103 protein-coding genes, 1 tRNA gene and 1 pseudogene (1 of these 105 cut by a window edge) are annotated in these 106,531 nt (G+C 59.1%); 49 read left to right on the forward strand and 56 right to left on the reverse strand.

Going from position 1 to position 106,531, the window contains the following annotated elements:
* From K6117_RS12765 to K6117_RS12775, 3 genes are all read left to right on the forward strand, one after another.
* A protein-coding gene (locus K6117_RS12765) for an argininosuccinate synthase (protein WP_221795809.1) crosses the window boundary here: on the forward strand, nt 1–59 show its final stretch. Its footprint begins 1,159 nt before the window's first position; the window shows 59 of its 1,218 coding nt (coding positions 1,160–1,218); its start codon lies beyond the left edge, outside the window; the stop codon is at nt 57–59.
* A gap of 120 nt (nt 60–179) precedes the next feature.
* Complete coding sequence (fsa, locus tag K6117_RS12770; RefSeq protein WP_221795813.1) at nt 180–833, forward strand: fructose-6-phosphate aldolase; 654 nt, start codon at nt 180–182, stop codon at nt 831–833.
* Nucleotides 833–1,759 (forward strand): tyrosine recombinase XerC, encoded by a 927-nt coding sequence (locus K6117_RS12775; RefSeq protein ID WP_221795817.1) that lies wholly within the window; start codon nt 833–835, stop codon nt 1,757–1,759. Before fsa ends, K6117_RS12775 begins: the two co-directional genes overlap by 1 nt.
* 11 nt (nt 1,760–1,770) lie before the next feature.
* On the opposite strand, the gene K6117_RS12780 is transcribed toward K6117_RS12775, so the two are convergent.
* Nucleotides 1,771–2,337, reverse strand: coding sequence for an HNH endonuclease (locus tag K6117_RS12780; RefSeq protein ID WP_221795820.1), 567 nt, complete (start codon nt 2,335–2,337; stop codon nt 1,771–1,773).
* Between the two features lie 188 nt (nt 2,338–2,525).
* On the opposite strand from K6117_RS12780, the gene K6117_RS12785 reads away from it, so the two are divergent.
* The 22 genes from K6117_RS12785 to K6117_RS12890 all read left to right on the forward strand — a co-directional run bounded on the left by K6117_RS12785 (nt 2,526) and on the right by K6117_RS12890 (nt 19,659).
* On the forward strand, nt 2,526–2,750 hold the full coding sequence (locus tag K6117_RS12785; RefSeq protein WP_221795822.1) for a twin transmembrane helix small protein: 225 nt from the start codon (nt 2,526–2,528) through the stop codon (nt 2,748–2,750).
* 10 nt (nt 2,751–2,760) lie between these two features.
* Nucleotides 2,761–3,330, forward strand: coding sequence for a cob(I)yrinic acid a,c-diamide adenosyltransferase (locus tag K6117_RS12790; RefSeq protein ID WP_221795824.1), 570 nt, complete (start codon nt 2,761–2,763; stop codon nt 3,328–3,330).
* 30 nt (nt 3,331–3,360) lie between these two features.
* The gene (argB, locus tag K6117_RS12795) at nt 3,361–4,269 is read left to right on the forward strand and encodes an acetylglutamate kinase (RefSeq protein WP_221795827.1); all 909 of its coding nucleotides are present in this window, start codon (nt 3,361–3,363) and stop codon (nt 4,267–4,269) included.
* Nucleotides 4,270–4,304: 35 nt separating this feature from the next.
* A complete protein-coding gene (locus K6117_RS12800) occupies nt 4,305–4,595 on the forward strand; it encodes a YggT family protein (protein WP_221795830.1) in 291 nt (96 codons plus the stop codon).
* The gene (locus K6117_RS12805; RefSeq protein ID WP_221795833.1) at nt 4,595–4,882 is read left to right on the forward strand and encodes a DUF167 domain-containing protein; all 288 of its coding nucleotides are present in this window, start codon (nt 4,595–4,597) and stop codon (nt 4,880–4,882) included. The genes K6117_RS12800 and K6117_RS12805 overlap by 1 nt, the downstream gene beginning before the upstream one ends.
* Nucleotides 4,879–5,769, forward strand: a complete 891-nt coding sequence (gene folD, locus K6117_RS12810; protein ID WP_221795836.1) for a bifunctional methylenetetrahydrofolate dehydrogenase/methenyltetrahydrofolate cyclohydrolase FolD — start codon at nt 4,879–4,881, stop codon at nt 5,767–5,769. Before K6117_RS12805 ends, folD begins: the two co-directional genes overlap by 4 nt.
* Nucleotides 5,766–6,443, forward strand: a complete 678-nt coding sequence (locus K6117_RS12815; RefSeq protein ID WP_221795839.1) for a MarC family protein — start codon at nt 5,766–5,768, stop codon at nt 6,441–6,443. The genes folD and K6117_RS12815 overlap by 4 nt, the downstream gene beginning before the upstream one ends.
* A gap of 5 nt (nt 6,444–6,448) precedes the next feature.
* Nucleotides 6,449–7,390: an ABC transporter ATP-binding protein gene (locus tag K6117_RS12820; RefSeq protein WP_221795842.1), complete on the forward strand. Its 942-nt coding sequence runs from the start codon at nt 6,449–6,451 to the stop codon at nt 7,388–7,390.
* A complete protein-coding gene (nadB, locus tag K6117_RS12825; protein ID WP_221795846.1) occupies nt 7,387–8,973 on the forward strand; it encodes an L-aspartate oxidase in 1,587 nt (528 codons plus the stop codon). Before K6117_RS12820 ends, nadB begins: the two co-directional genes overlap by 4 nt.
* Nucleotides 8,974–9,112: 139 nt before the next feature.
* Nucleotides 9,113–9,238, forward strand: coding sequence for an aa3-type cytochrome c oxidase subunit IV (locus K6117_RS12830; RefSeq protein ID WP_221795849.1), 126 nt, complete (start codon nt 9,113–9,115; stop codon nt 9,236–9,238).
* Between the two features lie 8 nt (nt 9,239–9,246).
* Nucleotides 9,247–10,371: an NAD(P) transhydrogenase subunit alpha gene (locus tag K6117_RS12835; protein WP_221795852.1), complete on the forward strand. Its 1,125-nt coding sequence runs from the start codon at nt 9,247–9,249 to the stop codon at nt 10,369–10,371.
* Nucleotides 10,372–10,468: 97 nt separating this feature from the next.
* Complete coding sequence (locus tag K6117_RS12840) at nt 10,469–10,750, forward strand: proton-translocating transhydrogenase family protein (protein WP_221795854.1); 282 nt, start codon at nt 10,469–10,471, stop codon at nt 10,748–10,750.
* A 4-nt stretch (nt 10,751–10,754) separates the two neighbouring features.
* Nucleotides 10,755–12,173, forward strand: a complete 1,419-nt coding sequence (locus K6117_RS12845) for an NAD(P)(+) transhydrogenase (Re/Si-specific) subunit beta (protein ID WP_221795857.1) — start codon at nt 10,755–10,757, stop codon at nt 12,171–12,173.
* 173 nt (nt 12,174–12,346) lie between these two features.
* A complete protein-coding gene (gene bktB / locus K6117_RS12850; RefSeq protein WP_221795860.1) occupies nt 12,347–13,528 on the forward strand; it encodes a beta-ketothiolase BktB in 1,182 nt (393 codons plus the stop codon).
* Nucleotides 13,529–13,816: 288 nt separating this feature from the next.
* The gene (gene cobA / locus K6117_RS12855) at nt 13,817–14,632 is read left to right on the forward strand and encodes a uroporphyrinogen-III C-methyltransferase (protein ID WP_221795863.1); all 816 of its coding nucleotides are present in this window, start codon (nt 13,817–13,819) and stop codon (nt 14,630–14,632) included.
* Complete coding sequence (locus tag K6117_RS12860) at nt 14,629–14,916, forward strand: DUF2849 domain-containing protein (RefSeq protein WP_221795866.1); 288 nt, start codon at nt 14,629–14,631, stop codon at nt 14,914–14,916. Before cobA ends, K6117_RS12860 begins: the two co-directional genes overlap by 4 nt.
* 4 nt (nt 14,917–14,920) lie before the next feature.
* On the forward strand, nt 14,921–16,552 hold the full coding sequence (locus K6117_RS12865) for a nitrite/sulfite reductase (protein ID WP_221795869.1): 1,632 nt from the start codon (nt 14,921–14,923) through the stop codon (nt 16,550–16,552).
* A complete protein-coding gene (locus tag K6117_RS12870) occupies nt 16,545–16,970 on the forward strand; it encodes a DUF934 domain-containing protein (RefSeq protein ID WP_221795872.1) in 426 nt (141 codons plus the stop codon). The genes K6117_RS12865 and K6117_RS12870 overlap by 8 nt, the downstream gene beginning before the upstream one ends.
* Nucleotides 16,963–17,733, forward strand: coding sequence for a phosphoadenylyl-sulfate reductase (locus K6117_RS12875; protein ID WP_221795875.1), 771 nt, complete (start codon nt 16,963–16,965; stop codon nt 17,731–17,733). The genes K6117_RS12870 and K6117_RS12875 overlap by 8 nt, the downstream gene beginning before the upstream one ends.
* Nucleotides 17,734–17,796: 63 nt before the next feature.
* Nucleotides 17,797–18,414: a ribonuclease D gene (locus K6117_RS12880; RefSeq protein ID WP_221795878.1), complete on the forward strand. Its 618-nt coding sequence runs from the start codon at nt 17,797–17,799 to the stop codon at nt 18,412–18,414.
* Nucleotides 18,407–19,063, forward strand: a complete 657-nt coding sequence (gene lptC, locus K6117_RS12885) for an LPS export ABC transporter periplasmic protein LptC (protein ID WP_221795881.1) — start codon at nt 18,407–18,409, stop codon at nt 19,061–19,063. Before K6117_RS12880 ends, lptC begins: the two co-directional genes overlap by 8 nt.
* Nucleotides 19,060–19,659: an LptA/OstA family protein gene (locus K6117_RS12890; protein WP_221795884.1), complete on the forward strand. Its 600-nt coding sequence runs from the start codon at nt 19,060–19,062 to the stop codon at nt 19,657–19,659. Before lptC ends, K6117_RS12890 begins: the two co-directional genes overlap by 4 nt.
* Before the next feature lie 400 nt (nt 19,660–20,059).
* Here K6117_RS12890 and panC read toward each other — a convergent pair whose 3' ends face one another.
* On the reverse strand, nt 20,060–20,908 hold the full coding sequence (gene panC / locus K6117_RS12895) for a pantoate--beta-alanine ligase (protein WP_221795887.1): 849 nt from the start codon (nt 20,906–20,908) through the stop codon (nt 20,060–20,062).
* Between the two features lie 130 nt (nt 20,909–21,038).
* Between panC and K6117_RS12900 the strand changes: the two genes are divergently transcribed.
* From K6117_RS12900 to pgmG, 3 genes are read left to right on the forward strand one after another with little or no spacing between them, the layout of a single operon-like run.
* Nucleotides 21,039–21,848 carry a division plane positioning ATPase MipZ gene (locus tag K6117_RS12900; protein WP_221795890.1) on the forward strand — a complete coding sequence of 270 codons (810 nt, stop codon included), beginning with the start codon at nt 21,039–21,041 and terminating at the stop codon, nt 21,846–21,848.
* Nucleotides 21,849–21,891: 43 nt separating this feature from the next.
* On the forward strand, nt 21,892–22,374 hold the full coding sequence (locus tag K6117_RS12905; protein ID WP_221795893.1) for a J domain-containing protein: 483 nt from the start codon (nt 21,892–21,894) through the stop codon (nt 22,372–22,374).
* Nucleotides 22,374–23,762: a phosphoglucomutase/phosphomannomutase PgmG gene (gene pgmG, locus K6117_RS12910; protein WP_221795896.1), complete on the forward strand. Its 1,389-nt coding sequence runs from the start codon at nt 22,374–22,376 to the stop codon at nt 23,760–23,762. The genes K6117_RS12905 and pgmG overlap by 1 nt, the downstream gene beginning before the upstream one ends.
* A gap of 43 nt (nt 23,763–23,805) precedes the next feature.
* Here the strand turns inward: pgmG and K6117_RS12915 are convergent, their stop codons facing one another.
* On the reverse strand, nt 23,806–24,126 hold the full coding sequence (locus K6117_RS12915; protein WP_221795900.1) for a TraR/DksA family transcriptional regulator: 321 nt from the start codon (nt 24,124–24,126) through the stop codon (nt 23,806–23,808).
* Nucleotides 24,127–24,304: 178 nt separating this feature from the next.
* On the opposite strand from K6117_RS12915, the gene K6117_RS12920 reads away from it, so the two are divergent.
* Nucleotides 24,305–24,381, forward strand: a tRNA-His gene (locus K6117_RS12920).
* Nucleotides 24,382–24,627: 246 nt separating this feature from the next.
* On the opposite strand, the gene K6117_RS14600 is transcribed toward K6117_RS12920, so the two are convergent.
* From K6117_RS14600 to K6117_RS13120, 41 genes are all read right to left on the reverse strand, one after another.
* Entirely contained in the window at nt 24,628–25,620 is a 993-nt protein-coding gene (locus K6117_RS14600) for a tyrosine-type recombinase/integrase (RefSeq protein ID WP_343211792.1), read from the reverse strand.
* A complete protein-coding gene (locus tag K6117_RS14670; RefSeq protein ID WP_221795903.1) occupies nt 25,605–25,769 on the reverse strand; it encodes a helix-turn-helix domain-containing protein in 165 nt (54 codons plus the stop codon). The genes K6117_RS14600 and K6117_RS14670 overlap by 16 nt, the downstream gene beginning before the upstream one ends.
* 334 nt (nt 25,770–26,103) lie before the next feature.
* Nucleotides 26,104–26,667: a hypothetical protein gene (locus K6117_RS12935; protein WP_221795906.1), complete on the reverse strand. Its 564-nt coding sequence runs from the start codon at nt 26,665–26,667 to the stop codon at nt 26,104–26,106.
* Between the two features lie 2,042 nt (nt 26,668–28,709).
* Nucleotides 28,710–28,985 (reverse strand): Rz1-like lysis system protein LysC, encoded by a 276-nt coding sequence (gene lysC, locus K6117_RS14675; RefSeq protein WP_425514717.1) that lies wholly within the window; start codon nt 28,983–28,985, stop codon nt 28,710–28,712.
* Nucleotides 28,986–29,232: 247 nt separating this feature from the next.
* A complete protein-coding gene (locus K6117_RS12940) occupies nt 29,233–29,745 on the reverse strand; it encodes a lysozyme (RefSeq protein WP_221795909.1) in 513 nt (170 codons plus the stop codon).
* A gap of 33 nt (nt 29,746–29,778) precedes the next feature.
* Nucleotides 29,779–30,261 (reverse strand): hypothetical protein, encoded by a 483-nt coding sequence (locus K6117_RS12945; protein WP_221795912.1) that lies wholly within the window; start codon nt 30,259–30,261, stop codon nt 29,779–29,781.
* 274 nt (nt 30,262–30,535) lie between these two features.
* Complete coding sequence (locus tag K6117_RS12950) at nt 30,536–30,982, reverse strand: hypothetical protein (protein WP_221795915.1); 447 nt, start codon at nt 30,980–30,982, stop codon at nt 30,536–30,538.
* Between the two features lie 3 nt (nt 30,983–30,985).
* Nucleotides 30,986–32,710: a phage terminase large subunit gene (gene terL / locus K6117_RS12955; protein ID WP_221795920.1), complete on the reverse strand. Its 1,725-nt coding sequence runs from the start codon at nt 32,708–32,710 to the stop codon at nt 30,986–30,988.
* Between the two features lie 44 nt (nt 32,711–32,754).
* Nucleotides 32,755–33,084, reverse strand: coding sequence for a hypothetical protein (locus tag K6117_RS12960; RefSeq protein ID WP_221795923.1), 330 nt, complete (start codon nt 33,082–33,084; stop codon nt 32,755–32,757).
* Nucleotides 33,084–33,269 (reverse strand): phage holin family protein, encoded by a 186-nt coding sequence (locus tag K6117_RS14680; RefSeq protein WP_221795926.1) that lies wholly within the window; start codon nt 33,267–33,269, stop codon nt 33,084–33,086. Before K6117_RS14680 ends, K6117_RS12960 begins: the two co-directional genes overlap by 1 nt.
* 228 nt (nt 33,270–33,497) lie before the next feature.
* Nucleotides 33,498–33,995 carry a hypothetical protein gene (locus tag K6117_RS12970; RefSeq protein WP_221795929.1) on the reverse strand — a complete coding sequence of 166 codons (498 nt, stop codon included), beginning with the start codon at nt 33,993–33,995 and terminating at the stop codon, nt 33,498–33,500.
* A 1-nt stretch (nt 33,996) separates the two neighbouring features.
* Nucleotides 33,997–34,449: a hypothetical protein gene (locus K6117_RS12975; RefSeq protein ID WP_221795931.1), complete on the reverse strand. Its 453-nt coding sequence runs from the start codon at nt 34,447–34,449 to the stop codon at nt 33,997–33,999.
* Between the two features lie 143 nt (nt 34,450–34,592).
* Nucleotides 34,593–36,101: a phage tail fiber domain-containing protein gene (locus tag K6117_RS12980; protein WP_221795934.1), complete on the reverse strand. Its 1,509-nt coding sequence runs from the start codon at nt 36,099–36,101 to the stop codon at nt 34,593–34,595.
* Between the two features lie 75 nt (nt 36,102–36,176).
* Entirely contained in the window at nt 36,177–40,085 is a 3,909-nt protein-coding gene (locus K6117_RS12985) for a hypothetical protein (RefSeq protein ID WP_221795936.1), read from the reverse strand.
* 15 nt (nt 40,086–40,100) lie between these two features.
* On the reverse strand, nt 40,101–42,401 hold the full coding sequence (locus tag K6117_RS12990) for a hypothetical protein (RefSeq protein WP_221795939.1): 2,301 nt from the start codon (nt 42,399–42,401) through the stop codon (nt 40,101–40,103).
* A gap of 12 nt (nt 42,402–42,413) precedes the next feature.
* On the reverse strand, nt 42,414–43,232 hold the full coding sequence (locus K6117_RS12995) for a hypothetical protein (RefSeq protein ID WP_221795943.1): 819 nt from the start codon (nt 43,230–43,232) through the stop codon (nt 42,414–42,416).
* Between the two features lies 1 nt (nt 43,233).
* Nucleotides 43,234–45,807 (reverse strand): phage nozzle protein, encoded by a 2,574-nt coding sequence (locus tag K6117_RS13000; protein ID WP_484771506.1) that lies wholly within the window; start codon nt 45,805–45,807, stop codon nt 43,234–43,236.
* Between the two features lie 10 nt (nt 45,808–45,817).
* Nucleotides 45,818–46,429 (reverse strand): hypothetical protein, encoded by a 612-nt coding sequence (locus K6117_RS13005; protein ID WP_221795950.1) that lies wholly within the window; start codon nt 46,427–46,429, stop codon nt 45,818–45,820.
* A 69-nt stretch (nt 46,430–46,498) separates the two neighbouring features.
* Nucleotides 46,499–47,461 (reverse strand): phage major capsid protein, encoded by a 963-nt coding sequence (locus tag K6117_RS13010; protein WP_221795952.1) that lies wholly within the window; start codon nt 47,459–47,461, stop codon nt 46,499–46,501.
* Nucleotides 47,462–47,522: 61 nt separating this feature from the next.
* Nucleotides 47,523–48,044, reverse strand: a complete 522-nt coding sequence (locus K6117_RS13015; RefSeq protein WP_221795955.1) for a hypothetical protein — start codon at nt 48,042–48,044, stop codon at nt 47,523–47,525.
* A gap of 245 nt (nt 48,045–48,289) precedes the next feature.
* Nucleotides 48,290–49,828 carry a portal protein gene (locus K6117_RS13020; protein WP_221795958.1) on the reverse strand — a complete coding sequence of 513 codons (1,539 nt, stop codon included), beginning with the start codon at nt 49,826–49,828 and terminating at the stop codon, nt 48,290–48,292.
* Nucleotides 49,829–50,132: 304 nt separating this feature from the next.
* Complete coding sequence (locus K6117_RS13025) at nt 50,133–50,417, reverse strand: hypothetical protein (protein ID WP_221795961.1); 285 nt, start codon at nt 50,415–50,417, stop codon at nt 50,133–50,135.
* Between the two features lie 354 nt (nt 50,418–50,771).
* The gene (locus K6117_RS13030; protein WP_343211793.1) at nt 50,772–53,234 is read right to left on the reverse strand and encodes a DNA-directed RNA polymerase; all 2,463 of its coding nucleotides are present in this window, start codon (nt 53,232–53,234) and stop codon (nt 50,772–50,774) included.
* A gap of 148 nt (nt 53,235–53,382) precedes the next feature.
* Nucleotides 53,383–53,649 carry a DUF3310 domain-containing protein gene (locus K6117_RS13035; RefSeq protein ID WP_221795967.1) on the reverse strand — a complete coding sequence of 89 codons (267 nt, stop codon included), beginning with the start codon at nt 53,647–53,649 and terminating at the stop codon, nt 53,383–53,385.
* A 1-nt stretch (nt 53,650) separates the two neighbouring features.
* Nucleotides 53,651–54,706, reverse strand: a complete 1,056-nt coding sequence (locus K6117_RS13040) for a hypothetical protein (RefSeq protein ID WP_221795970.1) — start codon at nt 54,704–54,706, stop codon at nt 53,651–53,653.
* A gap of 152 nt (nt 54,707–54,858) precedes the next feature.
* Nucleotides 54,859–55,242 carry an endonuclease domain-containing protein gene (locus tag K6117_RS14685; protein WP_221795973.1) on the reverse strand — a complete coding sequence of 128 codons (384 nt, stop codon included), beginning with the start codon at nt 55,240–55,242 and terminating at the stop codon, nt 54,859–54,861.
* Nucleotides 55,172–56,194 (reverse strand): hypothetical protein, encoded by a 1,023-nt coding sequence (locus K6117_RS13050; protein ID WP_221795976.1) that lies wholly within the window; start codon nt 56,192–56,194, stop codon nt 55,172–55,174. The genes K6117_RS14685 and K6117_RS13050 overlap by 71 nt, the downstream gene beginning before the upstream one ends.
* A 184-nt stretch (nt 56,195–56,378) precedes the next feature.
* Nucleotides 56,379–57,194, reverse strand: coding sequence for a hypothetical protein (locus K6117_RS13055; protein ID WP_221795980.1), 816 nt, complete (start codon nt 57,192–57,194; stop codon nt 56,379–56,381).
* A gap of 11 nt (nt 57,195–57,205) precedes the next feature.
* Nucleotides 57,206–59,569 (reverse strand): DNA polymerase, encoded by a 2,364-nt coding sequence (locus tag K6117_RS13060; protein ID WP_221795983.1) that lies wholly within the window; start codon nt 59,567–59,569, stop codon nt 57,206–57,208.
* Between the two features lie 285 nt (nt 59,570–59,854).
* Nucleotides 59,855–61,138, reverse strand: a complete 1,284-nt coding sequence (locus K6117_RS13065) for an AAA family ATPase (RefSeq protein WP_221795986.1) — start codon at nt 61,136–61,138, stop codon at nt 59,855–59,857.
* The gene (locus tag K6117_RS14690) at nt 61,135–61,524 is read right to left on the reverse strand and encodes an HNH endonuclease signature motif containing protein (RefSeq protein WP_221795989.1); all 390 of its coding nucleotides are present in this window, start codon (nt 61,522–61,524) and stop codon (nt 61,135–61,137) included. Before K6117_RS14690 ends, K6117_RS13065 begins: the two co-directional genes overlap by 4 nt.
* Nucleotides 61,525–62,283: 759 nt before the next feature.
* Nucleotides 62,284–62,565: a hypothetical protein gene (locus K6117_RS13075; protein WP_221795993.1), complete on the reverse strand. Its 282-nt coding sequence runs from the start codon at nt 62,563–62,565 to the stop codon at nt 62,284–62,286.
* Complete coding sequence (locus tag K6117_RS13080; protein WP_221795996.1) at nt 62,562–62,984, reverse strand: hypothetical protein; 423 nt, start codon at nt 62,982–62,984, stop codon at nt 62,562–62,564. The genes K6117_RS13075 and K6117_RS13080 overlap by 4 nt, the downstream gene beginning before the upstream one ends.
* Nucleotides 62,984–63,268 carry a hypothetical protein gene (locus K6117_RS13085; RefSeq protein ID WP_221796000.1) on the reverse strand — a complete coding sequence of 95 codons (285 nt, stop codon included), beginning with the start codon at nt 63,266–63,268 and terminating at the stop codon, nt 62,984–62,986. Before K6117_RS13085 ends, K6117_RS13080 begins: the two co-directional genes overlap by 1 nt.
* On the reverse strand, nt 63,265–63,639 hold the full coding sequence (locus tag K6117_RS13090) for a hypothetical protein (RefSeq protein WP_221796003.1): 375 nt from the start codon (nt 63,637–63,639) through the stop codon (nt 63,265–63,267). Before K6117_RS13090 ends, K6117_RS13085 begins: the two co-directional genes overlap by 4 nt.
* 205 nt (nt 63,640–63,844) lie before the next feature.
* Entirely contained in the window at nt 63,845–64,111 is a 267-nt protein-coding gene (locus tag K6117_RS13095; protein ID WP_221796006.1) for a hypothetical protein, read from the reverse strand.
* A 97-nt stretch (nt 64,112–64,208) separates the two neighbouring features.
* A complete protein-coding gene (locus K6117_RS13100) occupies nt 64,209–64,556 on the reverse strand; it encodes a hypothetical protein (RefSeq protein WP_221796009.1) in 348 nt (115 codons plus the stop codon).
* Between the two features lie 17 nt (nt 64,557–64,573).
* Entirely contained in the window at nt 64,574–65,236 is a 663-nt protein-coding gene (locus tag K6117_RS13105) for a hypothetical protein (RefSeq protein ID WP_221796012.1), read from the reverse strand.
* Between the two features lie 202 nt (nt 65,237–65,438).
* A complete protein-coding gene (locus K6117_RS13110; protein ID WP_343211794.1) occupies nt 65,439–66,326 on the reverse strand; it encodes a M28 family peptidase in 888 nt (295 codons plus the stop codon).
* A complete protein-coding gene (locus K6117_RS13115; RefSeq protein ID WP_221796015.1) occupies nt 66,265–67,878 on the reverse strand; it encodes a hypothetical protein in 1,614 nt (537 codons plus the stop codon). The genes K6117_RS13110 and K6117_RS13115 overlap by 62 nt, the downstream gene beginning before the upstream one ends.
* 472 nt (nt 67,879–68,350) lie before the next feature.
* Nucleotides 68,351–68,947: a nitroreductase family protein gene (locus tag K6117_RS13120; RefSeq protein ID WP_221796018.1), complete on the reverse strand. Its 597-nt coding sequence runs from the start codon at nt 68,945–68,947 to the stop codon at nt 68,351–68,353.
* Between the two features lie 153 nt (nt 68,948–69,100).
* Between K6117_RS13120 and K6117_RS13125 the strand changes: the two genes are divergently transcribed.
* Nucleotides 69,101–70,618 (forward strand): peptide MFS transporter, encoded by a 1,518-nt coding sequence (locus tag K6117_RS13125; RefSeq protein ID WP_221796022.1) that lies wholly within the window; start codon nt 69,101–69,103, stop codon nt 70,616–70,618.
* A 314-nt stretch (nt 70,619–70,932) separates the two neighbouring features.
* Here the strand turns inward: K6117_RS13125 and argC are convergent, their stop codons facing one another.
* The 3 genes from argC to K6117_RS13140 all read right to left on the reverse strand — a co-directional run bounded on the left by argC (nt 70,933) and on the right by K6117_RS13140 (nt 73,681).
* Complete coding sequence (gene argC / locus K6117_RS13130) at nt 70,933–71,880, reverse strand: N-acetyl-gamma-glutamyl-phosphate reductase (RefSeq protein ID WP_221796025.1); 948 nt, start codon at nt 71,878–71,880, stop codon at nt 70,933–70,935.
* Nucleotides 71,877–72,209: a hypothetical protein gene (locus tag K6117_RS13135; protein WP_221796028.1), complete on the reverse strand. Its 333-nt coding sequence runs from the start codon at nt 72,207–72,209 to the stop codon at nt 71,877–71,879. The genes argC and K6117_RS13135 overlap by 4 nt, the downstream gene beginning before the upstream one ends.
* 65 nt (nt 72,210–72,274) lie before the next feature.
* Nucleotides 72,275–73,681: an NAD(P)H-dependent flavin oxidoreductase gene (locus K6117_RS13140; protein ID WP_221796032.1), complete on the reverse strand. Its 1,407-nt coding sequence runs from the start codon at nt 73,679–73,681 to the stop codon at nt 72,275–72,277.
* A 506-nt stretch (nt 73,682–74,187) separates the two neighbouring features.
* Here K6117_RS13140 and proS point away from each other — a divergent pair.
* From proS to K6117_RS13180, 8 genes are all read left to right on the forward strand, one after another.
* Nucleotides 74,188–75,504: a proline--tRNA ligase gene (gene proS, locus K6117_RS13145; RefSeq protein ID WP_221796036.1), complete on the forward strand. Its 1,317-nt coding sequence runs from the start codon at nt 74,188–74,190 to the stop codon at nt 75,502–75,504.
* Nucleotides 75,505–75,527: 23 nt separating this feature from the next.
* Nucleotides 75,528–76,754, forward strand: coding sequence for a lipoprotein-releasing ABC transporter permease subunit (locus tag K6117_RS13150; RefSeq protein ID WP_221796127.1), 1,227 nt, complete (start codon nt 75,528–75,530; stop codon nt 76,752–76,754).
* Nucleotides 76,755–76,887: 133 nt separating this feature from the next.
* Nucleotides 76,888–78,330, forward strand: a complete 1,443-nt coding sequence (locus tag K6117_RS13155; RefSeq protein ID WP_221796131.1) for a circularly permuted type 2 ATP-grasp protein — start codon at nt 76,888–76,890, stop codon at nt 78,328–78,330.
* Complete coding sequence (locus K6117_RS13160) at nt 78,327–79,265, forward strand: alpha-E domain-containing protein (protein ID WP_343211795.1); 939 nt, start codon at nt 78,327–78,329, stop codon at nt 79,263–79,265. Before K6117_RS13155 ends, K6117_RS13160 begins: the two co-directional genes overlap by 4 nt.
* A gap of 11 nt (nt 79,266–79,276) precedes the next feature.
* Nucleotides 79,277–80,137, forward strand: a complete 861-nt coding sequence (locus K6117_RS13165) for a transglutaminase family protein (RefSeq protein WP_221796041.1) — start codon at nt 79,277–79,279, stop codon at nt 80,135–80,137.
* A 14-nt stretch (nt 80,138–80,151) separates the two neighbouring features.
* Nucleotides 80,152–80,895: a proteasome-type protease gene (locus tag K6117_RS13170; protein WP_246605091.1), complete on the forward strand. Its 744-nt coding sequence runs from the start codon at nt 80,152–80,154 to the stop codon at nt 80,893–80,895.
* Between the two features lie 61 nt (nt 80,896–80,956).
* A complete protein-coding gene (locus tag K6117_RS13175) occupies nt 80,957–82,303 on the forward strand; it encodes a TldD/PmbA family protein (RefSeq protein ID WP_221796048.1) in 1,347 nt (448 codons plus the stop codon).
* Complete coding sequence (locus tag K6117_RS13180) at nt 82,296–83,075, forward strand: inositol monophosphatase family protein (RefSeq protein ID WP_221796050.1); 780 nt, start codon at nt 82,296–82,298, stop codon at nt 83,073–83,075. The genes K6117_RS13175 and K6117_RS13180 overlap by 8 nt, the downstream gene beginning before the upstream one ends.
* A 184-nt stretch (nt 83,076–83,259) precedes the next feature.
* Here K6117_RS13180 and K6117_RS13185 read toward each other — a convergent pair whose 3' ends face one another.
* Together K6117_RS13185 and gltB are read right to left on the reverse strand one after the other, a co-directional pair.
* A complete protein-coding gene (locus tag K6117_RS13185; RefSeq protein ID WP_221796053.1) occupies nt 83,260–84,696 on the reverse strand; it encodes a glutamate synthase subunit beta in 1,437 nt (478 codons plus the stop codon).
* An 18-nt stretch (nt 84,697–84,714) separates the two neighbouring features.
* Entirely contained in the window at nt 84,715–89,358 is a 4,644-nt protein-coding gene (gene gltB / locus K6117_RS13190) for a glutamate synthase large subunit (RefSeq protein WP_221796056.1), read from the reverse strand.
* Nucleotides 89,359–89,593: 235 nt separating this feature from the next.
* On the opposite strand from gltB, the gene rpe reads away from it, so the two are divergent.
* From rpe to purH, 3 genes are read left to right on the forward strand one after another with little or no spacing between them, the layout of a single operon-like run.
* Nucleotides 89,594–90,256: a ribulose-phosphate 3-epimerase gene (rpe, locus tag K6117_RS13195; protein WP_221796059.1), complete on the forward strand. Its 663-nt coding sequence runs from the start codon at nt 89,594–89,596 to the stop codon at nt 90,254–90,256.
* A 20-nt stretch (nt 90,257–90,276) separates the two neighbouring features.
* Nucleotides 90,277–91,995, forward strand: coding sequence for a heparinase II/III family protein (locus K6117_RS13200; protein ID WP_343211796.1), 1,719 nt, complete (start codon nt 90,277–90,279; stop codon nt 91,993–91,995).
* A gap of 34 nt (nt 91,996–92,029) precedes the next feature.
* Nucleotides 92,030–93,619 carry a bifunctional phosphoribosylaminoimidazolecarboxamide formyltransferase/IMP cyclohydrolase gene (gene purH / locus K6117_RS13205; protein ID WP_221796062.1) on the forward strand — a complete coding sequence of 530 codons (1,590 nt, stop codon included), beginning with the start codon at nt 92,030–92,032 and terminating at the stop codon, nt 93,617–93,619.
* 314 nt (nt 93,620–93,933) lie between these two features.
* On the opposite strand, the gene lepA is transcribed toward purH, so the two are convergent.
* On the reverse strand, nt 93,934–95,745 hold the full coding sequence (gene lepA / locus K6117_RS13210; RefSeq protein WP_221796064.1) for a translation elongation factor 4: 1,812 nt from the start codon (nt 95,743–95,745) through the stop codon (nt 93,934–93,936).
* A gap of 116 nt (nt 95,746–95,861) precedes the next feature.
* Here lepA and K6117_RS13215 point away from each other — a divergent pair, with 116 nt between their 5' ends.
* Complete coding sequence (locus K6117_RS13215; protein WP_221796068.1) at nt 95,862–96,215, forward strand: HesB/IscA family protein; 354 nt, start codon at nt 95,862–95,864, stop codon at nt 96,213–96,215.
* Between the two features lie 125 nt (nt 96,216–96,340).
* On the opposite strand, the gene K6117_RS13220 is transcribed toward K6117_RS13215, so the two are convergent.
* Nucleotides 96,341–97,090 carry a GcrA family cell cycle regulator gene (locus K6117_RS13220; protein ID WP_221796071.1) on the reverse strand — a complete coding sequence of 250 codons (750 nt, stop codon included), beginning with the start codon at nt 97,088–97,090 and terminating at the stop codon, nt 96,341–96,343.
* A 91-nt stretch (nt 97,091–97,181) separates the two neighbouring features.
* Here K6117_RS13220 and K6117_RS13225 point away from each other — a divergent pair, with 91 nt between their 5' ends.
* Both K6117_RS13225 and K6117_RS13230 read left to right on the forward strand, forming a co-directional pair.
* The gene (locus K6117_RS13225; RefSeq protein ID WP_221796074.1) at nt 97,182–98,009 is read left to right on the forward strand and encodes an ABC transporter permease; all 828 of its coding nucleotides are present in this window, start codon (nt 97,182–97,184) and stop codon (nt 98,007–98,009) included.
* Between the two features lie 126 nt (nt 98,010–98,135).
* Nucleotides 98,136–98,372 carry a hypothetical protein gene (locus K6117_RS13230; protein WP_221796077.1) on the forward strand — a complete coding sequence of 79 codons (237 nt, stop codon included), beginning with the start codon at nt 98,136–98,138 and terminating at the stop codon, nt 98,370–98,372.
* A 123-nt stretch (nt 98,373–98,495) separates the two neighbouring features.
* On the opposite strand, the gene K6117_RS13235 is transcribed toward K6117_RS13230, so the two are convergent.
* Nucleotides 98,496–99,131: a c-type cytochrome gene (locus tag K6117_RS13235; protein ID WP_221796081.1), complete on the reverse strand. Its 636-nt coding sequence runs from the start codon at nt 99,129–99,131 to the stop codon at nt 98,496–98,498.
* Between the two features lie 128 nt (nt 99,132–99,259).
* Here K6117_RS13235 and K6117_RS13240 point away from each other — a divergent pair, with 128 nt between their 5' ends.
* Both K6117_RS13240 and aat read left to right on the forward strand, forming a co-directional pair.
* The gene (locus K6117_RS13240) at nt 99,260–100,150 is read left to right on the forward strand and encodes a prephenate dehydratase (protein WP_221796083.1); all 891 of its coding nucleotides are present in this window, start codon (nt 99,260–99,262) and stop codon (nt 100,148–100,150) included.
* Entirely contained in the window at nt 100,147–100,887 is a 741-nt protein-coding gene (aat, locus tag K6117_RS13245; protein WP_343211797.1) for a leucyl/phenylalanyl-tRNA--protein transferase, read from the forward strand. The genes K6117_RS13240 and aat overlap by 4 nt, the downstream gene beginning before the upstream one ends.
* A gap of 35 nt (nt 100,888–100,922) precedes the next feature.
* Here the strand turns inward: aat and K6117_RS13250 are convergent.
* The 3 genes and pseudogenes from K6117_RS13250 to K6117_RS13260 all read right to left on the reverse strand — a co-directional run.
* Nucleotides 100,923–101,357 (reverse strand): annotated as a pseudogene (locus K6117_RS13250) (DUF2155 domain-containing protein); the annotation flags it as partial.
* Nucleotides 101,354–101,869 carry an outer membrane lipid asymmetry maintenance protein MlaD gene (mlaD, locus tag K6117_RS13255; protein WP_221796089.1) on the reverse strand — a complete coding sequence of 172 codons (516 nt, stop codon included), beginning with the start codon at nt 101,867–101,869 and terminating at the stop codon, nt 101,354–101,356. The gene mlaD and the pseudogene K6117_RS13250, both read right to left, overlap by 4 nt.
* Nucleotides 101,870–101,872: 3 nt before the next feature.
* Nucleotides 101,873–102,253, reverse strand: coding sequence for an NADH:ubiquinone oxidoreductase subunit NDUFA12 (locus K6117_RS13260; protein WP_221796092.1), 381 nt, complete (start codon nt 102,251–102,253; stop codon nt 101,873–101,875).
* 173 nt (nt 102,254–102,426) lie between these two features.
* On the opposite strand from K6117_RS13260, the gene K6117_RS13265 reads away from it, so the two are divergent.
* Nucleotides 102,427–102,774: an ArsC family reductase gene (locus tag K6117_RS13265; protein WP_221796094.1), complete on the forward strand. Its 348-nt coding sequence runs from the start codon at nt 102,427–102,429 to the stop codon at nt 102,772–102,774.
* On the forward strand, nt 102,771–103,151 hold the full coding sequence (locus K6117_RS13270) for a RidA family protein (protein WP_221796097.1): 381 nt from the start codon (nt 102,771–102,773) through the stop codon (nt 103,149–103,151). Before K6117_RS13265 ends, K6117_RS13270 begins: the two co-directional genes overlap by 4 nt.
* Before the next feature lie 33 nt (nt 103,152–103,184).
* On the opposite strand, the gene K6117_RS13275 is transcribed toward K6117_RS13270, so the two are convergent.
* Nucleotides 103,185–104,321, reverse strand: a complete 1,137-nt coding sequence (locus K6117_RS13275) for a transglutaminase-like cysteine peptidase (protein WP_221796100.1) — start codon at nt 104,319–104,321, stop codon at nt 103,185–103,187.
* A gap of 415 nt (nt 104,322–104,736) precedes the next feature.
* Here K6117_RS13275 and K6117_RS13280 point away from each other — a divergent pair.
* Nucleotides 104,737–106,531 (forward strand): Ig-like domain-containing protein (locus tag K6117_RS13280; RefSeq protein ID WP_221796103.1); only part of this gene is annotated, 1,795 nt, incomplete at its 3' end.

Below are 106,531 nucleotides of genomic sequence, written 5' to 3' on the forward strand. Positions count from 1 at the left end.
CGGGCTTCATCAAGTTGAACGCGCTCCGCCTGCGCCTGTTGGGCAAGCGCGACCGTTAATATCGCACAATAAGGCTGGTGGCGTGACCACCGCTCTTTTTTTCCGGCCCCTGATCGGGTAGATCAGGGGCCATATTTTTACCCAGCCACCTATGGCCCCGCAGAATTGGACTGACCGAGATGAAATTTTTCGCTGATACCGCCGATGTCAACGACATTGCCGAACTCGCTGCCACCGGCCTGCTGGATGGCGTGACCACCAACCCGTCACTGATCCACAAATCGGGCCGCAAATTTCTTGAAGTCGTCAAGGAAATCTGCGGGCTGGTCGATGGTCCGGTGTCGGCGGAAGTCGTGGCACTCGATCACGCCACGATGATGAAGGAAGCCGCTGTACTGCGCGCCATCGCCGATAATATCGCGATCAAAGTGCCGCTGACGATTGATGGCTTGAAGACCTGCAAGGCGCTGACCGATGATGGCGCGATGGTCAATGTGACTTTGTGCTTCTCGGCCAATCAGGCGCTGCTCGCCGCCAAGGCAGGCGCGACCTTCATTTCGCCGTTCGTGGGCCGTCATGATGACAATGGCTTTGACGGGATGCAGCTCATCTCCGACATTCGCCTGATCTATGACAATTATGGTTTCGACACTGAAATTCTCGTCGCCAGCGTTCGCCACCCGATCCATGTGTTGGAAGCCGCACGCATCGGCGCCGATGTGATGACCGCGCCGCCCGCCGTCATTCGCCAGCTCAGCAAGCATGTCCTGACCGACAAGGGCATCGAAGGCTTTTTGGCGGATTGGGCCAAGACGGGCCAGTCGATCCTGTAATGACCGACCTCCTCCCAAGCGCCCACCCGGCCTTTGCGCTGGCGGCCGCTTGGGAGGAGTATCTACGCCACAATCGCCGCCGGTCCGATCACACGGTCCGCGCTTATGCCGCCACCGCGCGGCGGTTGATCGGCTTTCTCGCCCAGCATCGCGGCGAGACGGTGGATAGCGCCATGCTCCTCCATCTCGATGCGGGCGATCTGCGCGGCTTTCTTGCCCAACGCCGCCAATCCGGCCTTGCCAATGCCTCTGCTGCGCGTGAAATGTCGGCGGTGCGCGCGTTCCTCGCCTTTGTCGCGGATACTGCCGGTGTTCCGCTCACGCTCCCGAAAATGCAAAGTCCCAAGGTCGAACGCCGCGTCCCGCGCCCGGTCGCCCCCGCCGATGCGATTGCGCTCGCGGAGGATGTGGCGGACGCGCAGGATGTGCCATGGGTCGCCGCCCGCGATCTCGCGATCCTGCTGCTGTTATACGGCGCGGGCCTGCGCGTGGGCGAGGCATTGTCGCTGACCCCCGCCATCTTCCCGATTGGCAAATCGGTACGCGTCACCGGCAAGCGCAACAAAACCCGGATCGTGCCGATCCTGCCGAAGTTGAAAACCGCGTTGGAAGCCTATCGCGACCTCTGCCCCTATCCCTTGGGCCGCGATCTGCCGTTGTTCCGGGGCGTGCGTGGTGGGGCACTGGGCAGCGACGTGGTGCGCCGCACGGTGCGCCATGCGCGGCACCGATTAGGCCTGCATGGGCGGACGACGCCCCATGCGCTGCGCCACAGCTTCGCCACCCATTTGCTCGCGCGCGGGGCGGATTTACGGAGTTTACAGGAATTGCTCGGCCATGCGAGCCTGTCATCGACACAGATGTACACGGCGGTCGATGCCGCGCATTTGATGGATGTCTATCGCAACGCGCACCCTCGCGCCTGAAGGCGCCTAATTCAGCTTTCCAGCTCGGCATCCCAATAGAGCCAGTCGCGCCAGCTTTGATGGAGATAGTTCGGCGGGAACTTCCGGCCACGGTCCTGTAATTGCCAACTGGTCGGGCGATAGGGCGGCTGCATCAGCGCCATCGCCGCCTGCTTCGGGGTGCGGCCCCCTTTACGCAAATTGCACGGCGCACAGGCGGTCGCGACATTTTCCCATGTCGTCCGCCCGCCCTGCACGCGCGGCACGACATGATCGAAGGTCAGATCCTTGGGCGATCCGCAATATTGGCATTGGAAATCGTCGCGCAGGAACAGGTTGAACCGGGTAAAGGCCGGATGCTGGTTCGGCTTCACATATTGGCGCAGCGCAATGACCGATGGCAGGCGCATCTTGCTATTCGCGCTATGAATTTCGCGTTGATATTCATCGACAATATCGACCCGGTCGAGAAAGACCGCCTTGATCGCGGTCTGCCACGGCCACAGGCTCAACGGATAATAAGACAGCGGCGTATAATCCGCGTTCAGGACCAATGCCGGACAGCTATCCGGATGGCGGATCAAATCGGGATGGTACATGGCGTCTGCCTCATGCTCCCTTATGCCATTGCGATCATCTTGTGGCGCAGGACCATTCTGACCACAAGATCATGACGGCGGCATGACAGCACTATAACCCCCATAGCGTCAACCCCATTGGCATCACCGTCGCATCGTCGTAGAGACCTTTGCGAATCCCGCCGGTTCGGGGTTTTAAGGAGCCCGCCATGAACATCTTTCTCGCCATTCTGCTGATCGGTGCGATGATCGCGACATTGGTCGCGCTCGTGCGTGGCGTCATCACCTTTCTGAAAACGACCGAGGCCGATCTGATGGGCGAAGGTGTCAACCAGAACGGGTTGAAGCAGAATAAAGCAATGCAAATGCGCATCCTGTTTCAGGGGCTGGCGATCATCATCATTATCATCTTACTGATGATGAAGCGCGGCTGACCTCCCAAAGATGGTCAAGCTCAACAAGATTTACACCCGCACCGGCGACCATGGCGAAACGGGTCTGGTCGATGGCTCGCGCGTCGCGAAAAGCGCACCGCGCATGGCCGCAATTGGCGATGTCGACGAACTGAACAGCCTGATCGGCGTGGCGCGAACCCATGTCCGTCAGGCCGATTTCGCCGCGATGCTCAACCGCATTCAAAACGAATTGTTCGATCTCGGCGCGGATCTCGCGACCCCCGGCACGGATTTCGCACCGGATGAGATGACGCTGCGGATCGTGCCGTCGCAAATCACCCGGCTGGAAGATGAAATCGACGAGATGAACGCGGCCATGCCCCCGCTTTCCAGCTTCGTCCTGCCTGCCGGTGAGCCCGGCGCGGCCCATGTCCATGTCGCCCGAGCAGTCGCGCGTCGGGCCGAACGCTCGGCTGTAGCCGCCGCCATGGGTGCCAGCCTCAACCCGCTGGCGCTGACCTATCTTAACCGCCTGTCCGACCATTTGTTCGTCATGGCCCGCGCAATTAACGCGCAAGGGGCCGGTGACGTGTTGTGGCAGCCCGGCGCGACGCGCTGAACTGATTTGCGAGAGGCAGAAAGGGCCATCATGAGCAACCAAGACCACGCCCCCGATCCGGCGATGCTGACCAAGGCGGAAACGCTGACCGAGGCCCTGCCCTATATGCAGCGTTATGCCGGCCAAACCTTTGTCATCAAATATGGTGGCCATGCGATGGGCGATCCGGAATTGGCGCATGATTTTGCCGAGGATGTGGTGCTGTTGAAGGCTGTCGGCATCAACCCGATCGTCGTGCATGGCGGCGGGCCGCAAATTGGCGCGATGCTGAAAAAACTGAACGTCGAATCGCGCTTCATCGACGGTCTGCGCGTGACCAATCAAGACACGATGGACATTGCCGAAATGGTGTTGTCCGGCGCGATCAACAAGGAATTGGTGAGCTGGATCGCCCGTGCGGGTGGCCGCGCTGTCGGCCTTTCCGGCAAGGATGCAGGTCTGGTCATCGCCGAAAAGGTCCAGCGCACGACCCGCGACCCCGATAGCAATATCGAACAGGTGGTTGACCTTGGCTTTGTCGGCGAACCGGCGAAGATCGACCGGACGATCCTCGACACCATCTGCGGCGCGGGCATGATCCCGGTGATCGCCCCGATTGGCGTGGGCGCGGATGGCCAGACCTATAACATCAACGCCGATACCATGGCAGGCGCGATTGCCGCTGCCGTCGGTGCGGCCCGCTTGTTCCTGCTGACGGATGTGCCGGGCGTGCTCGACAAGCAAAAGAACCTGCTGACCGACCTGACCCCGGCCTCGATCGAAGCCCTGACATTGGACGGCACGGTGCATGGCGGCATGATCCCCAAGCTGGAAACTTGCACCCATGCCGTCGAACGCGGCGTCGATGCCGCCGTCATCCTTGACGGGCGCGTGCCGCATGCGATGCTGCTGGAAATCTTCACCCGGCGCGGCGCAGGCACGTTGGTGCGCAAAGACTAACCCGATTATCGCAACGAAATCAGGAGAGAACCACGATGCAGACGCTGATTCAGATCATCTATTTTCTTACCGATCTGGCCATTTGGGTCATCATCGGACAGGGCATTCTTTCCTGGTTGATCGCATTCAACATCGTCAACCGCAGCAGTGAATTCGTGCGGCAGGTCGATCTCGTGCTGCACACCCTGACCGAGCCGATCTATCGCCCGTTGCGTCGCTGGATTCGCCCGGTAGGCCATGTCGATCTGACCCCGATGGCGGCGATTGTGCTGCTGATCATCGTCCAGATCATCCTGCGCAACATGGCCGTTTCCGTCGCCGTCTGATGTTGCTCGCCGTCAAGGTCACCCCACGCGCCAAGCGTGATGGCATTGGCGGCTGGGTCGAGACGCCGGACGGCAAAAGGCTGGAGGTCCGCCTCCACGCCATGCCCGCCGATGGCGAGGCGAATGCCGCGCTGATCAAGTTGATCGCCAAATTTTTCGGCCTGCGTCAGGCCGATGTCGAAATTACGCAAGGAGGTGCTTCCCGGTTGAAGCGCCTGAAGCTAAAGGGGGATGATGCGGCGCTCGCCGATATTCTGACCCATCATCTGGAGCAACACGGGGCGTGACCAAGATCATCGATGGTAAGGCCTTTGCGGCCAATCTGCGGGCCAAGGTCAAGGATGCCGCGACCGCTTTCAAAGCCAAGGCCGGGCGCGCGCCGGGACTGGCGGTGATTTTGGTCGGGGAAGATCCGGCCAGTCAGGTCTATGTCCGGTCCAAGGGCAAGGCGACATTGGAAGCCGGCATGGAAAGCTTCGAACATCGCCTCGATGCCGAGACCGCGACACAGGATCAGTTGATCGCCTTGGTGCAGACCCTCAACGCCGATGAAAAGGTCGATGGCATTCTCGTCCAATTGCCGCTGCCCAAGGGCATGGATGACAAGGCGGTGATCGCCGCCATCGATCCGGCCAAGGATGTCGACGGCTTTCATGTCGTCAATGCGGGCAAGCTCGCGGTCGGGGAAGAGGCGCTGGTGCCTTGCACGCCGATGGGCTGCATCATGATGCTGAAGGACCGGCTCGGCGATCTGTCCGGCCTGCATGCGGTGGTGTTGGGCCGTTCCAACATCGTCGGCAAGCCGATGGCGCAGTTGTTGCTAGCCGAAAATTGCACCGTCACCATCGTCCATAGCCGGACGAAAGACCTGCCAGCGATGGTCCGTCAGGGCGATATCGTCGTTGCCGCCGTGGGCCGTCCGGAAATGGTGCGCGGCGACTGGATCAAGCCCGGCGCGGTCGTGATCGATGTCGGCATCAATCGCGTGCCGGGGGCGGAAGCAGGTAAAACCAAATTGGTCGGCGATGTCGCCTTTGACGAAGCCGCCGCCAATGCCAGCGCCATCACCCCGGTGCCGGGCGGCGTCGGGCCGATGACCATCGCCGTCCTGTTGCGCAACACGTTGGTGGCCGCCTGCCGCCGTGCGGGCTTGCCCGACCCTCTCGGCCTGTGAGCGAGCTTTTCATCTCGGCCTTGATCACCTTTTTCGTGGTGATCGATCCGCCGGGATGCATCCCGATCTATGCCGGACTGACACGCGGCGCATCGCTGGAACAGCGCCGGTCGATGGCCATTCGCGCGATATTGGTCGCGACGTCGATCCTGCTGATCTTTGCGGTGTTCGGTGAAAAACTGCTGCTGGCTTTGGGTGTCGGGCTGGATGCGTTTCGCATTGCGGGCGGGATCATGCTGTTCCTGATCGCGCTTGAAATGGTGTTTGAAAAACGCACCCAACGCCGCGAAAATCGTGTGCGCGGCATGATCGAAACCCCGGAAATCGAGGATGTGTCGGTCTTTCCGATGGCCATCCCGATGATCGCCGGTCCCGGTGCCATTGCATCCGCGATGCTGTTGATGGCGCGCAGCAACGGCATGACGGAATCCTTGGTCGTGCTGGGGGCGATGCTGTTGGTGTTGGCAAGCTTGCTAATCGGCCTGTTGCTTTCTGGCCCGCTGATGCGGTTGCTGGGCGATAAGGTCGAGGGCGTGATTACGCGTATTCTCGGCGTCGTGCTGGCGGCGCTCGCGGCGCAATATGTGCTGGACGGCATCCGCGCGAGTTTCTGGCCGGATCGGACCTATGCCCTGCAAGGGCTAGTCGATGTCCTATCACTCGGTTATGCGTGATCGCCATGACGCAAGCTGCAATCCAAATCCGCGGGCTGGGCAAGACCTATAACGACGGCAAACGGGCGCTGGACGGGATCAATCTCGATGTGCCGCGCGGTTCGATTTTCGGGCTGCTCGGCCCGAATGGCGCGGGCAAATCAACCCTGATCAACATCCTTGCCGGGCTGGTGAACAAGACCGAGGGCAGCGCGAGTATCTGGGGCTTCGACATTGATCAAGACCCGCGCAATGCCAAGGGATCGATCGGCATCGTCAATCAGGAAATCCTGTTCGATCCGTTTTTCTCGCCATTTGAAACGCTCGATAATCAGGCGGGCTATTATGGCGTGCCGAAAAATGAGCGGCGGACGATGGAATTGCTGCGCGCTGTCCATCTGGAGGACAAGGCCCATGCCTATGCCCGTTCCTTATCGGGCGGGATGAAAAGGCGGTTGATGGTAGCCAAGGCGCTGGTCCACAATCCGCCGGTGCTGGTGCTGGATGAACCGACCGCAGGGGTCGATATTCAATTGCGCCAACAGCTTTGGGATTATGTCCGCGAACTGAACGCCGCCGGGACGACGGTGGTGCTGACGACCCATTATCTCGAAGAAGCCGAACAATTATGCGACCGCATCGCGATCATCAATCATGGCCGATTGATCGCCGATAAACCGACGCCCGAATTGCTGGCGATGGCGCAGGATAAATTGGTGGAAATCACGGTTGATCGCGATGTCGACCTGCTGCCGCGTTCACCGATGTTCGATAAGGTCGAACTGCGCGACGATGGCCGGACGTTGATCATCACCTATCAGAAGAACCGCGTGTCGGCGGTCGATATATTGGACGCGGTGCAGGCGCACGGCCTTGGCATTGTCGATGTGTCGACCCGCGAAGCCGATCTGGAGGATATTTTCCTTCACCTGACCTCCGCCCCTGCACCGGAGCATAGCAAGCAGTGACCGCCCATCATTTCGACGTCATCATCATCGGTTCGGGCGCGGCTGGCCTGACCGCCGCGATCAACCTTGCCGACAAGTTCAAGGTGGCGGTGCTGGCCAAGGGCGCGCTCTCCGATGGATCGACCGCATGGGCGCAAGGCGGCATCGCCGCCGTACTGGAACCGGGCGACACCTTTGATAGCCATATCGAAGATACGATTGTCGCGGGCGCGGGGCTGAACAACCGCAAGACGGTCGAATTCGTCGTTGAAAATGCCCCTGACGCGATTGAAAAGCTCGCTGAACTGGGCGTGCCGTTCAACGCGGGCGAAAGTGAGCGCTGGCATCTGACGCGCGAGGGCGGGCATAGCCATCGCCGCATCGTGCATGTCAATGACGCGACCGGCTGGGCGGTACAACAGGCGCTGGAAAAGGCCGCGAACGACCATCCAAACATCACCCTGATCCCGGATATGGTCGCCATCGACCTCATCACCGGGCGGCATGGCGAGACCTATTCGGTCGCGCCCAATGTCTGGGGCGTTTATGCGGTCAGCCGGAAAACCGGGCGGGTTTCAAGTTATATCGCCCGCGCGACCATCCTCGCGACCGGCGGCGCGGGCCGCACCTATCTGTATTCCACCGCACCGCGCGGCGCGACAGGCGATGGCATCGCGATGGCATGGCGCGCGGGTGCGCGGGTATCGAACATGGAATTCAACCAATTCCACCCGACCTGTCTCTATAATCTCGACATCAAGAATTTCCTGATCACCGAGGCCTTGCGCGGCGAAGGCGCGCATCTCAAAATTCCGACGACCGGCGAACGCTTCATGCCGCGATTCGATGAACGGGCGGAATTGGCACCGCGCGACATCGTGGCGCGCGCCATCGATCATGAGATCAAGCGCCTCGGCCTTGATTTCGTCCATCTCGATATTTCGCACAAACCCGCCGATTTCATCCGCGAGCATTTTCCCAATATCCATGCCAAGCTGCTTGGCCTTGGCATCGACATCACCCGCGATCCGATTCCGGTCGTCCCGGCCCAGCATTATACCTGCGGCGGCGTACTGACCGATCTCAACGCCCGCACCGACCTGCCCGGCCTGTATGCCGCGGGCGAAGTCGCCCAATCGGGCCTGCATGGCGCAAACCGGCTGGCGAGCAATAGCCTGCTCGAATGCTTTGTCTTTGGTGCCGCCGCCGCGCGCGACATTGCCGCCAATTGGGATGATTTACCGCCTGCCCCGGCGATTCGGCCATGGGATGAAAGCCGCGTATCCGACAGCGACGAAGAAGTCGTCGTCCAGCAATGCTGGCGCGAAATCAGGCAGTTCATGTGGAATTTCGTCGGCATTGTCCGCACGACGAAAAGGCTGGAACGCGCCAAGCACCGGATCGATCTGCTGCGTCGGGAAATCGCCGATTATTACGGCCATTTCCGCGTCACCCCCGACCTGATCGAATTACGTAATCTGGTCGAGGTGGCCGATCTGATCGTGCGCTCCGCCTTGTTGCGCAAGGAAAGCCGCGGCCTGCATTATACGCTGGATTATCCCAATATGTTGCCTAATGCGCGGGATACGGTGCTGATCCCCTAGGCGCGACTGCCGACCTAGCTTTTTTGGCCATAGCCAAGCGACAATGGCTGTTTCATGTGGTTGTAGCTTGAGTAGGCGGAGCGAAGCGGATAAACGCTTGTCCTGACCTAAACACAAACAACACGTCCCGGGGGGATTTATGGCAAATAATGTCGAAATGAAAGCGCATGAAGGCACATATGTTGGCTTCCTCAGCATGCTGAAATGGGGCATCGCGCTTGTCGCATTGATCGCCGCCGTCGTCATTCTCTTGATCGCGGGCTGAACCAGACCGTGAAAATCGCAATATTGAAAGAGACCGCCGCCGGTGAACGCCGCGTGGCCGGGACGCCTGAGACGGTGAAGAAGTTCAAGGCATTGGGCGCGGAGTTGGTGGTCGAGACGGGCGCAGGGGCTGCGTCCTCGATTGCCGATCAGGCCTATGTCGATGCGGGCGCAACGGTCGTTGGCCGTGCGGACGCCATCAAGGGCGCGGACATTCTCCTCGGCGTGCAGGGGCCAGATCCCGTTTCGCTCGACGGCGTGAAGACGGGCGCGTGGATCGTCGCCGGGTTGAACCCGTTTGGCGAACGTGCGCGGGTCGATGCCTATGCGGGCCTTGGCGTCGATGCGCTGGCGATGGAATTCATGCCGCGCATCACGCGCGCGCAGTCGATGGACATTTTGTCGTCCCAGTCGAACCTGTCCGGCTATAAGGCCGTGCTGGATGCGGCGGGTGCCTATGACCGCGCCTTTCCGATGATGATGACGGCGGCAGGCACGGTGTCTGCGGCGCGTGTGTTCGTCATGGGCGTCGGCGTGGCCGGTTTGCAGGCGATTGCGACCGCGCGGCGTTTGGGTGCGCAGGTATCGGCGACCGATGTGCGTTCCGCCACCCGCGAGCAGATTGAATCGCTCGGTGCCAAGGCGATCTTCGTCGATGACGTCAAGGGCATCGAGGGCGAAGGTTCGGGCGGCTATGCGACCGAAATGTCCGATGAGTACAAGGCGGCACAGGCCGCGCTCGTGTCATCGCACATTGCCAAGCAGGACATCGTCATCACCACCGCACTTATTCCGGGACGTCCGGCGCCGCGCCTGATTTCGGACGCGCAAATCGCGTCGATGCGGCCCGGCAGCGTGATCGTCGATCTCGCGGTTGAACAGGGCGGCAATGTCGAAGGCGCGGTTGCGGGCGAGATTGTCGAACGTCATGGCGTGAAGATCGTCGGCCATAAGAATGTGCCGTCGCGGATCGCGGCGGATGCATCGGCCTTGTTCTCGCGCAACCTCTTCAACTTCCTCTCGGCATTCTGGGACAAGGACGCTGGTCGCCCCAATCTGCCGGATGAAGATGAGATCACCAAGGCCATCCGCCTTACGCACAATGGTCAGGTCGTCAACGAACGACTGCTGTGATAACGCACGGCCTGTAACATGCTTAATCAAGCCCCAAGGCTTAATCGCGTGAAGCAGGACCAACGCCAGCGTTGTCGGAAACGGACAAGGGATTAACATGGATTTTATCAGCATTCTCTCCATCTTCGTGATGGCCTGCTTTGTTGGCTATTATGTCGTCTGGTCGGTTACCCCCGCCCTGCACACGCCATTGATGGCCGTCACCAATGCAATTTCGTCGGTCATCATCGTCGGCGCGTTGATCTCTTCGGCAGCAGCCGGGGTTGCCATCGCGAAATGGCTTGGCCTGCTCGCGGTCGTGCTGGCCAGCATCAACATTTTCGGCGGCTTTGCGGTGACTGCGCGCATGCTCGCGATGTATAAGAAGAAGGAACGTTAAGGCGATGCACATTGCAACCGCTACGCCCGCATGGGCGATGCTCGCGTATCTTGTCGCCGGGATCTGCTTCATCCTCGCACTGCGCGGCCTGTCCTCCCCCGCTTCATCGCGCAAGGGCAATCGTTACGGCATGGCAGGCATGACGCTGGCCGTCGGCACCACGCTCATCACGCATATGAATGTCGGGATCATCGAGATCGCCATTGCCATCGGCATCGGCGCGGTGATCGGCCTTGTCACGGCCCGTCGCATCGCGATGACGGACATGCCGCAATTGGTCGCCGCCTTCCACTCGCTCGTCGGTCTGGCCGCCGTGCTGGTGGCTGCCGCCGCTTATCTCAACCCGCAGGCCTTTGGCATTGTCGATGCAGCGGGTCAGATCTTCACCGTCAGCCGGATCGAAATGGGCCTCGGCATCGCCATCGGCGCCATCACCTTCTCCGGTTCGGTCATCGCGTTCCTCAAATTGAACGGCAATATGTCGGGTACGCCGATCATGCTGCCGGGTCGTCATTTGATCAACATCGGCACGCTCGCGGCGATCATCGGCCTGATCGGCTATTTCCTGACCGATCAAAGCCCGTGGATCTTCTGGACCGTGACGGCGTTGAGCTTTGTCATCGGCTTCCTGCTGATCATCCCGATCGGCGGCGCGGACATGCCCGTCGTGGTATCGATGCTGAACAGCTATTCCGGCTGGGCGGCGGCGGCCATGGGCTTCACCTTGCAGAACACGGCGATGATCATCACCGGCGCATTGGTCGGGTCTTCGGGCGCGATCCTGTCGTACATCATGTGCAAGGCAATGAACCGCAGCTTCATCTCGGTGATCGCGGGCGGCTTTGGTGCTGCACCGGAAGCTGGTTCGGGCGGCGCGGCCAAGGTTGACCGTCCGTGGAAGCGCGGTTCGGCAGACGATGCGGCGTTCCTGATGAGCCAGGCCGAACAGGTCATCATCGTCCCGGGCTACGGCATGGCCGTCGCTCAGGCGCAGCATGCGCTGCGTGAAATGGGCGATCTGCTGAAGAAGGAGGGCGTGCGCGTCAAATATGCGATCCATCCGGTCGCAGGTCGTATGCCGGGCCATATGAATGTGCTCTTGGCCGAAGCCAACGTCCCGTATGACGAAGTCTTCGAACTGGAAGACATCAACGGCGAATTCGCCCAGACCGACGTGGCATTCGTCATCGGCGCGAACGACGTGACCAACCCGGCTGCCAAGACCGACAAGAGCTCGCCGATTTACGGCATGCCGGTATTGGACGTCGAAAAGGCCAAGACCGTCTTGTTCGTCAAGCGGTCGATGGGCGGGGTCGGCTATGCCGGCGTCGACAACGACGTATTCTATATGGACCAGACCATGATGCTCCTCGCGGATGCGAAGAAAATGGTCGATGATATCTGCAAGGCGTTGCAGCACTAATTGCAAGGGCAGATATAAGCCCGATACATTCGGAGCAGGTTCCTTTTCCGCCGCCCCTTTCCGCTTGGCCATTTTTGGTCCGGCGGAAAGCGGGCGGCGGAAATCCATTTGCCCAAAGGCACGCAACGGTAAAAGCCGGCGATGGTCTTGGTCAGTTATCAAGGAAGATCAACATGCAAGACGTATTCATTGTCGGCGCAGCGCGAACCGCGATCGGCACGTTCGGCGGCAGCCTCAAAGGGCTGATGCCTGCTGAACTCGGCACGGTCGCTGCCAAGGCTGCGATTGCGCGTGCGGGCGTCAACCCTGCCGACATCGACAACAGCGTGTTCGGGCAGGTTGGTCCGACGGAAGCGCATGACGCCTATCTCGCGCGCCGCATCGGTCTGGCCGCAGGCCTGCCGGACACCGGCATCGCGCACAGCGTCAACCGCTTGTGCGGTTCCGGGGCGCAGGCCATCGTCACCGCCACCCAGATGATCCAATTGGGCGAATCCGATATCAGCCTCGCCGGCGGCGCTGAATCGATGAGCAATGCCCCGATGGTCGTCAACGGCATGCGCTGGGGCACCAAAATGGGCAATGCAACCGTGGTCGACTGGTTGAACGCGACACTGCATGACCCTTGGGGCAATGGCCATATGGGCTGCACCGGTGAAAATGTTGCCGCTCGTTATGGCATCAGCCGCGAACGTCAGGACGCCTATTCGGTCGAATCGCAGCGCCGTGCCGGTGCCGCCATCGCCGAAGGCCGGTTCAAGGACCAGATCGCCCCGATCGAACTCAAGACCCGCAAGGGCGTTGTCCAGTTCGACACCGACGAACATCCACGCCCGCAGACCACGATGGAAGATCTTGCCGCGCTGAAGCCCGTGTTCCGCAAGGAAAATGGCACGGTAACCGCAGGCAACGCATCGGGCCTGAATGACGCGGGCGCTGCCGTCGTGCTGGCTAGTGGCGATGCCGTCAAGGCCAAGGGCCTGACCCCGATTGCCCGCATCGTGGCCTCTGCCGCCGCAGGCGTCGCGCCGGACGTCATGGGTCTCGGCCCGGTCGAAGCCGTGCCGATCGCGCTCAAGCGTGCAGGCCTGACGGTCGCCGACATGGATGTGATCGAATCGAACGAAGCCTTTGCCGTCCAGTCGATAGCGGTGGCCGATGCGCTTGGCTTCGACCCGGCCAAGGTCAATCCGAACGGCGGCGCGGTGGCGCTTGGTCACCCGCTGGGTGCGACCGGTGCGTTGCTGACGGTCAAGGCGATCTATGAACTCAAGCGCATTGGTGGCCGTTATGGCCTGATCACCATGTGCATCGGCGGCGGTCAGGGCATCGCCCTGATCATCGAAAACGTCTGAATTTAGACCTATCGAGAAAAATGACGCCAGATGATGGGAGCTGACCTTCATCTGGCGTCTGCCTCGAAGTTTATATCCAATCAAATAGGTGGACAATCGAGCCGCGCTTCGACTCGGCCTTGATTCACACCACTTCGGCCCTCGTTTTTGCTGAACTTTCCAGAGGCGAGCGCAGCGCCCATTCCATCGGGCATTGATCCTCACGCGACTCACCGGATAGATTCGCTTGGACCCTGCAAAAATTCCCTGAATTGCTATACGCGCCGGAAATGCGCATGGCGTGCTTCCATGGTTAAAGACCACTCCCTTGATTCGCAGGCGCGCGGACGCGTGATCCTGATCGGCGCAGGTCCGGGCGATCCCGATCTGTTGACGGTGCGCGCCGTGCGCCACCTCGCCATGGCAGAGGTGCTGATCCATGACGGTCTGATCGATCCGCGCGTGCTGGATCTCGCCCCTGCCGATGCCCTGCGAATCTCCGTCGCCAAAAAGCGCGACCGCCACACCGTGCCGCAAGAGGGCATCAACGCCCTGTTGGTCGAACATGGGCTGGCGGGCAAGATCGTGGTGCGGTTGAAGGGCGGCGATCCGTTCATCTTTGGCCGTGGCGGCGAAGAGGTTGAGGCCTTGCGCGCAGCCGGTGTCGCGGTTGAGGTCATTCCCGGTATTTCCGCCGCGCTTGGCGCGTCTGCCGAGGCGATGCTGCCGCTCACCCATCGCGATTGGTCGAGCGCTGTCAGCTTTGTCGCTGGCACGTGCAAAGGGCTGGTCGCGCAGGATTGGTCCGGGCTGGCCGGTCAAGGCCGCACGCTCGTTATTTACATGGGCGTCACCACCGCGCAGGACATCGCCGATAAGCTGATGGCGCAGGGCGTGGCCCCGGATATGCCGGTGGCGGTACTCGAACGCGGCACGCTCCCCGGCGCGCGGGCGATGCGGACCTTGCTTGCCGACCTTGGCGAGATGGTGTCACGCGAACAGGTGATCAGCCCCGCCATCGTCATTATCGGCGAGGTGGTGCGTCTTTCGGATGCGGCAGATAAATTGGCCGGTGGCGAAGACAAATTAGAACATTTGGCCAGGCAGTTGGAGGCAATGGCGTGAAAATTCTGACAGGAAACGACCTGAAAACAGGCGATGTGATCTGGTGGACCGGCAAAAGCTGGTCACGACATATTGGCGAAGCCGTGGATGCGGGCGATAATGGCGAAGCCGTGCTGGCCGAGGAATCGGCGGCACAGCGTGTGAACGCAGCCTATATCGTCGATGCCGCCGCCAGCCCGAACGGGCCGCTGCCCTTGCATATCAAGGACCGTGTCCGCGCTGCTGGGCCGACTGTCCGTGCCGATCTTGGCATCAACCCTGACGTCCCGATTGTGAAGGGCTGAACTCATGTATCAATATGACAAATTCGATCAGGCCATCGTCGATGCGCGGGTTGAAGAATTTCGCGATCAGGTCAATCGCCGCATCAATGGTGAAATGACCGAGGACCAGTTCAAGCCGCTGCGCCTGATGAACGGTCTCTATCTCCAATTGCACGCCTATATGCTGCGCGTGGCGATTCCTTATGGCACGCTGTCGGGCAAGCAGATGCGCATGCTTGGCCATATCGCGCGCAAATATGATCGCGATTACGGCCATTTCACCACCCGCCAGAACATCCAGTACAACTGGATCAAGCTGGAAGACACGCCCGACATTCTGGCCGATCTCGCCAGCGTGGAAATGCATGCGATCCAGACCAGCGGCAATTGCATCCGCAACATCTCGTCCGATCAATATGCAGGCGCAGCCGCCGATGAAGTGGCTGATCCGCGTCCTTGGGCTGAATTGCTGCGTCAATGGTCGACCTTCCACCCGGAATTCAGCTATCTGCCGCGCAAGTTCAAAATCGCGGTGATCGCTTCCCAGGAAGATCGCGCCGCGATGCGCCTGCATGACATCGGTCTCGAACTGGTGATGCGCGATGGCGTATTGGGCGCGCGCGTATTCGTCGGCGGCGGCATGGGCCGCACCCCGATGATCGCGCCGGAAATCGCCGAATTCGTCAAGGCGGATGATCTGCTGAGCTATCTCGAAGCGTGCCTGCGCGTGTACAACCGTTATGGCCGTCGCGATAATGCGTACAAGGCGCGGATCAAGATCCTGATCCATGAACTGGGCGCGGATGAATATCGCCGTCAGGTCGCCGAAGAATTCGCCCATGTGAAGACCTTGGGGATCGATCCGCCTTTGGCCGAACTGGAGCGCATCTCCGCCTATTTCGCACCGCCTGCCTATGAACAGGGCTTAAGCGACGAGATCGACCGGTCCAACCCGGCATTCGCCCATTGGGTCGATCAGAACGTCAAGGCGCACAAGCAGCCGGGCTATGCCATCGTCAATATCAGCCTGAAGCCGGTCGGCGGCATTCCGGGCGATGCGTCCTCGGATCAGATCGATCTGATGGCGGATCTGGCCGAAAAATACGGCTTTGACGAACTGCGCGTGACCCATGCCCAGAATATCGTGCTGCCATTTGTGGCCAAGCGCGATCTGTTCACCGTGTGGCAGGCGCTGGATGCGGCAGGCATTGCCAATGCCAATCTCGATCTCGTGACCGACATCATCGCCTGCCCCGGCCTTGATTATTGCTCGCTCGCCAATGCGCGGTCGATCCCGGTCGCCCAGAAAATCGCCGAACGTTTTGCCGATGCAGAACGCCAGCGCGATATTGGCGAATTGAAGCTGAAGATTTCCGGCTGCATCAATGCCTGCGGGCATCACCATGCAGGCCATATCGGCATTCTCGGCGTCGATAAGAAGGGGGTCGAAAATTACCAGCTCACCCTCGGCGGTTCGGGCGCAGAAGATGTGTCGATCGGCAAGATCACCGGCCCCGGCTTCGATGAAGACGGGATCGTTGATGCCGTCGAACGCGCTGTCGAAAAATATCGCGCCGTCCGCGTGGAAGGCGAACGTTTTATCGATACCTATCGTCGGGTTGGCGCCGACAGCTTCAAGGAGGCGATCTATGGTTGATGTTATCCGTTTCCGCGATGATGCGGCCAATGACCAGCCCTTGGTGTCGGTCGAAGCCCTGTCCGGCCAGACCAATGCCACTGCCGTGCGGTTGGAAAGCGATGAGGACGCCCGCGCGCTCCTCCCCTATCTCAATCAGCTTGCGCTGATCGAGGTCGCCTTCCCGACCTTCCGCGACGGTCGCGGCTATTCCGCCGCGCGCATCCTGCGCGAAGCGGGCTTTACCGGCGAATTGCGCGCGCAGGGCGATGTCTTGGTCGATCAAATCCCGTCGATGCGTCGCTGCGGCTTTGACAGCTTTATCGCCAATGCGCCGGTGGATCAGGCGACGCTTGATAAGTCGCTCAATCGCTACGACCATGTTTATCAGCCCGCCGCCGATGCGGCCTTGCCTGTCTGGAAATTGCGCCATGGCTGAACCGGCTCGGCTGGTTGACAAGATCGATGTCGCGCCGCGTTTCGACGCGGACGATGTTGCGCGCCTGAATGCGCGTTTCGAAGATGCAGACACCGCCGAGATGATCGCGACGGTGCTGCGCGAGGGTCTACTGGGTCGCGTCGCCGCTGTCTCGTCCTTTGGGGCGGAATCGGCGGTGCTGCTGCATTTGCTGGCGCAGGCCGATGCCAGTGTGCCGGTGCTGTTCATCAATACCGGCAAGCATTTCCCGCAGACGCTCGACTATCGCGATCAACTGGTGGCGCAACTGCATCTGACCGGGCTGCATAATGTCGAGCCGGACGCCGCCACGATTGCGGAAAAGGACGAAACGGGCTTGCGCTGGTCTTATGATCCGGACGGCTGCTGCGAGATCCGCAAGGTCTTGCCGCTTGAACCGGTGATGGCCGGGTTCGATGCGTCGATTACGGGGCGCAAGGGCTTCCAGTCCGCGACCCGCGCCGGGTTGCAATATTTCGAACTCGACGGCGGGCGGATCAAATTCAACCCGCTGGCCCGTTGGGACAAGACCAAGATCGACGCCTATATGGCCGAACATCATCTGCCGCCCCATCCCTTGGTTGAGGCGGGCTATCCGTCGATCGGCTGCGCACCCTGCACCTCGCGCGTGCAACCGGGCGAAGACCCGCGTGCTGGCCGCTGGCGCGGTTGGGACAAGGTCGAATGCGGTATCCACTCGGCTGTGCCGGTCGATGGCGCAGGTGGGGATGAGCCGGTTTTCTGATATTGAGCTGTTCCTCAAACAACTCACATTGAGCGCGGCCTCAATCTGGTCTAGGGCAGGCCCATGACCGTTTATTTTCACGAAGAAGACCTGCCCGCAGGCGTGCTCGCCGATGGCCCGATTGCCATCGATACCGAAACCATGGGCCTGTTGACCCATCGCGATCGTCTGTGCGTCGTGCAGATCGCCGATGGCCGTGGGGATGAGCATCTCGTCCGGTTCAATCCGGGAAGCGTATATGCCGCGCCGAATCTCAAGGCTGTGCTGGCCGATCCCGACCGGATCAAAATTTATCATTACGCCCGCTTCGATCTCGCGGCGATCAGCCATTATCTCGGCGTTAATGCCGCACCTGTCTATTGCACCAAGACCGCATCGCGCCTTGTCCGCACCTATACCGACCGCCACGGTCTGAAGGATCTGGTGCGCGAATTGCTGGGCAAGGAAATTTCCAAGCAGCAGCAAAGCTCGGATTGGGGCGGTCCTGTCCTGTCGGAAGCGCAACGCGATTATGCCGCGAGCGACGTTCGTTTTCTGCACCCCATGATGGCCGAGTTGAACCTGCGCCTTGCGCGCGAGGGCCGGACCGAACTCGCACAGGCGTGTTTCGATTTCCTGCCCCATCGCGCGGCACTTGATCTTGCTGGCTGGCCGGACGTCGATATCTTCGCCCATGTCTGAACCCCTGCCTGCCCCCTTGGCGAGCTTGCCACAACTGTCACCACGGGTTGCTTGGGCGATGCCCCATAGCAGCCATGATCGGCTGATTGGTCGGATGCGCAAGCTATTGCCGGCGGGCATTGGCATTTTGGGTGGGCTAATGGTCTTTGCGCCGATTTTGGTGCAGAGCGATCTCAGCTTTGTCCTCAGCAAGGATCGGGTTGAAGTCGCCAAGGAACGGCTCCGCATCGCCACCGCCACCTATCGCGGCGAAGACAGCAATGGCCGCGCATTCGAACTGCGCGCCAATTCGGCGGTGCAGGCAAGCTCGCGCGATCCGGTGGTCAAGCTCACCGGGCTCGCAGGCAAGATGGCGCTCAATCATACCATTGGCCATATCACCGCCAATCATGGCCGTTATGATATGGATGCGGAGCGCGTCGCGATTGACGGCCCGATGCATTATCGCTCGGAAGATGGCTATCGCCTCGATACCAGCAATGTCGATATCAGCTTGAAGGATCGCACGATCACCAGTGCCGGTCCGGTCAATGGCAATATTTCGATCGGCGACTTTGCCGCCGACCGTCTGCACGCCAATCTACCAACCCGCGTCGTGGTCCTTGAGGGCCGGGCCCGCCTCCATATCGTTCAGGGAGCCAAAAAATGACCGTTCGTCGCCCGAACTTCGCCCTGCCGAGCTTCATCATTGCCGCCTGTGCCGCCCTTGGCCTGACCGGCATCTATGCAGTCCCGGCATTGTCGCAGGCCGCGTCTTCCGGCACTTCGGCACTACAAGGCCATGATGGCAACGCGCCGATCGATGTCGAGTCCGACCGGATCGAAGTGCAAGACCGCGCCGACCGGGCGATTTTCATTGGCAATGTCCATGCCCGTCAAGGCGATATGACCATGGACTCCGCACGATTGACCGTCGCTTATGCCAAAAATGCCAATGCGGCGGGCGGCGATGACATCAAGGTCCATCGCCTTGATGCCAGCGGTGGCGTGGTGTTGACCAGCCCCTCCGAAACGGCCCGCGGCCAATTGGCAATTTACGATGTCGATCAGCGGCTGATCACCATGATCGGCGGCGTGGTATTGGTGCAGGATGGCAATGTCATCCGGGGCGGACGACTCGTCATCAACCTTGATACAGGCCGTGCCGTTGTCGATGGTTCGGCGGTCGGCGGCAGCGGTTCCGCCGGGGCGGGTGGACGCGTGAGCGGACGTTTCACCGTGCCGCAGCGCAACAAAAACCCGTAATTTACTACTGGTGACGTGTGTAAAGGGCGGAATCCATCCATTTTCCCCGCTGCACCATTAGTAATATAACTCACGAAAAACCGTCATTTATCGCACGGATAACGATTGCATTTTGTGCATCCGCGCCAGACCGTTTCGAGGTTGCGATAAACGCACGCCAGATTACATATGTTGCACCGCACCATAAAAGGGCGGTGCGACCGGAGGCGCGTCCCTCCGATGAAGGAAAGTAAAGTGAAGTTGTTCGAACAAGCCGCTATGGCTGCTGCTGCGACCGCTGCTCAGTTGCTGGTTGTCACGACCCTTATTCTGGGCTGATCCTCAACTCTAACCAGCTTGTCCCCGGGGCGATGTCCCCGGGGATAGCTCTCCCGCTTGGGCGGGACATATATTCCCAAAATCAAATCTGCGGCGCGACCGCAATATTATCGATCAACCGCGCCTTGCCGATCCGCGCTGCCGCCAACAACCGCGCCGGGCGATCCAGCCGATCCAGCACATCCAAAGTGACGGCATCCGCCAGCGCGAAATAATCCACCGCAGAAAATCCGGCCGTTAACAGCCCCTGCACCGCGCGTTCCAGCACCGCCGCGACCGGCTCTCCCGCCTCCAGCCCCGCCTTGGCTGCACCAAGCGCCTGAGGCAAGGCGACGGCCTCTGCCCGCTCTGTTGCGGTCAGATAGGCATTACGGGACGACAGGGCCAATCCGTCTGCCTCGCGCACCGTTGGTACGCCCAGCACATCCACAGCGATGTTGAGATCACGCGCCATGCGCCGGATTACCGCGAGCTGCTGATAATCCTTTTCCCCGAACAATGCGCAATCCGGGCGGACCTGATTGAACAATTTCGCGACGACCGTCGACACGCCATCGAAATGGCCGGGCCGCGATGCGCCGCAAAATCCTGTCGTCACGCCCGCCACGCTGATCGTCGTCGCAAAGCCCACCGGATACATCGTCGCCACGCTCGGCAGCCACAACAGGTCCACGCCCGCCGCCCGCAGCTTGGCCGCATCCTCTTCTTCCTGCCGGGGATAGGCGGCAAGGTCTTCATTCGGTCCGAATTGGGTCGGATTGACAAAAATCGACACGACCACGCGTGTGCCACGTTTTTTCGCCTCTTCGACCAAGGTCAGATGCCCGCGATGCAGCGCACCCATGGTCGGGACCAAGGCAATTACGTCCCCGGCCTTGCGCCAAGCCTCGACATTCGCAAAAAGCGTCGCGATATCAGTGACAATCTGCACGGACTGAAAATCTCCGAAAAACGAGTGGATCGGGCTTATGCGGACCTCAATTCACGAATGCAAGTCTCCCAAACCAGTTCAGCCTATGCCATGAGGGGCTGATATTCATAAACAGGACCCGAATCGACCGATGACCAGCCCCGCCCCGCACATCATCTGCTTCGCCAATGAAAAAGGCGGGACCGGCAAATCGACCACCGCCGTGCATGTCGCCGTGGCCTTGTCGACCATGGGCTATCGCGTGGCCGCCATCGACCTTGATCATCGCCAGCGCACGCTCGTCCGCTATCTCGAAAATCGTGAAGCGAGCGTCAAGCGACTGGGCCAAAGCCTGCCCCTGCCGCGTTACCGGGTCTATGAAGACACGAATGCCGAAGATTTCATGCGCGTACTGGAAGAGTTCGGGGCTGATGCCGATTTCGTCATCATCGACACGCCGGGCCGCGACGATCCGGTGACCCGCGTCGCCGTCACCCGCGCCAATACTTTGGTGACGCCGATCAACGACAGTTTCATCGACCTCGACCTGATCGGACAGGTCGATCCGGAAACCTTCAAGGTCCGCCGCCCCAGCTTCTATGCCGAATTGATCTGGGAGGCCCGCAAGGTCCGCGCCAAGACCGATGGCGTGACCGTGGATTGGGTCGTGCTGCGCAATCGTCTCCAGCATGTCGGCGCACGCAACATGACCCGCGTTGCCAATGCAATGGAAGAACTGGCGCGCCGCGTCGGTTTCCGCATCATCCCCGGCCTGTCGGAACGCGTCATCTATCGCGAACTGTTTCCGGCAGGGCTGACCCTGCTCGACCTCGGCGCGATCGAGGGCGCGGGTATGTCGCATATTTCGGCACGACAAGAACTGCGCGAGATGATCTCGGCGCTCGGCATCACCGATGGCGTACCGGTCCCTGCTGCTGCTGCCGACGCGGTTCCCGCCTGAACCGGCGCCCCTCTTTCATCCCGCACGTGATGATGCGCCTCACATGCCGTTGATCCTGCTCCTGGCCGCTATTGGGCTGTATTTCGCCTATAAGGGCGGCCATTTGCGCAAAATGCCTTGGGAAGATGTGCTGGGCGTGCTCTGGGGCCTTGTCGGCCTGCGTGTCATGGCGACGGGACAAGTGCTGATCGGGGCATTAATCGTGGCATCCAGCGGCGTTGCGCTGTGGCGGCGGCGAGGGTCGCAGCATCTGTCGTCCAAAACCGAACCGCATGCGCCCCCCAGCCATCCCAGTGGACAAATATCGCCATCCGAAGCGCGCGATATTCTCAATATCCCCGAAACTGCCGGACGCGCTGAAATCATCGCTGCCCATCGCGCCCTAATCGCCAGACTACATCCCGATCGTGGTGGCTCTTCCACTCTCGCGGCGCAAGTCAATGAGGCACGCGACATTTTACTGACACAAATAGATGCTTCGCGTGTTAAGGGCGCGACACCATCGAGTTCAGAGGATGACAGTTAATGCAGTTTCACCAGTTCGATTCCACCTCTTTGCGCGAATATGACATCCGCGGCATTGTGGGAAAAAGCCTGAACGCCCCGGATGCGGAGGCCATTGGCCGGACTTTCGGCACGTTGATTCGCCGCGCAGGTGGCAAGACCGTCGCGGTCGGCTATGATGGCCGCGTGTCCTCGATCCTGATGAACGAGGCATTGGTGCGCGGCCTGACGGCCAGCGGCGTCGATGTGGTGCAGATCGGCATGGGGCCAACCCCGATGCTCTATTATGCCGAAGCGACGTTAGAAGGCGTTGATGGCGGCATCCAGATAACCGGCAGCCATAATCCCGCCGATTATAATGGCTTCAAGATGGTATTTCAGCACCGCCCGTTTTTCGGCGCGGACATCCAGACCCTTGGCCGCATGGCGGCGGCGGGGGATTGGGAAATCGGCGCGGGACAGGTCCGCACCGTCGACATCATGGACGAATATGTCGCGCGGCTGGTCAAAAATTTCGACGGCGGGGCGTATCGCATCGGCTGGGACGCGGGCAATGGCGCAGCCGGCCCGATCGTCGAGCGGCTGGTCAAGCTCCTGCCGGGCGAACATCACCTGTTGTTTACCGATGTCGATGGTCGTTTCCCCAATCATCATCCCGATCCCACGGATGAGGCCAATCTGGCCGATTTAAAGGCCCTTGTCCTCGACAAGAAGCTCGATTTCGGACTGGCTTTCGATGGCGATGGCGACCGGATCGGCGCCGTCGACGGTCTGGGCCGCGTGATATGGGGAGATCAATTGCTCTCCATTTTGGCGGAACCCGTGTTGCGGGCGCTACCGGGCGCGACGATTATCGCCGATGTGAAGGCCTCGCAAGCCTTATACGACCGCATTGCCGAACTGGGCGGCACGCCCTGCATGTGGAAGACCGGCCATTCACTCATCAAGACGAAGATGAAGGAAACGAATAGCCCGCTCGCCGGGGAAATGAGCGGCCATATCTTCTTCGCCCATGATTTCTATGGCTTTGACGATGCCCAATATGCCGCCATCCGCCTGATCGGCGCAGTACATCTGCTGGGCGGCTCGCTCACGGCGCTGCGCGATGCGATGCCGGACATGATCAACACCCCGGAAATGCGTTTTCAGGTCGATGAAAGCCGCAAATTCGCGGTGATCGATGAAGTGCTCGACCGGTTGGAACAGCAAGGCGCCGAGGTCGACCGCACCGATGGCGCGCGCGTCAATACCGTGGACGGCTGGTGGCTGTTGCGCGCATCCAATACGCAGGATGTGCTGGTCGCCCGCGCCGAGGCGAAGGATCAGGCCGGGCTGGACCGGCTGATGGCCCAGATCGACGAACAACTCGCCGCTTCCGGTCTAAAACGCGGGCCGCAAGCTGGGCATTGATGTTTTCACCCCTCAAGCGCCGGGCGCTTGAGGGGTGAAAACATCAAACAGACGCGCAATTAATGCAACGCGCGGCGGTGGGCATCGCTTGCAAGCGGGCCTCGGCAATCGGTTCGCCGCAGCTGGTGCAAGTGCCGTAACTGCCATTGGCGATCCGGTCGAGCGCACCCTTGATCTGCATAATTTCATCGAGACCGGCCTGTTCCAGACCTTCCAACACCTCATCGCCCTCGCGGTCCACCGCCTGCTCTTCCGAATCGGCGGCATGCGGCTGGCGCAGATCGGCCTCGATCGTATCGATCCGGCCAGTCAGTTCAGCCAGACGAGCCTGTAATTGGGCAGCGACAGCGCGGGTATCAGTCATCCATTTATCCTTCATATGATCATCAGAATCATCGGCTTCTTGCCCTTGATCCAAGGGTTAATCATTGCGCTGGCGCAAATCCAGTGCAGTAACTTCGCTCCAGATGGTCAATCGGCTTGACGAACGCGGCCATGGGAGGTTAGAGGCGCGTCAGCTTCGGCCCATCAGGGCTGATATGGCGATCGTAGTTCAATTGGTTAGAGCACCGGTTTGTGGTACCGGAAGTTGCGGGTTCAAGTCCCGTCGGTCGCCCCACTATTTCAATCACTTAGGTAGTGTCGGTAACGGGGTTCACGGGTTCATGTGAACCTACGTGGTCGTAGAATGGGCAGGTTTCCGTAATATCCAGCCTGTTCTGCTGGTATCGAGCCTCGCCCTTACGGCACTCTACAATGTAGTTGAAGGGCTCACCCTCTTGGTGCCATGTGCATCGGGCGTCTGAGTATTCTAGGTCAGTAGCCCACGGGCAGTTATGGCAGTTACGCACCTCGTATAGAAATCCTACCATGTCAGGCTCCTTGCCGCTCCCCGTAGGAAGTCCGGGTTATATCGGGCATACACCTTGCTCGTCACCGCACTGTCGCGGTGTCCAAGGAAGGCAGCGATTTCACTCATAGGCACCCGGTCCTCAGCCATCCACACAGCGGCACTATGCCGGAACATATGAGGATGGCATTTCACACCGGACCTAGCAGAGGCAGCTTCAATCCCCTTCTTGATAGAGAGGATAGGGCCACCCCTATATTCGATCACATAGTCAGACATGGCCGCAGCCTTAGCCTCACGCAGCGCATCCATAGCCCGGTCGTTCAATGCAACAACCGCACGGCCCTTGCTTGTCTGCACCCTCCCTGCCCCATTAAGGTCAGCGAGGGACCGATCAAAGTCCACTTGCTCCCACTTCATCTGTAGCAAGGCTGTAGCCCTTCCCCCTGTCGTCACCCCTAGGATAGCGAACAGACGAACATGAGGCATAGCGCACCCTACAAGGAACTTCTTAAAGTCCCTCTTACTCAGGTGTCCTACAGACGATGGAGGTATAGCGGGCACAACGATAGCAGGGGCCTTGTCTATCAGGCCCAGCTTAGACGCCCAATTGAGGGCAGTCCTCACAAGAGATAGCTCTAACCTAGCTGTATTGACCGCACGAGCCCGCCAGAGCACATATGAGGCCCCTTGGGTATCATCTACCCTAGACAGCTCCATATCGCCCCAGTAAGGCTCTGAGGCCTTCCACGCCTCCTCCTTACGTCTACGGTCCTTGCCAATGGGCAATTGGCCTAGATATGCCGTAAGCACACCCCCGACCGTCACGACTGCACTAATGGACCGTGAAGTCCAAGCCTTACGGGCCGCAGCCTCAGCAACTACCTTATCCTGAGTATGGAGGCTAAGCCTCACACGCTTCCCCCCTTCATGCCAGATCACACAATAACTCCAGTATACGGAACTATCGGACCTAGTGCGGGTTAAGCGTCCTAGAGCATACGACATTCGTAATCCTCCACAGCCTTACCCCTCACACGCCACAGCTTGCCAAGCCTAAAGGCGGGCAAGTCCCCGGAGTGCATAAGGGAGTAGATGAAAGTGGTGCTTACGCCCCAATGGGCAGCGAGGCTTGATACAGTGAATAGCGAGGGCATACGGCTCACCTAAGGCCAAGGAGTTAACTAGGAGTTACTAGATATGCTTGCCCAAGCCATCACAAACGGCACAGTAAGGGCCACAATCACGGAATATGACAATATGCTTACAAAGGCATCAAGCGTAGCCTGAGCGTCAATCACCGCCACACCATAGCATAGCGGCCAGTCGCAAGGATCATGGTCTTAGTGATTAATAAGAAGCCCGCGTCATCCCAAGCAAAGCGAGGGGCATAGTAGGAGTGCTTACGAATGAGCATATCAGTATCCTAACCAGCACACCCCACCACACGTCAAAGGCGTATGGAGGGGTCGGGAAGTCCAAGGGTTACGATCAGGCCTTAACAGGCACCGGAACCTTCACAGCGAGGACCTTTAGGTCCGCAAGGGCAGCCTTAGAGGCATCACTCAGATGCGCCGTGGTATCACTGGCTTGCTTGATAAGGCGGGCCACAGCTAAGGCTAAGGCCACATCGTCAAAGTCCTTCTTAGCCACCTCTGGCACTGACCAGAAAGGCTCACAGGATAAGAGGCCATCAAGGATAGCCTGATCCTCTAAGCGGTCGTCAGCAGGGCATAGCTTTGCGTTATAGATATCGAGCTTTTTATCAAAGACGAGCCGGATATTGCTATGGGTTTCAAACCACGCAACCAGAGCCTTAGCACGAGTATGCTTACCCAAGTTATTCACAAGGGCCTTAGCAGAGGACGTGTCACCATTTTGAACAGACGTATGGATAGCCGCAATGCCATTGGCGTGCATATCAATATCCAAGTTACCAGCACGAGTACCGATGCTCTTAGACAGGGCAACGGACTTGCTCACAACATACTTGCCGTCAGTCTGCAAGGTCAGCAGCTTGGCGGAGACGGATTGCTTGAAAGTCAGCTTAGTCATATCAGTCACCTTCTCTATAACCTAGTAAAGCACTAGGGATAGAGGCAGGGCAGCGTCACAGCCTTCACATGACTGTCTTGTATATGAACACATGATTAGGGTCAGTAGATTGCAGCTTGGCCTGCCTCTATCGCTAGTGCCTAGACGGTCGTGAGATACGAATGTTTTAATCCTACTCACAACGGTCAGGCATTATAGCTTTGCCCCCTTGTTCCCTACCTCGGTAGCGTGATGGTTAGTGATGCAGCGTTTGGGATACCTCTCACTACATGAGAGGCCGCTCGGCCACCTAGTCTGGACAATCCATCCTAGGCGCACCCTATACACGTTGGGGCCTTAATTACTTAGCCGCCCATCCGTTCTCCTAGCCAAGGCTTGTCACACCTATAAGCTAGACCCCTGATGGTGCCTGCGTCTTGCCCACTTCCACCCGTCACCGGGAACCGGAAGCTGCGCCCACTCTAGCTATTCATTAAGGATCAGGCCTCACCCTTGCAGGATAAGCAATCACCCTAGCTAGCTGCTAGTTGGTTCGGTTATAGCCTAGTCCTGTCATGCTAGGTCATGCCGGGATTTATGCCCCGGTTAAGGTTAGTAGCTAATGCGGGTTGTTCCCCGTCACCATTTAAGAGATAAGCTAAGCTATATAAACTGTCAAGCCTTACTAATCTTAACCCCTAGGGCTTTGCCTTGCTATTCAGACCGCAACTAGTGCCTGTCCTATAGGTAGGGCTTGCGCCTATTCCCCTAGTGAGGGGAGGGCCGGGTAGGCCGCTAGGCCCTTCCGATGTTTTGGTTATAGGCTTGGCTATTTGCATTGTATAGCCCTTATTTTGCTTATCCCTTACTTTTATTAGTATATCCTTATCTCTTATATACTTAGTGGCCATGCAGTGCCTAGGTTATCCCCATATCCCTATATATATACGTCCTTGGCTTGCCCTTGGCCTGTCTCTCTATCCCTCTTGTCCTCTCTTGCCCTCTTGTCCTATCTATCCCTTGGTTCTCTCTCTTGGCTCTCCTTCCCTCTCTCTCTTATGCCCTCTCTATCCCCTCTTTATATATCCGGGTTCCTATCCTCTCTTATTGAGAGGCTCTTTCCCCTCTCATATTATATCCGCAAATAGATGCAGAATGGCCCCTTTCGGGCTTTCATCGTTCTATTGTGCGGGACGGTATCAATTCAGATTAAGGGGAAGGGCTAGGGCATGGCCTAAGAGCCAAGCCTAATGGATACAGATAGCCCTAGGGCATGGCCTAAGCCGATACAGATAGCCCCTATATCCATATCTGCCCTATCCCTAGCCCTAAGCCCCTTCATATCCCTAGCTTAAGCTATACTTTGCTTAGCTCTTATGATGCTTATGCCCATATATAACCATAGCTTAGCTTATACTTTGCTTAGGGCTAAGCTATGCCAATGCTATATAAATGCTGTCCCGTGCATTATAGGGATTTACATATCATATTGATGCGCTTATAACCTATTGCATAGAGCGATTGGTCGCATCCCGGCTTCCCCTAGGCCATGGCTTGATAGGGGCATGGGGGAGAATGGCGTCACACTTGGTCTGAGGGGCCCCCTCTCATAAGGATATCAAATTCAGGCCATAGGGCATATGAGAGGAGGGCTCAGGGTTACTTCAATGCAGGGGCGGGAGCTTTGGCAGCCGCACGTTCATCGAACACTACGCGGCCAGTAGAGGTGACTAACTGGTCCTGCTCGTTCCATGTAGGTCCACCGGGCTTGGAGTACACGCTCTCCCCGCTAAACGAGTTATGCAGAGGGGTTTTCCACCTGTCGTTATAGTGGGGCAAACCATCGTTAGCGTTGAGGGAGGTCCCGGCTTTGTAGTCCCCGGACTTCCAATACCCCCGCATGTCGTAGTCAGGGGTAATAGGGGCATGCGTCTGAGCAGCCCAGTCAGAGAACTGCTGCTCCTCAACAGGGGACAGCTTAGTGAGCTTGTTGCGCCATCCTTGGACAGCGTAGGAGTTCTGCCAAGGGGCGCTGTTAGCGTTGAACTTGAACTGGCTAGCCACTACTTACTGAGCTCCTGAGCCCATATACGAAGGGCTCCCTTATCGGCATTACAGTTAGAGAGGTCCACGCGGAGGGAGCGGACCTTAAGAACTAAGTCCCCTGTCGTTTCCAAAGGGATCGAAGTCTCAGGGCAATCTTCAATGAGAGCCTGAGGCGGCGGTAGGAGAGCTGGATGCTCACGCTTACCGCAAGCTGTTAAGGACAGCAGGAGGGATAGGCTGAGAAGCCCAATCCGGGTTGTCGGCCAAAGCCTTTCGAGTAACGGAGAGCCCACGAGCTTCCCTTTCTATGATGATGGTACGGACCTTCTGACGCTCGGCTAAAGCGATGGCGTCAGCCTCTCTTGCAGCCCGGAGGAGAGATACCTCTCCCTGAGCCGCTAGGAGGTCCGCTGAGAGCTCCTTAGAGGTAGCCCGGTATGATGTGACCTGCCAGATGAGGAAGGCCACTAGCAGGGCTCCTAGGGCAGCCAGAGAGGTACGCCAGTATTTGTATGCTAGTAACAGTAGGGACATGAGGGGTTATCCTGCTAGTATGCCCTGTATGGCGTCCTGAGAGGCTGCTGGGGATACGACTGAGTATGGGGTTAGGAAGAGGTAACGCTCAGCCTTGCGGCGCTTCTCTAGGCCACGGAGAACGATGTTCTGGCCCTTGACCCTAGCGTACTTCCATTTGGGGAACTGGTCCGCTGCCCCGATGTAGTCCTTGGCATTAAGGCGCTTGGCCATAGTGCTCTTACAGAACTTGGGGACACCGATGTTGAAGGCGAAGGAGACGACAGCATCGCGCTGGTTTGGGGTAAGCGGGGCAGAGATACACTTCTCCACACCTGCACGGTGCATGGCTATATCCCGGAGGAGAGTAGCGTTGCACTCGTCTAGGGTAAGACGTTGCCCGAGCTTTACCTCGGGGCCCGTGTGACCGTAGCAGATGGTGGGGATGCCCACGGGGTCTAGGTACGCGGAGGTACGCAGACCCTCGTGGGCTTGAATGGTAGCTAGGCCCGCTGCCCCGATGATCGCTGCTGCGGTCAAAGGGGCAATGAGTTTCTTTAAGATAGGCTGTCCTTAGATGGCGTGGGTGAGCATCATGTTACAGGCGAGGTCGTTAGCGACTGCACCTACCGTGGACTGACCAGTGACCTTGATGAGAGCATCAGCGGTCAGGGAGATGGCTGCTACACCGTTGTTAGTGAAGGAGACGGTATCAGCGGCCCCTGAGCCCGCGCTAACGTACACGAGAATGCGCTGGGCCCCTGCGGCTGTACGGACGATGGTGGCCTCCATAGCCCAGTGCGTGACGGTGGCTACGGCGGTAGTAAGGGTCGCGATGACCGTAGCGCCAAGGTAGAGCTTGATAGTGCGGCTGCGGGTGCTGCCCACCATTGTACCAGAGGCCACCACGCGGGTAGCCTGCCCATCCACGGCCAGCGTGTTAGCCGGGAGCGTGAAGGACTGTAGGGTAGTCTCGGTGACATTGGCAGCGGTGCCGACAGCAGCGATGGGGGATGCTAGGCGGCTCTCTTTAGGAGCCCCTGTGTTGATCCGCATTAGTACTCCGTAGCCCCGAAGGTCTTACCCGTGGTGATGCAGAATACGTTGACAGCCTGATTGGTGTTTACGTCAGCCGAGGAGCCAGCGGTAAGCTTGAAGCCCGTGCCGACAGCGGCAACGATGCCGGTCTCCGTAAGCCACATGTCTGTGTCTGAGGTGTTCTGAAAGGTCAGACCCCGACGAGCACGGTTGATTGGGGCCACGGCCTGAGAGACACCACCAGTGGTGATGGTGCCCCCCCGGTTAACGCCCTGATAGAGCAAGCCGCTCATTATGCAGTGACCGTAGCGACATAGGTGACGGTCTTGGCATTGTAGCCGCCCGAGGCAGCGACAGAGGCCGTGATGACCGAGGTACCCGTGGTAAGAGGGGTGATAGCGCCTGTGAGGGCATTGACGGTGCACTTGGCTGGGGTAGCCGAGCTGTAGGTGACGATGCCTTCTGAGCCGCCCTTGGCCAGAGCTGGGCCAGCGGTTACGCCAGCGGCAATGCTGTAGCTCTTGGCAGACGGGGTGAAGGCGAGAACTGGATCAACCGGGAGCAGGAGGTCAACAGCAGTCTTGACTTCCGCAAGGAAGGCAGAGAGCTGGACAGCCGAGGGGTGGCGACCATTAGCGTACTGGTTGACTTGGACGTAGCTAACTGCCTGAGCCGCGATACGGCGCAGGTGATAGCCAAGGGCCCCGATGTTCGGGGACGAGAGGGCGCTCTCACGCATAGATTATCTCCTGTTGTATTTATTAAAGACGGAGCCGCCGCGTCCTCGCGGGGTCTCGTAACGGGTGTGGCCGAGAGGATCGCGCATACGATCCATGAGTTCCTTCTCGCGCATGCGAGTTACTGCTTCGGCTTGATTGATTGCCAACTGAGCGACCCAGTAGCGGACAGCCCCTTCAAGGGCGTCTACTCTATCGTCATGGAACAAGGCGTTCCGATCACGGGTGATCTTACTCATCTGGTGGAAGAGGGAGTACAGCTTGCGCTTGGCGGGCTCGTGTACGGCGGCTGTGTCAGTATCCTCTTGGATCACAGCCTCGTTGATGATGAGGGAGCCACGAGCAATAACGGGCTCTAGGGTCTCGATGATCCTGAGCTCCTTCTGGCCCTTAACGTAGTCATCCTCTACCGCGCATGTGTGATGCTTGCGGAGGATCGGGAGCCACACCGCGCTAAACGCGCCGTAGCCCATGTTCATTTCAATGATGACCTTGTTGACTTCCCAAGCCTTAGCCACTTTGGCCAAGGTCTCCATCTGGGCGATGCCATAACCACCGGGGATACCTCCGGCTGCCAGTACGTAGATATTACCATTCAAGAAACCAGTGACAGCGTAGGCCGTCTCATCCCCGTTCTTACCGCCACCTGCGGGGTCCACGTACATTACGATGCCTTGCAGCTTCGCAACGTCAGTAGACAGCTCGTGCGGTGTGTTCAGGAAGTAGCTGGTGCTATGGATGGAATAGGCTTTCAGGCTTGCGCCCCCGAAGCCACGGGTAACAGTAAGTGGGTAGTGGTCGCTACCCAAGCGCATGACGATCAGGTCCTCTACCTTCAACGGGTAGCGGAGGCTGTCCATGAGCTTCGTGTTGAGCATGTGCTGCAACTGGAAGTAGCTGGGGCCCTGATCGAGCTCCTTGGACTGTAGCACGGCCTCGTTGAGGCGGTCGTCTACAGCCTGACCCTGATCCTTGAGCATGCCACCGCCATAGGCGAGGCCGGGGTCAAGGGTGATGCGGCGCTTGATATAGGGGGCCAGCATATCGCCATAGGCGGTAGTCTGCTCAGCCGTGGGATAACGACCGGGCCAGATGCGGACTGTGAAGCCCCGCCCCGGTAGGGAGTTATAAATGGACTCTTGGCTCTGCGGTGTACCAAGGTAGATGATACGCCCAGTTTCGCAGATGGAAGTGAAGTCCCGCGTGAGCTCCATGAGGAGTTCCCGCATAGGGGCAGTCGAGGAGTTCTTCTTACTCTCAATATCATCTGGGATGAGAAGATCGGCCCGCTTGCCCTGCAAGTTGCCGGTGATACCAACGCAGGCCACGCTAGGGGACTTATCCACGCCCTTGAGGGTGTAGTGGATATCAAAGGCCTCAACAGAGGTCCTGTCCCCATTGGAGGCGTCTGGTCGCATACATGCCAGCTCGTCCAAGGTCATAAGCAACCGGACGATCAGGGTAGAGATTTCGTTGGCCTGCTTGCCGCCTGCTGACAGGATGAGGACGCGGTACTGGGGGTTCTGGATCAAGGACCACACTGCGTAGATAGCAGTGATGGTAGTCTTGGCCTGTCCCCGCTGGGCCTGTACCATAAGGTACTGAGGGCCGTAGGCGAGGAAGTGCCCGATATCCTGCTGGACCTCGGACACATCGAACCCTAGGTGCGTCATGGCTACGTCAAGGAAGGTGCTGAACTCAGCATACTCCCGTTGAACGAGCCCCACCATTTTCCATCTAGCAATTGCGGCTTCGGGACTTTCCCGTAATGCCATTAATTAGGCAGGCTTTGAAGGAAGCCCATGTGCTGCGATGCGTCCCGCAGATCAGCCTTGGAGGCGGTCTTGCGGATACGGTCCTTCATGATCTGTTCAAGCTCACCCAAGGCATTACCCTCGGCTGGCTTACAGGTGATGTTGTTGTCTTTAAGGAACTTGGTAGCAGCTTGGATTTCAGCCGCACTAGGCGGGATGATAGTCGGAGGGAACACTTCCCCAGTCTCGGGGTCAGTGTAGCCCGGAACCTCGCGGCCCTTCATAGCGATGCCGAGAGCGGATGCCACGGCGTCATGAAGAGCGCCGAGGACATTCTCGTCAGCGGCCATTATGCTTTACCTTTGAGGGTCCTACGGATGAGGAGGATGATTTGAAGGACTGTGTAGAATAGGGTGGTAGCGAGTACCCAGTCTTGAAGAGATAGACCCCCGAGAGTGGCTGCAACTACAGCGATAGGCGGGGATGCCTTAGTAACGGCAGCGACGATTTCGCTGCTGGTTGTGTGATGATCCACGTCAATCTTTCATGTAGGTGCGCTCATTGTCGGAGCGGTAGGCACGGGCACAGTGTCCCGGCTGGAAGAAGAATAGGGTGTTGACCGCAGCTACAGCCGCATGCCCCCACCATTTACCCACAAGGCTTGCCTCATAGGCGCGGGCTGAGAAGGACTGGTCACGATCCCCGCCTAGCAGCGCGTTCCCGAACTGGGAGACGGCTGCTAGGATATTAAAGAGGTACCGGATCACTTGGTCGCTGCCAGACGGAATAGGTCGTCGGCTTGCGCCTCAGTCATGCCGAGGGCAGCGGAGGCAGTGAGAAGCGTTGGGTTATCCCGGAGGACTTCCGTAGCGTATTCCCACTCCTCAACCACGTCCTCGGCTAGGGTAGCGAGGTATTGGTCTACTTGGGCCTTGATCCCGATCTGACGTAGCGCCTTGCGGATTTGCAGGGGCGTTACGCTAAGGGGGACCGTGGCCTTAATCTCGGCTGCGGTCATTAGGCGCGATACCCAAGTCTGTTGCCAGATGCCGTTGATAAGCGCGGGCTGCCCTTCCTCAACAACCGAGCCAGCCTGTGCGGGGGGCTTGGCATTAGAGGCCACACCGACCACGCCAAATTCAGATAGAATGGAGAGTGCGGGATCAGCCGGGAAGCTAGTGTTCGGGTGGTCATCCCGCAGCATCCCTATATCGTAGGGGTACGCGGCAACCTGCCCACCTATTACGTGTGCGTATTGCATATTATTTTACCCCTAAAAGGATGCCGCTCGACGCAGACGTTGAGGTAGTTGTTACCGTCCCCGTGCTACCGGCTGGCACTTTCTTGCTGAAAATGCCAATAGACGGTGTGTTTGCGTTGTTATCTTGTACAACCAGCGCCCATCCAGAGATGCTAAATGAGGTGGATGCCAAACTATTGAACACAAAGGCCAGTGCTAGGCCGTCTTGCGTCATCGTTACTGCTGGCAGCACAACATTCATGTTGTTGATTGATGCAGCACCAATAGCGTCGAAGACTGCACCGGGGATACGCAATATAAACCCAGCCAGCTTACTTGAACCTGACGCAGTAAACACGTAGCTGGCAGGCTCCGACCCAGTAGCCACTTTTGTAGCTACGAGATGCGTACCTGTATCAGCGCGCTCGACAAAGCTGTCGGCGTTTGTCCAGTTGGCTCCTGCCTGACTGGCCAAGTAAACAACGAGTAGATCGCCAGCCGCCGTTCCAGAGGGTTTAGCGAGGGTGAGGGTAGTGGCGTTACCACCTCCGCTATCTGCGAATGCCGTGGTTGCAACAGCTAGCTCTCTGCCACCGCGCCTAAGACACGCTGCCAACATTATGCGCTAGCCCCGGTCAATGCGCCGTAGACCTGCCCGCCGACCTTCCACAGCGTGACCCACGTAAGGCCAGTTGCCGCCAAGGTTGGGGCCGTTCCTCCCACCCACTTGACGCCAGACGCGCCGAAGGTCGTATCCGTCCACGTCAGAGCATAGGCCGTGCCGTCATCAACGGACAGGGTAACGCTCTCGCCATTGGCAAAGTTAGTCGCCTTGGGGGTCCGCGATGCGCCCAGCACTACAGCCTGTATCGTCCCGTTGCCGGGATCAATCTCGAAGGCCGCGCCATCAGCGATGGTATAGATATCCTCTAGGATGGCCCCAGTGATAACGGGGTCAGTTAGAGCTAGGCCTGTGAAGGCGGTATGGGTGTGCCCAACAGGGGCTAACTGGTAGTCAACTCCGTTGTATCGGGTGTAGAGCCCAGTCGTGGTGCTCCACACGTCCCCGTTGACAGGGGTAGTAGGGGCAACTCCGGGAGCCAGATTTAGGCCCGCCGATCCGACAGCCGAGGCTACGGTGTTGAGCTTGCCGGTCATGGTGTCCCCGGTCTTGGCTACGAAGCCCGTCCCGCTGACGTATGCGGCTACCCAAGCAGAGCCCGTGTAGATACGCATCTCGGTCGCTACGTTATTGAAATAGAGGGTTCCTGCAAGCAGGGCGTTGCCATCGTTGTCCAGCGTAGGGTTCGCTGCCTTGGGGCCGAGGTATCGGTCATCAAAGCTATCGAAGCTGGCAAAGGTAGCATCCCGAGCCGCCTCAGTTGCGGTCTGTGCAGCGGAGGCTGCTAGGGCCGAGGTGTTGGCGTTGCCAGCTTGCGTGGTAGCAATACCGGCCTGCGTGGTGGCAATGCCTGCTTGGGTCGTCGCTGTGCCTGCCTGCGTGGTAGCCGTAGAGGCTGACGCAGTGGCCGAGGAAGCGGACGCTAGGGCTTCTGCTGCCTTAGTAGTGGCAGTAGAGGCGCTGGCTGTAGCGGAGGTCTGTGAGGCCCCTGCTGCGGCTTCGCTTGCGGCGGAGGCGTTCTTGGAAGCTAGCGCGGAAGTGGCGTCAGCCGTGGCTGTGCCCTCGGAGCTCGAAGCAGCAGCAGCACTAGCAGCCGAGGCTACAGCACTTGCCGCAGCCGCGACCGCGAAGGCGTCCGCAGCAGTGACCTGCTCGTTAAAAGCGTCCGTGAGCTCAGCAGCGGCAAAGACCGCCTGCTTAGCATTGGAGTCCAGATTGGCTTCGGTGATACCTGCGCCATCGGTGAAATCTGCATAGGGGCCCGTAACTGGGGTTGCCCGGTAAACGACATGGGTACGCCCTGTAGGTACAGGGGTGGTCGTGGTAATCGTGTTAGGACCAGCGAAGGTAAATGGGACGTTGATAATAGCCCCTGCTAGGTCGGTGTAATAGGACTTGACGTGCGATGCCAGCAGGTACCCGCCAGAGAAACTAATCTCTCGGGTCACTGTAACACCATCGCCAGTAAACTTATTCATGCTGTAGCGAATGCCGGTGTCGGGCATCGTACCTCCTGTTTCTAATTGTGCGGGACGGTATCAAATGGAGGGGCCGGAGGATTGCTCCCCCGGCCCAGAAACTTAGTTCTTGTCTGGTTCCATCGCTGTGATGAATGGCACCATGTATGGGAGGTTGGCTCCCGGTAGCAGCTTGGGTAGTTTGGACACTTGCCCGCCCATGGTTCCCCGCAGAAGGTCATCTACGAGGCCCACGCCCGGTACGAAGCCGCTGGTGGACTGCCTGCCCACACCGCCCCCTGTGATGCCCTCAGCCGTAGCCTTGTCCATCACACCGATGCTGGTGAGGCCGCTGGTACCTACGTCGATAACATCGCCTAGGAGGCCTGCGGACGAGGCGTAGTTCATGGTAGCCCGCGCCATGCCCACTGCGGACATGTGCGAGGCAGCGTAGTCCTTGCGCTCCTTCTCGCTCATCCCTGCCATCTTGATCTGCATACGAGCAGCATGGATGGGGACAGCAAAGGACATGGAGCCCATGAGGATAGCGAAAGACTTCATAGCCCCGTAGTTGGATTGGTTCCGCCCCCACTGCTTCTCAATGGAAGTCAGGGAGAAGGTGCGGAACTGAAACAGGGTCTTTAGCAGATCGTTGTGAGCCCACGCCCCGGTCTCCCCGGTGTACGTGCGCTGGATGATCTGCCCTGCCCCACGCTCCACGCTGTCCCGGAAGGTCATGAGGAGGTTAGGGTCCAAGGTGCCTGCGTGGAGGTCTAGCTTGAGCAGGTTGCCCTTGCTGTCGAACTCCGCGATGTGCTCCATGTTCTTGCGGATATCGGCCTGCACCGCTGGGGTGAAGCCCATATCCATCAGGGCTGTGTCGTTCTCCCCACGCTTGATGTAGCCTATAGCCTTGCGGACAATCTGCTCTGCCATGCCACGGGTCTGTACGGCCACGATGATCCGGTGCCCGGAGGCTACGGAGACCATGTGGCTCCCTGCCCTGACAGCCTTGCCGAAGCGACCTACGGCCTCATCGTTATAGAGCTGGATTTCATTATCAGGGATATCGAACATGCGGGTCATCTGGTACCCGTCAACGCCCAAGTGCCCGCCCAGCGTATCAATGCTGTTGAGGATTGGGTTGTCTACGAGCTCCCCCTTAGTCAGGGCGTCAATCTCCTTACGGAGGCGGTTGGCCCCGCCGATGGCCCCCATCACTCGCTTGAAGCCCACGGCTGCCAGAGCGTTGCCGTACTCACCAAGCTGGGTGAAGCCCATGCCGCCCAGACGGGCAGCGGAGGTCGCAACCCGGAGGTTGTCTAGTGAGGGGTGGCGGACCGCACTCTTGTAGGGGGTATTCATAAGCTCCGAGGCTACCTGATCGAAGGCATGCATCTCATCTGCCGTAGCGCCTGTGCGCTCAGCAGCCTCACGGATAAGGCCGAGGCCCTTTGCACCTAAGACGCCGTACTGAGCCAAGGCTACCTCGCCAGAGACCCTACGGGCATAGCTGCGGTAGAGGCCGAGGATATCCTGCCGGAACAGGTCCCCTAGTATCTTGCCATCGCCAATGTCCGTTAGGAGGTCCAGCTTGAGCCGTCCCTTGGTATGGCCTGCGCCCCCTCGGCTGAACTTAGCAATGATATCTGCCACAGCATCCTTGGGGAGGCCGTCCATAGCCGAGAGGGCCTCAGCTACGATATCAGCGCCTTCCGTGCTGTGGAGGTTCATAGGCACGTCATAGCTACCGTTGCCCCGGCGAAGTGCGCGAGTCAGGTAGCCAGTGGCCAGCTTCTTAGAGAACTTCTGATCGAAGGCCTTGGTGATCTTCTCACCAGTAGCCTTATCAATGTAGCTGTACTCGTTGAGGTGGCTGAACTGGCTTGCCAGCGCATCCTCTACTCGGGCCCGCTGTGCGGTGGAGAGGGTCATGAGCTTACGCGGATCAATCATGTGGCGCATGTAGCCAATGCTGGTGTTACCGAGATTGGCTGCACCGAGCGTACCCATGTGCTGCTGTTCCCGGCGCATAGCATCCATGCCCTTTTCCCAATTGGTCGCTGCCTTGCGGACAGCGGGATTGGTGTCGAACATGGTGCCCTCTGCATGGCCCTGCCTGCGCTCTACCTCGATAAACACGCGCCTATCGAAGTCCGCCTTAGGCTTGCCAGACAGGGCGCTGCTTACGTACCCCTCACCCTCGCCCTTGCGGTAGAGGTGGAATAGGTCCTCATGTTCAACCATGTGGCGGAGGTAGATGCGTTCCCGCGTTACCTGAGACAGTGCTGCCGTCCTACGACGACCGGCTGCCCCGGTTGTTCCTTCGAGGAGCTGCATGGCCGTAGCCCGCATTACAGCGGACTTGGAGCGGAGGAGCGTGAGCCCCGTGCTTTCCTGCCCGAATGCTTTTAGAAGCCGTCCTTGCAGGCCAGCCTCGTTGATCGGGTTAGCGTCAGACATGCGCTGTGACCGGGCTACAATCTCTGCGACTGCGGCCTGCTCAGCAGGGTCCTCAACGGCATGGAGGCCATGAGCGTCTATAACGGGCTGGCGGGTAGCAGTGCTCCCGGTGAGGAGGCTGTCTGCATCCCCCGTCATGAACTTGTTCTCATCGCCAACGTCAGCCAGCGTGAGGTTCAGGTCATTGACGGCCCGCTCGGTGTGGAGGCGTTCAACCTCTGCACGGAGAACTTGGGGCTCTGCACCCTCGCCCACGTTAGCAGCAGCTCGGACAATAATCTCTTCTGCTGCGGATTGGGCCGCTACGTGCTGCTCCCCGACAAGGCGCTCTGCGGACAGGTCCGACCCCTTAGCCCCTAGGAGGGGGTGTAGGGCCGCGCCGATGCCGAGACCTACTACGCCCTGCAAGAGGTAGTCCCCCGCGCTCTGGTCCTCTCCTGAGTAATCCAGAGCTGCTGTTGATGCTACGCCGAAGGCACCGCCCTCAGCAGCCATCGCAAGCATAGTGCCCCCGCGACCTGCAAGCTGGGCTACCTTAGAGGCACCCGCCCCGCCGATCCATCCGATAGGGTCCGCGATAGTCGCGCCTACGTTGAACCAAGTTCCGGTCCCGTTGCTGTCGATAACCTTAGTGCGTTCACGCTTGAGCAGGATACGCTGCTGGGCTGCGAGGAGGTCCCCGCGACTTGTAGCAGCGGCCCGCATAGCATCCCGCTCTTCCGGGGTCTGAGCAATGCTCTCCCACTCGTCCATGTTCTTGATGTACTCAGCATGGAAGGCTGGGTCCCCTTCGTTGTGCTCTTGGTCCATCCCACGGGCGATCTGGTTGAGGAAGAAGTTCTGGTCGATAGCCGCTACAACGCGGTCCCCGAAGCCGTACTGGGCCAGCTCTGCCGTATGATCCATTGCAGCCGTCTGGTTCGCCTTATCGACAACGAGGTCCGGGGACTGATCGAAGCGGGGGGTAACGAGGGGCTTGCCGTTGGTTAGCAGGGAGGAGAGGAGCTGGTCTGGCTCAGCCTTGGGGTCCTTAGGCGTAGTGTTGGGGCCCAGCGGCCTACGGCTGCCGAGGTCCTCAGGAGCTACGTCCTTGAGCTCGTCGTAGGTGAAGTCCGAGAGGTTAATGCCGGGAGCTAGGGCTGTGGCCCCATTCGATCCTGCGGACACGATACGCGGGCTCTGGCCTGTGACGCGGGCTACATAGGCGGCTGTAGTAGCGCCGTGCTGGCGCTTGTCTGGGCCACCGATGTATCCTTGGACTGCGCCCTCCCAAGTCCCAGTGCGCTTCATATCATCACGTAGGTGGAGGGCAGAGACCTTAGCGGCGCTCTCAGGGGAGGCGTAGGCGTCCACGCCGTACCTGTTTAGGAATAGGTCCCGCGTTGCGGGCATGATCTGATAAACTGTAGAGGCCCCAACAGGGGAGACTTGATCCGCATCGGACCTTTCTCCCCTGCGACGGATAGCTCTCATGCCACCGGCAGGTAGCCCGTACTGCTTCTCTAGGGGAGCTTCGATAGCATCGTATGCGGAGCTCTTATGTGATTTGTAGTCGGGCTTATTAGCCATGTGGTTCCTTGTCTGTTATTGTGCGCCTCCGGGCTTCAAGAGCATGGAGGTCTTCTTCATTGGTGAGGTGACGCGGGGCACGACCGAGAACCGGACGTTAGCCTTAGCTGCCATCTCGGCTTGTCCCTTAGCCACACGGTCAGCGCGGGTGCGGGCAGATGCAGCAGTGAATGCGGACAGTGGGATGATGACAGGGGGATGGTACCCCTCGTCATCTACGGGCTGCACAGCTAAGGCCGTTACCCCGTTGCCATCCTTGATCCTGCGAATGTCGTAGTTGTCCCCATAGGCCCCGTCTGAGTGACCCGCCTTAGTGAGCCACTCGTTGACCACAGCAGGGATAACCTCGTCGGCCTCGTCCTGCTGTAGATGCAGGGAGGTACCGAGGTTCTCAGTCCCCTGCCTGTTGGACCAAGCCAGCGGGCCGTACCGTTCAAAGCTGCCGTTCTTCAACGCCTGCTCTTCAAGCTGTGGGACTAGCTGCTCTGCCGGAACATCGCTGTTCGCGGAGAGGAGGTCCAACTGCCTACCCAATACATTCTGCATAGCGTTGAGGCCCGAGGTGTTCAGGTTCTTGCGGCTAAAGGGGTTAATCTGGATATTGGTGCCCCAGATCGTGCGGGCGTTCTGGCCAGACACATACTCTGCAATGGCGGTCTTGGCTTCCTTGGTAGCTGGGGCTGCCTTGGCACCTCCGTAGCGGGAGGGGTCCATAGCCTTAGCAAAGGCAAGCGAGGGGCTCATGGTGGCGGACAGGGACTTGTAGGCCATAAGTGGTAAGTACAGGTCCCCTGTATAGGCTGCTGCCATAGCGGGGTTCGCATCGTTGAAGGCCTTGAACCGCTGGAAGCCAGCTTCAAAGTCCTTGTTGTATTCCGTGCCGATGCTGGCTTCGATGTTGGACTTCAAGCCCGAGCTGACTAGGCCAGAGACCCAGCCATCTGTCTTGTACGCCTGCGTGATCCGCGTCAGGTTCCCCTGTGCGTAGTCCTGCTGAGCCAGCACATCGTAGTTGTTTCCGGTGCCGATACCGAGAGCGAGGCTCTGCTTAACGCCCCCTGCGCCCCACGCTGCGCTGATCTGAGCGGCCTTACCAGCGGCGTCTGCTGCTGCCTTGTCCAACTCAAACTTATCACGGGCTGCCTGATCTTCGAGCTGCCACTTACGATCCTCCTGCCGGGTAAGGGCGGAGTGCACGTTGCTCCATACAGTCTTGCCTTCACCGACAACCTCCTTCCAATCGAAGAGGTCTACGTCGAAGCCCGTCCTGCGCTTAACCTCGTCGTTGATGGACTTGGCTTCCGCCATTGCATCCTCAGCCGAAATCTTGCCGAACTGCTGCTTGAAGTGCAGCGCGTCGATACGAGGGCCCATCTCCATAGCCACAGGGGCCATAGCCCGATTGGCGTACTTACCGATGGCATCCTCTAGCTTGACGCGCTTGTCGTCAGGCAGGGTGTTGAGCAGCCCGCTGTCCTGTATCGCCTTGACCGCGTAGCCATTGCCGCTCTGGGCCGTGTCCAGCAGGAAGGTGGTGAGGGCGGAGTGGTAGCTCTCGGTAGTCATGCCCTCGGGAGGAGGGAAGATGGAGCCAACGAACTGATTAAGGGACTGCTGGGCTGCCCCAGTGACTTCATCGTCAGGGGAGCTCAGGCCAGCGTTCTGGACTTGGATAGCCTGCAAGGCCGAGCCCGATGCCCGCCACGCGGAGCTCAGGCTGCGGACAGCTTGGTCCTGCTGATACACGAAGCGGTTCTTTGCCGTGGTCGCCATAAGGGGGCCGGTGGCTTGGATGATCCCGCTCTGGATTTGCATGTCCGCCTCATTGTGCCCGGTCATGTGGGTACTGGCGTTCTCTGCAATAGCCCGTGCGGACTCGTTGGGGTCCATGACTTTCAGGTCATCCTGATTGTCCATGACCCACTGCTGGTGGTCTGCAATAGCCTTCTGGCCAGCGTAGAACTGTGCGCCCTCCTCGAAGGAGTTGGGGCCGAAGATGCTCTTCAAGCCCTTGTTGGACTTGTCCAGCTCGTCCAGAGCTACGCCTGTCTGGGCCTTGTTGAAGCCTTCATAGAAGCGGGCCTTCTGGTGCTTCTGGACGTAGGGCTCAACGATATCGTCAATCATTGCCCCGAAGTTAGTGGGGGCTGCTTGTGTGGGGGCGCTGGATAAACCAACGCCACCCTGAGATTGTCCGCCAATGACCTGCGCGGAATTGCTCCGACCGCTCAGCCCTGTGTTCGCCTGTGCGGGCGCGTTCGGGGTGAAGGCGAAGCTATCCTTTGCCTGCTGGCGGGAGTCGTAACCTGTGGCCATTGGCCCTCCTTGTTAGATATTAAATGGGCTGTTCCGCATGCGGACCTTGATATCCCCGTCAATCTTCTTGCTGCCGAGAGCCTTGGATTTGGAAGCACTGCTCCATTCCCCGCTACCGACCTTCTGCATGGCACCGAAGCCCGCCTTGACTGCCCCATCCATCGCTGCCCCTGCTGTTGCAAAGTCCGCGTTGTCTGCTGCGCCCTTGGCGGTCATTAGGCCCGTGCCGATCTTCATGACGGCTTGGCCTGCTGCTGGCCCACCGAAGTACGTAGCTGCTGCTGCCCCTACGACTGTGGCGATCCCTGCGAAGGAGCCGAGGCCCGGTGCCTTCTTGTGGTCAACGTACTGCTTGAAGTCCAAGTCAGCGTTGTAGGCGTTAACGTCCATGCTACCGACTGCGTTAGTCATGGTAGCCCCGCGCTGGGCACTGGCGTTGATGTTGTCGCTATTGACGCTGCGCTGGGCGTCCTCTTCCTGCATGGCCCGGTTCAATCGCATGGTGTTGTTGTAGGCCTCCACAGAGGAGCCCCCAACGCCTGCGGCTGCTGCCATAGCCGTGCTTGCGCCTAGCTCTTCCGCTGCCATGATCCGGGACATAAAGTTCCCCTGAGCAGCAGCGTCTAGGTTGCGGGCGATGTTGCCCGAGATATCATTGATCTGACTGCCAGCCGCATCAAGTACCCGTTGGTTCCCGATAGCAGCGGAGCCCCTCTGCAATGCAGAGATGGCCCCGTTCTTCTCGTTACTAGACTTCTGGGTAATCCGAGCAGCGTCAATCTTGGACTGCTCGATAATGTGGGTGGCACCAGCGTACATCATGGAGCCCATGTTATACCCTCTGTGTTCTGTTAAAGTACTGCCCGACCCACTCTACGGCAGTGATGGTCAGAGGTAGCCAAGTCCTAGCCTTGATGCTGTAGGAGCACTGCCTCGTCTCCTTACCGATGTTGCCATAGATAGAGGTGGTGACGATTGGTTGGTACCCGATCAGGTTAGAGCTGTCTCCAAGGATACGGCCATTGAAGTCCGTGACGGTCTTGGTTCCCTGCGAGGAGGTGACGTCGATATAAGCCCCGCCTGTGTCAGCGATGGACACCCGCACCCGGCCAAGCGTCAACCTGCCATCTAGGATAGCGTTGCCTGCCTTGTCCTTGATGTAAGGGTTCGTTGGGGTGACGAGGGCCTGATAGCCAATACCCACCCAGCCGTCCGTGCCTGTCGTATAGTCCGTCAGGAACTGTGTGAGCCCCGTGATGGGTGCACCCATGAACGGCCTGTACCCTGTTGAGGTAAACGCGATAGCGGCCTCTGTAGGGTAGTTGTAGGGGTTCACGTAGCTTCCTACCCCGCCAATGGCAGAGTACGGTCGCAGGCTATCAAGGTAGGGGTAGGTGGACTTCGAGGTGATAAGGGTGAACTGTTCGCAGGAGACCCACCACTTGTTCGCATTGGCGTAGTCCTTGCCCTCCTTAATCATGTAGATCAGGAGTCCCGTATCGTCAGGGCTCTTGGTGATCCCGATGACGTGCCCCACCTTCTCGTCCCATGTCCACTTGGACCAGCTATCGAACAGGCGCTCGGCATTGCCGGGGCCGTCTAGGTAGCTGTAGGCGTAGAGGGTGGTGCGTGAGGCAGTGGTGCGGAGACCCACGAACTTCGGGGTATCCAAGGCCACTAGCTGCACAGGCGTACCGCCGATGTAGGTAGAGAGCTGCTGCGACAAGTCCGAGCTCTCTGGCGTGTCTGCCAGAGCCCCTGCCTGTATCTGGTGCAGGGAGGCCTTACGAGCCGCCCCTTCCCCCTGCTTCTGGGCATAGAACACGAAGTTCCCGGAGCTGATAGGATCAGCGTCTGTGGCCCCTTCGTGGGCAGTGACGCCTACAATGCTGGCGGTCTTTGGAGTGATAGGCTGCCTACCGCTAACGGTGTACTGCCGGTTCTTGCCGAACAGGACTAGGTTGCGGTCATAGGTGACGGAGCTGGATATAATATCATCCTCGGCCCCCAATGAGAACACCTCGATAGGGTCGTCATCTGGCAGGGTTAGGACGGAGCTACGGAACCAGTCGAAATACTTACCGGGCTTGGAGAACAGGATGATGGTCCCGGAGCCGATGACCAAGCGGTCTTGGAAGCTGCCGAGGTAGTCAATGCGGTTCCCGAACAAGGTAGGAAGGGGGTTCGTAAGATCATCGCCAACGGGGTTGGGAGAGAACGTCGGAACCGTGACGCCTGAGAGCGTCTGTAGCTTGGCAGGGGTGCCCCCGATGTACAGGGTGCCTGCTTCGATAGTCGCGATACAGAAAGCAGTGTTAGGCTGCATCTTGTACCCACTGCTCTCGCGCCAAGCTACCTCTGTGACACCAGTAGAGATTCCGTCCTTAGCGTAGGCCTCTAGGTAGAAGGCGTCGAGACTGTTGCTCTTCTGGGGCTTAACCTTGACCACCTTACCGTGGTAATGGATCACGCTGACCAGATCGGCTGCTAGGATTCCATTGCCTACGCCTCGGATCAGTGAGCCGTCCCCGCCATCCTCTGCCTTGACCTCCACATACAGGGAGTTGTCAATCAGGACAGTGGAGTTGTTTACTGAGCAGCCTGTGACCCCTGCTGCCACTAGGGCCAGCCTGAGCTTCTCAGCAATGCTCTCTGGGGCAATGTCTGCGGCTGCCGTACCGATCCACTTAGTGACCTCGCCGTTGTAGGCGTTGACCCTATCGTTGACCTTCTTCTGGTAGTCTGCATCGGAGGTCAGGAGGTCCGTGGTATCCAGCAGGGTCGGGTAGCTTGCGCTTACCGTCTTGTAGCTGGCTACGGTAGTGGTCCCGTTGGCCTTCGTCAGGGTGATCTTAAACGTGCGGGAGTATGCCCCGCCCCTCACCCACACAGCCATCTTCTGCAAGTTAGCAGTGACGTTGTGGCGGGCTGTGCCTGTCCATGTGGGGACGATGGTATGGCCTGCGAGGAAGAGGAACCTGCCGATGCTGGTAGCAGCGGAGACGCCCCCTGCTACGAGGGTGTCTAGCACGGTGTCTGTGCCTGCGTAGGAGATGGGCACAAAGGCCCCGGTGGTCTTGTTGAAGCAGAAGGCGAAGCCCTGTTGTCCTAGGCTCTGGCTGTCTGCATCCGTGCGATAGATAAGATCGTATTCGATCCCGGAGATAGAGAAGGAGAAGGGCTTGCTCTGGGCTGTAGCCGTGAGGAGCTTTGTGAAGTGCCCAGCAGCAGCAGCGCCACCAACGGCCTCTGCCTTCAAGATAGAGCCGTGTCTGCGGGCAAGCCCGTTCACGGGGTCGCTAATCATGTTCTGTTGGGCCGTGTGCTGGCCTGAGCGCCGATCCTGCGGGACCTGCTCAGATACGCCACGCACTACACTTTCATAGCCCCCTGAGACTTTCGCCAATAGGTTGTCCTTAGTAGATGGGGAGCCCGCCCGGATTGGGTCGGATACCGATGTTGTTGAGGAGGTTCGCAGTCGTCGGGCGGCGGATAAGGTTCACGTCCCGGTTGCGAATGTGCTCTGCGTTGAGGGTGATGTAGGCATCCTTGTACTCCTGTTGGAGCATGCTGATTGCCGGGGCATCGCCATCGTAGTTGGTCTGGAATTGCAGCTTCGCGGAAGCCGAGATAAATAGCTGGGCCGTCAGCGGGAGGTCCTCGAAGGCCAGCATGCGGACGAGCTCAACTTGGACGTCTTGGGTAAATACCAAGCGGTCCTCATTGGCTGGGGCATACGGCTTGTAGAGCCTGCGACCACGGGCGACGAAGTTAAGGGACCCGTTCACGGGATCAACCTTGATAGTGTCAATGGGGAGCATGATGTTCCCGGTTCCCGCATCAGGGGACAAGGTGACGAGCTCCTGATTGAACCACCAAGATTTAGACTGTTCTCGGAAGGAGGCGTTCCGCAGGGCTGCGAGGCAGGCTGGGACTAGATCGTGGTCCTCCTCAAGCGAGTTAAGCGGGGACTCAGACAGGAGCGCCAACATATCGTTGACGACTGAGAGCTGGGTTAGGAAAGTCATTATGCTCCAAACGCAAAAAAGCCCCCGCCCCAATCAAGGGACGGGGGCGGGGTATGGGTTAGATTAGGCTCACGGCAACCAGATCGCACCGGCGTACTCGGCACGGTTCGGGGTGACTGCGTAGGCGAGATGGCTGTCTACGAACCACGACTTGAAGGTCTTGTCGTAGAACACGTCCGAGGTCAGCGGGATGGTTTCGCCGCTCAACAGAGCCTTGGCCGAGAAGGCCAGACCTGCCAGCTTGGTGAAGTCACCATCATAGGCGTTGCTGTTCGCAGCGTTCGACAGGAAGTGGCCCGTGACATTCGTGTTAGGAATGTTGTTGGAGCTGACGACCGGGCAACCGAAGGCCTTGAAGATCATGGTCTGCATGTTGTTGCCGTCCGAGGTGATGTACTCACCGTTGACGATCAACTCAGCATCAGCCAAGGCGCGGAACTGCGCTGGACGCAAGGCGATGATAACATCGTCCTCACGAGGGCTGACGTCCTTTTCTTCCATCTTGACGAACAAGTCGCCAATAGCGGAATACATGCGGGCCGGATCAAGTGCATCGCCCGAGGCACCGAGCGTGATGGTCGAGCCACCGAAGTGGCCAGCAGGCTTGCCAGCCGAGCCATTCGAGAAGCGGCTTTCCGACAGAGCGGCGGCCTTAGCTGCCTGAATAAACATGGACTGGTCGAGGAACTTAGCAATCTTCTTGCCATGCTCCACGCCGATTTCCTTACGAGCATCATACGAGCTCTGGAACACTTCCAGCAACGGCAGGACGTTACGAGCCAAGACGACCGTATCAACGGTGATCGAAGCCTTCGCGAAGTCACTCGGGGTCGCAGCAGGTGCTTCACCCGGTACGAGCTTGCTGAGCGTGGCTTCACCGATAGCGAAGTCCGAAAGGGTCGTGGTGCCCACAACGCGCTTCATGTTGATCCAACCATCAAGGACTGAGCGGCGGGCAATCGTGCCCTCAACCATGCCAGAGTACTGTTCAACCGCCAGAGCATCAACAGCACCGGCTTGGTTCTGCTGCATCGGACGGGTGAGATTACCGATTACACCGGCAGACGAGAAAAGAGTCAAAGGTAGTCCTTACTTAATTTGAGGCGAGACGGCGCTGGTTCAGCGCATCGTACTCATGAGAAGAATTGAGATTATGGGAGCCGATCTTCTGCGCGAGTTTCTGTACTGCTTGTGCGTACTCTCGTGCGGTCAGGGGGCCGTTGCTCGGCTGGGCCGTACCGGCGCTAGGCCGTGCGGTTGCTGAGGCGGGAGTGACTACGGTGCCCGCTGCCGTGTTATAGGCGTTGAGGAGCATCGTGGCTGCTGCCCGAGCTTGGAGTGGGCCAGCCGCGAACATCGCGTTAATCTCGGCCTTCTCGGAGGGATCAGCATTGGCGGAGGCCCATGCTTGAACTGTTGCCCACTGGCTATCGCCACCAACAACATCGTGTACAGCCGCAGTGACCGCTGCTTCCGCAGCAGCCATAGCTGTAACTGAGCGTTCCTCGGCCATCTTGGCCAAGGCCATCATCTGCTGCCAGCCGACAGCCTTATCGCCCATAGTGGCGAGGTGGGCTTCAAGCAGGGAGAAGTCCCCGTCTGCGGTAGCCAGCATAGCTGGGTGGTTAGCATCAATCCCGAGCCTGCCAACGAAGGCGAGGGCTACATCGAGACCAGCATCGCCGGTAGGTTCGTATTCAACAAGTACGCCAGCGGGGGCTGCCTCTACCACTGGGGTAGGAAGCGGCGCTACTGGTGCTGGGTCAACCGTCAAGCTGATTGGAGTTACGGGAGCAACGCTAACGGGGTCTACTGCGGCTGGTGCCACAGGTTCTACCACGGGGGCTGCTACTTGGGTCGTCATGCGGGTACTTGTCCTTGTTTAGCTTGTTCGACAGCGATGCCTGCGCCTGCGTCTGCGCCAGCCTGTGAGGCCATCATTTGCTGCTGCTGCGCCATCTGCTGCTGCTGCTCTGTTGCCAGCTCTTCTGGTGATTTCATGTAGGCTGAGACGTCGATGCGACGAGGTGCGCCTAGGGCTGCGGCAATCTTGGTAGTGTCCAAGCGTTGCAGAAGTTCAGGGGGGAGCTGGGCTACAGCGGCCATATCGGCCAGCCACATTTTGAGCTCTTCGAGGTCCCCGGTACGAGACAGGGCTTCTAAGCCTGTGACGATGGAGGGGACGAACTGGTTGCCGTCTACGCCTAATCCGATATCCCGCATGAGCCAGTAGGCCAGCGGAAGTTGCAGATCGACAGCGAGGCGGGAGTATGCGCCACCTAGGGAGGTTTCGAGCTCATTTGCGATGAGCCGGATTTCTTCCTGTGTGACACGCTCGGCATCCCGGACCATAGTGGAGGCCAGAAGGAAGCCGCGCCCGATACGGGTGACGTACTCCTGAGACATAGCCATAGTGACTTGGAGGTCCTGAGACTTGCTGCCTTCGAGGAGAACAATGTCGCCCTCGGCCCCCGGAAGGGCTGAGCCGTTCTCGCTCTGCTCAAAGTCCTCTACCCGCGTCATGCCAGCCGGATTGACTAGCCAACGGAACTCGGATGCGAGGACCGCCCCGATAACTTGGGAGCGGGTAAGCGTGGAGAGGCCAGCGAAGTCCCCCTTGTAATCCTCAACAAGGCCGGTGCCGTAGTGGGCATCGTCCGAGAGGTCCCATGTAAGGACGCGGAAGGGGAGGTCTTTCTCAGGCCACTTGCCATAGAACTCTTGGCCTAGCTGGATGGCATCCACCCACTGTACCATTTCATAGTCGCCATCGCGATTGCGAGTTACCCAGCGATAGAGAGTTACCTCCCGATCAGATGCGTACTTGGCCTTTGCGAACACGGCGTCTTGGACAGCGGGCTCTAGTTCATCGAACTGAACCTTGTCTGCAATGAGGAGCTCTAGGAGCTTCCCGGATGCAGAGCGTCTAGCAACGTATTTCTTGATCCCGATTACTCGGGCGTCCTCCTCAAGCGTCAGCAGGACGTTGCCTGTAACGATGAGGTGCTTGATTACTTCATATAGCTTGGGCCGCATGGCCTTGCTGTCGAGGAGCTTAACTGCTGCCTTCTCGGCCTTGGCCAACTGCTGCGCTAAGGCCTCGGTGTCTACGCCTAGGGCTTCGAGCTCTTTGGCGGTGGATGCGGAAGCGTCTGTACGGAAGAACGGGCGGGATGGTGCGAACCCTGCCAACATGATCTTGTTGGCTAGATGGTTGACTGCCTGCGCCCCTACTGATTGGAAGTCCCTACTCAGTTCCGAAGAGTTCTGGTCATACCCCTTGGGGAGACAGAGCTTCGGCAGAGTGTAGCTGGCGTACAACTCGCAACGGGCAATGAAGCCGTTACGAGCCGCCTCTAGCTGCTGGAACCTCCCGGATGCGGAGGTTGATACTGCCACTTAGATACTAATACCCGCACCATTGGTACGGCTCTGGAAAGTAGAGCGGACGGTCTTGCGGCGGCCCGTGGTAGGGTCCAGCTCGGGTGCCGGGGTGTCAGTAGCCAAGGCTACGTCAACCTGCTGCTGCGGCCTGCTGAGGGACTCAGCCGCCTGTTCCGAAGCCCGCTTCTGTGCAATCTGGGTAGAGAGGGTTTGCAATGCACCCTGCGCCTGTAGGCGATCATTCGCGGCTTGCATCTCTGCTGCCTTTAGAGTGGCGGCTGCTACTTTTCGAGCAGCCTTCTTTCCACCTCCGCACATATTATAGTTCCTTGCTGAGTTCGATTGCTTCCTGCTGGAAGCCCTCGCGTTGGTACATGGAGGCAAGGGCACGGTCTGACTTAGCCAGAGCTGTACCTACTACCACCGACGAAGCCCCGGCCTCTCGTGCGGCCTCCTCTAAGAAGGAGACCACATCGGAGAACCTCCCGCCCGGAGCTAGCTGCAATACGAGCTGCTCGGCTAGGATAGGGGTCTCGGAATACCAAGGCGTAAATATATCATATATTACTAGGTAACATTCATTAACAATATATACGTTATCCATTAGACATAGGTTATTCATTCCTATATCTAAATCCATAATCTTATATATATGTTTAGTACTAATCTTTCTTAATCTATCTATCATAGTACTAAGAGTACTTCTTATAATAGGAAGATCAAGAGGGGTTACTTCACGATACAACGTAGCCCTTTCTGAGTAGTACCAGAACGTGCTGTACACCCAGAAGATATCCGGCTTGGATATCAGTGGTGGTTGTGGTCGGGATGGGTAAACCGAGTTGTTTCTCTAGCGCCTCGTAGGCCGTGGTATTAAGTCTCATGACTGGTACGGCGATGTTCTGCGGCAATGAATGTTCCTTTGTGCGGGACGGTATCGAATTAGACGGTAAGCCCATCAGGCGAAGAAGTAGGTGGAGGAAAGGACTTGGTTTAGGTCCAGATTACCTCGGGCCGGTGGGGTAGGTAGATCATAGATAGCTGCCAGTTCGGCTAGCGGATCATGGGCCTCGTACATGGAGATGAACTCCTCACGGATAACCCTGTAGAGGGTGCCTGCGTCTGCGGCGTGGGTGCCGTAGTCATCGTGGATAGCTGCCAAGATAAGGCCCTGCTCAGCGGACTTTACTACGGTGAGTGCAAGGTGCGCTGCATCGTGGCTGTGGACGAAGTTAGGGGCTACCCCGTTACGGTGACGGCGGACGTCTGGGGTGTCTGCGTCTACGTTCATGCGGAGGAAGGCGTTGCCGCACAGGTTGGTGCGGATACGGTGTCCCTGCTGCTCTTGGTAGCGCTGGGTTACTGGGAAGCCTGAGGGGGCGATCCAGCGGATTTCATCATGCTCCCCGCGAATGATCTGACGGGCAGCGGCTTGTAGCCACTCCATCGCTTCGCGGGCCTTGACGACGACGACAGCGATAGCATCCCAGACGAAGTGCGAGAGGTACTGTGCTGCTCTGCCATACTCTTCCTTGGGGAACTCTAAGGCCTTGCCAGCCTTGAGGTAGTCCCCGACGATGAAGTCCGAACAGGAGAAGCGGGTGGAGCCGTAAGGCAGGGTCATGACGCTGCGCTTGACGAGGGTGCGGTTGATGCCGTGGGCTATCCACTTGGCGCGGTAGCCACCTTCATCTTCCTCGGCTGCTTGGAGCATGCGGAGGGTCTCGTCTGCGACCATCTGGTAGATATCGTTAGGGAGCTCGGAGGGCACGAGGTTCGTAGCCTTCCCACCAATCTCATCCCGGAGCATGGCGGAGAAGTTCTGCAAGCCATTGCAGCTACCATCCATGCCTACCGGGATACGGTTGACGAAGGTGTCGGGGTCCATGATCCAGTCCCGGTACTCATAGCACCATGCAAGGAACTGTAGGGGGCAGTCAGCACCCGTCCAGCCATCGTTGGCTACAGGGTCCTCAGCGAAGCCCATGATGAGCTGGTGGCGGTCTGTGACCCACTGGGCACGATTGTCTAGGGTGTCCTTGTCGAAGCCCCATTTGTTAGCGCCATGCACCTTGAACCAGAGGACTGCGGAGTCCGTGGAGAGGGGCTTACCGTCTGCGAAGTGCAGCAGGGCCTTCTGCATGTCGGAGCCCTGAGGAGATACCCCAGAGGTCTGTGCATAGAGACGGCCACGGAAGTCCGCGAAGTACATGAAGTACACCCGGTCGAACTCCCGGAAGCGATCCGCTACGCTGGTAGCGGTGTAGAATCGACCGTACTTGGTGCCCCGGAGCTTCATCTGGGTGAACCATTCTGCCTTGCTGCGCTTCCAGTGGATGAACTCCTCAGCCTGTGAGGGGCTCATGGTATCCACGGACATGCCGCCGATCAGCCAGTCAGGCTTGGCGGGGGCCGGGAACTCAGCATGGGACAGGATTTCATCCATGTCGAAGTGTCGGGCTACCTGCCGGATAGCATCCAGCATGCGGCCATTGATCTGCCAAGGCACGTTCTGCAAGGCGTTGATAGCGGCCAGTGGTACGGTCATGTCATGGTTGTTGAACTCATCCCAGTCCCCGAAGCTACGTACAGCGTAGGGCTGCATGCGGCGCATCTCGGTGGTGTGGAAGCCCCCTTCGGACACGCTGGTCCAGTTGATTGGGGCCTCTACGCATGGGAGGTAGTAAGGGGTGGTCTCAGTGACGTGCCCCTTGATCTGGTCAATGAGCTCTAGGACTTCTGCCGTGAGCCTAATCTCGATGGACTGACGGACTGCATTGCGGCGGGCTGCTGTGATCGTGGTGTACACGAGCTCCACCATGCCTAGGTTAGCGAGGAGGTCTACGAGGTAGGACCCGACCTGCGTGACACCACCCGGCCCCCATTCGGGGAAGGGGATGCCGTTGGCCTTGGCCTGCATCTTGAACACTGTCATCCGGTGCCGTTCGCTCTTGCTCATACGGCGACCCAGATCATTGACGAGGGTGTAGAAGAGCTCGGGGCTAGCGGTCTCGAAGAGGCCAAGCAGGAGCTCGTGATAGACGGCCTTGCCTACCGTGTGGCAGACGGAGCGGGAGTTGTAGCTGATAACGCCCCGGTGGTCCGGGTTCAGCATGGCGTTAAGGACATTGCGGACAGCGAGGTAGGCTACTGCTTCGGGGTCCAATGTCTCCAAGAGGCTTACGTGTGCCTTGCGGCGACCTGCCCGCTTGGCCTTCATGTCATCCTTGATAATCTCGGCCATCGGCAGGATGAACCTGCGGTAGATTGCCTTAGCGTAAGGGTTGTTATCTGCCCTGCCTCCTTCTTCGTTGCGGGTCATCATACGCTCAGTACGAGCACGGCCAAACGAGTACATTTCCATTTCGAGTTCAACCTGCGAGATAGTCCCCGCAGAAGTAGGAGTAGGGTTCAATATCAATCCTTGTTAGGGTCTAGGCTCTTTCAGCCCGAGCTCCATCCGTATCTCGGTAACGATGACGCGGAGGACGGTGGCGAAGCGGTGGCCGTCCTTGCGCTTCGCAGCGCGGTCAGCCCGCTTGTCCAGTTCGATCAAGAGGTCTTGGATTTTATCCATCCAAGCCGTACTCGTGTTCGATAAGCATTTGGATTGTGTGGATTGCCTTCTCAAGGCTCTCCCGCCCGCCCTTGTCTCGGAAGCGGGTGACGTACTTGATGATGGTGTGCTGCATGGGGTCCAGCCCGTTAGCCATGCTGTATTGGAAGGGCTGGATGGCAAGCCTGCTGTAGTGGTTCCCGCCGATCTGGTAGTGGAAGGGGGACCTCTTCGGGCTGGCTAGCCCGAGTGTTTCATTGAACTCTTTGACGCTTGGCATATTACTCTCCGATGTGGTCAAGCTGGATTACGAAGCTGTCGTAGAGCGAGAGCCGATTATCTTTCCGCTCACAGTGAAAACCCATCCACTGCGCCGGGACAGAAGAATATCCTGCGATGCCAGAATACTCAGTGCCGCCTGCGCCTGCTCCAAAGAAAGCCCCGTTAACAACAAGCTGTCCGGAGTTGAAGGCGGTGACTGTATGCTTGTCCCCCATGCGGAAGTACGTGAGATGCTTCTTCTCCTGCTCGGCCCGCTTTACTTTGTGGGCTGTCATTGATGCTTCGGTAACGGAGACGCCAACGCCATGCTCGTACAGGACATGCTGCCCGTAGAAGTCCGAGGTGGCGTAGCTGCCTTCTGGGATTACCCATTCGATATTGTAGTAGCCTGCCCGATTGCAGACGAGCTCAAGGCTCTTGTAGAGCGGCCATGAAAGCTGCTGCCGACCGGGCTGGAACATGTTGAGGCCGTGGTCATCCCAGTCATGGTTGCCTGTGATGCAGACTACCTTCATCGGGATGGCGAGGCGGGCCAGAGGCTCCACCACGAACTCGAAGATACCGAGGATAGCATCGAAGATTTGCTCCGAGGTCCCGGTGTCCGTAGCCCGTGCGCTGTTCTTGTGCTTCTTGTCGCTCTCGATGATATCCCCAAGCATGGCGAGGGTGATGCTCTCGATATGGTAGCCTGCTTCAACCTTCTGCCTGATCTGGAAGAGGGCAGCGCGTCCGAACTCGAAGAGGCGCTTGCGGGCAACCAGTGTGTTGTATCCCGGTGAGAGCTTCCCGATCTGCAAGTCAGACAGGAGAAGCTCCACCTGTAGGGCTGTGCCTGCCTGTGGGCCCCGTGGGAGGGCAAGAGGATCATTCGGGGGCCTGTGTGCCAGTTCAGCAACAAGGCTCTCTACGGCGTCTAGGAAGGCTTCCTTGATGCCTACTGCATCAGCAAGGTGTACAACGTCCCGGCGTAGCTTGCTGTTCTCTGTTGAGATACTGCGATTGCGGGAGAGTTCCTTCGCTCGGATCAGGGTGTCCGTGAACTCCGTGGGGTCCATGCGGTCCACGATGCGGCGGACGTATTGGTGATTGATCTGGCCACGGCCCAGTGTGCTGAGGAACCGCGCGGCCTTGGTAACGCTTCCGTCGTTCTCATTTAGAGCATCACGAATTTCATCGTGAGAGAACAGATCGGGCTTGATATGCTGTGCTATGCGGATTTCCTTTTAGCTAGGCGGACCTTGACGGCCTTGGCGTTACGAGCGAGGCGCTTCTCGTCCTCGGACTTGTGCGTGGGATGGATAAGGCCGGTGATGTTGGTAGTGTGCCGCTGTAGGTACTTCGCTGCCCCGTTGAGGAAGGCAGGCAGGGACTTGACCCCGAACCTTGCTGCGTTGTTCTCGACCTTGCCGAGGAGGGAGTTGCAGCTACGGTGCAACGTCCCACGGACTGCCCCTGTGGTATGGCAGTGATCCAGCACAGGGTCCCCTGCTACGCCCGGAAGGCAGCAGAGGGCGCATAGGTTACGCTGCGATACTAATTGAGCAGAGCGGATCGACTTGATTTGACTGTGAGTTAAGCGTTGCCCGTGCAAGTGTTACTCTCTCCTGTAGCCGCTGGGCGGCGTCATATATGTCTGAGGGATAGGCGATGCGGCTGTGGCCCTTGTGGTCCACGAAGTCCGTGACGGCTGCGTGTGTGTCGCAACGCATCCAGAGGAGGGCGGCTTGCTCTACGTACCTGTCAGCCCAGTCCCCGCCGTAGAAGTCCCGGTAATACAGGGCCACTGCCTCAGCCGCCTCGGTGGCGGTCAATGCATCAGCGAGGACCTTGATAGCGGCCCCCTCTCCTACGGTCTTGAAGCCATCGCCCTTGGTGTTGCGGATACCTTCGAGGCCGGGGATATTGTCCGTTGTGTCCCCCATGACCAACTGCATGAAGAACCACTTGAGGCCGTACTGCTTACCGTCCTTGCCCAGCACATCGTAGTCACCGGGCATAACGCGGGTGAGGACGTGTGCGTCATCCACGGGCTTCCAGCTTACGTGGAGGCCGGGGAGCATACGCATGTCCTTGTCAGCCGTAGCGATGGCAGCGTAGCCCGGTCCCCGCCCGATGGCGTAGTGGGAGCAGGCACCGATGCCATCATCAGCCTCGCGGCTGGTCCAGTTCTTAGCTCGGAACAGGTGCCCCTCGTAGCCCTGTAACCAATCCTGTAGATAGGCGTGGTTCTTGGGCTTGCTGCCAGAGCGTTTGCCTTGGTAGGGTTTGACGGTAGCGATAAGGTAACGCTCCCCCTTCTGGCTGCCAGACGCAGTGTTGTGCACCACGATCTTCTCTGAGCCAGTGAGGGACCTGAACTTCTCAATGACGTTCATGGCATTGATGCGGGCCTGCCCCGGTGTGCACTCATCGTTCCCACTGGCATAGTAGGCGAGGTAGTCCCCGTCTAAGTGGAGCTCTAAGCCCGGTACAAGGGCGGGTGCTTCAATGATCTGGGGATTGTTCTCGGCTGCTTCTGCTGTCGCTGTTGCTAGATCGAACATACTCATTCCTCCAAATGCAAAAGGGCACCGCGATGGGTGCCCTCCTGCCAATTACGCGCTGTACGGTTGTTCAGTGCGGTCGTTGTCGCCATGTGTCGTAGATCGAGTGAACGAACACGAGCAGCGCGACTGCGAGTATCGTGGCGCAGAACAGTGCGGCCACTACAACGGAGTCACTCATGGATTATACGCCTGCAAGTGGATCGGCTACGCCACCACCCAAGGGCTTCTCTGCATCCGGCACGTCTGGCGTACCGCCTGCTTTCAAGAGCTGCTCAATAGGAGAGCCCGTGAAATTCACTGCGGACATGATGGTGTCCTGCCAGAAGTTCTTGCTGCGGCCTTCCTTGACCACGTTGCCTTCCTTGTCCTTCTTGTCCTCGTACTTCCCGTCAATGAAGAGGGTGTCCCACATGGGTTGAAGGAACTTAGGGCTAGCGCCCCAGAGGAAGCACTTGAGCGCATTGACCGGGGGATCAACCTGCACTGGCTTCTTGTCCCCCGTTTCAGGATCATCAACGAAGGCAGGGCGAATGGTGTAGCCATTGGCGTCCCGCAGGTTAGCGTAGGTTTTCTTGTCCGTGCCCTCTCCCTTGGAGTTCTGGACCACGGTGCCTACGAAGGCCTTGCCGAGGAGCTGGGAGAAGTGGCGGTATTCCTTGGTGGGGTTCAGCTTGTTGAAGAGCTTGAAGAAGTTAGCCTTCTCGCTGAGGCTGAGGTTCTCGGTGATTGTGATTACGTGGGGCACCAGAGCATCACCCATCTTAATGGGTGGGTGCTTCGGCCCGCTGAGCTCGAACTGTAGCTTCACCTTGTCGTTGATCTTCACATCGCCATTGTAGTTCTGGGAGTGCTTACCGATTTCGATATAGGAGATTAGGCGGAGCTTAACAAAGCCCTCTGCCGGAAGCTCCCGTTCAAAGTCACCGCCGCCCTGAGACTCGTTCATGTCTGGGCCGGTCTGTACTGCTTCTTCTACTGCGTCCATAATGTTGAACATAGGTATTTCCTTTAAGCTGCGATTTCAAATGATGCGGTGTAGCTATTCATGAAGGCGGATCGTATCTCGGCACGGTATTGCTTGACGTATGCGTCAAACTCAGGCGGCATACGTTCTTCTTCCATCATGTTACTTCCCCATCCCGTAGCTACGGGGACAGGTGCTTCGATCTTCCAGTCGAAATACCATTCCATGAAGGCGGAGGCTTCGGCCATTGCCGCATGCATCATGGCTGTGGATTGGAGAGCCACGTCAGGGTGGCTGTCATTGTAGAGGGCGTCATGGACCTGATTAACTAGCAGGGCCTTGCCGTCGAAGTTCCCGTACTTGTAGTAGATACGCACAGCCAGCCACATAGCTGCCTTAGCGAACTCCCCGCCTGTGCCTTGGACAGGGTAGTTCTTCACTTCCGTAGGAGTGAAGCTCGTTGCAGTGCCCCGCTTAGCGAGGAACTCAGGGCTCTCGTGCTCCCGCCAAGTGTACAGCTTGCCGTCTGGGGCCCGCCAATAGGACTTGCGTGGGTTGCACATCAGGCCCGGTACATCGGGGTGCACGAACTTCTTATTCGTCGGGGTGCTGTTAGCCTTGATGGCTACCATTAGGTCCTCGAAGAACTTGTCTGTCTCAGGGTATCGTGCCTTCTCGGCAGCGATCAGGGATTCCACGTCATCGAGCGTCATCTTGGTGCTCTCAGCTATGGCTGCTGCCCCTGCCCCGAATGCCCGCTGGAAGGAGAACACCTTGGCCTTGGTGCGCTTGCTGTCCCATTCCTTGAGCTTCTGGGTGACGCACTTATCAAGCGCCTCCTCGTAGCTGATCCCGGCTGTCTGGCTAACCCGGACACAGTGCATGTCCAAGCCAGCCTTGAGGTCCAAGATGAGCTGCTTGCAGGAGGTGATGAGTGCCTGCACATAGACTTCCAGAGCCGTGAAATCCGATTGCCCGATCTTGCCGTTCTCGTAGCGAGAGACGAACATGGACTTAGCATCGGACTTACCGCCCTTGGGTAGGTTCTGTAGGTTCGGGTTGCTGCTGCTGAACCGTCCGGTAACAGTGGAGGTATGGTTCAGCATGTGGTGGATGATGCCATCGGCCTGTACGAGGGTGAGCATACCTTTGCTCTCCCCGGTGTCCGGGTCAGTGACGATGTAGTAGGTGGTCAAGTCCTTGGTCAGGCCAGTGACCTTACCCAATGCCTCTAGGAACGGGATGCCTGCCCCTGAGAGGTCCGAGATGACCTTAGCGTCAACGCTGTACACACCGGGAGTTGCACCTGCCCAGCGGGGCTTAGGGGCCACCACACGGGGGAACTTGTATGGCACGTCTTGGATAGCGCCCTTGGGCTTGGAGAAGTCCGGGACCTTGACTATCTTTGTCTTGAACTCCCCGGCATTCTTGCCAGCCTTGAACCGCTCTGCCTCTGGCGGAAGGTCGGTGTATAAGGCCTGTGAGCCTTCGTCTCCCCACTTCTGCCAAGCGGCCTGCGACATAGTGGTGCCGTCTAGTAGCTTAACGTGCACCTCGTCCTTCATGGCATGCATCATGTTCCCATCATCATCCAGATGCGGGAGCCACTTCTTGTAGGTGACGGTCCCGCCGAAGATGATAGCGGACTTCTGCCTTGCGCTGCCCCAGTTGAAGTCAAAGGGGAGGTCAGCAGGGAGGTAGCCAGCCAGCTCTACGCCGACCGAGGCGATCTGCTCGGCTAGGTCAGCAGCCAGTACCCTGCCCTTCTCGATATCCACGGCCATGCCGTTGAGCTCCATCTCGATAGTGCAGATCAGGCTGCCCATATTCATGATGATGCTCTTGGATTGACCGCAGGCCTTGGCCCGCTCCATCTGTCCTAGGAAGATGGTCTCGGTGTTGCCAATGTCCCCGTGCTCGTCCTCGGTGCCGCATAGGTAGCGCCTAAGGAGGCCGGGGTCGATATCAGGGGTGTCAATACCAGCCTGCCACATGGCCTTGACTTCATCGAACTTGAGGTTCCCTCCGTAGCGAGGGGCCAGCTCATCCATGCTGAGCATGTGATCCTCGGGGCCCATCCCGTTAAGGAGGTATTCGGCTAGCTGAGTATCCCAGATGATGCCACCATCAGCCACCCAGCGCATCCAACGAGTATGATTAGCAGGCTCCCGAAGGGCGTATAGAAGATCATATTTGATATTCTGTCCAACAAGGATGGAAGTACCGTCAAGCAGCTTAGTAAACCAATCGCCGCTAGGGCGAGTCCTTCCGTAGTAATCGCCAACAACAGGCCCGCCTTTGCGTTTGTAGCCAGACATGACTACGTAGTTTTCGTGATCGAGGGGATTACCCTTGCGCTTGAAGCTGCTGCGAGTAGTAGTTTCCACGTCCCAGACTAGGTAGGTCATTAGCGATACTCCATACGATTGCTTGCTTGCCGCTGGCGTTAGGGCGACGAGCCCCGGACGGGCAGATGGACCCATCAAGGGCCAGCTCAGTCATTCGGGGACGGACGGACAGGACGCTAACGCCCATGATCTTAGCCACCTCGTCGGCAGTCAGTGGTCCGAACAGTTGGAGGCTCTCTAGGCAGCGTGTACGCAGCAGGGGCTTCTTAGGGATGATATCTTTATGCGCCGCAGCAGACGTGCCACGGGTGAGGAAACGAGAGATAGTTGTCAGGACTGAGCCCATTATAATCCTCCGGTACTTAGGTAGCGCCCACGCTCACCGTCAAAGACGGTCTCGCACTTGAGCTGTTTGACGCCGCCTTCGCGGGCCAGTTTGTTCTTGGTGAGCCCGAGGTATCGGGCGTTTGGGTATTCGGTGAGGCACCCGATGGTGAGGATGAAGTCCGCTGCACCTTGCTTGCCGGTGCGGCTGTCCTTGAGCATCCCTAGGGGTGGGTACGCCATGTTCTCGCCATCGCCGCTGATCTGGCTGGTGGCTAGGACTACGCAGTCGTGCTTCACAGCTATGACGCGGGCCCATTGGTACATGGCTTCGAGGAGCTGGTCGGTGCGCTGGCCGTTGTTATTGGCCCCGCCTCCGAACTTGATGTTGTCCACCATATCGAACACGATGATGGCGGGGTTCAAGGTACGGATGATATCCTCTACCTCGTGGTTCCAGAAGTCATGGATATCGAACACGCGGATCATATCTGCGCGTCCTCCCGTGGCTTGTACGTAATCTGCTTGTAGAGTACCGCCTTGGCTCTTCTTAACGAGGTCCCCCATCGTGGCGTTCAACGCGGACTGATACAGCCGGGTGACGATACGCTTGCCGGGGCCCTCATTGTTGAACCATAGGATAGTACGATGCTCTCCGGGGTAGACCGTATCTACCTGCGATGCGAAGTGCGTGAGCTCGTCAGTGACGAAGGTAGTCTTGCCCGTATCCGGTCGGCCTGCAAGGATGCCAAAGTCCCCGGAACGTAGGGGACGCATTGACATGCCGATATCAGGCACACGCCAATGAAATCCGCTGTCATCCTCATCAGCCTTGATAAGGTCATTAATGTCATCCTGTACCCAAGGGGTCTTGACCTTGCGGTCGGTGTCCAGCTCGAAGCGATCAACCACGTCACGTAAGCACATGCCGAGGTCTATCTCTTCCCCATCGTTGAAGCGTTCAACTAGGGAGACTAGCTTGGAGGCGGTGTCAGCAGCGACTAGGCGGGCCATCAGGCCCTTCTCTAACTCCTCAGCTACAGGTTCCTGCACTTGGGATAGGAAGGCCTTGTAGTAGGCCCGCTGCTCGTCGCTTAGGGTGGGGTGGGCGAAGCTCCTGAACCATAGCCAGAACTCATCCTCTGGGATGCTGTTGGCGTCAGGGAACTCTCGGAAGAACTTGCCGAAGTCATCCAGTACCACAGCGGACTTGGGATCAAGTACATGCTTGGGTACGGAACGGATCAGCCTATCGTGTCTGTCCCTCGTCTTGAATAAGCGAAGGAGCGTAAGGTCCAAGCTCATACCCACTGCGCCTTGCGGTGGATCAGGCTCACCTGTGTCTGGCTTACGCCGTAATCTTTAGCGATATCTTGCTGCCTCCTACCTGTGGAAGCCTCTCTTCGTATAGCGTCAGCGAGAGGCTGGCTTAGCTTGCGGTACACACGACCGTTCTTCTTTATGTCGTGTAAGTTGTTGGAGCGCGTGTCGTAGCGGAGGTGGGTAGGTTCGCAGCACCAGCGGTTGTCGCAGCTATGGCAGACCTCCATGCCATCAGGGCAAGGACCAAAGGCCCAGTGCGCTACTAGCCGGTGATATGCCCAGCGTTTACCTAGGTGGTATTGAACGTGGTACCCATCGCTACGCGCAACGCCCGGACCCTTCTTGCAGGGCATGGGAGATTTGCTCATAGGTATGTAACTTGGGGTCCTTGTCTGTGTTTATAGTGGCACAGGGTATGCCTATCTGGCGCAGGGCGCGGAGCATGCGGCCTGAGGCCTTGCGGCCCGGACCATCTGGGTCCATCCAGATCAGTACGGGGCCTGCCCCGACCAGCATGTTTATCTGCGGTATAGAGAGGGAGGTTCCTAACACGGCCCACCCTCTAGCCACACCGCCGACCCGCACTGCACTCAGTATATCCTCGGTGAGTACGATGGGCCCATCTGTGCCGAAGCGGGCCATTAGCCGCGCCTTATCTATAGGCGGATTTACGTACTTAGGACGGCCTCTCTCGAATCCTCGGGCTTGCCAGTACACAAGGCCTTGGTCATCATATACTGGCATGACGACACGGTGAGCCGCTCCCCAGTAGTAGACGCCAAGTTCTTTGATCTTGTCATTGCTTAGTCCTGCCTTATACAGCCACACCCGCGCCTCTAGGGGCCACGTTGATGGATCTAGGTTCATGGGTTGCGGGAGGGCCAATGTCATAGTGGCCGCTGCTTCGACCTGAGAGGCCCGTGAGAGCCTTTCTAGGCGCTCGGCTAGGGTAGGGGCTGGATGGGGCCAGAAGCCCTTGTCAGAGCATCTGTGGCACCATGCAGCGTATCCCTCTGTCTTGTTCTCGACCAGCAGGACCTTGCCGCTCCCGCAGTCATGGGATACCCGGCGCTTGGCCCCCATAGGGAGCTCCTTGGCTAGGTGCAGCCACCCTGCGGGATCGAGCATTAGCTAGCGGCTGCTTTGAGACATGCGCGGACGTCTTGTCGCGTAGCGTCCTTGAATAGATCAGCCACATTTTCCCATTTCATGCGCTGTGGCGTGCGGCTGGCGAACATCCCTTCCGCACACCGCTCCACCATCTCATCGGACGGATTGGCGAGGAGGGCGAGGGCTGCATGGAAACCGGCCTCGAACACGTCGAACGGCATACCTAAAATGATCCAGCCTTCATCTTTGTTCTGCCAATGTTCCGCAAAAGCTGCATCCATCTGTTCACGCAGGTTCATTGGCTGTCTCCTAGGGCTTGGTGGGCCTCAACCAGTGCATCATCATCTAATCGGACGGCATCAGCGTAAATGAAATTACCGCGCTCGTCATATCCGACATGGACGGCGCAACGATCCGCCCGGATGATATTGGCTATCAACCCTCGAAACCGCGCTATCTCGGTGGCTTGTGCTTCGAGGACGGCCCGCCAACGCCTTATCTCTGCACTCCAGTAATCTATGTTTCCAGCGTGTCGCCGCGCCTCATCTTCCCATGATCTTGCGCTACGCTCCAGCCGCTCAATCTCGGCCTCTTGCGCTTCGATGCGGTCGTTAATGATAGGGACAATGAATGTCTCAACTACATCACGGTAAGTTGGGGCAGAGTTTTTATCCCCTTCCTCTAACGCAGCCGTCAATCGCTTAATCAGATCATCCATCACTGCTTCTCCTTCAATGCGCGGATGGCTTGGGCATATTCGACATTGCGCTGCTTTATTACCGGCCAACGCCTTTGGATATCTCGGTCGTCTAAACAGTCGGCCATCCAATTTTCGCAAACCATCGCAGCCTCCTCCAGCCCAGCCACCCGGCCAGCCTCAAATGCGGCGATGCGGTGGGCAGCGAAGTGTTGCAGTAGCCATTGCTCATCATCATAAGACATGCGGCCAATGAATGGCTTTGCAGCCTCGCGATCAGCCTCGGTCATATCAGCCGGTTTCATTGCTGTTCTCCCAAGAGGTCGCGGCGCATGTCCGCAATGGTGCTGGTCGCGAAACTTTGTCGATACCAAGTGATAGCCCGCTCAATCCCCGCACGTTCGCCTTCCGCCTTGCCTTCCGCACACCGCTCGTCGCCGTAAGTGCGGATGACTGCCACACCTTCATCAATGTCATCTGGCGTAAAGGCGTTCTGGAAAACGACATTCTCCCGATCAACAACAGGAGGGCGCACATCGTTCACGACGAGTTCGCGGTAGGCTTCGTGTTGGGCAGAGATGCGTTCAGCTTCGTCGGCATAGTACGTTCCTCGCGCACACTTCCAAGCGTCCGCCTCGCGCCAAGCGTCGAGGGCGATCTGTTCTTCCTTGGTCATACCAGTTCTCCTTCGTCATAAGTGCGCGGACAGCCCGATCAGTCATCCAGTGGCCCGCCACCACTCATCGAGTGGGCCACCGCAAGGTGAAGCCCGAGGTTGGATTGCATAATGGTATCAATAGGGGTGCTGCGGGGGTCTAGGCCCACATCGCGGATAATGTCGTCAACGTCCCGGTCATCGTCATAGGGGAGACGGAGCTGGCTCATGCGGCTACGGTACGCAGCGTTGCGATTTCAGCGTTCACCGCTGCCGTGGTATCCGAGAAGGCCTGTACGGCTACTGCGCTGGCAGCGTGGGCTGCGTCCTCATAGGCGATGGCACGGTCAACAACCTGAGTAGCGACTGCTGCGGCATTGTCCGCCTTGATAGCGGCCTTCTGTGCCTTACCGACCGAAATCGACAGGGTAACGATATGGGTAGAGATGGCCCACGCAATAAGGCGGCGGGTCAGTGCAAGAATGAAATTCATGTTGTGTGCTTTTCCCAATAAAAAAAGGGCCCACAAATCAATGTGAGCCCTTATATGCCGACCGCGTTATACGGTCGTGCAGTACAGTGGTTACGGATTAGTCTGCCGTGAGGGGGTCAATGTCCTGTTGGACTGCCTTGTGCCCACGGATACCTTGTGAGAGGTTCTCTAGTACGTCATGGATACGTACCTTGTGTATCTGGATATCTAGGCCCTCTCCGTGCTGGATGACTGCAATGGTGCCCATAGGGCCCCCTACGTCACCGATGGCTTGAACCTTGCCTGTTAATACCCGCTTGCTGTCACCCCGCCCGAACTCATACCTCACGGTATCTCCGGGCTTAGTGTCATCGGTTATGCCGAACCGAGCTAACTGCCGTTCGTACTTGGCGAGTATAGCCTTAGTGGCTTCGATCTTATCGAGTAGCTTTGCGCGGGTATCCATAGCGTTCCTCTTTCAGGTTAGTCAGCCATCTCCATAGGGTATGAAGAGAAGCCTTCGTCGTCACTACGTACATCATCAAGTGATGCGCTGCCGTAGCTTACGGGGTCCGTGATAACCATATTAAGGTTACGGTCAAGCATCACATTGCCGTCACTAATGTCGAAGCATGCGATACCAAGGAAGAAGGAACGGATATCTGTTAGTGTATCCTCTAGGGGTGTAAGGGCTGGGCCTTGGCCATCATAAAGTATGTCATCCATACGGTCGATAGCGCCTTGTGGCATAGATTGCGGAAACGCTTTAACTGGGTAGCAGCGGTCCATTAGGACCACGTAACACTTCGTGAACTTGTCGATAGCGTGGATCACAGGCACACCGGCTCGGCCTTGGTTGGCACGACACCACGCAGCGTACACTGCCCCGCTATCCTCGGTCTTGAGGCCCACCTTGATGGCTAGCCCGCCCCGCACATACACAGCGGAGAAGTAACCGGAACCTGCACGATCCCATCCCTCGTAATTCATAAACATATCGAGGTAAGGGAGAGCTACTTGGTCCGCGATGTATTCCCCGGTTACAGGGAAGCGGTCCAAGATGCTGCTGATTGAGCTACCGCAGTGCTCAAGGTACAAGGTCGCGGAGTAGATATTGTCATTAGTAGGGGCTGGTTGAACAATCACTGCACAATCTCCGAAGATGCTTTCAATCCGATAACGTAAGCCATCTCTGGGCAGGCACAGGAGATAGACACCGGCCTCCCTGATCTGGTGGGCCTAATGCTATGTACTCGGTACTTATCCCCAATCACTGCAACCCCTAAACCTAGGGGCCGCAGGTTGGTGCGTGTGTTTCTAAGGGCAATATGTGGTGGCATCTTAACTCCTACTGTCGATACCAAGGGATATCGTCTGCATATTGGGGGTCTTGCTGGGAGTAGATATGAGCCTCTAGGTCTGCGACTGAGTAGCCGATGGAGACCAACAGGGTAGCGACAATGGTAGGGTTATCCTCCACTAGGTCTATGAGGTCCCGCATGTCATTGGAGTGCTTACTGGTCGTGGAGTACACCTGCCGTCCCCACCCATAATCGAAGCGTTCTTCCTCGGCTTGGGCGATAGGGTCACGGGCGATAACGAGCTCGCTCATATCCATCGTGAGCACCGCATCTAGGAGGCGGGCACAGTGGTTAAGGTCACAGGTCTCGTTGGGCCCGTGGTTGGACAGGTAGCCCACGGATACGTTCGTGCATTCAGGGATGCAGTGCGCGTACTCATTGGTGTCCGTGTAGACCCCGGTATCATCTGGCATCATGTCCAGCCCGGTGCCTTGGTTGTTGAGCTCAATAGCTAGGGACAGGGCGAACTCATCAGAGCACGTCCTGCCATAGGATTGATGGGTGATGATATCCCGGTTGCCTGCACGGTCGAAGGCGATAGCGGCCTCGATACCGTTGAGGACGTTAGGCGTGTTCTTGACAATCCACCGGCTGCCCAAGCAGCCCTTCTCTTCCCCACGGTGAAAGACGTAGAGGCCGGGGATACCTGCCTCTATCATCTCCAACATGAGCCACACCCCGACCCCATCATCTGCTCCAAGAGAGCGTCCGGGTTTACGGTCGGATAGTGCGGCAATCCCATGTGCATCCACACAGACGGACTGAGGCCCGCCTTTAGCGGCTACGGTGTCAACGTGACAGGACCATAGGATGCTAGGCTGAGAGGTATCGGGCTGTATCCTCAGCATACGACTGCCAAACAGGTCCGATTGCATCCCCGGCACTGTGTCCAAGAACTCCTTGCAGAAGGCCTTCTCCGTGAAGCTGTCGTGGGGTCTCGACCAAGACAGGATTTCCAGCAAACGCTGGATCGGTGCGGTGATCGTCATTTGCTGGTTCCTTGTTGTGGATTGCCTGCTCAAGCGGGGTTAGCGCCTGAAATTGCAGGACGTGGGCGTTCATGGTGTGCTCTAGGATGTAGTTGGTGCAGCAGCCCTCGCAGTGATCGCCCTCAAGGAGCTCCGCTGCGTAGCCATCGCAGTCATCGGCCAGCACTGGGCCTAGGTTGTCGTCCTCGTGGAAGGTAGAGTCACAGGTCTCGCAGGTCGTGACACTATCGCAGTACCAGTACTCACCTGCATGCGGCCCGTTCTCGATTTCAATGAAGTCATGGTCTCCGAGCTGGTCAGTTGGGCAGTGATCCCAACGTGAGCGGCCAAACACCTCCGTGATTTCATCATCGCGGTAGTATGCGCTTAGCTGGTGTATGTAGGTGTAGTTGTTAGCGCAGCAGTGCTCACAGACAGTCCGGTCCAGACTTTCGATGTACCGGGTGTCCTCGTCGTGAACACGGTCCCCGCAATCGTCACAGGAGGTTGTATCCTCCTCCATGTCACAGCTAAGGCCATCCGTCATGGACAGGCTGATATCCGAGCAGCCCCCGCCGATGATGAGATACTCGCCATCGTCGTCCTCACAGGCATAGTTCGCCCCATCCACATAAGGTACAACGAACACATCGTTGCCCTCGTCGTGCTCGATACGCTGGATACGGGCACCATTCGTGCTGCCACGTTCGTACCCGGCAGCCTTTAGGGCCAGCTCCATACGGCTTATGTCTCCGTAGATCGTGGAGTACCGCTGCTTCGCAGGCCACACTACGCAACGGGCAGATACACCGTCCTCAGGATCACCGAGGTAGGCAACAGCCAGATCAGGGCCAGCATAGACACGGGCGGGGTGTACGTTGGACATGAAATCCGTACCGGCCATGCAAGAGCGGGGGCCGTTAGTGAACACAGCTTCGATGGTGTCAGCGTCAGCAGTGACTTGGAGTTCAATCTCACCGTTTAGGGCAGCGCACTTGGCTACCCAACGCTCGATATCCTCGTCCTTGAGCACATCGCTGTAGAACTTCTTGAGGAAGCGGCCCGGTGCCATAGCAGGGGCTTGCTTGTCCTGCTCACCCTTGTCAGCGTTCTCCGTGTAGGAAACCATGCCCGGATGCTTGGCGCTCATGTGCTCAAACAGGCAGCTTGTCTCGGTGTGATTAAGCCACCAATCAGGGCGGGCTACCTGCCAAGGTGTTCTGGTATACTGGCCGTCCAAGCGGCGGCTCTCACGAACCATCCACTGCATATCCCGCACAGCTACATACTCAGTAACGGAGTAGGCGTAGGCGGCGTACATGCGGGCCATCTCAGCGCGGAACTCACCGGCCTCCTGCCCGGTATCAAAGATACGCAGGGGCTTGCCGCTATCGTCCAATTCTCCACAGATAACCTTGTCGGTCCCGTCTTTACGGTCCAGCATCACAACATAGGGCATGGTGTATCTCCTACGGACACGACTAGAGACCCCTGTGAATGACAAGGGTGCGGTCGGGCCGTTCAGTCCAATGGTTTTAGGGCTTAGTTCTGGCGCTCTCGCTGGGCAGCATGGCCCGCAGCGTGGGCAGCGCGGTAATCTCGATCACTGGGGAACAGCGCGGCCTTGAGCTTGTTGCCAAGAAGGTGTCGCGAGGGCTTATCAGTAGGCAGGGCAACGACAGTGCGGCGGTTGCCAGAAGAAACTACGATACGGTCAATCATTAATATCTCCGGGACGCAGCAACGGTGCTCCTAGGTTCAGTGTGAACCTGAGAGGCGTGATACGTTCATAATGGTGGGATTATACGGGGCTAGAAGCCCGGTAGAATGGCGGTATTACGCCAGTATGGAGGCAATCCACTGTCTTGTGGTACCGGAAGTTGCGGGTTCAAGTCCCGTCGATCGCCCCATTTCTCCACATCGATCACAAATTATGCAACGCCTCCCGGCGTCCAATGGCGCACGACATCGTCATATTCAGGGCGCGGACGCTCCTCCAGCGGCTTGCCCGCTGTGCCGATGAAAATATAGCCCGCGACCTTGTCCTTGCCCGGCACGCCGCCCAAGGCGGCCAGCACGGCCTCGCTATAGGCGGGCCATGAGGTCAGCCAACAGGCGACAAAGCCCATGGCATGGGCCGCATGCTCAATATTCATGCACACCGCGCCCGCCGACAATTGCTGTTCCCAAAGCGGAATCTTGCTGCCCGCTACGGGCGTGGACAATACCGCCACCAACATCGGGGCTGAATGCGCGAATTCTTCCCACGCCGCGACTTCCAGCCGCCCGGCATCGGGCTTTTCCGCCCGATAGGCCGATACCAGCAGCGCCGCAAAATCATCGCGACGTTCCTTGTCGATCACCACCAGTTGCCAGGGGAACAGCTTGCCATGGTCCGGGGTGCGGGTCGCGACCGCCAATAATTGGCGCAGCTGCGCGGCATCCGGTCCCGGCGCGATCATATTGCGCGGCTTGCCGGAACGGCGGGTGGCAAGAAGAGCGAGGGGAGAAGAAATGTCATTGAACATGGCGCGGGAATTAACATGCGCACGCCTGTGTCACAATCGACTTCACAAGCTGAATTTTCCCGTTAATCTGCCGATGATTATTCGCCTGAAAAATCAGTGTTCGCTTATAAAAAGGGGTCGCCCGGCATGTCCATCAGTCCAACATCTCACGACATGTCCGGCAAAGCTGAGGCCCATATCGGCGGGCCTGAATTCCTCGGCCACCCGCGCGGACTTTTTTTGCTGTTCTTCGCCGAAATGTGGGAACGCTTTTCCTATTATGGCATGCGGGCGCTGCTGATTTTCTATCTGACCAAGCACTGGCTATTTTCCGACCAGCAAGCGAGCGTCATCTACGGATCATACACCGCGCTCGTCTATATCACCCCGGTGATCGGCGGCTATCTGGCGGACCGTTATCTCGGCCAGCGCAAGGCGGTGCTGTTCGGGGCCTTGCTCCTGAGCTTCGGCCATTTGCTGATGGGGGTTGAGGGCGATGGCAGCCAGACCGGCGTTGCGCTCAATATTTTCTGGCTGGCCTTGGCCTTCATTATCGTCGGTTCCGGCTTTCTCAAGGCCAATATCTCGGTGATCGTCGGCCAACTCTACAGCCGCACCGATCCGCGCCGGGATGGTGCCTATACGATCTTTTACATGGGCGTGAACGTCGGTGCAGCGCTTGGCACCTTGGTCGCGGGCTGGTTAGGGGAAAGCTATGGCTGGTCTTATGGTTTCGGCGCGGCAGGGGTCGGGATGCTGCTCGGCCTGATCGTATTCGCGGCAGGCAAGCCGTTGTTGATGGGCAAGGGCGAAGCGCCGGACGAGGCTACACTGGCCAACAAGATCGGCGGGATCAGATTCGAACATATCATCTATGCGCTCGGCTTTATGGCGGTCGGCATTGTCTGGGTGATGATCCAGCATCAGGCCGTGATTGGCTGGCTATTGGGGGCGACGGGCGCGGCCTTGGTGCTGTATGTCGTGCATACGGCGGTCGTGACGCTGCCCGCGATTGATCGCGACCGCATTCTGGCCGCGGTGTTGCTGATCGTCGGCTCGATCCTGTTTTGGGCCTTGTTCGAACAGGCCGGGTCATCGCTCAACCTCTATACCGACCGTTATGTCGATCGGCAGATGCTGGGCATGGATGTGAAGGCCTCGATCTTCCAGTCGATCAACCCGATCTATATTGCGCTCTTGGCCCCATTGTTCGCAGCCTTGTGGACTTGGCTGGGCAGGCGCGGTTGGGAGCCGTCGACCCCGGCCAAATTCGGTCTTGGCATTGTCCAGCTTGGCCTTGGCTTTCTCGTGCTGGTCGCGGGCGCGATGAATGGCGTGGCGACGCCGGTTGTGTTCATCTTCCTCATCTATCTGCTGCACACGACGGGCGAGCTTTGCCTGTCGCCGGTTGGCCTGTCGGCGATGAACCGGCTGGCGCCGCCGCAAATGGCCGGGCTGATCATGGGGACATGGTTCTTCGCCTCGGCCACCGGCAATTTCGCCTCCGGCCTGATCGCCGCCGCCACTGGGGCAGAAGGCGCAGGGGGCGAGGCCGCCAATCAGCAAACCGTGCTGGACGTCTATGCCACGGTCGGCTGGGTCGCTGTGAGCGTTGGGGTACTGGTGATCGTGATTTCACCGCTGATCAAGCGGATGATGCACCTTGACCTGCTACAGGATGAGGCGGGGTGACATAACGGTGTGGGGGGGGCGTCCCTAAGCCCCTCGTCCCTCATATCGTCATGCGCGCACTCTTCTGCCTTCGTCACGCCCGCGCACCCCTCGTTGCTCCCACCCCTATTCTCGTCATTCCCGCGCAGGCGGGAATCCAGACAGAGCGGACCGACGCGGGGGCGCAGCCTTCGACTGGATAGTGCTTCTGGATTCCCGCCTGCGCGGGAATGACGAAGGAAGTGCGGGGATGACAAACGGGGGGTTAATTACAGCAGCTTAAAGCTCAGGAAACCGACATTTACGGCCCGGCATGGACTGAATGTCGATGGCGTTTAGGCCCGTAGGCCGGTCGCCTCGTCCACACCCATCAGCAGGTTCATCGTCTGCACCGCCGCACCGCCCGCACCCTTGCCAAGATTATCGAGCGTGGCGATCAGCCGCACCTGATCATGCTGATCGCTGCTGAACACGAACAGATCGATACAATCACACTCGGCGCTGGTTTCCACCGGCAGCCAGTCCATCCCCTCGCATGCCGCTTTGGAGGCCACGCGCACGAGCTTGCGCCCGGCATAATGCTGGGCCAGCCCATCACGCAATGCATCCGCCGAGGCACAACCCGCCGCGCCCACCTGCAACGGCACCTCGACCACCATGCCGCGATAGGTCGGGACCACCGCCGGGGTGAACAATGGACGATAACCAAGGCCAGCTTGATGCTGCATTTCCGGCACATGCTTATGCCCCAGTTTCAGCGCATAGGTCCGCCACGCGCTGTCGATGGCATCATTGGCGTTCGCATCTTCATAGGCCGCGATCATCGCCTTGCCGCCGCCGGAATAGCCCGACACCGCATTGCAGCTATATTGCCAGTCGGCCTTTAACAGCCCTTGGGCCACCAATGGCGCCATCAGCGCGATAAAGCCGGTCGAATAACAACCCGGATTAGAAATCCGCGAGGAAGCAAGGATGCGATCATATTGACCGGCCTTGAATTCCGGAAAGCCATAGACCCAGCCCGGCGCAGTGCGGTGCGCGGTCGATGCGTCGATGACCTTGGTCGTCGAGTTGTCGATCAGGCTGACCGCTTCTTTCGCGGCATCGTCCGGCAGGCAAAGAATAACGATCTCCGCCGCGTTCAACGCATCGCGCCGCGCCGACGCCTGCTTGCGCTGCGCCTCGTCCAGAATGATCAGCTCAATATCCGTGCGCCCGGCAATCCGTTCGCGAATTTCAAGGCCGGTGGTGCCCACCGAACCATCGATGAACAGCCGGGTCATTGCGGCAGGTCCAGCGCGGAAATCGGCACATAGCCGACCAGATGATCCTTGACGCAATAGCCCCACGCGATGCCGCCGCTCAAATCGATGACGGCGAATTCTTCACCCTTGGCCAAAGCGCATACCTGCGCGCTTGCCTCATCCGCCGTTTCCCGGATAGGCGCATGATCAACGACACAGGCGACCGGCATCGGCTTGGCATAATGGGGCGCGAACAACACGCCTGCCAGCGCGATATCGGCTACATCGCCGCGCACGGCATTAGTGCGCGGGTCCAGCTTGACGGACGGCCCGGACAGGCCGAATTTCGGGGTATTGGCTACACTCATGGGACGGGGCCTTAGCGACTAACGACGGTGAAAATCAAGCCGCATCCCTTGAATGCTGCCACTGATCAATCGCCCGCAAGGATGCGGTCGACCAATTGCTTCACCGTCGGGACATAGCCATTCGAATAAAATGGGTCGGTCTTGAAGTTGAAGGCGGCATGGCCAGCGAACATCAGATTGTCTTCGACATCGCCGCCATGGGCAATGTCCTGCAAGGTTTTCTGAATGCAGAAAGAGCGCGGATCGGCGAGATAGCCGGTGGTGTAATCATCATGGTCCTTCCATGATGAAAACGCGCAATGCGACAGGCAACCCATGCAATCGGTCTGATCCTTGCGGATCACATCACGCTCGGCCACCGACACGAAAATCAGAGTATTGTCCGGGGTTTTCAATGCCTCGGTAAAGCCTTGCGCCACCCAGCCGCGCGCGCGTTCGAGGTCATGCTCGGTCACCCAGAAATTCTTTTTGTTCTTCACCCCGACATCGAGCTGGCTCTGATGATCGCCCGCATGCTCGCCCGAATAAGGAATCTGCCGCTCGGACCGGCCTTCAAGGCTGCGCAAGAAGCGCGTGCGCACGGCGGAGGAATAGAAACCGGTCGGCGAGAAACGGTGCAGCAGCACATCGCCTTCTTCCAACTGGGTCAGGCGATCTTTCCAGCCCTGCGGAATCGGGCTTTCCTGCGTCAGCAAAGGCCGCGTGCCGAACTGGAACGCGATCTGGCCCAGTTCCGGATTATCGATCCAGTTTTCCCAATCGCGCAGATACCAGACGCCGCCCGCCATCACGATCGGCACTTCATCCGGGATGCCGCCTTCGCGCATCACATCGCGCAACGCCTTGACGCGCGGATAGGGATCTTCCGGCTTCAGTGGATCTTCGGCGTTGGACAGGCCGTTGTGACCACCCGCCAGCCACGGATCTTCATAGACCACCGCGCCCAGAAATTCGGCTGCCTTGGAATAAGACCGTTTCCACAAGGCGCGGAAGGCGCGGCCCGATGAAATGATCGGCAGATATTGCACGCCGAATTCCGCCGCGATTTCCGACAATTTATACGGCATGCCCGCGCCGCACGTGACACCCGCGACGAGATCCTTGGTTTCCGCGAGAATGCCGCGCAGAATTTCCTGTGCGCCGCCCATTTCCCACAGCACGTTGATATTGATCGCGCCCTTGCCGCCCGCAATCTCATGCGCGCGACGGACCTGATCGATCCCGCCCTGAATACCGTAGCGAATCAGTTCCTGATGCCGTTCCTTGCGGGTCATCGCATGATAGACCTGCGGAATGATCTTGCCTTCCGGATCGAAACTATCCGCATTCACCGCAGAAACCGTACCGATACCGCCAGCAGCAGCCCAAGCGCCCGAGCTGGAATGATTAGAAACAGCAACACCTTTGCCGCCTTCAATCAGCGGCCAAACTTCACGACCGGCATAGCGGATCGGCTTCAAACCCTTGAACATCAGCACCCCTTGCGGACCGGACCGGACCAAATTTCGCGCATCCTATAGCAGCGATTCCGGGAAATGCTCTTTTTTTTACATGATGTGGAGTGCCAAAAAAAGCAAAACGCCCGGATTGTCGTCGAAACGAGCAATCCGGGCGCCTGCGTGACGAAAAATCGCCAACCCCCTAAACGTCATCCGCGCTCTGCAGTTGCCGGTTATCCGGCTTTTTCCTGCGGCGGCGTATATGACGCCTCCCCGAACCATGGCCATTGTGATGAATTAGATTCTTTGGACCCGATCGGTGAAAGACGGTCTAGATCACCGACCGGGGACTTGTCATCCACCCATCAACACAGGCGTGCGGTTTTGTCTTAACATGTGATGAATTCGCAACAGGTGCCGATTCACCGTGACATGAGATGGCGCAGGCGGCCCGTTGGCAAAACAGCTTTCCCTTTGGCGGCAATTCGCTCTAATAGCCGATAATCACCGTTTGAACCTGTAGGAATTGCTCCACCGTTATGCGCCTTTCACGCTTTTTCCTGCCCGTCGCCAAAGAAGCCCCTGCCGACGCCCAGATCATCAGCCATAAGCTCATGCTCCGCGCCGGGCTGGTGCGGCAGACCGCCGCTGGCATTTACGCCTGGCTCCCGCTGGGTCTTCGTGTCCTGCGTAAGATCGAACAGATCGTGCGCGAGGAACAGGATCGCGCGGGCGCGGTCGAATTGCTGATGCCGACGATCCAGTCTGCCGATCTCTGGCGGCAATCGGGTCGTTACGACGATTATGGCGCGGAAATGCTGCGTATCAAGGATCGGCACGACCGTGAAATGCTGTTCGGCCCGACGGCGGAAGAGGTGATCACCTCGATCTTCGCCGCCTCGGCCAAAAGCTATCGCGACCTGCCGCGCACGCTTTATAACATTCAGTGGAAATTCCGCGACGAAGTCCGCCCCCGGTTCGGCGTGATGCGCGGGCGCGAATTCCTGATGAAGGATGCCTATAGCTTCGATCTTGACGAAGCCGGGGCCCGCCACAGCTATAACCGCATGTTCGTCGCCTATTTGCGGACCTATCGCCGCATGGGCCTGCGCGCCATTCCGATGCAGGCCGACACCGGCCCGATCGGCGGCGACCTTTCCCATGAATTCATCGTCCTCGCCCCGACCGGCGAGAGCGAAGTCTTCTATCACCGCAATTGGGAACAGGACCGCGACCTCAACGTCAATCCGGACGATGCCGATGCGTTGCAGGCATTCGTCACCGGCCTGACCGATGATTATGCCGCGACCGATGAAAAGCGCGACGAGGCCCGCGAGGCCGCAGGCGGCGATGCGATCCAGCAATCGCGCGGGATCGAAGTCGGCCATATCTTCTATTTCGGCACCAAATATTCCAAGGCCATGGGCATGAGCGTCCAAGGCCCGGATGGCAATGCGATTATCCCGCAAATGGGCAGCTATGGCATCGGCGTATCCCGCCTGATGGGCGCGATCATCGAAGCCAGCCATGACGACAATGGCATTATCTGGCCGGAATCGGTCGCGCCTTATCGCATCGGCCTCATCAACATGCGGGTCGATGATGCCAATTGCACCGCCGCCAGCGACGCCCTGTACGAACGCCTGACGGCGGCGGGCGTCGAAGTGCTGTACGACGATCGCGACGAACGCGGCGGCGCGAAATTCGCCCAGATGGATGTGATCGGCCTGCCTTGGCAGGTCGTGATCGGCCCCAAGGGTCTCGAAAAGGGCGTGGTCGAACTGAAGAACCGCGCCACCGGCGAGAAGCAGGAGCTTTCCGCTGATGACCTGTTCAACAAGATGACCGCTAAATGAGGCTGCTCTCCGCCCATGAATGGATGATTGCCAAACGCTATCTCCTTCCCGGGCGGGGCGAGGCCTTTATCGCTATTGTCGCCTCGATTAGCCTTGTCGCCGTGGCGCTGGGCGTGGCCGCGCTCATCATCGTGATGAGCGTGATGAACGGCTTTCGCGCGGAACTGTTCGACAAGATCGTGGGGCTGAATGGCCATGCCGTGGTGCAGGGCTATGACGGGCGGCTCGATAATTGGCGGGCGGTGCTCGCCACCGTGAAAAAGACGCCGGGCGTGACCTCGGCCACGCCATTGATCGAACAACCGTTGATGGCGAGCCTGAATGGCCGGGTCGAGGGCGTGTTGATTCGCGGCATGGACATGCACGACATCTTGTCCAACCCGACCTTGCGCCAAGGCGTGAAGGCCGGTGCGCTCAACAGCCTGCAACCCGGCGCGGGCAAGATCGTGATCGGGTCGCGACTGGCCGAGGCGCTCGGCGCGCAGCTCGGTTCCAGCCTCAGCCTGATCTCGCCCGATGGGCAGACAACGCCGTTCGGCACGGTGCCGCGCATCGTCAGCTACACCATCGGCGCGATCGTCGAGGTCGGCGTTTATGATTATGACAAGGCGTTCGTCATCATGCCGATGGCGGATGCGCAGACCTTGTTGATGATGGACGACAGCGTCGGCATGATCGAACTCAACACCATCGATGCCGACAAGGTCGCCGACATCGTCGCCCCCTTGGGGCCGCAGGTCGTACGCGATGGGGTGGTGACCGATTGGCGACAGATGAACAGCCAATTGTTCGAAGCCTTGCAGGTTGAACGCGTGGCAATGTTCACCGTCTTGTCGATCATCGTGCTCGTCGCCGTGTTCAACATCCTCTCAAGCCTGATCATGCTGACCCGCGCCAAGACCCGCGACATCGCGATCCTGCGCACCATGGGCGCCAGCCGCGAATCGATGATGCGCATTTTCATGTCGGTCGGCGTCACCATCGGCGTGCTCGGCATCGGAGCCGGGCTGGTCTTGGGTTTTGTCTTTCTCGCCTTCCGCCAATCGATTGTGCGCGGCGTGCAATTGCTCACCGGGCAGAATTTATGGGACCCATCGATCCGCTTTTTGACCGAATTGCCGTCGCGGACCGATCCGTTTGAAGTGCTGGCGATTGTCGTGCTGACCTTGGTGCTGACGTTCCTCGCCACACTCTACCCGGCGTGGAAAGCGGCAAAGACCGATCCGGTGCAGGTGCTGCGCTACGAATAAACTTTCATGAATAGTGCCAAATTGCTGCATTTTTTCTCTTGTGCGGTGCAGCATCATGTCGCAACCTCCTCCTCAAGGCTGACTATCCACTTGATTCGAGGAGAGGCGATTGACCGACTTGGCGTTCGACGAGATGCATGGCTTTACCGGCCAGGAGCCCCGCCCATCCTATCGCGCGATTGCCGACTGGTTGCACCGAACCGATCACGCCGATCTGGCCAGCCAGCAACAGGCCGCCGAAACGATCTTCCGCAAATTGGGCATCACCTTTGCTGTGTATGGCGATGAAGATGCGGAAGAACGCATCATCCCCTTCGACATCGTGCCGCGCGTGCTCGCGGCCAAGGAATGGGGTCGGCTGGAAGAAGGGCTGATCCAGCGCGTCACCGCGATCAACGCCTTTCTCACCGATATTTACGGCAAGCGCGAAATCCTCAAGGCCGGCATTTTGCCGCCCGAACTGATCCTCGCCAACCCGCAATTCCGGCTCGCCATGACGACGATCCGCCCGCCCCATGATGTCTGGGCGCATATTTGCGGGATCGACATGGTCCGCACCGGGCCGGATGAATTCTTCGTGCTGGAGGACAACGCCCGCACCCCGTCCGGCGTGTCCTATATGCTGGAAAATCGCGAGGCGATGCAGCGGCTGTTCCCCGATCTGGTTGCCGACCATCGCGTGCGGTCGGTCGAAAGCTATCCCGATATGCTGCTGGCGATGATGCGCTCGGTCGCGCCCAAGGGTTCGGGCGATGATCCCTGTTGCGCGATCCTGACGCCCGGCCAATTCAATTCCGCCTTTTACGAACATAGCTTCCTTGCCGATCGCATCGGGGTCGAATTGGTCGAGGGCAATGATTTGCAGGTCGTCGACCGTAAATTATTCATGCGGACGACCGAGGGGATGAAGCGAATCGACGTGCTTTATCGCCGGGTCGATGATGACTTCCTCGATCCATTGATGTTCCGCCCGGATTCGATTCTGGGCGTGCCGGGGCTGATGGATGCCTATGCGGCGGGCAATATCACCATCGTCAATGCGCCCGGCACCGGCATCGCGGATGACAAGGCGATCTATAGCTATATGCCGGAAATCGTCCGTTTCTACACCGGCAAGGATGCGATCCTGCCGAATGTCCACACCTATCGCTGCCGCGAGGCCGATGATCTTGGCTATGTCCTCGATCATCTGTCCGAACTGGTGGTGAAGCTGGTGGATGGTTCCGGCGGCTATGGCATGCTGGTCGGCCCGCGTTCGACCAAGGCCGAAATCGAGGCCTTTCGCGCCCAGATCATCGCCACCCCGCAACGCTATATCGCCCAGCCGACCTTGGCGCTCTCCACTTGCCCGACCTTGGTGGAAGAGGGCATCGCCCCGCGCCATGTCGATCTGCGCCCGTTCGTCCTGACCGGCAGCAAAGGCACCAAGATCGTGCCGGGCGGATTGACCCGCGTCGCGCTGCAACAAGGCTCGCTCGTCGTCAATTCCAGCCAGGGCGGCGGCACCAAGGATACATGGGTGCTGGCCGATGACGAACCGACTGTGCCCACTACCCCCCATGGAAAGGAGGCATGAACATGCTGTCACGCACGGCATCCAGCCTCTATTGGATCGGTCGCCACATTGAACGCGCGGATTTTGTCGCCCGGTTGATCGAGGCCGCGCTTCAGTTCGAACTTTTGCCACAGGCGCGGGGCGGCGATGATTGGGGCAGTGCCGTTTCGTCCTCCGGCGCGATGGATCGCTTTGCCACCAGTGGTCAGGTCATCAACCGGACCAATGTCATTGCCTTTCTCGCATTTGATCAGGACAATCCCGGTTCGATCATGTCCTGCATGGAACTGGCCCGCAATGATGCCCGCGCCATCCGCACGGCCATCACACGGGAATGCTTTGAAACGCTGAACGAGGCGCATCTGGCGATGAAGACCCATGTCCGCCGGGGCAAGACCGGTGATATTCAGGGCTTTATCGATTGGATCAAGACCGTCACGCGCGGGTTTGAAGGCGCGATGCATCGCACGATGCTGCGTAATGATTCGCTCTGGTTCCTGCGGCTGGGCAGCGCCATCGAACGCGCCGACAACACCGCGCGCCTGCTCGATGTCAAATATCACTGCCTCCTGCCGCAGGGCGAAGAAGTGGGCGGCACCCATGATCAGGCGCAATGGACGGCCTTGCTCCGCAGCGTTTCAGCCGTCACGGCCTATCGCTGGATCTATCGCGATGGGTTGAAGCCATGGCTGGTCGCGGATCTGATGATCCTGCGACGTGAAATGCCACGCTCGCTCGCGGCTTGCGTCGATGAGGCGGCGGCGATGCTCGCCTGTCTGCGCGCCGATGGTGGCCGCACCGGCGCCGCCGACCGACAGATTCGCAAGATCCAGACCAGCCTCGCCAAATTGCCGATTGATGATGTGATCAAATCCGGCCTGCATGAATTTCTGCAAGAATTTCTGGCGGACAATAATCAACTGGGCCGGGCCGTGTCCGACCAGTTCCTCTTTTAAAAGCCGATAACATGCGAATCCAGATCGATCATTTGACCCGCTATCACTACACATTGCCGATGCGTTCGGTGATCCAGTTGTTGCGCGTCACCCCGCAAACCAATGCCCATCAAACCGTGGTGTCATGGCACATCAACGTCGATTGCGACGCCCGCATCACGCCTTATGTCGATGCGTTCGGCAATGCCTGTCACATCATGGCGATCGATCATTCGGTGTCGGACCTGAGCATCGAAGTCACCGGCTTGGTCGATACATGGCCGGGCAGCGCCGGAATTATCGACGCCACCGAACCTTTGCCGGAACTGGTATTTCTCCAGCCCACCCTGCTGACACAGGCGGATGAGGCGATCACCCGTTTCGCATATGAGGTGGCGGGCGATCCGCAGCAAAATCCGCTCGACCGCTGTCATGCATTGATGACGGCCTTGTGGCGGGAAATCAGTTTCGACACCCGCGCGACATCGACATTGACGGATGCGGCCGCCGCCTTTGCCGACCGGCGCGGCGTGTGTCAGGACCTCGCCCATATCTTCATCAGCGCGTGCCGCATTCTCAAAATCCCGGCGCGTTATGTGTCTGGCCATTTGTTGCGGCAGGATGGCGCGGAATGGCAAGAGGCGGCCCATGCCTGGGCAGAGGCCTATATTGCGGGCCTTGGCTGGGTCTCGTTCGACCCCGCCAATTGCGTCAGCGCCGACGAACATTATCTGCGCGTTGCCTGTGGGCTTGATTATCGTGATGCTGCGCCGGTATCAGGGGCGAGATATGGCGGCGGCTTCGAAACGCTGTCGGTCGATCTTCGGGTCCGTGGGCCGGGCCTTGGTAAAATGGGACAGGGCCAAATGGGACAGGACAGCGCGAATCAATGACGTATTGCGTGGGAATGCTGATTGATGCGGGGTTGGTGATGATGGCCGACACCCGAACCAATGCGGGCATCGACAATATCTCCTGCTATCGCAAGCTCCACATTTACGATGGCGGGGACGATTGCTTCATCGCGATTGCGACTGCGGGCAATCTGTCGGTCACACAGGCCACTTTATCCAAGCTGGCCGAAGGCGTCCCCAATCCCGAAACCGGCGAAATCGACACCTTATGGACCGTCCCCAGTATTTTCAAAGCCGTGCAACTGGTCGGCAATGTGCTGCGTACCACCCGGCATGAAACCGAACATGGGATGGAGGCCGAGGGCGTATCCTTTGGCGCGACCATGTTGTTGGGCGGTCGGGTCGGGTCGGAACCATTGCGCCTGTTCCTGATCTACGATGCCGGCAATGCCATCGAATGCCATGCGGATACGCCCTATCTCCAGATCGGGGAGTATAAATATGGCAAGCCGATCCTCGACCGTGCGCTCGATGTGAACACCCCGTTGAACGAGGCGGTGAAGCTTGGCCTGATTTCGTTCGATTCGACGATGCGTTCCAATCTGGCGGTGGGCCTGCCGATCGACATGGTCACCGTGCGCGCCGACCCCGCATGCGAACCGGAATATTTCCGCATCGACCAGTCCAACGCCTATTTCAACGACCTGTCCCGGCAATGGGGGGAAAAGCTGCGTGAGGCGCAAGCCGCCATCCCGCGCCCGCCGTTCATCAAGCACAAGGCGCCGGTGATCGTATAAGGCCGCGTCTTTTTTACCCGACATTTTTGACGTTGAGGCATGAACGTCCTAAGTCTCGATCATGCTGAAATTAGACGATGCCTGTACCCGCCTTTCCGATCTGATCGCCCTCGCCCGCACAGGCGGCGCGGATGCCGCCGATGCCATTTATGTCGGCGGTGCATCGACCGAGGTGCAGATGCGGCTCGGCAAATTGGAAGATGTTGGCCGGTCCGAAGGCGAGGAAATCGGCCTGCGCGTCTTTATCGGCAAGCGCACCGCGAGCGTGACCGCCTCCGACATGGCCACCGATAGCCTACGGGATCTGGCCAGCCGGGCCATCGACATGGCGCGCGAGGCCACTGAGGATCAATTCGCGACACTGGCACCCGCAGATCGGCTGGCGACTGGCGACCTGCCCGATCTCGACCTGTTCGACCCGACCGACATCGGCCCCGCCGCATTGCGCGAACGGGCCGAAGCCGCCGAAGATGCCGCCCGCGCGGTGGCGGGCATCACCAATAGCGAAGGCGCAGGCGCCAGCACCGGCCAATCGGTGATGGCGCTCGCCACCAGCCATGGCTTTGTGCGCGGCTATCGCGGGTCGAGCTTTGGCTGCTCCGCGAGCGTGATCGCAGGCGAAGGCCCGCAAATGCAGCGCGATTATGCATGGCATAGCGCGCGTTATTATGCCGATCTCGAAGATCCCGCCGCCATCGGCACCCGCGCAGGCGAACGGGCGGTGGCGCGGCTGAACCCGGTCAAGCCGGACAGCGGCCAGATGCCGATCATCATCGATCCGCGCGTCGGCGCATCGATGATCGGCCATTTGCTCGGTTCAATCACCGGCGGCGCGATTGCGCGGCGCACCAGCTTCCTGCTCGATCAATTGCACGAGATGATCTTCGACAGTCAGGTCAGCATCATTGATGATCCGCATCGAATTCGCGGCTTAAGGTCGCGCCCATTCGATGGCGAGGGCCTGCCCACCATCGCCTCCAAATTGATCGATAATGGGCGGCTCACCGGCTGGCTGATGGACAGCGCCTCCGCCCTGCAACTCGGCCTCGCGCCGACCGGCCATGCCACGCGCGGCATCGGCGGCCCGCCGGGTGCGGGCGCAACCAATGTCTATATGGCGGCAGGCAGCGCGACTCCGACAGAATTGATGGCCGACATCAAACAGGGCATCTATGTCACCGAACTGATCGGCCATGGCGTGAATGGCGTGACCGGCGATTACAGCCGGGGCGCATCGGGCTTCCTCATCCGCGATGGCCAGATCGGCCCGGCGGTCGCAGAACTGACCATCGCCGGTAATTTGCGCGATATGTTCAAGGCGATGATCCCGGCCAATGACCTTGTCATCCGGCGGGGGATTGATGCGCCGACGCTGCGGATCGACGGCATGATGGTGGCGGGTGCCTGACCCATTGCTCACCGCCATCGCCGATATTGTGGCGGAGGCCGGACGACTTGCCGTCCGGGCGAGCGAACGCGGGTTCAAGCATTGGGAAAAGGAACCGGGCCAGCCGCTGTCCGATGTCGACCTTGCGGTGAATGACATGCTGCGCCACCGGTTGACGGCGTTGGTGCCGGAGGCGGGCTGGCTGTCGGAAGAAAGCGTCGATGATGTCGATCGGCTCGACCGCGATTTGGTATGGATCATCGACCCGATCGACGGCACCCGCGATTTCGTGCGCGGGCGGCGCGGCTGGTCGATCTCGGTCGGGCTGGTCCGCCAGCGCCGCCCGTGGCTCGCGGTGCTGGATGCCCCGGCGCTGGGCCTTGTGTACCGGGCCGAAGCGGGCAAAGGCACCCAATTAAACGGCGTGCCGACGCAGGCGAGCCAACGCACCGAATTTCCGGGATCGCGCGTGCCTGCCGACGATCTGCCGCACATTGACGATGACCTTGTCGCCGTGACCAAGCCGAACAGCATCGCACTCCGGATCGCGATGGTCGCGACCAACCATGCCGATCTCGTCGCCTCTATTCGCTGGGGGCATGAATGGGATCTGGCCGCCGCCGCCCTCATCGCCAGCGAAGCGGGCGCGACCGTGACCGATGCCTTGGGGGAACCCTTGCGGTTCAACAGCCCGGATGCCGCCGCCTTTGGCGTGCTGGCCAGCGCCCCCGGCATTCATCAGGCCGCGCTGGAACGGCTGACCGAACGGGCGAAAAGCGCGTTGATTGTTTAGTCCCTCAAACGCCGGGCGGCAGCATCCGCTGCCTTGGCTTTCCTCGCAATAAGCTCGGGCGCGCGTTCGCGCTTGCGGCGCTTCGCGCCGTTGGTGGCAATTTCCAAGGACAGTGATGCCTCCCCCCACTTCGTCATCCTGAACCAAGTTCAGCATGACGAAGAAAGGGAAATCAATGGCAGCCTTACCGCGGCAGTTCGGTCGTCCCCATCAGGGCTTCATCCACCGAGCGGGCGCATTGGCGACCTTCGCGGATCGCCCAGACGACCAATGACTGGCCACGACGCATATCGCCACATGCAAAGATCTTGTCCTTGGAGGTGCGATAGGCGACGACATTGGCCGCGACATTGCCGCGTCCGTCCAGTTCGACGCCGGATTGTTCGATCATGCCGCCATGGCGCGGACCGACAAAGCCCATCGCCAGCAACACGAGATCGGCCTTCAAGTCGAATTCGCTGCCCGGCACTTCTTCCATCTTGCCATTTTCAAACCGCACGCGGACGCATTCGAGCTTTTCGAGGCGACCGCCGGTGCCGACCGCACGCTTGGTCAACACGCCCCAATCGCGCTCGCAGCCTTCCAGATGCGAGGTCGAGGTGCGCAGCTTCAGCGGCCAATCCGGCCAGTTGAGTGCCTTGTCTTCCAGTTCCGGCGGCTTCGGCATGATTTCGAGCTGCGTGACAGATGCCGCGCCCTGACGGTTGGACGTGCCAACGCAGTCAGACCCGGTATCGCCACCGCCGATAACGACGACATGCTTGCCCTTGGCGGACAAGGTGCCGGTCGGCGCGGCGCGGACTTCGTCATCGCCTGCGACCCGCTTGTTCTGCTGGGTCAGGAATTCCATCGCCTGACGGATTTCCGGGAATTCCGCACCCGGGATCGCCAGCGGGCGCGGATTTTCCGCACCACCGGCCATGACCACGGCATCGTAATTCTCGATCAGCGTATCCATCGACACATGCACGCCGACTTCGGTGCTGGTGCGGAATTCAACGCCTTCCGCTTCCATCTGATGGGCGCGGCGGGTGATGATGTGCTTTTCCAGCTTGAAGTCGGGAATGCCATAACGGAGCAAACCGCCAACGCGGTCGTTCTTTTCAAACACCGTGACGCTGTGGCCTGCACGCACCAATTGTTGCGCGCATGCAAGGCCCGCCGGACCGGAACCGATCACGGCCACGGATTTGCCGGTCTTCGCCTTGGGCGGCAAAGGCACGATCCAGCCTTCGGCCCATCCCTTGTCCACGATCTGGCATTCGATCGATTTGATCGTGACCGGCGTGTCCTGAATGTTCAGGGTGCAGCTGGCTTCGCAAGGCGCGGGGCAGATGCGGCCCGTGAATTCCGGGAAGTTATTGGTCGAATGCAGACGATTGAGCGCTTCGCGCCAATCGTCATGATAGACCAGGTCATTCCAGTCCGGGATCAGGTTATTGACCGGACAGCCATTGTGGCAGAACGGAATCCCGCAATCCATGCAACGCGATGCCTGCGCGCGAATTTCGTCAGTGCCCAAAGGCACGACGAATTCATTGTAGTTTGTCAGCCGTTCCTCTGGCTTGGCATAACCACGGTCATGACGCGCTACTTCGAGAAACCCGGTGGGCTTGCCCATCTATTGTCTCCTCAATCTTTACGCGGCCGACGCGGCATTGCTGCCCTGCGCCTCGGCCTGCAAGTCGCGCAACGCACGACGATAATCCTTCGGCATCACCTTCACGAACTTCGCGAGGCTATTGTCCCAATCATCCAACAGCGCACGGGCCTTACGGCTGCCCGAGTGGAGATGGTGACGCTCCAGCAAGATCTTGAGACGGGCCGCGTCATGACGCAGCATATCCCCCATGCCGAAATCGTTCACATTGACAGGGCGCTGCTGCGGCAGGGCTGAATTGGCCGGTACGGCATCGGTTTCCGTGGCCGATACCGGGTCCACATCGACCATCGCCATGTTGCAACGATCGCGGAACAGGCCGTCCTCGTCATAGACATAGGCAACGCCGCCCGACATGCCCGCCGCGAAGTTACGGCCTGTGAGGCCCAACACCGCGACAACGCCGCCAGTCATATATTCGCAACCGTGATCGCCGGTGCCTTCGACCACCGCAATCGCGCCCGAGTTACGGACCGCGAAGCGTTCGCCAGCGACGCCTTCGAAATAAGCTTCACCCGCAATCGCGCCATAAAGCACGGTGTTGCCGACGATGATGTTCTGCGACGGCACGCGCACGCTGTCAGCCGGCGGACGGACGATAATCCGGCCACCCGACAGGCCCTTGCCGACATAGTCATTGCCATCGCCGGTCAGTTCGACCGTAACGCCATGGGCAAGGAATGCGCCAAAGCTCTGGCCTGCGACACCCGAGAAGTTGATGACGATGGTGTTGTCATCCAGACCCGCATGGCCATAACGCTTCGCCACTTCGCCCGACAGCATCGCGCCGACGGTGCGGTTGACGTTGCGAATGGCGGACGCGATCCGCACCGGCTGGCGATTTTCCAGCGCCGGGGCAGCCTGCGCGATGAGGCTGTTGTCGAGCGCATGTTCAAGGCCATGATCCTGCGTGCCAGTCTGGCGCAAGGACGAACCCTCGACCACCGGTGCCTGATACAACAGACGGCTGAGATCGACGCCCTTCGCCTTCCAGTGATTGAGCGCTTCGTTCATGTCGAGACGGTCAACCCGGCCCACCATTTCATCAATCGTACGGAAGCCGAGCTGGGCCATGATCGCCCGCAATTCTTCGGCCACGAAGAAGAAATAGTTGATGACATGTTCCGGCTGGCCGGTGAAGCGCTTGCGCAGAACAGGGTCCTGCGTCGCCACGCCGACCGGGCAGGTGTTGAGATGGCATTTGCGCATCATGATGCAGCCCGCCGCAATCAACGGGGCGGTGGCAAAGCCGAACTCGTCCGCGCCCAACAATGCGCCGATGGCGACATCGCGACCAGTCCGCAGGCCGCCATCGACCTGCACCGCAATCCGCGAACGCAGATTGTTGAGCAGCAGCGTCTGCTGGGTTTCGGCAAGACCGATTTCCCATGGCGAACCGGCATGGGTCAGCGAGGTCAGCGGGGATGCCCCGGTGCCGCCTTCATAGCCCGAAATGGTGACATGATCGGCCCGCGCCTTGGACACGCCCGCAGCCACCGTACCGACGCCGACTTCCGACACCAATTTGACCGAGATGCGCGCGCCGGTGTTGACGTTTTTCAGATCGTGGATCAGCTGCGCCAGATCTTCGATCGAATAAATGTCATGGTGCGGCGGCGGCGAGATCAGGCCCACGCCCGGGGTCGAGTGACGGGTCTTGCCGATGATCTTGTCGACCTTGTCGCCCGGCAACTGCCCGCCTTCGCCGGGCTTCGCACCCTGTGCCATCTTGATCTGCACGTCATCGGCATTGACCAGATATTCTGCGGTCACCCCGAAACGGCCCGAGGCCACCTGCTTGATCGCCGAACGCATCGAATCGCCATTGGCGAGCGGCGTGAACCGTGCCGGGTCTTCGCCGCCTTCGCCGGTGTTCGACTTGCCGCCGATGCGGTTCATCGCCACCGCAAGCGTGGTGTGCGCTTCCCAGCTGATCGAGCCATAGCTCATCGCGCCGGTGGCGAAACGCTTGACGATGTCGCTCGCCGGTTCGACTTCCGAGATATCGAGCGGCTTGTCCGCGAATTTGAACGACATCAGCCCGCGAATGGTCAGCAGTCGCTCGCTCTGTTCGTTGATCGAACGTGCGAACTCTTCATATTCCTTCGGGTTGTTGCCACGCACGGCGTGCTGCAGCTTGGACACGCTGTGCGGCGTCCATGCATGTTCTTCGCCGCGCAGACGGAAGGCATAATTGCCGCCGACATCAAGCGCGTTCGACAGCACCGGGCTGGCGCCATAAGCGGCAGCATGACGGCGACGGGTTTCTTCCGCCACTTCCGCCAAACCGATACCTTCGATGGTGCTGGCCGTGCCGGTGAAATATTTCTCCACGAACGGCGTATTGAGGCCGATCGCGTCGAAAATCTGTGCGCCGCAATAGGATTGATAGGTCGAGATGCCCATTTTGGACATGACCTTCAACATGCCCTTGCCGACCGCCTTGATGTAGTTTTTCTGCACATCATAGGTGCTGAGCGGCAGTTGCTGACGGACGCGAATGTCTTCCAGCGTTTCAAACGCCATCCACGGGTTGATCGCTTCCGCGCCATAGCCCGCCAGCACGCAGAAGTGATGCACTTCGCGGGCTTCGCCGGTTTCGACGACCAGACCGGTCTGCATCCGCAGGCCCTGACGGATCAGGTGATGATGCACCGCCGCCGTGGCCAACGCCGCCGGGATCGGCAAGCGATCCGCCGCAACCGCACGGTCGGACAGGATCAGAATGTTCCGGTCGGCCAGCACGGCATCGGTCGCCTCGGCGCAAATGCGGTCGATGGCAGCCTTCAGGCCTTCTTCTTCGGCCCAAGTGATGTCGATGGTTGTCGTGCGGAACGCGCCGTCCAACAATTCGTTGATGTTGCGAATCTTCGCCAAAGCCGCATTGGTCAGGATCGGCTGCGACACTTCCAGCCGCTTGTGCGAACCGGCCTGACGCCCCAGCAGATTCGGGCGCGGCCCGATCATCGACACCAAGGACATGACCAATTCTTCGCGAATCGGATCGATCGGCGGGTTGGTCACCTGCGCGAAATTCTGCTTGAAATAATCATAGAGCAGACGCGAACGATCCGACAGCACGGCAATCGGGGTATCGGTGCCCATCGAACCCAAGGGATCGTCGCCATTGCGCGCCATTGGTTCGAGGAAGCGCGACAGATCTTCCTGCGTATAGCCAAAGGCCTGCTGCTGATCGAGCATCGCCTGCGCGTCATTCGACACAGCAGCCGGTGCGCCGACTTCAAGCGCGCTTGGCAGGTCTTCCAGCTTATACTGGGTGTCCTTCAGCCATTGCTCATACGGCAAAGCTTCCGACAGCGAGGCCTTGATTTCCGCATCTTCGATGATCCGGCCCTGCTCCATATCGATGAGCAGCATCTTGCCCGGCTGGAGACGCCATTTGCGGACGATATCCTCATCACGCACCGGCAGCACACCCGATTCGGAGGCCATGATGACCAGATCATCCTTGGTCACGCAGAAACGCGCCGGACGCAGGCCGTTGCGGTCGAGGGTCGCGCCAATTTGGCGGCCATCGGTGAACGCGACGGCAGCAGGGCCATCCCATGGCTCCATCAACGCGGCATGATATTCATAGAAAGCGCGACGCTTCGGCTCCATCTTCGCATGACCGGCCCAGGCTTCCGGGATCAGCATCATGACGGCATGGGCAAGGCTGTAACCGCCCATCACCAACAGTTCGAGCGCGTTATCGAGGCAGGCGGTATCCGACTGGCCATGCGGAATCAGCGGCCACATCTTATCGAGATCCGGGCCAAGCAGGTCCGATTCGAGTGTGCGGCGACGCGCGTTCATCCAGTTGACGTTGCCGCGTACCGTGTTGATTTCGCCATTATGCGCGATGTAGCGATACGGGTGCGCCAGCCGCCATGACGGGAAGGTGTTGGTCGAAAAGCGCTGGTGGACGAGCGCGAGCGCCGACACCGCCGCCGGGTTACGCAGATCGTCGTAAAAGCTGCCAACCTGCCCCGCGAGCAACAGGCCCTTGTAAACGATGGTGCGCGACGAGAAGCTCGGCACATAAAATTCAGCCAGACCCGGCAGATTGCGCTTTTCAGCGATTTCCTTGAGCGGGTTTTGGATCTGCTTGCGGATCGACAGCAATTTGCGTTCGAACGCGTCCTGATCGCGGGTGGCCGCGCCGCGCGCGACAATCGCCTGACGCATCGTCGGCATTTCGGCCTTCACCGTTTCGCCCAGCCCATCAAGCGTGATCGGCACGTCACGCCAGCCGATCAGGCGCTGGCCTTCGATCTGGATGAAATGTTCAAGCCGGTCGACCGCCTGATCACGCGATTCGGCATCGCGCGGCAGGAAGCACATGGCGACCGCATAATCGCCCACGGGCGGCAATTCATGGCCGTTCTTTTCGGCCCAATCGCGGAAAATCGCATCCGGCAACTGGATCAGAATCCCGGCGCCATCGCCCAGCAACGGATCTGCGCCCACCGCCCCGCGATGGTCGAGATTCAGCAGAATTTCGAGCCCACGCCCAATAATCTCATGACTTTTGGCGCCTTTGATGTTCGCGACGAATCCGACACCACACGCATCATGTTCATTATTAGGGTCGTAAAGACCCTGGGCATTAGGAACGGCCATCAAAATCCCCCTAGCCAGCACCGCCCCAATGGCGGCAGGCAAAAGTTTAGCGCGCCCCCTTTGCACAGTGGGCCGCCAATTTGAAGTGATAATACGCAGCAAGCCACACCCAATCGCGATCCCATGGGCATGTGCAGACACTTAAGATGCATATCGCAGTGCAGCATAATGTGCAATGCAGATGGTTTCGATCCCTCTTGCCCCCTGTAAGCCATAAGGTTAAGGCCTCGTACCTATGCAACAACCTGTCCGAATTTCGCCGTCGATCCTTTCCGCAGATTTCGCCCGTCTGGGCGAGGAGGTCCGCGCCGTGGACCGTGCCGGGGCCGACTGGATCCATGTCGATGTGATGGATGGCCATTTCGTGCCGAACATCACCATTGGCCCGGCAGTGGTAAAGGCGCTGCGCCCGCACACTGACAAGCTGCTCGATGTCCATCTGATGATCTCGCCGGTCGATTCCTATCTGGAGGCCTTTGCCGAGGCGGGCGCCGATATCATCACCGTGCATCCGGAAGCCGGGCCGCATATCCACCGCACGCTTCAGCGCATTCGCCAATTGGGCAAGAAAGCGGGCGTCTCGCTCAACCCCGGTACCCCGGCTAAGATGCTTGATTACATCTTGGAAGAAGTCGACCTCGTCTTGGTGATGAGCGTGAACCCCGGCTTTGGCGGGCAAAAATTCATCTCGTCCCAACTTCGCAAGATCGAGGCGATCCGCAAGTCGATCGATAAATTGGGCAAGCCGATTGATCTTGAGGTCGATGGCGGCATCGATGTCGAGACGGCGCGACTCGCTATCTCCGCCGGGGCCGATGCGCTGGTCGCTGGCACCGCGACCTTCCGGGGTGGCGAGGCGCAATATGCCGCCAACATCGCCGCATTGCGGGGAGGATAAATTTGGCGCGCAAGGCGAAGTTGCAACCGACTGACCTGGTAGACGACACGATCGAACCGGGCCGCCGGATGATTCGCCTTGAAGACAAGGGCCAGTCCTTGTCGGATCGCTTTCTAGGCCATCTCAATCGCCTGAGCTGGCGCACCCCATTGCACAAGCTGCGCCTGCGCGGCCGCCATCCGCTGAAATTATTGACTGTGCCGGACGATCCGTTGTCCGGCGATGCGCAGGTCGGCGCGGACATGATCGCCGGGACGATCCGTTTCCGGGGCGAAGCGCTCGACATGGCGAGCTTCAACTTTGACCAAGCGCCGGTCTCCCCCGCCTTCCAGCATTATCTGCAAAGCTTTGCCTTTTTGCGCGATCTGGCGGCGGGCGGTTCCCGCGTCATCACCGCCCCGATTGCCGAGGCGATGATGGGGCGCTGGCTTGAACGCCATGGCACCGATGTCACCGATGCCGCATGGCGCGGCGATATCTGGGGCTGGCGCGTGCTGTTCATGGCGACCTATGCCCCGCTGATTCTCTCCTCCACCCATCATGTCTATCGCTCGTCGGTGCTAAATGCGCTGGCACGCGGTGCGCGCCATCTCGAACGCACGGCAGACAAGGTCGCGCAAGGACCGGCGCGGATCATCGCATGGGCGGGCGTCGTCGCGGCTGGCCTGTTGATCCATAATAATGATCAGATGCTCCGGCGTGGCGAAATCGGCCTTGCCCGCGCGATTGCCACCGGTTTCAGCCCGGATGGCGGCATCATTACGCGCTCCCCGCTGGAACAGCTCGAAATGGTCGAACTGCTCGCGATGGTGCGCGGCGTCTATGATGCCCGTCGTCAGGTGCCGCCGGAATGGCTATTGGACGCACTCGGCAAAGCGGTGCCCGCCTTGATGGGCGTTACGCTTGGCGATGGCAGCCTGTCCTGCTGGCAGGGCAATGGCCCGGTCGCCGCCGCACGGGTGCAGGCCGCCGTCCGCGCCTCCGGCATCATCGCCCGCGCCCAGCGCCAGTCGCGCGAATGGGGCTATCAACGCATGGCCGCTGGCGGCACGGTCGTGATCGTCGATGGCGCGCCGCCGCCGATGGTCCGATATCGCATGGCGGGCTATGCCTCGACCCTCGCGCTGGAAATGTCAGACGGGCCGAACCGGCTGATCATCAATTGCGGCGGCCCCGGCGGCTGCGGGCTGATGTCCGCCGGCCTTGCCGATGGCCTGCGCACCACCGCCGCCCATTCCACCCTGATCGTCGGCGACAGCAACTCCACCGCGCTCCATCATGATGGCTCGGTCGGGCGCGGCGTGGCCGAGGTCGAATTGCAGCGCCAAGAACTCGAACAGGGCAGCCGGTTGGAAGGCGGCCATGACGGCTATGCAAGGCGCTATGGCTTTGTCCATCGCCGCTTTCTCTCCTTGTCCTCGGACGGCAAGGAATTGCGTGGCGAAGATGTCCTCATCCCGACCGGCAAGCGCCGCCCGCATGGCGCGGAATTCGCGATCCGCTTCCACCTCGCCACTGGGGTCGAAGTCACCACCACCGCCGATGGCATGGGCGCATTACTCCGCGTGCATGACGGGCCTTTGTGGCAATTCCGCTGCCGTGGCGGGACAATGAGCGTCGATGACAGCATCGCGGTTGACGCCGAGGGCCGACCGCGCCAGACGCGGCAGCTTGTGATTACCGGCAATGCCCCGGCGGGTGGCGCGAGCGTGAGCTGGCTGTTCCGTCGCGCCGGCTAATATTGATTTGAATAGCAGAGAAAGACGAAGTTTCATGACACAGGTTGCGATCAAGCGGGCGCTGTTGAGCGTCTCGGACAAGACTGGTTTGGCTGAATTGGGTGTGGCCTTGGCCCGCCACGGCGTAGAACTCGTCTCGACCGGCGGCACCGCCAAGGCGCTGCGCGAATCGGGCCTTAAGGTCATGGACATTTCCGATCTCACCGGCTTTCCGGAAATGATGGATGGCCGGGTGAAGACGCTGCACCCCAAGGTCCATGGCGGCCTGCTCGCGGTGCGCAACAATCCGGAACATGTCGCGGCGATGGACGCGCATGATATCGGCGCGATCGATCTGGTCGTCGTCAATCTCTACCCCTTCGCCGCGACCGTCGCCAAGGGCGCGGATCGCGATGAGATCATCGAAAATATCGACATTGGCGGGCCGTCGATGGTCCGTTCCGCCGCGAAAAATCATGAAAGCGTGGTCATCCTCACCGATCCGGCGGATTATGCCGAACTGATCACCGCGATGGATGCCCATGCGGGCGCGACCGATTTCGATTTCCGCCGCCGCTGCGCCGCCAAGGCCTATGCCGCCACCGCCGCATATGACAGCATGATCAGCCAATGGTTCGCGCTGACCGATCTCGGCCAGACACTGCCCGGCACGCTGGCGATTGCCGGGGTGAGCCAAGGCGAATTGCGTTATGGCGAAAACCCGCACCAATCCGCCGCGCTCTATATTCCGGCGGCTGAAAAGGTGCGCGGCATTCCGCAGGCCCGGCAATTGCAGGGCAAGGAACTCAGCTACAATAATTACAACGACACCGATGCCGCGCTCGAACTCGTCAGCGAATTCCGCGATGGTCCGCCGACGGTCGTGATCGTCAAGCATGCCAATCCTTGTGGCGTCGCCACCGGGGAAACGCTGTTGGAAGCCTATCAGGCTGCGCTCGCCTGTGATTCGGTCTCGGCCTTTGGCGGGATCATCGCGGTCAACCGTCCGCTCGACGCCGCCACCGCCGAAGCGATGGCCGGGATATTCACCGAAGTCGTCGCCGCCCCGGATGCGAGCGAAGAAGCCAAGGCGATCTTCGCCAAGAAGAAGAACCTCCGCCTGTTGCTGACCGGTGCATTGCCCGATCCGCACCGTGCGGGCCTGACGGTCAAGAGCATCGCGGGCGGCTATCTCGTCCAGAGCCGCGACAATGGCCGCATCACCCGCGAAGAATTGAAGGTCGTGACCAAGCGCGCGCCGACCGAACAGGAACTCACCGACTGCCTGTTCGCCTGGACCATCGCCAAGCACACCAAGTCGAACGCGATTGTCTATGCCAAGGATGGCGTGACCGCAGGCATCGGCGCAGGCCAGATGAACCGCCGCGACAGCGCGCGCATCGCCGCGATCAAGGCCAAGGAAGCCGCCGAAACCCATAATTGGGCACAGCCCCGCACCATCGGTTCCGCCGTTGCGTCCGATGCGTTCTTCCCGTTCTCGGATGGTTTGCTCTCGGCTGCGGAAGCCGGCGCCACCGCCGTCATCCAGCCGGGCGGTTCGATCCGCGACGACGAAGTCATCGCCGCCGCCGATGCAGCTGGCCTCGCCATGGTCTTCACCGGGATGCGTCATTTCCGGCATTGATTTGGATGTAGCCTAAGGCACCGGGCGGTGACGTCCATCGCCTTAGGCTTTTCCTCGCAATAAGCTCGGGCGCGCGTTCGCGCTTGCGGCGCTACGCGCCGTTGGTGGGAGATAGCTAGCCTAGCTTTTTGAAATTTGCGCCCCCCACCCTAGATCTCCGTCATTCCCGCGCAGGCGGGAATCCAGAGACGCTAAGGTCGCAGGAGATGCGCACCCGTCGATCCATTCTGCTTCTGGATTCCCGCCTGCGCGGGAATGACGAGAGGTGACGAGAATAGCGAAGGGTGCAGGTCAGCCGGCGCAGAACGCCCAAATTACCCTTCGTCGCCCATCCGTAGTGCGGCGATGAAGGCTTCTTGCGGGATGCTGACCGAACCATATTCGCGCATCCGCTTCTTGCCCTCTTTCTGCTTGTCGAGCAGCTTGCGCTTGCGGCTGGCGTCGCCGCCATAGCATTTCGCGGTCACATCCTTGCGCATCGCGGCGATGGTTTCGCGGGCGATGACCTTGCCGCCAATCGCCGCCTGAATCGGGATCTTGAACAAATGGCGCGGGATCAAATCCTTCAGCCGTTCGCACATATGACGGCCACGCGCTTCCGCCGCGACGCGGTGGACGATCATCGACAGCGCATCGACCGGTTCATTGTTCACCAGAATGTTCATCTTCACCAGATCGCCTTCGCGATAGCCGGTCTGATGATAATCAAAGCTCGCATAGCCGCGTGAGATCGACTTCAACCGATCATAGAAATCGAACACCACTTCGTTCAACGGCAGATCATAGGTAATCTGCGCGCGCCCGCCGACATAGGTCAGATTCTTCTGAATCCCGCGACGATCCTGACACAGCTTCAAAATGCTGCCGAGATATTCATCCGGGCAATAGATCACGGCCTCGATCCACGGCTCCTCGATGAAATCAATCCGGTTCGCATCTGGCATATCCGCCGGATTGTGCAGTTCCAGCACGCCATTATTATGGCTCAAATTGACGTGATACACGACCGACGGCGCGGTCGTGATGAGGTCGAGATCATATTCGCGGGTCAGGCGTTCCTGAATGATTTCGAGGTGCAACAGCCCCAGGAATCCGCAACGGAAACCAAAACCTAGCGCCGCCGAGGTTTCCATTTCAAAGCTGAACGACGCATCGTTCAACCGCAGCTTGGAAATGCTTTCGCGCAGCTTTTCAAAATCATTGGCATCGACCGGGAACAGGCCGCAGAATACCACCGGCTGCACCACTTTAAAGCCCGGCAAGGCTTCCAAAGCAGGCCGTTTGGCATCGGTAATCGTGTCACCGACGCGAGTTTGCGCCACTTCCTTGATCTGCGCGGTGATGAAGCCGACCTCACCCGCCGCCAGCTCGTCCAATTGCTCGATCTTCGGGCGCATGCAGCCGACCCGATCAATCAGATGGAGCGTGCCCGCCTGCATGAATTTAACCTGCTGGCCCTTTTTAAGGACGCCATCGATCACCCGCACGAGAATGACCACGCCGAGATAGGGATCGTACCAGCTATCGACCAGCATCGCCTTTAACGGCGCGCTGCGGTCGCCCTTGGGGTGCGGGATGCGCTTGACGATGGCTTCGAGAATGTCCTCGATCCCGATGCCCGATTTGGCCGAGGCCAGCACCGCATCCGACGCATCAAGGCCGATCACTTCCTCGATCTCCGCGCGCACCTTTTCAGGTTCGGCAGCGGGCAGATCGATCTTGTTGATCACCGGCACGATTTCATGGTCATGCTCGATCGACTGATACACATTGGCGAGGGTCTGCGCTTCCACGCCCTGCGCCGCGTCCACGACCAGCAACGCGCCCTCGCACGCCGCGAGCGAACGACTCACCTCATAGGCAAAGTCGACATGGCCCGGCGTGTCCATCAGGTTCAGCGTATAGGTATCGCCGTCCTTGGCCTTATAATCGAGGCGCACGGTCTGCGCCTTGATCGTAATGCCGCGCTCTTTCTCGATATCCATATTATCGAGCACCTGCGCCGACATCTCGCGTTCGGTCAGGCCGCCGGTATATTGGATGAGCCGATCGGCCAGCGTCGACTTGCCATGGTCGATATGGGCGATGATCGAAAAATTGCGGATATGATCGAGAGCTGTGGACATGGATCACGCCTCTAGAGTGATTTCACGAGAAATGGAACACGCGACCGCACTTGTATTTTGCCCTGTTGCGCCTATTTTATTGAGAACGAGTTGCAAGACCTTAGGGAATTTTGTCGATGACCACCACTACCCGCGCCCGCCCCGCTGCGCTCAATCTCACGCCTTCTGCAGAAGCGCGGATTGCCGCATTGATGGCCAATGCGCCGGACGGGGCGATTGGCGTCAAGCTCTCCACCCCGAAACGCGGCTGTTCCGGCCTCGCTTATTCGGTCGATTATGTGACCGAGGCCAAGGCGTTCGACGAGAAGATCGAAACGCCGGGCGGCACGCTTTATGTCGATGGCGGGTCGATTCTGTATCTGATCGGTTCGACGATGAATTGGGTCGAAGATGATTTCACCGCCGGTTTCGTGTTCAACAACCCGAATGCCAAGGGCAGTTGCGGCTGTGGCGAGAGTTTTACGGTATAGTAAATCCCTCAAGAACCGGGCGCGCGCATTCGCGCTTGCGGCGGCGATTACCGAGCCCTCAAAAAAACACCCCCACTTGGGATCGCCAAGCGGGGGTGTTTTTATATCAACTTCAACTCAACCGATCACCTCACGCGCGGTGCGCCATAAGGCAGCGGCGGCGGCGGACGACGGTCGCGGCGGGGCATTTGCGCCTGATAGGCAAGGCCGCAATGCTGGACGCAATACGGAAAGCCCGGATTGATCTTGTCGCCACAGAAATGGAAATCCGGTTCACCCGGATGACCGATCGGCCATTTACATATCTTGTCGTTCAAATCGAGCAATGATGTCTTGCCCGCAATTTCGGCGCTCGGTTTGGCAGGAACCAAACGACGCGGCGGTGCGGGAGGAATCGGTGCCTGCTGATCACCCGGCCCCTGACGCAAGAAACCGCCCGGCCCGATGGAGCGCATCTGCACGCCCGGTTCCGACGCCGCCGATGCCGGCAATTGACGCGGCGCAGGCGGCGAAGCCGGTGCAGCGCTGGCGCGCGGCGCGGGGGTAGATGCCACATCGGCACCCGAGCTGGTCGCAAATGGCGGCGGAGACGCAGGCGACGGCGCCGGGGTGGGTGCTACAGGCTTTGGCGCCGCTTCGGCACGTGGCGCAGGCTTGGCGCGCGGCGCAGGGGCCTTGCGCGTCGTGCCACCCTTGCCATCATCCGTCCCGCCACCGCGCACAGGGCTGGGACGGGATTGCAGGTCGAGGCGATGCGCCTTCCCGATCACGGCATTGCGGCTGACGCCACCAAGTTCTTCCGCGATCTGGCTGGCAGTCCTGCCCTCTTCCCACATCTTCTTGAGCAGAGCGATACGTTCTTCCGTCCACGCCATGCGTTTAGCGTCCTTCCATCAATCATGGCCCAGTGATCGCGCCTTGTTCCGGTCTTGCACCATGCCTGCGTAGCCGATAGGCAATACACACATGATGAACCAGACAAAAATCACGGCCCGGAAGGAACCGGGCGAGCCAATATTCCACCGGATCAATCTGGTGGGCGTACACGCGCTCTATGTGAAGGAAGTGCGCCGATTTTTCAAGGTGCAGCTCCAGACAATCTGGGCACCCGCATTTACGACGTTACTTTACCTCATCATTTTCACGGTCGCGCTCGGTCGGCAGGGCCATTTGGTGATGGGCGTACCCCTTGCCGACTTCCTTGCGCCGGGGCTGATCGTGATGGGCATGATGCAAAATGCGTTCGCCAATGCATCCTTCACCTTCCTCGGCGGCAAGATGATGGGCACGATTGTCGATTATCTGATGCCACCCTTGTCCACGGCAGAGCTGATGGCCGCCTTGATCGGCGGTGCGGTGACCCGTGCGGTGCTGGTGGGCGTGGTGGTCTGGCTGGCGATGCTGTGCTGGCCGGGGGTCGATGTCATGCCCCGACATCTCTGGGCAGTGGTCTGGTTCGGCCTGAACGGATCGATTTTATTGTCCCTGTTGGGCATGCTGACGGCAATATGGGCGGATAAATATGACCATGCAGCCGCCGTCACCAATTTCGTGGTGCAGCCTTTGTCATTATTGTCCGGCACTTTTTACGCCGTTGATCGGCTCGCCCCCGCTTTTCAGGCCGTCAGCCATGCCAACCCGATCTTTTATGTGATTTCGGGCTTTCGCTACGGCTTTCTGGGCCAGACCGATTCGCCGGTCCTGATTAGCGCATGGGGCCTGTTGGGCCTGAACATGGTGCTGGCGATCCTGATCTACAAGCTATTGAAATGCGGCTGGCGGTTGAAGTCCTAGCGCGCGAATCACACCGCCGGGACAATTGACCCAAATCATGGTATTCGGAGTCGTCGCGCATATGATGAAATATGCGGGGCGAGTAGCGAACCGGCGTGCCTGCGACACCATCAGCAAGGAGCCCATATGACCGCGAATCATTTCGATAAGGGATTGAGCGATCTCATGTTCAATCCGCTGACCATGCCCATCGCCATGGCACAAGCCGCGATGACGGCATGGATGCCCATGATCACCGGGCAATATTGGCGCTGCTTCTATGCCGATGTGTCGCATCCCGACCATATTGAATTTGCCACGCACGCCCAGCTTGAAGTGCCGGAACTGGTGGAAGAGGATGGCGAGCGCAATCTGTTCGCGTGAGCATTGCCACAGCGCGCGGATCCTTCTGCCCATTCATCCACCATGCAAAAAGGGCCCGCCACCATCTGGTGACGAGCCCTTTTAAACTTCTGTATCGACTAAATAATCAGCCGATAAATCGCATTATTTCGCTGCGGGCGCAGCCGCATTGGCATCCGCTGCGTTAGCATCGGCCGCATTCGCGTCGCCAGCAGGGGCCGCTTCCTCACCCGCAGGGGCTGCCGCTTCGGCAACCGGTGCTGGCAACGGCAGGTTGGACCCTTGGGCGTTGAGGTACAGCATCAACGCCGCGCGATCTTCGATCTTGCCAAGACCAGCGAAGCTCATCTTCGTGCCATTGGCATAGACCTTCGGCGACTTCAGCCAATGGTTCATTTCATCGAAGGTCCAGCTCTTGCCGACAGCCTTCAATGCATCGGAATAGGCAAAGCCCGGATGCGCCGCCTGCGGCTTGCCCAACACGCCATGCAGATTCGGACCAATGCCATTCGCCCCGCCCGGGGTGATGGTGTGGCACGCCGCACACTTCTTGAAAATGGCTTCGCCCGCTGCTGCATCGGCAGTGGCCAGCACATTGGCAATCGGCGGATCTACCTTCGCAGCGCCACCGGCACCGCCTTCTTCGACGCCCTCAATCGGGAAACCGCCGGTTTCCGGCTTTTCCGGGTGAAAATACTCACCCGTGACAATGCCAAGTCCAAGTGCGGCGATACCGCCAAACAAGGCCCAGCCCAGAATCGTGTTCGACCGATCACTCATGCCCCGAAAACCTCCATTCGCGCGCAAGTCGCGCCCCTTAAATCTTCGCGCATTCCTTTAGGCATGTCGCAAGCGTATCGCAAGCCATGCTTGCAGGATTTGGCGGATAGCCCTAACTCAAAGGCGAAATGGAAAATTATCCGGAACCCGCACGCCGCCTTGTTGCCCAATTTGAAGCACAGGCCGCCATCAATCCCGCCAATGCCGTCGCCTTTCAGGGCGCGCCGGGCGCAAACTCGCATCTGGCCGTCAAGGACGCCTTTCCCGATGCCGTGCCTTTGCCCTGCTTTGCGTTTGAAGATGCGTTGGATGCGGTGCGCGATGGCAAGGCCGACCGGGCGTTGATTCCGATTGAAAACTCCCTGCATGGCCGGGTGGCAGACATGCATTTTCTGCTGCCGGAATCAGGGCTATCGATCATCGGCGAATATTTTCTGACGGTGCGCCATTGCCTGTTGGGGCGTGGCGAGGTCAGCGATGTGCGCGAGGCGATGAGCCATCCACAAGCGCTTGGCCAGTGCCGCAAATGGCTGCGCGATCATCATATCCGTCCGGTCGCTTATGCCGATACCGCCGCCGCCGCCGCATTCATCGCCGCCCAGCCGCAGCCCGGCATCGCGGCGATTGCCCCGGCCTTGGCGGCGGAACTATATGGCCTCGACATACTCGCCCGCCAGATTTCGGACGAGGCGCATAATGTCACGCGCTTTGTCGAATTGGCGCGCGCACCCATCACGCTGCCGCTGGAAGAATCGGTGATGACGACGCTCACTTTCGAGGTGCGAAACATTCCTGCGGCCTTGTTCAAGGCAATGGGCGGTTTTGCGACCGAAGGCGTCAACATGACCAAGCTCGAAAGCTATCAACGCGGCGGCAGCTTTGCCGCGACCGAATTCTACGCCGATATCGAAGGCCATCCGGATCAGCCGCATGTCGCGCGCGCACTGGATGATCTGCGCCATTATTCCAAATGGGTCCGCTTGCTCGGCACCTATCGCAAGGCGCGCGAACGCGGGTGACATCGGGCGAGCTGCTCCATCCCGACATCTTGCTGCGCGCCTATAGCGCGGGCATATTTCCCATGGCCGAAAGCCGGGATGATCACGATGTCTATTGGGTGGAGCCGAAACGGCGCGGCATCCTGCCGCTCGATGGCTTTCGCCTGTCGCATTCGCTGGCAAAGACGCTGCGGCGGCGCACCTTCAACGTCACCGTCGATCAGGATTTCGAAGGCGTGATGCGCGCCTGTGCCGCACCCCAGCCCGACCGCGAAGATAGCTGGATCAGCGAGGAAATCATCGCCGCCTATACCCAGCTCCACCGCCTCGGCCATGCCCATAGCATTGAGACATGGCGCGACGGACAATTGGTTGGCGGACTCTATGGCGTATCGATCGGACGCGCATTTTTCGGGGAAAGCATGTTTTCCCGCGTCACCGATGCTTCGAAAGTGGCCTTGGCCTATCTCGTCGCGCGCTTGAAGGTCGGCGGCTATAGCCTGCTCGATTGCCAGTTCATCACCCCGCATCTCGCGTCATTGGGCGCGATCGAGATCAGCCGGGAAGCTTATCGGGCGCTATTATCCAAGGCCGTCGCAGGCGCGGGCGTTTCCGGCGCAGGTGCGACTGCCTCCGCCACATCGGGTGATTTTTTCGCGCTCGATGCGCTTGCACCCGCTGCAGGCGCTGCCGCGACCAAGGTATCAGGCCCCGCATCCGGCCAGTTCATCGCGCAGCTTTTAGGCCAGACATCGTAAATCGGATGTTCGACCACATTGAGCGACGGTGATTCGGCATAGACCCAGCCGGAAAAATACCGCCGCCATTTATCGTCGCGCCCGCGCACATCGGTCTGGATAAACGCACCGGTCAGCTTTTCATGCTCCCATGGCGCGGTCTTTTCACAGGCTCGCAGCCGCACGATCAGATCGCCCAGACGCACCGCCTGCCCCGGCTTGACCTTAATCTCGCGGGCGATGCCATTGCGCTTATTAAGTACGCCCAGCACGGCCACGCGTTCGGCCATCGGGGTGATGCCGCGAATCAATGGCGTCGCTTTAGCGACAGGCGGCGCAACTGCTGCGACCTGATTGTCTTCAACCGGCGCATCTACCGGCGGATTGGCGGCGCTATTGCCCGCTTCTTGATCCTGCCACGCAATCGCTCCCTGCCAAGCGGCCAGCCCAGCAAGAATGGCCCCAGCAGCCATGATCGTGATGGGCTTCATAGAGCGGGCGTAGCGGCAGCATCCGCAACCGCAGGCTTGTCCTCTGCGACAGGCTCATCACCCGATTTGTTGATCATCTGACCGACCAGACCCATCATATCCATCGACCCTTGGGTATCGAGAATGACATCGCCATTCTTCAATATCTCGGTATCGCCACCGGGCAAGAGCGAGATATAGGTCCCGCCCATCAACCCTTCGGATGTGATCGCGGCGCTGCTGTCCGCAGGGATTTTCAACTTCGGATCGAGCGACAGAATCAATTCGGCCTGATAGCTTTCCGGATCAAGCTTTTGCGCAGTGACCGAACCAACCTTGATCCCCGCCACGCGGACATCCGTGCCGAGCGTCACGCCGACAACGCTGGGGAACAGGCCCGACACATGCATGGTCTCGCCGGAAATGCCGCCGCCGGTGCGCGTCCAGGCCGCCTGCACGAACCATGCAGCAACCAACACGACCAGCAGCCCGATCAGCGCCTCTCCAATATTCTCACGCCACAGATCGCGCATCGCTCAGTTCGGGCTCCATGCCTCATAATCGCCGGTCGCAGCGGCACGCTTGCCACCCCGTTCGAGCGCGCCAGCCGGGCGATAGGCATCCGCCGTACCCGTGGCATTGGGGGAATATTCAGCTTCCCAATTCCGCGCCGCCGGCAATTCATGCGGCAACAGATCATGCGTATGATGGAGCCAGCCATGCCATTCAGGCGGCACGCGACTCGCGTCATTGGGACCATTATAAATGACCCAGCGGCGGCCTGACTTGTCCTTGGCTTCGAAATAGCGGTTGCCGGTCGAATCCTCGCCGACCTGACGCCCCTTGCGAAGCGAATAAAGCGAGGTGCCAATGGTCGCGCCATTCCACCAGGTGAAGATTTTCGCGAGAATACCCATAAAGCCCCGATAGCCGCCCAACCCATCAAATGGCAAGAGGCGGCACGGCCTGTCCGTCAAGAAAACTTGACCTTTTTCGCATCTGCGGTCAGGAGCGCTGCCAAAGCTGCACCGGGGTAGCGCGCAAAGTCGCGCCCCACGCATATCCATCAGCATTCAGGAGCATAGGTCCCATGGCCACGACCATGTACGGCATCAAGAATTGCGACACGATCAAAAAGGCGCGCGCATGGCTTGAACAGCGCGGCATCCCTTATGATTTCCACGATTATAAAATATCGGGCATCGACGCGGCGCGTCTTGGTGACTGGTGCAACATGGTGGAGTGGGACAAATTGCTCAACCGCTCCGGCACCACCTATCGCAAACTGCCGGAACATCAGCGCGAAATCGTCAACGAAGCGATGGCCATCGCCTTGATGGTCGAACAGCCCGCGATGATCAAACGGCCCGTGCTGCTGCATGATGACGAATTGCTCGTCGGTTTCAAATCTTCTGAATATGAAAGGATCTTTGCATGACCAGAACGCTGATTTCCTCTGGCTCGCCCTTTGAAAAGCAGGTCGGCTACAGCCGTGCCGTGGTGCAGGGCGATTGGTGCTTCGTCGCGGGCACGACCGGCCCCGACCCCGAAACCAAGGCATTTCCGGACGATGCCCGCGATCAGGCGCGTAATGCGCTCGCCATCGTGGAAAAGGCGCTGAACGACGGCGGCTTCGACATCAAGGACGTGGTGCGCGCCACCTATTACATCACCGATGCCAGCTATTGGGATGTGCTCGGCCCGGTTCTGGGCGGCGTATTTGGCGATATTCGTCCAGCCTCCAGCTGCATCGTCTGTGGCCTTGTCCGTCCGGAAATGAAATTCGAGGTTGAACTCACCGCCTTTCGCGGCTGATTTCAGACCTTAAAACCGATCCGGTCCGGCTGCTCAGTTCGCCATGGCGATCTGTGCAGGCCGGGCCTGTTCGGCAGTCTGTATCTGCTCGGGCGCGGCATAGCCATGCAGCCACGCACCCTTGGCATTATAGCTCATGATCGGGCGATAATCGCGGACTTCCGCCATATCCAGCACCCGATCAGTGCCATTGTCGAGCACGACCATCCGGCCTGCATCGCGCACCACCAGCACGGCATGATCCGCCTGACGCACGAGATCGCGTGAGATGACCAGGAACATATCGGCTGCATCAATGCCCGCCGCTTCCAGCAATTGCATCTTGGTGATCGCATAATCTTCGCAATCGCCACGCCCACGCTGCAACGTCTGGGCCGCACCCGCCCATTGGTCCTGCACATGATAGGTTTGCGTGTCATCGGCAAAGCTGATCCGCGCATTCACCCAATGATTGATTTCCGCGATCCGGCGCGATTGATCCATCACGCGCGCCTGTGTCAGCATCTGGCGCCACGGACCGGCACGACCGCTCACCCGAACGCCGCGCAGCTTGCTCCATTTCTTATCAAGCGGGGTATGCCCCACCGCCATCGCGACAGAACCGAATACATCAGGGCGACCGGTGAAAACCGCAGGCGCAACGCTGCCCTGATCGCGGCTGGAGTCGCTCAACATCGCGTTGCCCGTCACTCGACCCAACATCTCTGTGCAAGGCGCGGCAGCGGTCATCATGGTATTGAGCGGGGCGACTGACGGCGGAACTACAGCAGCCTGCACCGCTAATGCCCCCTCGTTGCGCTGCTGATGACGCATGGCCTCCAACGCGCTCATCGCCCCGCCGAGAATGGCGCTGGTTTTAGCGGCTGACGCAGTCGTTGCGAATGTTGTGAGGGGAAGCGGGCGCGCCGCTGGCATCGGCGTGCTGGCGCAATCAAAGGCCGCAACGCGCGTCACCGAGGTCAAAGTCGATGCCGCCGCATGATCCGCAGTCAGATCGGCCAATTGCAGCCGCTCAATATTGAATGCAGCCGCAGGTGAAGCCGCGAGCGACAGCCCGAGCGCCACCGCACCAACAGCGACTCGCCGGACCGAAGACGCGCTTTTCAAAGCGCTGCAAAAAGACAAACCCTTTTCCATATCGACCGTTTTGACGGCGAAACCCCAACACATGGTTGAGGGACATGGTTTCTGAATTTTTACCGATCATGGTTAACCAGAAGTTAATTAACCACGGGAACTTTAATAACTATCTGTTAATATGATATTTTATTAACATTTTCTGCAAATTTAATAAAATTCATCTATTTTGCATCTTTAAGGGCTCTTTGATTAAAAACAAAGTTAACTCATGGTTTAATGGTTAAAGCTGTGTTAAATTTAGTTGCGATTTTGTTAAGAATGAGGTCAATGGTCCTTGGAGGCGAATCGCGCGGCGGCAATCAAACGTCACACGGCATCGTCTTTGAACAATATCGAGTGAGCGCCACGAAGCGTCTCGCCTTCCGGGTCGCATTGAAAGGTTTCTGGGCAAGGGCGCGAACAGCGGCCTCACCGCATGAAGCGATCTGTTGAAGGGGTAAAGACGATGGCGATCGATAATTTTTCCAGCCGCACTGCAGGCATGAAATCTCTTCAGGGTGAGGGGCAGGCTCCCGCTCAGAAGGTGACGATCCTCGGTGGTGCCACGCGCATCATTCCCGCCAATGGCGTGGTGGTGCTACCCGCAGACGTCTCGCTCGACAATATTCGCGTCCTTGGCCGCGACTTGGTCGTCAACATGCCGGACGGCAGCCAGATCGTGATCGTGGACGGCGCCATCTCCGTCCCACAGATCGTCATCGGTGAAGTCGAACTCCCCGCCGCCAACGTCGCGGCGCTGTTGATCGGTCAGGAACCCCAGCCTGCGGCCGGCGCGCCATCGAGCGGCGGCGGTAACTTCTCGGAAGACCCCGGCACGATCGGCGACCCCTTTGGCCTTGGCGATTTGCTGCCTCCGACCGAACTGGCGTTCTCCGAACCAGAAGTGACGCAGATCTTCGAAGAAATCCCTGATGAACAGCCGACGATCGACATTGAAGTCGATGATTCCGGCGTATCCGTCATCAACGCCGCCGACGTCGTCCGCGAAGCAGGCCTGCCTGCGCGCGGTCTTGAGAGCGAAGGCTCGGACAGCGCCGCCAATTCGGAAGCCACCTATGGCTTCATCAACATCACCGTGCCGGATGCCCCCGGCAGCGTGACGATCAACGGCACGGCCATCACGACCGTGGGCCAGACGATCACCACCGCCAACGGCATCCTGACCATCGTCAGCATTGATCCGGGCCAGATCGGTTATACCTATCTGCTGACCGACAACACGCTCGGCGCGACCTCCGACAACTTCACCGTTGTCGTCACCGATGCAGACGGTGACAGCGCCACCGCTACGCTGCGGATCGACATCATCGACGATGCGCCCATCGCAGCGGATGACACCGACAGCATTGCATCCGGCGAATTTGGCCCGGCGACCGGCAATGTCATCACCGACAGCGAAGCCGATGGCGGCAAGGACACCCAAGGCGCAGATAGCGCGACCGTATCGGGCGTCGCGAGCAACAACATCCCGGCAAATGTCGACACCACCGCCACCGAAGGCGCATTCGTGGTTGTCGGTCAATATGGCACGCTCACCATCAACACCGATGGCAGCTACAGCTATGTCCGCGCCGAAGGCACCGCTGGCGGCGTGACCGACGTTTTCACCTACACGCTGACGGACGGCGACGGCGACAGCGACACCGCCACGCTCACCATCAACATTGAAGATGCAGAACCGTTCACGGGTGAGAATGCTGCCGTCCAGCTTGACGATGATGCGCTGACCGGCGGCAATCCTGGCGGCATCGACGACGTTACCCCGGATACCGCCAACACCACCGGCACGCTTGCGGGTGAAGGTGGCGATGGTGCCTTGACCTACACCTTCACCGACCTCGACACCAGCGCACCGACCGGCTTCACCTATGAACTGGATGAAGAGACCGGCGACCTGCTGATCAAGCAAGGCACCACCACCGTCATCACCGTGACGCTTGATACGGCCACAGGTGACTATACCGTCACCCAGAATGCGCCGATCGACCATGAAGCAGGGTTTGACGAAAACGATCAGGCGTTCACGTTCAACTATCAGATCAGCGATGTCGATGGCGACACTGACACCGGCTCGCTCACCATCAATGTGGATGATGACACGCCGACGATTGTCCGCAGCAGCGATGCCGTGCCGACCCTGTCGGTCGATGAAAGTGATCTGACCGCCGACGACACCAGCCACAATATCGCGGGCTTGTTCGATATCTCTGCCGGTGCCGATGGCGAAAAGAGCGTGGTCT

The organism is Alteraquisediminimonas sediminicola, assembly GCF_019740335.1.
GTDB lineage: Bacteria > Pseudomonadota > Alphaproteobacteria > Sphingomonadales > Sphingomonadaceae > Alteraquisediminimonas > Alteraquisediminimonas sediminicola.

Excerpts from the sequence above, each read along its gene's own strand:
- fsa (WP_221795813.1), top strand. The coding sequence starts at position 180 with ATGAAATTTTTCGCTGATACCGCCGATGTCAACGACATTGCCGAACTC.
- K6117_RS12775 (WP_221795817.1), top strand. The coding sequence starts at position 833 with ATGACCGACCTCCTCCCAAGCGCCCACCCGGCCTTTGCGCTGGCGGCC.
- K6117_RS12780 (WP_221795820.1), bottom strand. The coding sequence starts at position 2,337 with ATGTACCATCCCGATTTGATCCGCCATCCGGATAGCTGTCCGGCATTG.
- K6117_RS12785 (WP_221795822.1), top strand. The coding sequence starts at position 2,526 with ATGAACATCTTTCTCGCCATTCTGCTGATCGGTGCGATGATCGCGACA.
- K6117_RS12790 (WP_221795824.1), top strand. The coding sequence starts at position 2,761 with ATGGTCAAGCTCAACAAGATTTACACCCGCACCGGCGACCATGGCGAA.
- argB (WP_221795827.1), top strand. The coding sequence starts at position 3,361 with ATGAGCAACCAAGACCACGCCCCCGATCCGGCGATGCTGACCAAGGCG.
- K6117_RS12800 (WP_221795830.1), top strand. The coding sequence starts at position 4,305 with ATGCAGACGCTGATTCAGATCATCTATTTTCTTACCGATCTGGCCATT.
- K6117_RS12805 (WP_221795833.1), top strand. The coding sequence starts at position 4,595 with ATGTTGCTCGCCGTCAAGGTCACCCCACGCGCCAAGCGTGATGGCATT.
- K6117_RS12820 (WP_221795842.1), top strand. The coding sequence starts at position 6,449 with ATGACGCAAGCTGCAATCCAAATCCGCGGGCTGGGCAAGACCTATAAC.
- K6117_RS12830 (WP_221795849.1), top strand. The coding sequence starts at position 9,113 with ATGGCAAATAATGTCGAAATGAAAGCGCATGAAGGCACATATGTTGGC.
- K6117_RS12840 (WP_221795854.1), top strand. The coding sequence starts at position 10,469 with ATGGATTTTATCAGCATTCTCTCCATCTTCGTGATGGCCTGCTTTGTT.
- K6117_RS12845 (WP_221795857.1), top strand. The coding sequence starts at position 10,755 with ATGCACATTGCAACCGCTACGCCCGCATGGGCGATGCTCGCGTATCTT.
- bktB (WP_221795860.1), top strand. The coding sequence starts at position 12,347 with ATGCAAGACGTATTCATTGTCGGCGCAGCGCGAACCGCGATCGGCACG.
- cobA (WP_221795863.1), top strand. The coding sequence starts at position 13,817 with ATGGTTAAAGACCACTCCCTTGATTCGCAGGCGCGCGGACGCGTGATC.
- K6117_RS12865 (WP_221795869.1), top strand. The coding sequence starts at position 14,921 with ATGTATCAATATGACAAATTCGATCAGGCCATCGTCGATGCGCGGGTT.
- K6117_RS12870 (WP_221795872.1), top strand. The coding sequence starts at position 16,545 with ATGGTTGATGTTATCCGTTTCCGCGATGATGCGGCCAATGACCAGCCC.
- K6117_RS12875 (WP_221795875.1), top strand. The coding sequence starts at position 16,963 with ATGGCTGAACCGGCTCGGCTGGTTGACAAGATCGATGTCGCGCCGCGT.
- K6117_RS12880 (WP_221795878.1), top strand. The coding sequence starts at position 17,797 with ATGACCGTTTATTTTCACGAAGAAGACCTGCCCGCAGGCGTGCTCGCC.
- lptC (WP_221795881.1), top strand. The coding sequence starts at position 18,407 with ATGTCTGAACCCCTGCCTGCCCCCTTGGCGAGCTTGCCACAACTGTCA.
- K6117_RS12890 (WP_221795884.1), top strand. The coding sequence starts at position 19,060 with ATGACCGTTCGTCGCCCGAACTTCGCCCTGCCGAGCTTCATCATTGCC.
- K6117_RS12900 (WP_221795890.1), top strand. The coding sequence starts at position 21,039 with ATGACCAGCCCCGCCCCGCACATCATCTGCTTCGCCAATGAAAAAGGC.
- K6117_RS12905 (WP_221795893.1), top strand. The coding sequence starts at position 21,892 with ATGCCGTTGATCCTGCTCCTGGCCGCTATTGGGCTGTATTTCGCCTAT.
- pgmG (WP_221795896.1), top strand. The coding sequence starts at position 22,374 with ATGCAGTTTCACCAGTTCGATTCCACCTCTTTGCGCGAATATGACATC.
- K6117_RS12915 (WP_221795900.1), bottom strand. The coding sequence starts at position 24,126 with ATGACTGATACCCGCGCTGTCGCTGCCCAATTACAGGCTCGTCTGGCT.
- K6117_RS14600 (WP_343211792.1), bottom strand. The coding sequence starts at position 25,620 with ATGTCGTATGCTCTAGGACGCTTAACCCGCACTAGGTCCGATAGTTCC.
- K6117_RS14670 (WP_221795903.1), bottom strand. The coding sequence starts at position 25,769 with ATGCCCTCGCTATTCACTGTATCAAGCCTCGCTGCCCATTGGGGCGTA.
- K6117_RS12935 (WP_221795906.1), bottom strand. The coding sequence starts at position 26,667 with ATGACTAAGCTGACTTTCAAGCAATCCGTCTCCGCCAAGCTGCTGACC.
- K6117_RS12945 (WP_221795912.1), bottom strand. The coding sequence starts at position 30,261 with ATGCGGATCAACACAGGGGCTCCTAAAGAGAGCCGCCTAGCATCCCCC.
- K6117_RS12950 (WP_221795915.1), bottom strand. The coding sequence starts at position 30,982 with ATGCGTGAGAGCGCCCTCTCGTCCCCGAACATCGGGGCCCTTGGCTAT.
- terL (WP_221795920.1), bottom strand. The coding sequence starts at position 32,710 with ATGGTGGGGCTCGTTCAACGGGAGTATGCTGAGTTCAGCACCTTCCTT.
- K6117_RS12960 (WP_221795923.1), bottom strand. The coding sequence starts at position 33,084 with ATGGCCGCTGACGAGAATGTCCTCGGCGCTCTTCATGACGCCGTGGCA.
- K6117_RS12970 (WP_221795929.1), bottom strand. The coding sequence starts at position 33,995 with ATGCAATACGCACACGTAATAGGTGGGCAGGTTGCCGCGTACCCCTAC.
- K6117_RS12980 (WP_221795934.1), bottom strand. The coding sequence starts at position 36,101 with ATGCCCGACACCGGCATTCGCTACAGCATGAATAAGTTTACTGGCGAT.
- K6117_RS12985 (WP_221795936.1), bottom strand. The coding sequence starts at position 40,085 with ATGGCTAATAAGCCCGACTACAAATCACATAAGAGCTCCGCATACGAT.
- K6117_RS12990 (WP_221795939.1), bottom strand. The coding sequence starts at position 42,401 with ATGGCCACAGGTTACGACTCCCGCCAGCAGGCAAAGGATAGCTTCGCC.
- K6117_RS12995 (WP_221795943.1), bottom strand. The coding sequence starts at position 43,232 with ATGGGCTCCATGATGTACGCTGGTGCCACCCACATTATCGAGCAGTCC.
- K6117_RS13005 (WP_221795950.1), bottom strand. The coding sequence starts at position 46,429 with ATGACTTTCCTAACCCAGCTCTCAGTCGTCAACGATATGTTGGCGCTC.
- K6117_RS13010 (WP_221795952.1), bottom strand. The coding sequence starts at position 47,461 with ATGCAGCAGAACCAAGCCGGTGCTGTTGATGCTCTGGCGGTTGAACAG.
- K6117_RS13015 (WP_221795955.1), bottom strand. The coding sequence starts at position 48,044 with ATGCTGGCTACCGCAGACGGGGACTTCTCCCTGCTTGAAGCCCACCTC.
- K6117_RS13025 (WP_221795961.1), bottom strand. The coding sequence starts at position 50,417 with ATGGATAACGTATATATTGTTAATGAATGTTACCTAGTAATATATGAT.
- K6117_RS13035 (WP_221795967.1), bottom strand. The coding sequence starts at position 53,649 with ATGCCAAGCGTCAAAGAGTTCAATGAAACACTCGGGCTAGCCAGCCCG.
- K6117_RS13040 (WP_221795970.1), bottom strand. The coding sequence starts at position 54,706 with ATGGACCCCACGGAGTTCACGGACACCCTGATCCGAGCGAAGGAACTC.
- K6117_RS13050 (WP_221795976.1), bottom strand. The coding sequence starts at position 56,194 with ATGTTCGATCTAGCAACAGCGACAGCAGAAGCAGCCGAGAACAATCCC.
- K6117_RS13055 (WP_221795980.1), bottom strand. The coding sequence starts at position 57,194 with ATGTTCAACATTATGGACGCAGTAGAAGAAGCAGTACAGACCGGCCCA.
- K6117_RS13060 (WP_221795983.1), bottom strand. The coding sequence starts at position 59,569 with ATGACCTACCTAGTCTGGGACGTGGAAACTACTACTCGCAGCAGCTTC.
- K6117_RS13065 (WP_221795986.1), bottom strand. The coding sequence starts at position 61,138 with ATGAGCTTGGACCTTACGCTCCTTCGCTTATTCAAGACGAGGGACAGA.
- K6117_RS14690 (WP_221795989.1), bottom strand. The coding sequence starts at position 61,524 with ATGAGCAAATCTCCCATGCCCTGCAAGAAGGGTCCGGGCGTTGCGCGT.
- K6117_RS13075 (WP_221795993.1), bottom strand. The coding sequence starts at position 62,565 with ATGAACCTGCGTGAACAGATGGATGCAGCTTTTGCGGAACATTGGCAG.
- K6117_RS13080 (WP_221795996.1), bottom strand. The coding sequence starts at position 62,984 with ATGGATGATCTGATTAAGCGATTGACGGCTGCGTTAGAGGAAGGGGAT.
- K6117_RS13085 (WP_221796000.1), bottom strand. The coding sequence starts at position 63,268 with ATGAAACCGGCTGATATGACCGAGGCTGATCGCGAGGCTGCAAAGCCA.
- K6117_RS13090 (WP_221796003.1), bottom strand. The coding sequence starts at position 63,639 with ATGACCAAGGAAGAACAGATCGCCCTCGACGCTTGGCGCGAGGCGGAC.
- K6117_RS13095 (WP_221796006.1), bottom strand. The coding sequence starts at position 64,111 with ATGAATTTCATTCTTGCACTGACCCGCCGCCTTATTGCGTGGGCCATC.
- K6117_RS13100 (WP_221796009.1), bottom strand. The coding sequence starts at position 64,556 with ATGGATACCCGCGCAAAGCTACTCGATAAGATCGAAGCCACTAAGGCT.
- K6117_RS13110 (WP_343211794.1), bottom strand. The coding sequence starts at position 66,326 with ATGCAATCGGACCTGTTTGGCAGTCGTATGCTGAGGATACAGCCCGAT.
- K6117_RS13115 (WP_221796015.1), bottom strand. The coding sequence starts at position 67,878 with ATGCCCTATGTTGTGATGCTGGACCGTAAAGACGGGACCGACAAGGTT.
- K6117_RS13120 (WP_221796018.1), bottom strand. The coding sequence starts at position 68,947 with ATGTTCAATGACATTTCTTCTCCCCTCGCTCTTCTTGCCACCCGCCGT.
- K6117_RS13125 (WP_221796022.1), top strand. The coding sequence starts at position 69,101 with ATGTCCGGCAAAGCTGAGGCCCATATCGGCGGGCCTGAATTCCTCGGC.
- argC (WP_221796025.1), bottom strand. The coding sequence starts at position 71,880 with ATGACCCGGCTGTTCATCGATGGTTCGGTGGGCACCACCGGCCTTGAA.
- K6117_RS13135 (WP_221796028.1), bottom strand. The coding sequence starts at position 72,209 with ATGAGTGTAGCCAATACCCCGAAATTCGGCCTGTCCGGGCCGTCCGTC.
- K6117_RS13140 (WP_221796032.1), bottom strand. The coding sequence starts at position 73,681 with ATGTTCAAGGGTTTGAAGCCGATCCGCTATGCCGGTCGTGAAGTTTGG.
- proS (WP_221796036.1), top strand. The coding sequence starts at position 74,188 with ATGCGCCTTTCACGCTTTTTCCTGCCCGTCGCCAAAGAAGCCCCTGCC.
- K6117_RS13150 (WP_221796127.1), top strand. The coding sequence starts at position 75,528 with ATGATTGCCAAACGCTATCTCCTTCCCGGGCGGGGCGAGGCCTTTATC.
- K6117_RS13155 (WP_221796131.1), top strand. The coding sequence starts at position 76,888 with ATGCATGGCTTTACCGGCCAGGAGCCCCGCCCATCCTATCGCGCGATT.
- K6117_RS13160 (WP_343211795.1), top strand. The coding sequence starts at position 78,327 with ATGAACATGCTGTCACGCACGGCATCCAGCCTCTATTGGATCGGTCGC.
- K6117_RS13165 (WP_221796041.1), top strand. The coding sequence starts at position 79,277 with ATGCGAATCCAGATCGATCATTTGACCCGCTATCACTACACATTGCCG.
- K6117_RS13170 (WP_246605091.1), top strand. The coding sequence starts at position 80,152 with ATGCTGATTGATGCGGGGTTGGTGATGATGGCCGACACCCGAACCAAT.
- K6117_RS13175 (WP_221796048.1), top strand. The coding sequence starts at position 80,957 with ATGCTGAAATTAGACGATGCCTGTACCCGCCTTTCCGATCTGATCGCC.
- K6117_RS13185 (WP_221796053.1), bottom strand. The coding sequence starts at position 84,696 with ATGGGCAAGCCCACCGGGTTTCTCGAAGTAGCGCGTCATGACCGTGGT.
- gltB (WP_221796056.1), bottom strand. The coding sequence starts at position 89,358 with ATGGCCGTTCCTAATGCCCAGGGTCTTTACGACCCTAATAATGAACAT.
- rpe (WP_221796059.1), top strand. The coding sequence starts at position 89,594 with ATGCAACAACCTGTCCGAATTTCGCCGTCGATCCTTTCCGCAGATTTC.
- purH (WP_221796062.1), top strand. The coding sequence starts at position 92,030 with ATGACACAGGTTGCGATCAAGCGGGCGCTGTTGAGCGTCTCGGACAAG.
- lepA (WP_221796064.1), bottom strand. The coding sequence starts at position 95,745 with ATGTCCACAGCTCTCGATCATATCCGCAATTTTTCGATCATCGCCCAT.
- K6117_RS13215 (WP_221796068.1), top strand. The coding sequence starts at position 95,862 with ATGACCACCACTACCCGCGCCCGCCCCGCTGCGCTCAATCTCACGCCT.
- K6117_RS13220 (WP_221796071.1), bottom strand. The coding sequence starts at position 97,090 with ATGGCGTGGACGGAAGAACGTATCGCTCTGCTCAAGAAGATGTGGGAA.
- K6117_RS13225 (WP_221796074.1), top strand. The coding sequence starts at position 97,182 with ATGATGAACCAGACAAAAATCACGGCCCGGAAGGAACCGGGCGAGCCA.
- K6117_RS13230 (WP_221796077.1), top strand. The coding sequence starts at position 98,136 with ATGACCGCGAATCATTTCGATAAGGGATTGAGCGATCTCATGTTCAAT.
- K6117_RS13235 (WP_221796081.1), bottom strand. The coding sequence starts at position 99,131 with ATGAGTGATCGGTCGAACACGATTCTGGGCTGGGCCTTGTTTGGCGGT.
- K6117_RS13240 (WP_221796083.1), top strand. The coding sequence starts at position 99,260 with ATGGAAAATTATCCGGAACCCGCACGCCGCCTTGTTGCCCAATTTGAA.
- mlaD (WP_221796089.1), bottom strand. The coding sequence starts at position 101,869 with ATGCGCGATCTGTGGCGTGAGAATATTGGAGAGGCGCTGATCGGGCTG.
- K6117_RS13260 (WP_221796092.1), bottom strand. The coding sequence starts at position 102,253 with ATGGGTATTCTCGCGAAAATCTTCACCTGGTGGAATGGCGCGACCATT.
- K6117_RS13265 (WP_221796094.1), top strand. The coding sequence starts at position 102,427 with ATGGCCACGACCATGTACGGCATCAAGAATTGCGACACGATCAAAAAG.
- K6117_RS13270 (WP_221796097.1), top strand. The coding sequence starts at position 102,771 with ATGACCAGAACGCTGATTTCCTCTGGCTCGCCCTTTGAAAAGCAGGTC.
- K6117_RS13275 (WP_221796100.1), bottom strand. The coding sequence starts at position 104,321 with ATGTGTTGGGGTTTCGCCGTCAAAACGGTCGATATGGAAAAGGGTTTG.